Consider the following 112,747-nt stretch of genomic DNA (forward strand, 5'->3'; position numbering starts at 1 on the left):
GCCATCTCCTCCTCGGTCAGCTCGCGCTCAGGGTTCAATGGCCCTTCGATCGCTTCCCTCAGCTGCTGCGCCGCCCGCTCAGCCTCACTCAGCGCGACCTCTTCGCGATCTTTCGGCTCCTTAGGCGCGATGTCAGGTTGTGCGCCTTCCCTATCCCCACCCCCCAATTCCGCGCCATCCCCGGACGGTGGTGTGTATTCGGCGGCGCGCATGTCGGTGACACGCTCGAAGCCCTTTGCGCGGGGTTCGTAATCTTTCCACGTCAGCCTGATCCGGGCAGCGGGGAAACCGTCCGGGAATTTCACGAACCCGTGCATGCTGGGCAGGTCGCTGATGTCGACCGGCATGACGAGTTCTTCGACGTTGGTACGGGGCGTGATCGTCGAGGCGTCGCGGTTGTCATTATAGCCGTAGGAATAGGCTTCATCCATGATCCGGACCTGACGGTTGCCGATGAACTCGGAGCATCGCCGCGACGTCTCGGGATCGGCCGTCTTGAGGATCAGTTTGGTGCCCGCCAGCGAGGCCAGATTGGTAGCCCCGTTCTCGCCATAGGTTTCTTCAAGCTTGTCGAAGGAATGCATGCCAAGCACGAAGGCACCGCCAAACGCGCGCGCGGTTTGCAAGCCATGATCGATCGCCGGGAGGCGATGCAGCGCATGAACCTCGTCAATGAGAAACCACGTGCGCAGATCGCGGCTCCTTCCCATGTGGAACAGCGCATTGACGGCAAGGTCCATCCAGAGGGTCAAAAGCGGACGATTGAGGACGAGGTCCGGGTGCGTGGACGTAATGAAAAGGATCGATCCTTCCTTGACCTCGGTCGTCATCCAGTTCTTGATCGAGAAGCCGGTTTCGCCCGGAGGCGGTTCTGGCAGGAAGCGGAAAACATTCGCATTGGCGATGAAGGTCGTACGGATCGACTCTGCCATTTTGGCAGCGGCGGGTGACATCATCGGCCCTGCAATCGTGCCTTCAAGTTGAGCATGGATCGTCTTCAGATCCGACTGCATCAGGAAGTAGGAAAGCGCCCCATTTGAGCGCACGCCCATCTTGATCATCTTGACGCACATTTCGACGAACAGGGTGCGAGCCGATTTCTGCCAAAAGTCATCTTCCGCGCTGTGGCCACTCGGAACAAGCGCCGTCGCAGCGCTCATGAATTCGGCGTAATTGTCGCAGTCGTTGAAAATCGACCATGGCACGCAGCGGCGGTCCATCGGATTGAGGATGATGTCCGTTTCGGCATCATAGAAGCTTTCGACGAAGGTGCCGGTCAGATCGAAAATGACGCAGCGATGCCCGCGCTCACGCGCCTGCGTGACGATCTTCTTGAGCTCGGTCGTCTTGCCCGCACCGGTCGTACCGATGAACATCGCATGGCTTTGCTCAAGGCGCCAGGGAACCGGCACACCTGCCAGACGATAAGGCGCGTGCAGACCCGCTCGGACACGGTCCTTCAATGGCTCTGCCAGGATCTTGTCGGGGTCTACTGCTGGCGTGCGCTTGCGGCACTCGCTGACATGCGCATTCCAGTTGTGAATGGTGATGGCTTTCGCCAGTTCACCGTGTGTTACAAGGACGGCACCGCGCTCATGCCGCTCGGTCAGAATGTCCGTGCCGCGCCGTTTCGAAAAGTCGACGAACCAGACGGTCAAAGGTACGCAGATAAAGGCAGCACCAAGACCCGCAGAAATGCTGACCTGCACAGTCTTGGCCCAAGCCCTTTCCACGGCAGGATGATAGGGCACCATGGACATGGTGCCTTGCACCATCTGACCCGATGGAAGCGTCAGGTTCACAGGCTTGTTCGGATTGAGCTGCACCCATCCCCAAGCCTCGGCGTAGAGCTTCATCAGCACGAGCTGAACCTCGTGGTTCTTGAAGGTCAAACTGACGAGGATGCACAGCAGAAGAACGGCGGTTCCGACCCAGACGTAGAGGGGCATTCTGATGCCCGCCCAGGTCATCAGGATTTCATGGTGGAACAGCTGCGATCCGCGCGTAAAATTGCCTGCGTTCCGCTTCACTTTTCCGCGCGCGGAAGCGTGTGTGAGAGTGGCAGCCTTTTTGCTGAACCTGATGTCTTCAGCCATGATGCTCTCGCACGTTGGAGAGCGCCTGAGCGATCAGGTGTTCGGCATCAGCCGGATATTGCTCTTGAACGATGAGCGAGAGCGCGAGCTGGGTATGCTCGAGGATTGTGACAGCCCGCTCGGCATTGAGCGACAATCCTGCTTTGAGCAGGGGGATGCCCACTTCAAGGGCAATGCGGATTGCTTCTGACCGCGAGACACCGCGGCTTGCCGCAAGTTGATCAACGACGTCGATCATCCTTGGGCTGAGCGTTACACCGACGCTCTGGAACTGTTTCTTTTCCACTACCACACCTTTTCAGGCGTGGTTCGTCTATCGCAGGTTTGAGTATATAGCGCTGCATCGCGCTTGCCAAGAGTCTCGGCGATGCAGCCCGGTGCAGCGCTATGGCATTGGTTTTTCGACGCTTTATTGAAGCCTTGAACATCCTGCAGCCGACTGCACCGCCCGAATTCTGAGCAAGAGTTCAGCTAACCAATTGTGAAATATGCAGAACTTCGCTGCATCAGCCTACCGCGCAGCGGTGTACGGTGTGCAAAAAATCAGGAACTCGTGCCCTGTGCCAGGTCCATTGTTGTAGGGGGATCACTCGCCCAGGTGGTTCTCCAGCGAGATTGCGCGAGCGAACCTGACTCGCGAACTCAGCGCAGGCGTTATGTCCGCCTACAGCGGTAGCTGTGGGACGACAATGGCTTTGGGTTTGGCCGTGGCGATTGCTCAAGCAGGCCATGCTCCGCGACGAAGTCGCGCAAGAGCAGCAAGCAAAAAAATGCCTCGAACAGACCCTGCGATTGGTGCATCTTCGCATGGTCTTTCAAGGCTTGGAGGAATACGCAATGGTGTCGAAACTTGAACGCGAACGGTCCGCGCTGGCAGCAGCGGAAAAGGACCTGGAAGAGCGCAGGCAGAAGCTTGCAGAGCTTGAGCGCGAGGAAGCAGAACGAGAGCTCAATCGGCTGATCAAGAAGGTGGGTCAGGATACGGCGATTGCCCTTCTGGAACTGGCCGTCAAGGTGAAGCCAAAGGTGGCGATTTCTGCCCTCGAGAAGCTTGGCGGGTGAGGTCTGGTTTTTGTCGAGTTGGGCGGCGATGACCACCGCCCTGTCTCGTCAGAATTCATCGGCCATCTTGCCGGTCGCGGTGTAGACGATCTGGTCGATCAGATGCATCGGCAGCTCGCCATAGTCTCCTTCCTCGATGAGGATGTACCCGTCCCGGGTCTCGACGACATGGACGTCGAAAAATGTGTGGGATGAGCGCCGCTCAGCTTCGAGCGTTTTTTCATCAAGGGCGATGATGTTGGGGTTGATCTGACGAAGCACTGAAACGTCGTCTTCGTAGCTTTCCGTTGTGTAGCACATGACCTTGCCTCCTGGCGCTTGGCGGCTCGTCCGCCATGCCATGAAACAGCGCCCCGTCAGTGTGCTGGTCACCGGAGCGAAGCGGAGGCTTGACCGCTAATTTTTCGATGGTGCGGAAGCCGGCGCAGCACGGCTTCTCGGTCGGAAAATTAGTGGTTGACCAGTATGCTGGCGGGGTGCTCATGGCGATGGTGGTGGACGTGCCTGCAGCAGGACACATGCGTTCCTAGCGACTTCGCGAAAGCTATGTCCTGGCACGTGGCTGTTCGGCATTGGCGTGACCCAGGCGGTATGAAAAAAGGGCGCCGCGGCAACGTGCCGGGCACCCTTTTCCACCTCGGTCCTGCAGGAGGCTGGTTGCAGATCGAGCGTTAAACATGGCGACGAGTTCAGCCGGTTCGTGGCTGCTCGTGAACTGCTGGCCGGATAGTCATAAGGTCCATTCGAGCAGAGGATGTTGCTCCCCACAATCGGTGGCGACGATGAACGCGAGGCTTTCGAAGAGCGGAGTGATTCCTGCCTTGACGAAAGCAGCGTAAGTCCGGTGATCCTCGAGCGCTGTCCCAAGCTTCTGCAGGGACAATTGGCCAGATTCATTTGCATGGCGGCCAAGAGAAGTGAGCACCTTAGCCGCAAGGTCGCTGCTCATGGTGATGTCACCTACCAGAGCGATGTGTTCACTAACGCGCATCGTGATCGGCGCATCGCATTGCTGGTGCTCGATCCGCAGCATTCGCCCAAGAAACTGGGCTTCCTCGACGATCGCGATCATCTCCGGACGATGGTCGAAGCATGAAGCGAACTCGGCGATGGCAAGCGTGTTGGCATTGATCTCGAAGTTCAGGGCCGCGGCCAGGAATTCGCCTGGATCTGCATCGATTGTACTGTTGGCGGTGTGCAGTCTGCGCATCAGCGCTGCGAGCTCTGGCGGGCGTATCTGAGCCGGTTTCGAATGGAGCCTTGTCTCGATATCCTTGACGCGGAATGTGACGAGCATCTTTGCCTCCTGTCGCTGCTCGTCCCCTCCATCCCCCTTTCCTTTCTCACCCCCCGAGCTTGTGGCTGAATGCCGGCAGATGGTTCTGGTTCACCCCAAGCATGGCCGGTCGACCCATTGTCCGGGTGTAGCAGTTGGCGCGGCAGCGATGCCCGCAAGATGCAAAGCATCGAGCATGGGCAAGGCGCGCCGAGCCAAGGTATAAGCGCGGCTGATAAACTCAGGGATCACGAAGCTCGCGTCAGCGGGCGAAGGGGGTTCGATGCCCCCAGAGCCCGCCCTTTGCGCAAAAGAAGTACGGAAGGCCCCGGCCTAAGCCGGAGCCTTCCAAGCGGCGCTCACCCAAAGTTGCGCGACCGTACCTGCGCCTGATCACTGATGCGGCGGATGTGCAGCGGCACGCCCGCCTGACGGAGGCGCTGTGCAAGGTTCGACTGGATGCCCGATCCTTCCCCAATGATCGCTTCGACCGGGTTCAGCTTGACGATGCTCTCGTTGCGCAGGAACGGAGCGCGGTTGCCGTGGCGTTGGTCGGGAACGAACAGGATCGTGTTGACCCCGTTCTGCTGTGCCCATGCACCCGCCATGGCGTCGACGCCCTTGCGCATGCCGGTCGTGCCCAGGACCATGTTGGGGATCCGCGACTTGATGTCGTCGAGGATAGCCCAGATCATCGCAAAATCGTGCCAATCCTTCTGGCCACCTGACACGATCACCAGCGGGCCATCGGGCTGGAATTGCGCTCTGCGATCCTTGGCGCGTGCTGCGAGGAAATCGCGTGCCTGCACCTGGCTTGCGGTCACCCCGTTCTTGCTGACTTGCGATCCCCGTGCGGCCGTGAAGGGGCGACCGGTTTCGACCCGGTAGACGTCCGCTGCATGGTCGCGCATCGCCTCGAGCGCTTCGCGGCACCCTTGCAGTGTCTGGCAGAGCTGTTGTGTTTCCTCGAGCTCGACAGCGTAGATCTCCGAAGGATCGAAGTGGCGTGCCATTTCGCCCAGCTTCTTTGCAGCATCATCCTCGCGACCTTCAGCTAGGCGTGCGGTCATGTGGAAGGAGTTGACCATGCCCCAGGCGAGTTGCTGCGCGAATTCCTCCATGCGCGTGTCCTTGAGGACATCGAAGATCGTTCCGATTGCCATCTCCACGGCGCGGCGCGCCATGTCGGGATCGGGCATCTCTGCGGCGATTGGAGCCTCGATGATGTTGAGCTTGGCGAGATCGCTATGTTCGAGAAACGCCCCGTCGTAGGATTCCGTGATCCCTTCACGTGCATCGGCGAGATTGATCCGTGCCTGAGCCAGATCTGCGAACGAATTGAAAACAGTCATAAGAGCCTCCGATTTTCGAAATCGTCCCCACATTGGGAACAGCCAAAAACCCATCGGGCCGGACGAACCGTGTCAGGGACGGCGAGCTCGCCTCGCCGCCGCCCTGGCGGGCGTGGGGGAACCGATTTTCTGCGTGGTGGCTGACGCGCAGCGACACTGCCTCCCCGCTGAAAATTGGGGGGACCGCGATCCTTGACTAAGGGGCGGCCGCCGATAGGTTTCGGCAGGTGTTCCTGTGTGTGTGGAAGAGACGTTCCCGCCCACGAGCAGGTGAGACGAAGGCAGGGCCGGTCAGGCGCTTCAGCGCCACGCCGGGCCGCCCCTTCGGCCCTGCGAAGGGGTTACAGCGGGAACACTCCCAATCTTGTGAGGCAGTTCGGCGCGGATCGTCGGCAGAGGGAGGGCAGCCAGGGACGATGCGGCAACTCAACCTGTTGCTGTCGCCCAGCTAAGCGCTATGTTTTGACGATGGCAGTGTGGCAATTCGTCATCGATCTCATTCCTGCGTCTGCGGCGCGCGTCGCAGGGGTTGCCGCAGTGCGGATGAGCCGCGCGCAACTCGATGAGACCGTTCTTGGTTTTTCGTCGGCTGATGCGGAAGTGCTGTTCCTGAAACTTGGCAGGCTCCTTCCAGAGAAACCGTCTTGGTCTGACGGCCTGCGGATTTGGGGCGACGAGAAAGCGGACGACATTCAGGTCAGCATCGACGGGCAGGCGATTGAGGGGATCCAGTTCCGCCTCAATGTAGCGGACCTGTCTTTGCCATTGGTCGGCGGGATCTGCGACTTCGCGCGCCATTTCGATAGCGTCCTTGCGACGCCAGAGGGCGCAATCATTCAGCCGAACCATGAGGCTGTCATGAGAACAATCATGCAATCACAGGCAGCGCAGTACGTGCGAGACCCCCAGCGCTTTCTCGTTGAAGCGATCCGTCTGGATCAGGAGGGCCGATAAGGGCATCTGGCATCCCCGGCCCTGCGTTCGCCGCAGATTAGGTCAGCGCTTGAACCGGACTGGCAGCTTCGATCACCTTTCCGCCGAACCTGGAAAGTCGCAAACCGACCCTAAATCAGTCGTCGCGGCGAAGCGAACCTACGCCTGCGCCGCACGATAGCGCGCGTCCACTACCTCCCAATCGAGGTTGGCCATAAAGGCATCTACATACTTCGCCGCCGCCGCCCCATAATCCATGTGAAAGCTGTGCTCATACATATCGAGTGCAATCAGCGGTGCGCCCGTGGCAGCGCCGTGCATGTGATCGAACGCCCAGTAATTGTGCAGTGACTTGGTGTGGCGGTTGTAGCTTAGAATGCACCAGCCCGATCCGCCCGCCAGCGACATCGCGGTGCGGCGGAATTCGGCTTCCCACGCGGCAAAGCTGCCGAACCAGCCATCGAGGGCCTCGTAGATCGACCCGCCCGGATTACCGTTGCCGCCCAGCGCGTCGAAGTAATATTCGTGCAGCACCACCGATCCGGTGCGGTGCAGTTCCTCGCGCTTCAACCCGGCATAGGCGACGGGTGGGAAATCACGGTCGGCCATTGCAGCGGCCAGTCGGGTCTCGATGGTATTGAGACCGCGCACCGAACCTTGATAATTGTTCTCCCAGTGCGAGGTGATCAACCGCTCGGACAGGCCGGTGAGCTTGGCGGGGTTGAACCGCAGTGGCTTGGGGGTATGCCTGCCTGCGAAAGCGGCGGCCATGCTGCCAGCACCTTGGGCAGCGGCACCGGTTGCGTTTCCTGCCAACGCAATGCCGGTCGCCGTCAATGCCGCAGTCCCGATAGCTTGCCTGCGTGTGATGATACTCATGCTGTCCTCCTCAGAATGCCAGAACAAAAACTAGGCCGCCAAGGGCCGAGACCGCCAGAACGCGCAACACCGACCATTTCAGACCGAACGCCATTATGCAGGCCAGCAACGCCAGCACGCCCGCACGCCAGTCGAAGCTCGCCGGATCGGGCCAATAGAGCCGCAGCGGGCCGAATTGGCGCTGACCGACTTCGCCGAATAACACGTGTAGCGCGAACCAGGCGGTGAGGTTGGCGATCACGCCCACCACCGCTGCCGTCACCGCCGCCAGCCCGCCCTTCAGTCGCACCGCGTTGCCCAGTCGGTCGATCCACGGCGCAAAGGCGAAGATCCACATGAAGCACGGCGCGAACGTCACCCACGTGGTCAGCCCCGCGCCCAGCAATCCAGCGATGAATGGCGTGAACGGCTCCGGCGCGCGGAACGCCGCGAGATAGCCGACGAACTGCGTCACTAGGATCAGCGGCCCCGGAGTGGTTTCGGCCAGACCGAGCCCGTCGGCCATCTCGCCCGGTCGCAGCCAGCCAAATCCCTGCACAGCCTCCTGCGCCATATAGGCAAGCACGGCATAAGCCCCGCCAAAGGTCACGATCGCCAGCTGCGAGAAGAACGCGCCGATCTCCCACAGCACATGGTCCTGCCCCAGCGTCAGCGCAATCAGCAGCATCGGCGCAGCCCAGACGGCACCCCACAGCGCAATTGACAGGATCGTTGTGCGCCACGGTCGTTCCGGCAAAACGGCGTCGGCCTTGCCGGGTTTGAGCGCAAGCAGGTCAGGCCGTTTAGCCGCGACTGCCATGCCGATCACGCCTGAGCCAAGCACGATCAGCGGAAATGGGAGATCGAACAGGAACAGCCCGACAAACGCTGCCATCGCCAGAGCGCGCTTCAATCCGGTATCGAGCGCACGGCCCGCGATCCGCAGCAGCGCCTGCACCACAATCGCCAGCACTGCCGCCTTCACGCCAAGAAACAGCGCCTCCACCCAGTCGAGATTGGCCGCGATGGCATAGAGCACCGACAGCGCCAGAATGATCAATCCACCCGGAATGACAAACAGCAGCCCTGCCGCCAGACCGCCGCGCCAGCCATGCAATCGCCACCCGATCCATGTGGCCAGTTGCTGCGCTTCGGGGCCGGGCAGCAGGTGGCAGAAATTGAGCGCGTGGAGGAAATCCTCCTCGGCAATCCATTTGCGTTCATCCACCAGTTCGCGGTGCATCAGCGCAATCTGACCAGCAGGCCCGCCAAAGCTGAGCAGGCCGATGCGGGTAAACGCGCGCAGCAGATCGGTGAAGGTGATAGAAGGGGTAAGAGCCAAGGACGCCAAAACAACCTCGCAAAACAAACCTCGCCCGCAAGGGCAAGGTTACGAGGCAACGCTTGGGCTTGTCTCGGCCTGAGCGGGAGGTTGCTTTGCCCCGCCGAGATTATTGTAGAACGCGGGGCAAACCACAGCAAGGTCAAAACGGAAATTTCGCTTCCCACCCAATCCCGGTCATCCGGCACGGCTGACTAGGCCGGACCGAGAGCAAGGCAAGGCACGACCCCTCGCGCCAGTGATCGTCACCCGAACGGGCGTGCGCCGTTGTGGCGCGGAGAAGAAAGGAGTGTTCGAATGAACTGAGCTTATTGGCATAGCTCATGCCTGACCGACTTACCGGTGCCGGTGATGAACCGGCTGAGATTCCGAAAGGGAAACGGGACCATAGCATGTCGGGGTATGGATCGAAGCCGGGCGCCGCAGCCCGGCGGTTGACCAGCAGGCAAGGTGCGCATGGTGAAGACTGGATTGTCTGAATCCCAGTTTCCAACGACCATCAGGTGGGTGACGGTGAACGCGGCTGACACACCGTCCCGAGCGGAGCGAGGAGCACGGCCCTGCGAATCGCTGCCAGTCCGCACGGCGTGGCCCCGGTAAGGGGATCAAGGAAACGAACGGGGCACCTAAACGCGCCGCGACTCCTCGCCCGCGCAACTGCGGGATCGCCTAAACAGGACGGCTTGTCCGGACCTGCATGGCGACGGAGCCGTCATAGTAGTCGAACGCCCGGCGTAATGGCCGGGACAGCCGCCGAGAGGCGGACGGAACAGTGGTATAAGCGGGAGCGATCCTCGTCGAAATCCGCTGCTTCCGGGTGAAGGACGGCAGTTCTGTGTAACTTGATGGATCAACGGAAAGGGACTGCTGATGCAGACCGCTACTATCCTGAGACGGATCGAGAAGCTTCCGGCCCTGTCGCGGGCGGGCAAGCGGATCAATGGTCTCCACCGCCTCATGCGGTCCCGCTGCTTGTATGAGCGGGCTTATGACAGGGTGTCCCGGAATCGGGGTGCCATGACGCCGGGAGTAGACGGCCAGACCTTCGACGGCATGACGCTGGCGAGGCTGGATCGTCTGGTCCAAAGCGTGACGGAAAGCCGTTACCGCCCTCGTCCGGTGCGGCGGGTCTATATCCCCAAGGGCAATGGTAAAATGCGCCCATTGGGCATCCCAACGGCGGATGATCGCATCGTTCAGGAGGCGGCGAGAATGATCCTCGCGGCAATCTATGAGCCTGTGTTCTCGCAACACAGTCATGGGTTCCGCGCGGGTCGCTCCTGCCACACGGCTCTCGAAGAGATCCGCAACACCTGGACGGGCGTGAAATGGCTGATCGAAGTGGATGTTCGCGGGTTCTTCGACAACATCGACCATGACATCCTGCTCGGCCTCTTGGCTCGCAGGATCGATGATCCTCTGTTCATCGATCTGATCGGGACAATGCTCAAGGCAGGGTGCGTGGACGACTGGAAGTTCGAGCGGACCTACAGCGGCACGCCACAGGGCGGGGTCATCTCGCCCCTGCTCGCCAACATCTATCTTCATGAACTCGATCTGTTCATGGAGGAGATGCGGGCGGGCTTCGACAAGGGCGTCAAACGGCGGGCCAACCCCGCTTATGTTGCTCACTCCCGCCAGATCGCCGTACTCCGCAAGGAGATCGATGCAATCCGCGCCGATGGTGCGGACAGGTCTGAGGTGCGCGTCCGGTTGGCGCGGATCGAAGCCGTCAAGCAGGATCGACATAAATTATCGTCCGTCGATCCTATGGACCCTGACTTCCGCCGCCTGCGCTATTGCCGCTACGCCGACGACTTCCTTGTCGGTGTGATCGGCAGCAAGGCGGATGCCGTCCGGATCATGGCCGATATACAGCGCTTCCTTGCTGATCGGCTTAATCTGGCGGTGTCACCGGAAAAGACCGGGGTTCGCGATGCGTCGAAGGGATCGCCGTTCCTCGGCTTCCATGTATGCGCCTTCACGTTGCGCTCTGCCGGAACAATGGCGGGGCGTCCGAAGGTCGGCGGTGGGACGCGACGCGTCCTTCGTCGGCCAACGCGGGGGAATATCAAGCTGTGGGTGCCACGGGAGCGGGTCTATGCGTTCTGCAGGCGCAAGAAGCTTGGCAACCTCGACATGAGGAACGGCCGGGTGCGTCCGCAACTCATGGAATCCAGTGTGGCGGAGATCATCGTCGCCTATAACTCGGAGTTCCGCGGCTTCGCGAGTTACTATGCGATCGCCGATGGCGTGAAAGCGTCGCTCGACAAGCTCGAACTGGTGGTTCTCAGGAGCCTCTTGGCGACTGTGGCCTGCCGGCGAGGCTCGACGAGACGGCAGGCCGAGGATTATCTGAAAATGGGGACGGATCATGGCGTGACAACCGTGGTCCGTGGCGCGTCGCGCGTCCATAAGGTATGGAAACTGAAGCATCTGGTCGTGAAGGCGTGGGACAATCCCATCGTCGATACCATCACGGTCGGCTCGCGCATCGCGCAGAGTCCGAACGATCTGGTCACCCGCCTCAATGCCGAGGAATGCGAAGCATGTGGCGGGACCGCTGGTCCGTTCGAGATGCATCATCCCCATCGCCTCAAAGACAAACGGCGTGACCAACTAACGCCGTGGGTGCGATCGGCGCGACGGCGCAGGACCATCGTCCTGTGTCGGAAATGCCATGTCGCTCATCATGGCGGCCGGATGCCGAGCGGAATGGAGAGCCGTGTGCATTGAAAGGTGCAAGCACGGTTCGGGGGGAGGCGCTGGGGCGTCCTCGAAAGAGGCGTCTCGCGTCTACCCTACCGAGGCCCGGCAGGGACTTGGTGACGCCGGTCGCAGACCCAGCACACAGGCGACGCTTGTGTGTTGGCGGCAGCCCGGCGGAATAGAGCGCGGTGCCGGCCATAGGCCGACAGGCGCCAACCTCCCCTTCGGCATCCCTTGACGATAAAGTTCTTTATATGTTCTCGGTGCGTATGGGAACCAAACGCCTCGATTCTGTCGCCGATCTCGTTCGTCATGGCCTCAATGCGCAGATCGAGTGCGGCCGCTGCAGGCGTGTAGTCATCATGCCGGCGGCCCGGCTGCGCGATCAGTGCTTCACCAGGTCGATCCCCCTCAAACTGGACATGGTAGCCCGGCACTTGCGCTGCAGCTGTGGTCACCGCGGTGCCAGGATTGATCCTACCGGCAATTATCCGACCTGCGCTCCATAATCTGGCTCGCGCAACCAGTGACGAGTGGAAGGGCGGCACCGAAGCGCCGCCCTCCTGATGATCACAGAAACTCGACGTTTTCGGCGATGATCTCGCAGCCGTAGCGGTCATTGCCTTCGGCGTCTTGCCAGCGCGAGTAGTGGATGCGGCCCGTCACGGCGAGTTGGTCACCCTTGGCCTTGTGCTGGCGCAGCGGGAGCCCGAGGCCGTTGAAGACGGTGATCTTGTGGAATTCGGCATCCTTGACCGGGTAGCCGGTTTCGGGGTCCTTCTGGACCTTCCCATCGCGGATTACGGGACGTTCGGTCACGAGGATGAGTTCGGTGATGCGGGTGTCGCTGCGATCGCGGGCGACGGGATCCTTGGCGAGACGGCCGACGAGGTTGACGATGTTCATTGCAAGAGCCTCCTTGGTGCCGACGGCTCGTCCGCCGGTGCCCTTATCGAGCCTCGGCGGGAGAGCTGGGACACCGCGCGCCTTCGCGCGCGGGAAACCTCGGAAATCGAGGTGGTGCGGGCAGCCCGGCTTGCCGGGCAACACGGCTCGCATTTCTGCAGGTTGGCCCTAAGCTCGACCAGAGAGGCATGGGCACTGGACGGCGGACGTGCGGGTGGCACAGGGGCTGATTGCGTGCCTGGACATCAACCTCGCCGCGTCTCGGCTTGCTGACGCTGGCGTTGGTCGCATGATTGATCGTCCGTCCTCGCCGATTTCGGTGAGCGAATAGTCCCTTTGCGGCAGTAATCCGGAACACCTGACTTTGGCTACCTGGGGTGCCGATCCGCGGGGTTGGCGCCACTGGTCTGGCGTTGACGCACAATAGGACAAGGCCCCAAGGGGCCTGCCTGTCTGCACGTTGCGCCAATCAATCCCGATCGACGGGAGCTGTTCTCCAGGCTGCTATGGCATCGATGATCTTTGCCGTGAACCGCGGTGGGAGTCGTCCGGCAATGTACCCGGGCTGCTTCATAAGGGGTCTGATGTCGAACCCGGGCCAGGTGAACCGGTTGAACTCCGAAACGACGATTGCACTACCGGGAGCGAGCCCGGCTGTGCGCGCAATCTCATCGGGGATCTCGATGGCGTTCTTGCGGCCCTCGCCCTTGGTCGTGATCGCGGCGACAAGATAGCGTGACCCCTCGACACCCACGACGACGACGAAGCGTTCCTTGACGCCTTCGTCGCGGCCCCGTCTCTGCTCTTCCTCGAAGAGGTAGACGTATCGGAGGATATGGCCTGCGGCGGGGCGGTCAGTCTTCCCAGCGGTCATTGGCGAGTTCGCTGTCCGAGGGCCGTGCATTGGCGAAAGCTTGGCGGTCGGCGTCGGTCATGTCGGACGAAGCGACAGCTTCGATATTCATGTGATCTGTGATCATACCGCGCGCCGCCTGTTCAAGATGGCGGAAATATTCGCTATCTGCGATCACATGCCGCTCGCGGCCATGGCTGGTGAGGACGACCGGCTGCTTGGTCGCAAGGTCGAGGAACTCGCCAGTGTTGTTGTGAAACCGGGTCAGGGGAATCCTGGGGTGCTCATTTGCCGCCGCTGGCATGGTGGTATCTCCTCTTGGTCTCAAAATAGCAATTATTGCCAAAATAGCAAGATTTCTGTGACGGCGATTGCCGCACTAGCCGTCCACCTCTATCGTCGGCAGCTCCGGCAACACTGGGACAAGGCCCGCATCAATCGCAAAGCCCAGAGTCCTTGCGAGGCGGCAGGCTCGAGCGATTGACCCATCTGGAGCATCGAGCGCCTTTTCAATGTGCCCAAGGGTTTCGCCAGCGCCGGGCTCACAGACCGCGTGAAGCTTGCCCGGTTCTGCCGTGATAGCAAAGGGCCAGGTCATCGCGACACCGACAACCCCTTCATCGAGAATGAGCAGAGTATCGCCAGCAGCGATAGTCTCGTCGGTCTGCACGGCGTCGTAGGCATTGCCCGTCGAAGCGAACGCATGGATCCGCCAGGCGCTGAAGGCGAAGCGCTCGCTATCCGTCAGCATGGCAGGCCCCCTTCAGAAAAGGCGCGCTGCGCCGCTTCCGGAAAGGCTGCGGTGAGGTTCCGGTGGAGCGGCCCGGAGGACGCCGGAAAGAAGGCGCCGGTGCTGCTCGGCCGTGTTATCCGCAGCGCGCTTGCGACGGCATCCACGACGAAACCCGCAAGCTGATCGCTCGCCGTTAGTTTGCCGAATTCAGGCGGTGCAAATCCGGCCTGATGCCAAAAGGCGATGCCGGTCTCGAGGGTCTCGAGATAGCTGGCATGGCTGCCGTCGTCCTGATCATTGTCGATGCTTGCCTCGACTGTCCGGTAGGTCCCGAAATCATGAGCGTTAGCCTTGATCCGCAGGGTGATGCCCGGAGGGGGCAAGCCGGCAACCGCGATCAGCGCAGCCCTGTAGAGCATGGCTTCCGCGGTATTCACGAGGTCGAAATTGGGGGTGTGGCCGATCTGCGCGCAGTCTTCGTTCCACGGAGCGCCGCCAAGATCGAGAGTCCAGTTTGTCTGTGCCATTCAAGCCTCCTTTGCTTGAACGGCACCTCCCCCTCCTCTCTCGCAGGCAGAGTTCCTGCAGCAGGTCTGGTCAGCTTGAAAGCAGCGGGCAAAAGAATAGGCCCGCCCGCGACGAATGCGCGGACGGGCCTTCCCGATGTGACCGGCGCGGGTCGCGGCACCGGTCACGGGGGGGCTTGTCCCGGTCAGGCGTCGACGCTCACGCGCGTCTTGCCCTTGGGTGCCGGAGCGGTGCTCTCGCCCAGACCGTCGCCGCTGGCAGCGCCGCTGTCAACGCCGCGGTCGCTGGCCGGTTCGTCGCCGGTGGCGGTCAGCGGCGGCAGGGCACCTTCGCTCTCGCTGCCGAAGCCGTCGAGCGATGCCTTGGGCTTCGAACGGCGCCAGGCGACATTGAAACTGCCGTCGTTCTGCTGGAACATCGCCACCGGGATCGGCGCCGAGAGGCTGGGGTCGTCGATCTGGCCCGACAGGAAGCACTCGCCGGTCTCGTTCGACGAGTATTCCCAGAGCGCGCCGATCTTGACCCAGCTGCGGCGGTCCGCCGAGAGCGCCATGAGGTCGAACTTGGGTGCCCGCTCGTTGGTGGATTCGAAGGCCCGCAGAGCGACGGTCGCACTGAAGGTCAGGGTGGTGATGCGGCCGATGTGTACGCCTTCTGCGTTGGCCTTGAGGGTGCCGATGTTCATGTCACATTCTCCTGATGCTGTCCGAACCCCTTGTCCGGAACACCTTCTCCCATCCCCCCTCTCCTCCGGGCCCGTGGCCCGGCCCGTGCGCCAGCCACCGCAGGCGCGCGTAATTCTATCCAGCCCAGAGGGCTGAGGAGTCTCGATGCCTGGTTTGGAGCTGAACCGGCCCTGCTTCGAGCCATGCGCGGTCTGCACCGACCTAAGCTTCGGGCTCGGACCTGTCCTTGATCTGGCTGAGGCGCGCCATGAAGGCCTTGGCTTCGAGCTGATTGGGTCCATCGCGCGTGGCGAGGCAGGCCATCCTGTCGATCTCGAGCTGTGCGGCCAGACTTGCTTTGATATGGCAATAGGGTTCGAGCACGCGGATTGCGTCAACCGCGCGGGGGAGCTCGCCAAAGGCGGCTCCGACCCATACGAGTTCGATCTCCTCTCCGTCTTCGTCAGGGGCGCTCAGCACCTGTGCGAAATAGGTCTGAAGCGGTCGGTCCCATCCGACAAAGGCACTTGCCGCTGCAATCCCGTCACGAAGCGGTACTTTGTGCCTGCTCATGCGCTCGTTACCTCCCCACCATTTACCGGGCCGATGCCCCGCAGCGCAGTGACATGTCCGCCCCTGACGCTGATTAGTAATCCTCTGGCCGCATCAGCGTGACGACCCTGCGCGTGATGGCAGGATTGGCCGGATCGTCTGACCCGAACGCCAGTTCGGTGTCGTAATAGTCGACTTTCATCAGCACCTTGATGCCATCGACATCCAGGCTTGCAAAGTCTCGCTCGGGCGAATCCGGGGCGAAGGTGCAATGGCGCAGAGCGGCGATCAGCCGGGCCTGTGCCATCATGCTTTGTGCCACCGTGTCGCCGCCGAGTTCTGCAAGCAGCCCGGAGGTCATGACGATGCGTGCCGTTCGGTCACGGCCCTGGCGTGCGGCATCATTGAGCAGCGCGATCCGCTCGGTGCGCTGCCGAGCGCAAGAGAGGTCGGATGTGTCATGCATTGGAGCTCTCCTCCCGATCAAAGGGGCGATCATCGGGCAACCGGACGGCCTCGCGAGCCTCAGCCGGCAGGCTGACAAGCGGACAGCTGAACATTGATCGCGGTCCCGGGGGCGACGGTAATGGCAACCTGCCGATCCTTGGGGATGACCCAGAGGATGCTGGCGAGCGTGTCGCGGATACGCGCCGCAATGGCCTCGTCTTCGCCGAGCAGCACCCGGGCCGCGAGCTCGCGCGCATCGCGCAAGAAGTGCTCGTGCTGGGTGTCCCAGGAGTCGGCCTCGCTGTCGTCGCTCGCACAGAAACAGACGTTCTCGATCAGATCGACCAGCGTTTCGGGGGTCAGCGCCGGACCCGGCACATAAGCGATGCGGATCTGGTCGACACCGCTGTACCAGCCATCCTCGCCCACGACGAAGGCCACATCTGCCGGGATCCGTTCTTCGCGCTGCGTTTCGCTGGAGCGGTGGAAGACACAGAACCTCAGCTCGATCGTCTCGGCACGAACATGGTCATCGAGCGGCGGGAAGCTGCCGTTCTCGGCGATGACGTGGCCCTGCTCCCCGGCTTCAACATAGAAGCGCAAGTTCCCGAGCTGATGCAGCGCGTCATACCAGCCATAGCCAGCGTATGCGGGATGGTTCTCGACGAGGTGTGGGCGCAAAGGGTGCTCGCGCAGCGCGCGCTCCAGTCCCTGTGCAATATCGGGCTCAAGATCCGCGACAAGGATCGTGTCCGCACCTGCTGCGACTTCCTCATACTCGACATTGACGTTGTCGCTCTCCGCGATGGCCGCATGCCAGCGGGGCAGGCAGGGGTCGGCCTCCGGCAGGGCAACCCCCAAATCGCGGGCTTCTTTCCAGTTCTCGAAGGAAAGCCGGTGCTGGCCTCTGTGCGCCAGCGCGGCATAGATCGTGCGCTTGCACGCTGCCTGCAGCGCCGCAAAGGCGGCGTTCTCGACGAATTCCTTGCGCGCCGGGAGCACAAGGGCAAGGCCCGGGGTGGCCCCGATATCGAGCCGGGCATGGTAGGTCTTGCCGCCAAGGCTCTCCGAGACGCTGGCAAGTTTGCGGGTGAGCGCCATCCCATGGAAATTCGTCGTGGGGTCCTGGTGGTATTCGCGCCCCTCGAACACGCCGATCTGGCTGCCGTTCCACTCGGCGATGTAAATCGCCTTTGCGAGAAAGTCCTCGCGCGGCACTTGCGCGCCATTGAAGAACACCGGCAGCGGGTAGAACTTCGCGACCTCGCGCAGAATCCGCTCGGTCGTCTGCTCGCTCACCCCGGGCATCAGGAAGGTGATGGTCGTCCCAACCGGGCGAGCAAGGGGCACCACGGCAATGTCCTGCGCGCCGGTCCAGCCATCTGCGGGGACATGGACCGACCATCCGGTGTCGGCATCGGCATGACGCGAGCTGATCCGGGTGTCCTTGCCCGCCAGGCTGAAGACACCCATGCCTGCCGGGTCTTCGGCCTCATGGATGTGCTGGCTCCAGCCCGAATCCCCCAGCGCAATCATGGTCTGGGGATCGGCGACCCCGGTTCCATCATCGACAAGGGTCAGGCGCGCTCCGTCTTGATCCGCGCAGCAGGCGATATCGATCCGGGACGCGCCAGCGCGGCGACTGTTCTGGAGGAGCTCGCCGAGGATATCGCCGATGGTGCCGTTGAAGAGGCGCGTGACTTTGGTAATCGTCTTCGGGCTGACGCTGGGTCGGATGACTGTCGGGTTCATGGCAAAGGGTCCTTCATCGCACTGGTTCGCCCTTCCCCTCCCCCTTCCCTTCAGAACGGCGGGTTGATGCCTGGTCGGAGCCGGACGGCTTGGGCCTGCTCTTCAGCCCACGCGCTTAGGCCGCAGGGCCTCGGGCATCGGAATGATCTCGTGCGCCGTATCCCGCAGCGCCGTGACCTCGCCGCGCGCGGCGTAGAGGTCCTTCGCGATCAGCGCGCAGACCTCAGCCTCGCCATAGGTTGGCCGGCCAAGGTGATCGACGCGCTCGACTTGGCGGGCAATCACGCCGACTTTGCCTTTCGGCACCCATTCGGCCCAATCACCCCAGGCGGTGGTCGTGCAGAATTCGCCGATCACGGCCATGTAGGCCTTGCGCGTCCGCAGGATCGCGGACGCATTCTCCTCGACGGCCTCGCCGGTGAAGGCGCTGAGGCGGTCCGGGTGCCAACACCGGGCGGTATCGCGGGCAAGCTGGAGGAAGCCCGCGGAGCAGGAGCGCTGGCGTTCAAGCTCGCTGGCGAAGGCAAGGATCGGGAGCGCCCAGTCGCAGTCTTCCTCGTAGGAGCCGCCCTCGATCAGTAGCGCCTGCGGCATGGCGGCCTGCCTTTGATCGGACAGAATGATGCCGCCGTGGCTGGCGGTCATCACCGACCAAATGCCGGGGCCAAGCTGATCGGCCTGTTGGACTGCGCCCCAGATCGATGTCGATGGGCGCGGCGACGGAGCAAAGCATGTCATGAGCGAACTCTCCTTCTTCAGGTTCGCTCAAATCCTCCCCCTCCCCTTCACTCGAGAAGGCTGCGGGCTTCGCTGATAATTGCCTCAGGCGTCACGCTGCTGACGGCCATGGATATGACAAGCCCGGCCTGACTGAGACGCTCTCGCTCGATGCTGCGCAGCTCAAGATAGTCGGCATCATCCGACTGCAGGATCTGGAGCGCGAACTTGCACTCCACCCCGCTATGCTCATCGAGCAGCGCCACCAGGAAGTCCGGCCTCGCCGAGCCCGAAGCCAGCGCGATGTCAAAGAGGATCTTCTTGACCGCCATCCTGACACCGAGGCGGCGCAATTCATACTGGGCCTGCTGGAGCGCGCGCAGCACGTCGCGATCATGGTCGCGCTCGGCGGGCACGAACTGGTTTCCGCTGAAGACAGGCTGGGCATAGGCGCGCAGCGCCAGGTATCCTTCGCGCCGACTATGCTCCCCGACGACGGCCAGCACGAGAAAGGGTGGCTCGACCTCGGCCCGGATGATCCCGGTGTGCTGGATGCGATTGCGGATTTCGACAGTTCCGAGCCCCGTCACCACCTCGCTCGATGTGACCTCGCTCGCTTCGAGAAGCAGAAAGGCCTGCGGCGCAAACTCGGGCGGCCAGGTCTCGGCCGCGGCTCGCAACCGGGCATGGACCCGCCGTTTCTCGTAATCGATCGCGTTGGTGTAGAGATGATCCGACAGCCGGATGCCCGGCGCGATTTCGAGGCCCTGAGCGGCGCGCTTGAGGTGGCGCATTTCTTCGCTGATCGAGCCTGCGCGCCTGCCACTGGGCGGTAATTCGCGCAGGATGTTCGAGCCTGCTCGCTCGAGCAGCAGCCAGAGCAGCTTGCCGAGGCGCGGGATGGCGACGCCGCGTGAGCGATCGTCAGGCTCTATGTCCTCTGGCCTCTGCGCAAGCTTCTCCGGTGCCTTCTGGTGTGCGCTGAACAGGCCTTTTGGCAGGCCGATGGCATAAAGCGAATCCTTCACGGTCTCGCGGATGCGCGGTGGCGCCTGCGGTAGATGAAACGGGCAACCTGAATCGTGGCCAGGCCGTGAAGTAAGACGCCGGAGGTAATAGGTCTCCTGAAAACTGAGATATGCCGCGCTCATCAGCGGCGGCGGACGCTCTGCCCCAAGGCAATCGCAGGCGATCCACTTGTGGTTCTCTCGCGCGGTGGAGACCAGTGAGACGCAAGCGCGGTGGTCGGCCTCGCTGCCCCGGCCTGTATACCACCGCACCAGCGCAGCCTTCAGCTCGTCGCTGATGGCGACCCTGCCGGTCCTTCCTGTGGTGTCCTTACCTACCAGCCACATGCATGATGACGCCTTGACCCTGTCGTTTGTTCACGATATGTTCATAATCAGCAGGAGCCCATGAATAATGAACAAGGTCTTTGATATCGGCAAGTTCGACCTCGATGTCACGCTGCGCGACGCGGCGCTTGATCCGAATTGCCGTCCAACCAAGCGCATGCTCGCCAATGCCTCAATCGGAGTGGAGCCGTTCGATGCCTATTACTCGGCGCGCGAGCTCTATGAGACCTTGCAGGGCGTCTTTCAGGGCCTGCCCAATGCCAAGGCCCGGCTGACGCAAATCCTGTCCTGCCATTGCGATGACTATCAGCGCTGCCTCTACTATGCGCTGGCAGGGCGCGGAGTCGTCCAGATGCTCGACGATCTCGAATGGCTCTTCGAACTCCTTGGGCCGCGGTGCCAGATGTCGGGGCACATTCTGCGATCGGGCCAGCACCCTGCGCCGATGGTCAACCCTTACGTCTCGTCAGAGCCTGATGGCCCTGTTCCTGCCCGCAATGCCGACTTTACCGAAGGCCCATCGTGGTATCTGGATCCCGGTCTTGGAGGGATGATCGAGGAATAAGAGGTCATCAGTGATTGCGAAGACCAAGCCGGTCGTCGTCATCAACAAGCGCGATGCGCCCGTCCCAGTCCCACAGGACCAGGTTGAGCGCGTCCGCAGGGGCACCGCGGGCGTAGCTCGGGACAACGATGCCGGCATAGCCTTGCGCGATCGCGGCCTCCGCCAGATCCTGCGTCGGGACCGGCTTGCCTGAGAGCATCCGATCGCGCCACGCCGGGTCGGCGAGTTCAGCCGGTGCGATACCGAAAGGCCGCAATGCAGCCGCATCGCGGCCATCGAGCAGCGGTCCGATGTCGGCCTGATAGGCGACGAGCGTGGTGGGCTGGAGGGTGCCAACCTGATTGGCCTCGCGCAGCGCGGTCTCGGGGGCGAGGGAAGTATAGAGCGCGATGCGCCCGATGCGATTGAACCGTCCGCCAAACCGGGCCGCCCCCTCCCCTGAGAGGGGTTCGCGGGACCAAACCGGATTGTGGGCGCGGTAGAGCAGCCCGGTAAAATGCATTGGACTAGGCGTGGACGCCGGCGTCGACCGCGTCGATATAGGTCAGCACGTCATCGGCCCGGTTGCTCTGCACCAGCTGCATGGCGGTCTGGCCCGAGAAGCCGGGCAGCGGTTCCGAGCGGTACCAGGCATAGGCCAGCAACGCCGAGCCAAAGCGCGGCTCGACCTTGTTGAGCACCTCGACCATCTGGCGAAGGCGGCGCTGGGTACGTGTCGACGCGATCCGGTCTTTGCGCTGGATCGCGTCCTTGCCGAGGCCCAGCGAGCGTGCGAGTTCGTCGCTGGTGGTCCGCAGCGCGTCGACGATCTTGCGCGGAGCAAACGCGCCGTTGTCAGCGTAGTTTTGAATCGCCATTGCACTTTCCCATGAATTCTGACGCGATATAGCGTCAATCTTTGCGGTAATCAAGGTTTGCTGTGCCAGACCCAGCAGGTGTTCCGGTTCTGCCGCAGACGTTTCCCGCTCTTACAAAACCACGACCTGCAATTCGATCGCACCGGGAAGGCCCTCTTCTGCAGGCAGAACGCAGAAGGGCTGGAGCTTGCTGTCCGTCCTCACCACGGCATGGCTCTGCCCGGAATCTGCGGTCATCCGGATGGCGAGGCGCTCGGCATTGGCGCGTCCGCACAGGATCGCCCTTCTGGGATCGAGGCTCTGAGGCAGCATGGTCACCTCCCGAGCGTTACGGCGTTGCCGGGAAGAATGTGCGCGGCGCACGCTTGGGCGGCACGACTTCGAACCGGCGCTCCATCAATCTGCTGATGCGGAACCGGCCTCGGCCATCGGGCGTGCTGAGTTCAATCTTCGCGCCGCGCTTTGTCACCCTGAATTCGGCGTGTTCGCTCCCGTCGGTGAACTTCATGGGTTCAGGCAGCCGGATCATGTCGCCATCGGCAATCTTGCGTTCCTTCAGCCGTAGCTGCTGGTAGCACCGGTTGCGCCAGTCGAGGGCATAAGGGTGATTGGTTGGCCCAAGTTCCTCGAGGATACTTCTGGGACACCCAGCCTCCACCGGCCCGGAGTTTTCATCCATGTCCTTGTAGCCGAACAGGAGGCCGTCGGCTGCCTTGGGGTTCCAGCGGACCAGACAGATCACCGCGGAGATGGCGTAGGTCTGGTTATTCGGTCCATAGCGCTGGACAGCCGCGTAATAGGCCCCGGTTGTGGACACGCTTCTGATGACCCGGCATCCTTCGAAGCTGCCGGTTTCTTCATTCTCGCGCTCCCATGTGAGCTGATTGTCGAGATAGGCCTTGGGAGTGTCGAAGCCCCCCATTCCGGCACGGTGCATGTAAAGCCAGCCCATGCGTGTTCTCCTTCAGATGAGCCCCGGCTGCGCCGGAGGTGCGATCTTCAATTCGCGCGCGATCCGCGCCGTGAGTGCGGGAATGTCTGCAAGGGCGGTGATCGGCGCTTTGCGCATCACCGCGCCAGGCGGTTTCCAGAACGGGTTGCGCCAGGCGAGACCCGGCTCGCCGAACCTTTCCGGGCTGATCCGGACATAGATACCTTCGGCCTCGAGGACATGCTCGCCCGCGAGTTGTTCCTGTGAGGTGTAATAGCTGATGCGGTAGTCGGCGTGCTCGAGCCCGATCCCTGCTGCGATCTGGCGGAGCGCGCGCGTGCCCTCACGCCGGTAGTGACGCAGCTCTTCGGGACGATAGTCGATCCCGCGCTTGACCAGCGCAATGATCGCCGGTCTGTGCTTGAGCTCGGCAAGGCGTTCGATGCACTGGGACCGCAGCGCCTGGTCGTCTGCCTCACATTCGGTCGGCCTTCCGTCGGCAATGCGCTGGAGGTGGCGGGTGAGGAGCAGCACAGCCGGACAGTTTGCCGCCTGCCGGCCTGCAAGGCGGACATCATCGACGGCCTCGTTCAATGCCCGCAGCGCATTCTCGAAGGTTGTCAGTCCATCAGGCTGGAGTGCGCGGCGGTAACGGTAATCGATGTCGCAGGACATGAGGCTTCCTTTCCATTGCAAGATGCAATGGCCCCATCCCCCTTCCCTCAATGCAGGCTGCGACGATGTTCGCTTAGGCCCTGCAGCGGCAACGGCTCGTAGATCATCGGTCGCAGGAGCGTGCCCGGCGCAATCTGTTCGAGGATTCGCGCAACTGCCGAGACGGCAACGCCCGCCTCGGTTGTCTGGATGATGAGCGTTGGGCCTTGACCCGGAGCTGTGCCAAGCGACCAACCGGCGTCCCCCTTGCCGAGAAGACCGTCCAGCACCTGGCGTGGATCCCTTTGGGGAAACAGGCCTGCGATATACTCAGCCAGCACACCGCCGATGGGCGCCCTTCCCCGTCCTGCAACATCGCGCGCATAACGGTGAAGCTGGGTGAGGCGAACGACCTCCTCCGGTGCCGGCTCAAGCACAAGCCGGAACTGGCGCCGTCTCATCGGCTTCCTCCCCCTCTTCGTCCGCAGCTTCACTCTGGTAGCCCGAATAGGCCGCAAGATGGTTGAACGCCTGATCGGCCTTCGCGGCCGCGGTGATGATCGCCGTCTTGTCCGCCTTGAGGATCTCCAGCCAGTGCGAGACATAACTGGCATGGCTTTCGTGGAGGTCTGCCGGAAGGCCCAGTTCGTAGCAGATCCGGGCGCTCACCTGCTCTGCTACCAGCTCCTCGAAAGCGTAGGCCTTGTCGCCGAAACGCTTGCCAAATTCGCGGGCAAGCCGCGAGGCATGGCCTGACCAATGGCCGAGTGCGCTTTCGTAGCCACGAATCCGTCTTCGGTGTTGAAGACATTGGGGTGCGGAAGCTGAATATAATCAGCGCCCGGCGAGTAGAACGCGCGGTCTCCGCCGAGGCGTATATCAGCCGGGACGGGTGCGAAGAAGCGCTCGATGGCAGCGGCCTTCTGCGAGGGCGTCGGCGGCGCTTCGGGCACCGGACTCGGATAGAAATGCGGCGGCAGGCCATCGATCTGCGAGGCGTTGAACACGCTGTAAGCGCGCATGAAGCGGATTGTTTTCGACGACTCCTCACCGGTTGCCTGGTCGACCGCGGTCTTCTTCGTGCTGTTGAAATAGATGCTCGGCTCGGCGGTCTCGCCCTTGCGGACCTGTCCGCCGAGCTCGATGGCCTGGCGCCAGGTCATCCAGTAGCGTGAGCCATATCCATAGTGATCGGCGACCGCCCAAAGATAGAGGCGGTTGATCCCTGTGTAAGGGACGCCTGCAGCGCGCAGCGGTGCGCCGCCCATACCGGTCTTCTTCCAGGGTCGGCGCCAAGGCAGCGTTCCGGCCTCAATTGTCTTGATGATCAGATTGGTGATTTCCTGCGCTACGTCGCGCTTGGGTCGTTGGCGCATTGGCCTGCTCCTCAACAAAAAAGAGGCCCGGCTCACTCAGGCGAGTGGCCGGGCCAGGTCATCAGGAGGGGTGATTTGCCGCCTCAGGCGGCTACCGCCGCTTCTTCACAGGCGACTTCAGGTTGATGGTCATTGATGAGCTCGTCGGCCTCGCTGTCGGCTTCACCGTCATCGCCATCGCAGACGTCGGCGACAGGGTCGCTTTCGTCGGTGTCCGGGATGACCGGATCAGCGGGATTGGCAGCGATCGTGAACTTCATACCTTCGGGGAGCCAGGCCAGCGCTGCTTCCTTGACGTCCTGTTCAATGATCGCCTTGCCGGCGAAGATCGTCTCGCAGGTCTTGGCAAGGTCAGCCTTCTTCGATGCGGCATAACGCGCCGCAAGATCGCTGCCGCCGACTTCGGTCAGTGCCGCAAGACACGAGGTCTTGCTCACCCGGTCGAAGAAATTCTCGGCTGTCGGCCGCCACATCGCTGCAACGTCGATGTCGAGCATGCTGCCGATGACAGCATGGATCGGATGGTATTCCGAACCATAGCCCTTCTTGGCTTCGAGCGAGATGGCTACCGCATAGGCGAGCCACGCCGCCTTGGCTTCGTCGGCAAGTTCGCGGAAGGCAATGAAGCGTTGGGCTGCACAGCCATGTTCCTGCCATGCCGTGTCGAGCGCGTTTTCAGCCTCGGCGAGAATCCCTTCGGCTGTGGACTGCGAAAGTTCTCCGGTCGCCGGATCGCTGGGTCGTCCGCCCTTGATCGAGGTTCCCCGGCTTTCATAGCTGCGGCTGTCGGCCAGCGCGAAGATGGCGAAGTCGAGCGCGAGGCCCGCATCGGTGAGGAGGGATGCCGAGAGGATATTGCGGCGCTGCACGGCAAGCTCGTCGAACAGGCGGGCGCTGATCGGCTTTTCCGTGCCCGGCGCAACTGCCTCGGGCCTGGAAGGCGCAGCGCTGCCTTTCTTGGTAGAACCTGGCACCGGCTCTTCGGCCGTCGCTGTCACCTTGCCATTCTCATCGGTCTCGAACGACAGGCGCTTTTCGCTGTAATAATCGGCCTCGAGCACCATCTCGCCGCGGGTGGTGAGAACCAGAAACCGTCCGGCCTCACTGCGCCATTCTTCGGGCAGTTCGCGCACCGGGTTATTGAGGTCGCTGCGCTCAGCATCGAGATCTTCATACTCGGCTTCGAGCTGCCCAAAATCGGTCTCGTCGCCTTCATTGCCTTCGTCGATGATCTCGCTGATTTCTTCCATTCGGGCATCGATCGCGTCAATTCGGGCACGTGCTTCTTCGGAGAGCGGCGCGGGCGGGAGGCGAACCGCATTGACGCCCATTTCGCTGCGCGCCTGCCATGAATTGGTCGACGCCACCGGGCTGATCCAGGCAAGGCCCGTCTCGGCAGTGATACGCTGGGCTTCGGCTTCCATTTTCTCCGCCGCAAGCCTGTGGGCGATCTCGATGTCGATCCAGCGATCATCTGCCGCTTCGCTGAAGAGGTCGCGCTCGATCTTGCCGCCGGCGGCCACATAGGCATCTTCGCCGATCAGCAGCGCGATTGGGTCATTGCCGCGCATGGAACCGCTCGCCACCATACGCCGGATGGCATCGGCGCTTGGGTTATAGGCATAGCGCGTCTGCTCAAAGACCCGCAGCTGCACCTCGTGCTGATCGGTAGCAGCATAGGCTTTCGCGATGTCGAGGGTTACATCGCCCTTGGCAAGTGCTTCGAAGATCGGCTCGGCGAGGTTTGCAAGCCGCAGACGGCCTTCCACAAAGCGCTGGGTGAGGCCAAAGCGTTTGGCGACCGCGGCAACATCGCTGCCTTCCTTGATGAAGTGCTGAAAGGCGCGGCATTCTTCAGCGGGCGACATCCCGACGCGCTGGAAGTTCTCGGCAAGCGAGGCCTCGCCTGCTTCCTCTTCGCTGCCTTCGAGCAGCTTGCATTCGATCTCGGTATCAGGGGGCCAGGCACCGCGCGTGACGATCATCTCGATGGCCCGCAGGCGGCGACCACCGGCGATCACGGCAAACTTGCCGCGCTTCTTGCTCTTGGTGACCAGCAGGTTCTGCAAAAGGCCGCGCGCTTCGATGTCGGCGGAAAGCTGGATATCGTCTTCTTCGCTGCGCGTTTTGCGCACATTGGCATCGCTCAGATAGAGTCGGGAAAAGGGAATAAGCATGGTCGTCACTCCTGATGTGCACCCGGCAATCACCCGGGCACACATCCCCTCCCCCTTGTATCTGGACGTTGTTGGTTGATTGCGATGTAATCGGCTGATCGCCGGGGTGGGTGGCCACCCACCCCGGCGCTGCGGTGCTGTCGCCCGTCACCCCTCAGGCAGTAACCGTAAGGGAGCCTGGGACCAGCACCGCTTGTCACGCACGACCGAATAGTCGGCAGGTGTCTCAACCGTACGGACAAGGCAGGTTACCGTGATCGAAACGATTTGTGGAGTGGATGTTAGCAAGGCCTGGCTTGATGGCTGGATCGAGGCCGGCGGCTATCGCCGGTTCGCCAATGATGAGGCGGGAATTGCTGCGTTGGCGGACTGGGCCGGTCGCCATGGCGCGGGACTGGTGGTGATGGAATCCAGTGGCGGGCTCGAACAGGACGCATTCCTGGCGCTGTGGCGCGCAGGCATGCCCTGTGCCCTGACCAATCCCAGAGCGGTACGGCATTTTGCCGAGGCGATGGGGCGGCTGGAGAAGACCGACCGTATCGATGCAGAGGTCATCGCCTGCTTTGCTGCGGCACGGCGGCTACGGCCAACGCCGCCACCTTGCGACGAACAACAAAGGCTTAGCGCGCTTTCTGCCCGGTTGCGGCAAGTGACAGGCGACCTCACAGTGCAGAAGCAGCGGCTTCATTCTACCCGCGATCCGCTTGCCCTTGCCAGCTTGAAAGAGACTATCGCCTTCTTCAATACCCAAGCCAAAGCGCTGGCCCGTGAAATCGCAGGCCTGATCGAACACGATCCCGTCTGGACCGCGCTTGATCGCACACTGCGCTCGGTCAAGGGCGTGGCAGATCGCACCGTTGCCACCCTGCTGGCCGAACTGCCCGAAATCGGAACCCTGTCGAACAAGGCCATCGCCAAACTTGCAGGCCTTGCGCCCATCGCGAACGACAGCGGCAAACGATCCGGTGCCCGATCTATCCGTGGTGGAAGAAGCTCTGTCCGCTCGATCCTCTTCCTCGTCGCCGACATCGTGCGAAAATTCGATCCGGCCATGGCAGAGTTCCGCCAACGCCTGCTCGACCAAGGTAAACCCAAAATGGTCGTCCGCATCGCCCTCGCCCGAAAACTGCTCGTCCGACTCAACGCAAAAGCACGCGAAACAAGAGCTGAAATTGGTCAGTGACACTTGACCTGTCAGATAGTCGCTCCCCTTCTGATCTGCGTTCCACGCAGGCCTAAGGGCTAGTCGTTGTCGCCCTGCGAATGGAAAGCGGGGCATGCTTCGGATTTGGAGCGCGCGGCTCGTCAGAGTTCAAAATGCCGCAACAGTTGGAGGCTGCGATTCTGGGATCGCCACCATTCGCAACGCGAGCAGACCGCATCCGGCTGCCGACCAGATCAGGCTGTTCATATCTGGCAATATGAATGTTGGGCTCTGGAAAGAACCGCTCAAAGAGTAAAGCCAAGCGCGCAGTCAAAAACCCAGCTTAAGCCACCACGCAAAAATGCGTCGCCTCATCCTTGCTTGGCGCTTCGTTGAAATCCCCCAGATCAGGGATGCGCCCGAACGCGATCTTGCTGCCGACAAAACCGCCGGGTATTTCATCACAGACGCCCCACGATGCCGATGCAGGGCCATGTTTTGCACGGATGGCGTCCATTGCGCCGCTCAGCCTTTCCCGCTTTTCCTGGCGCACAAGAATCGCTGCGCGCTGGTCGTTCAAGCCGGGCTGGCTAAACAGGTCCGCTTGCGCTGGCGCTGCGTCAACCAAACCATGCAGCAGCACGGTGACCGAACGAGGCTTGAAGCGAACCTCGCGCCGATAGTGGGCAATGGCTGCCGCAAGCTGTTCTAGCGTAGACGCATCGTCACGCATCGCTTCAAACTGCATCTCGGTGCTCCAGCGCTGGTGATCCGAGCGACGCGCGGTATCAGTGCGGGAGCCACCACCCCGCACACTCAGGGTTAGTTGCGTTGCCTTTAACTTGGTGCGGCGCAACCGGCGCACCGCACTAAGCGACAGTTGGCGCGCGCAATCGTGGACCCGCTCGGGCGTGCGCCAGTCGAAGGACAGCATCCGGCTGTGGCCAAACATGCGTTTCTCGCTTACCGGCCGCTCATAGGGCAAGCCATGAAGCGCATTCCAAAACCGCTCACCCTCGATGCTGCCCCACAGACCACGCGCCTCCTTGGCGCCCAACTTCCAAAGCGCCGGCACGTCGGTGATACCCGCCTTTTCCAGACGCGCGCTCATGCCCTTAGAGATACCTGGAATGTCCGAAAGCTTAAGGTGAGCGATAGAGTCAGGCAATTCGGACTCACGCAGAATAACCAGTCCATCGGGCTTGTGCATTTCTGCCCCGATTTTTGCGAGCAGTTCGGACGGCCCGATCCCGATTGAACAGGTGAGGGTTGGTCCAAAAGCATTTAGCAGGGCAGCCTTTATGCGGTGGGCAAGCTCTCTGCCTTGCTCGGCTTCTGATGGTAAGCGCCGCCGGAACCCGGCCTTGCGCAGGATTGGGATGGCGTAGATTTCGCGGGGCAAATGGAGGCCTTGCGAGTGGATATCGAGCAGTCAAACGAGCCTCGTATGGGCGCTCGTCGGGATGGAGGAGCGGTCGTACGTGTCGAGCGGCGGCGGCATTGGAGCGACGAGGAGAAGCTCGCGATCCTGAAGGAGACGACGCAGCCCGGCGTCATAGTTGCGGCGGTGGCGCGGCGGCATGGGATCGGAACAGGCCAGCTCTACACATGGCGCAAGCAATTGCTGCGCGGGGCGATGGCGGGTTTTGTTCCAGTTGAACTGGTGAAGCCCGAGCCGGCAGGCAAACCGCCTGAAGCTGGCCGGATCGACATCCGGCGAGGCGACGGCTTCACGGTCTCGGTGGACAGGCTGGTTGACCCACAGGCGCTGCGACTGGTTCTCGAGATTGTCGGGGAGCTTGAACGGTGAGCCTGACCTTGCCGCCGTCGGCCAAGATCTATCTGTCGCTGGCACCGTGCGACATGCGCAAAGGCTTCGACGGGCTGTCGGCCCAGGTTCGTAATATCCTGCAGCTTGATCCATTCTCTGGTGCAGTATTCCTGTTCCGCGGGAAAAGAGGTGACAGGTTGAAGGCGCTGGTCTGGGACGGGTCGGGGCTTTGCCTGTACGCGAAACGTCTCGAGCGTGGAAAGTTCGTGTGGCCGCGAACCCAGGATGGAGCGGCAGCTCGGCTGTCGGGCGCGCAGTTGGCGATGTTGATTGAAGGCCTCGATTGGAGGCAGGCGATCATTCACGACGAGGTGCCCGTCCCGACACTTGCATGAGCGAAAAAGTCACGGAAAACTGCGGTTTTAGGTAGGATCGGGAAGGCATTTTCGCTATAGTTCCGGGCATGCGGTTCGACCTTGATCGCCTTCCCACAGACCCGGTTCTCCTGCAGAAAATGCTGCGGGAGATGGCCGAAGCCATGAAGGTAGAGCGGACCGAGCTGAAGGCGGCAAAGCATACCGTCAAGACCCAAAGCCTGACGATCGAAAAGCTGGAGCATCGCCTTGCCCGACTGCTGCGCGTCCAGTTCGGTCGCAGCTCCGAAAAGATGGATATCGCGCAACTGCGCCTGATGTTCGACGAGGTCGAGGCCCCGGAGCCGGCCAATGACGACGTAGCCGCAGCGTCAAAGCTGAAATCGGCACGCAAGGCTGGAGCCCGGATGCCGATCCCGGCGCACGTCCCGCGCCTGACGACGGAACATCGCCCAGAGCCCTGTGGCTGCGGTGGCATGGAAACTGTCATCTGCGAAGACGTCACCGAAGTTCTGGATTATGTGCCGGCCCGCTTCCGCGTCCTGCGCCATGTTCGTCCTCGTATCGCCTACCGGGCCTGCGAGACGATCCGACAGACTCCCGCCATCGATCTGCCGTTGCCCAAGGTCATGGCGAGCAGCGCGCTGCTTGCGCATCTGGTCGTCAGCCGCTTCGTGGATCATCAACCCTGGCACCGCCAGTCGGTGATCTTGCGGCGCCAGGGCGTGGACATTGATCGCGATGTAATGGGGCGTTGGTCCCGCAAGCTGGCTTGGTTGATGGCCCCGCTCGCAGAACGCTTGCTCGCCTACGTCCTCCAGGCTCCCAAGATCCATGGTGACGAGACCCCGGTTACATTGCTCATGGGTGAGAACGGCAGCCACACAGCCTACTTCTGGGTGTATCTGCGCGATGGTCGTTCGAGTGGTGACATGAGCCCGCCTGCTGTGGCGTTCCGCTTCACCACCGGCCGCGGCGGCGAGCATCCCGCAGCCCATCTCGCCGGGTATCAGGGATATCTCCAAGCGGATGGCTATGCCGGCTACAACGCGCTGTATCGCGACCCGAAGACGAAGGCCCCACGCAACGTGACCGAGGTGGGTTGCTGGGCACATGCGCGGCGCAAGTTTACCGACATTCTGGAAAAGAACCCGTCGCCGGTCGCGGCCGAGGCCGTCGTGAGGATAGGCGAGCTGTTCGCGATCGAGCGCGACATCAAGGGCGCACCACCTGATGCACGACGGCGGGTCCGCAAGCAGCTGGCCGCACCGCAACTGGCTGCCTTACGGCCCTGGCTCGAAGCACAGATGCGCGGGCTGTCTTCGGACAGCGCATTGGCGAAGGCTTGCCGTTATCCGCTCAACCGGTGGGCGGCGATGATCCGCTATTGCGACGATGGCCTGCTCGAGATCAGCAACAACCTGGTCGAGAATGCCTTGCGCGGCATTGCACTTGGTCGGCGCAACTGGATGTTCGTCGGTTCGACCAAGGGCGGAGATGCTTCGGCCCTGTTTTACTCGCTTGTCGAAACATGCCGCCTGAACGGCGTGGAACCCGAAGCTTGGTTTACCGACGTTATCGCGCGTATCGGCAACCACCCGATCAACCGGATCGACGAATTGCTGCAATGGCACTGGCAGGCGGCGAGAGAGGTCCAGAACCTGGAGTATGCTGCTTGAGCAACGCCTTCATCGTGCGGATGACAATCACCCTGGACGACGTGACCCCGGCCGTCAGCCGCATGATCGAAGTGCCGCTGGGTATCAGGCTTGACCGTCTTCACAGCGTCTTCCAGGCGGCATTGGCGTGGACGGACAGTCATCTGTGGGAGTTGACCTTCGGCCGTACCGGCTTCGGCATCCCGGATCCCGAATATGGCTTTGGCGGTCCGCTCGATGCCCGCAAGGCGACCCTGGGTCAGGCTCTAGAGGGAATGCGGGGCAAGTCCTTCCGATACCTATACGACTTCGGTGATGCCTGGGAGCACAGCGTCAAAATCCAGGGCATCGCTCCGGCCGAGCCCCAAGGCAGCTATCCTCGCCTGCTCGCAGCCACCGGCATGCGACCGCCAGAGGACTCAGGCGGACCTTGGGGCTATGCCGAGAAGCTGGAAGCCCTGGCCGATCCGACACATGAATACCATGAAGAGGCGTTGGAAGCCCTGGGGGACGACCATGATACCGATGCTCAGCCCGACATCGACATGATCCATAACCGCTTAGCAGCGCTGGCAAAGAAATGGGCGCCGCGCCCGCGGAAGGCCAAATAGACTTACGTCAACGCCGCCTTCCGTCGGCGCTTACTTCTGATGCAACCAAGTTGCATACCAGTTCGTCGATCGAGCGCTCTTTTTCGATCGGCAGGCAGCCCTCGATTACAGCGAGGATACGGTGATGGAGCCGAACGTACGCATCAGGCCGTGCTACGATGAAAATCATCTCTGGCACGATCGCTCTGGCTTCGCTTACCGAAGCACCAGAGGGGACCCCCGCCCGCTTCGCTTCGCGGCTGATTGCAATGCAACCAGTGTGCCGGACATCTAGCGGTACTACACCAACCGGCTTCCCACGCAGGACTGGATTAAAATGTTGCTCGGCCGATGCGAAGAAGCTGTCGAAATCGAGGTAAAGCTTTGTCACAGCCGTAAGGGCCTTTTGCGAGGGAATCAGACGCAACCATTCTGGAACATTTAGCGAACATCGGCAATCGAGATCAGCAGAGCAAAAGGGGCTAGGCAACAATCTGGTCAGTGCCTGCCATCAAATTCTTAGACGGCAATCCACTGACCAGCGGGTTTTGATGCGATTGAAATGACCTCGGAATGACCGAATATAGGGCTGCATTTGCCACCTTGTAGGCGGCGATTGCAGGGGCAGCAGGCGACCACTTCCGGTCGTACAGGAGTCCGATGGCCAACGATAGGTTCAGTGAAAACCCGCCATTCAAATCGAGTGCGCGCGGTTGGTGCGCTCTGGCCGTGCCAATGGCAATGGTGGCGCGGGATGCAGTAATCGTTGATTCAATCCCTGCTCCAAGCGTTATTGGCTTTTCCGATCACTTCAGTTAGGTGAGGTATCGACGGGCAGACTAGTCCGCCTTTCATTGATCGCGCCGGTGCCCCCGAAAGGGGCTTAATCGGGAATGCGGTGCGGAAGCTTGCTTCCAAATCCGCGGCTGTCTCTGCAACTGTAAGCGGATAGCGCGATGTACATCGCTCCTCTTGGAAGGGGCAGCCACTGGGCCGGACGCTAAATCATGCGAGGTCTGGGAAGGCGTGCATCAAGCTGTGACCCGTGAGCCAGGAGACCTGCCGGCGTCTGGTCGCTCTTGCCTTGGTCCAGAGGATGGCTGCGGCACGGTGAACTCCGTCTGAGCGACGAACGAGCGGCTGGGGCCGCATCGGAGACGTGCGTCGGCCGCCCATGGCGTCCGGCCGCCGCGCGTGTCGCCCGTTCGCGCGGGTTTGCCCCGGCCACGTCGCAAGACGCCGGGGGACTATTTAGTGATCAAGACCATTACTACCAGCAGCGCCCTTGCGCTGATCTGTATCGGAAAACCGGCATTTGCCGAAACCTCTGAAAAGGCATCGCAAACAAGCGCGGATGCAGTCGTGGCGGGTAACGACATTGTGGTTTTCGGTCGCGGTGAGGCCATGATCGGCACTGCCAAATCAGCGAGCGAAGGAAGCGTCGGAGGGGCCGATCTCCTCGTGCGGCCTCTTCTCCGCGTGGCCGAACTGCTGGAAGCGGTGCCCGGGCTGGTTGCAGCCCAGCATTCTGGGAGCGGCAAAGCCAACCAGTATTTCCTGCGCGGTTTCAACCTCGACCATGGGTCTGACTTCAGTACCTATATCGATGATGTGCAGATGAACTTTCGTACCCACGGACATGGTCATGGCTATCTCGACCTCAACGGCCTCATTCCGGAGATCGTGGGCCGGGAGGATTTTCGTAAAGGGCCCTACCGCGCCGATGGCGGTGATTTCGCTCTGGCGGGAGCAGCCTATATGACGACCATCAAGGGTTATGACCGGCCATGGGCATCGGCCGAGACTGGTTCATATGGTTGGCGCCGCGTCGCTGCGGGTGGAACATTGCACGACCTGGGCGGCGGAGACCTCACGCTTGTCGCCCAGGCCAAGGCCTATGACGGACCGTGGCAGGAACCTGAACGTCTGCGCCATTACTCGGGGTTCGCGAAATATAGCATGCCGACCGGTGCGGGCACATTGGAGGCATCTCTCCATGCCTACCGGGCGACATGGCACCCAACCGAGCAAATCCCCGAGCGCATTATCGGCACGGCGTTGTGTGCGGATGTGTTCTGCTCTCCAGATCCTTCCGCGCGGGGTGAGACGACGCGCCTGGTGGCTAACATCGCGGTCAAGCAACCGACATGGCGCGCCAATGTCTATGCCCAGTTTTACGACTGGTCGATGTTCTCGAACCCCACTTACACCGATCCGGATGGCACAAGCGCGCAGATCAAGCAGTTCGACCGGCGTTGGGTCCTCGGGCTGTCCGCACAAAAACATTGGGAAATCGCTGACAGTCTGGCTGTGAGCCTTGGCACCGAAAACAGATACGACGCCGTCGGGAATGTTGGTGTCGATCGAACGGCTGCCCGCGCATTTCTTGAATCTCTCGGGCACTTTCGGGTCGGGGAATTGTCTTCCGCGCTCTACGGCGAAGTCGCTTGGAAACCCTTGGCGGGACTGCGTGTGACAGGTGGTCTTCGCGGGGACTATTATCACTATTCCGTGCGTGCACGAGATTCTGTTGCGGCGTCGCTGGGCGAAGGCAGTGGCTCAGCGTCGATTCTCTCTCCCAAGGCGTCAATCGCCTATCAGGTTACGCCGCATCTTGAACTCTACGCCAACTGGGGCCGTGGATTCCATTCCAACGATGTTCGGGGTGCGGTCAACAGGGACACGCCTGTTCCCGTTCTGGTTCGCGGCATCGGCAAGGAACTGGGAGGACGCATTCAATTCTCCGGGGTCACGTTAACCGCGACTTACTGGTGGCTGCATGTCGGCAGCGAACTTCGTTTCATTGGCGATTCCAATGCTGTTGAACCGTCGGGTGCCAGTGGGCGTCATGGCTATGAAATCGTCGCCTTCTGGCGGCCGTTCCCTTGGCTTGCGCTTGATGGAAACTATACCGCCAGCCATGCGCGCTTCGACAATGGCGATCACATCCCCAATGCATTTGAGAACGCGGCTTCAGCCGGTGCCGCCATCATTCTTGATCCCTGGGAAGCCAGCATTCGGGTGCGCCACCTTGGACCTTCTCCGCTTGTCGAGGACAACAGTGTCCGGGATCGAGGCAGCACCGTCATGAATGCCCGGGCCGCGTGGAAGGGCAAGAAGGTCGAGATATTTGGAGAAGTGCTGAACATCTTCGACAGCCGGGACAAGGACATCGCCTATTATTACGAGTCCTACATCCCCGCCTTCGATGCAGGTGCTCCGGTGGAAGGCCGGTTGAGCCGCGTGGTCGAGCCTCGAACTGTGAGGATTGGCGCAAAGGTCAATTTCTAGCGAAATCCCTTGATGGGCGGCGCTGCAGCACGTCTGCGGCGCCATCCTTCGTTTGTATATTCCTCAATCGCCGAGCCAATCATGCACCTCACGAAGTCACTGCCATCCCTGTCTCTGCGCCGACGAATTGGTGCCTTGTTTGCCGGATTGATCGCCGCCAACATTGGGGTCTGGGTCTGGGCATTCAGCCTGTTTCATGCACAGCCGTTAATGCTCGGCACCGCTGTGCTTGCCTGGGGGCTGGGCCTGCGTCACGCGGTTGATGCCGATCATATTGCGGCGATTGACAATGTGACCCGCAAGCTGATGCAGGACGGGCAGCGCCCGGTTTCGGTCGGATTCTGGTTCGCGATCGGGCATTCCGGAATCATTGCCATAGCATCGATCATCATTGCGGTGACGGCCAGCGCGCTGTCGCAGTTCGGCGCCTTCAAGGAAATCGGTGGCGTGATTGCAACCGTGATTTCCGCGCTTTTCCTGTTCACGATCGCCGGCATGAACCTGGTCATCCTGCGCTCTGTCTGGCGGACTTTTGCCCATGTTCGTGCAGGCGGCAGCTATGCCGAGGACGATCTTGATCTGCTATTGGGTGGGCGCGGTCTGCTTTCCAGACTGTTCAGGCCGATGTTCCGCCTCGTGAACAAAAGCTGGCATATGGCCCCGCTGGGGTTTCTGTTCGGGCTTGGGTTCGATACAGCAACCGAAGTTGCCATTCTGGGCATGTCGGCCAGCCAGGCCGCCGATGGCCTGTCGATCGGGACAATCCTGGTCCTGCCCGCCCTGTTCGCGGTCGGTATGGCCCTCATCGATACGGCGGACGGCGTGGTGATGCTGGGCGCTTATGAATGGGCCTTCGTGAAGCCGATCCGCAAGCTCTACTACAACATCACCATCACCCTGATCTCGGCCATCGTGGCGATTGTCATTGGTGGAATCGAAACGCTGGCCCTGATTGGCGACAAGCTGGCCCTTACGGGTGCGCCATGGCGGATCGCCATTGAACTGGGTGAAAATTTCAATGGTCTGGGCTTCGCCATCATCGGTCTTTTCGTGTTCTGCTGGCTGGCGAGTTACGCGATCTATCGATGGAAGCGGTTCGATGAAATCGAGGTTTCGGTCGGTGCCTGACCGTCCACGTTGCGTGAAGCAACATCATCAATTGGCTTGGCTGGCATTTTCGTCTAGAGCGCGCGGTGAAGGATCGGGGTAACCCGCCCTTCAATGATCGCGCCGGTGCCCCGCAAGGGGCTTAATCGGGAATGCGGTGCGGGAGCGTGCTCCCAAATCCGTGGCTGTCCCTGCAACTGTAAGCGGATAGCGCGATGCACATGCTCCTGAATTCAGGAGCAGCCACTGGGCAGCGCGCAAGCGCCAAGTCTGGGAAGGCGTGCATCAAGCTGTGACCCGCGAGCCAGGAGACCTGCCGGCGCACCGGTCGCTCTTGCCTGATCCAGGGGATGGTCACGGCACGGTAACTCTCCGTCTGAGCGACGAAGCTGTGTGGCTGGGGCTGCACGGGTTGCGTGGTTACGGGTGCTTTGTCGCGCCCGCCCGTCGTCGCGCGCCGACCGGACTTGTCCGGCAAGCCCCGCCGTGTCTCGCTCTGGCGCGCGGGGAAGTTACTATGCCAGACCTGTCCAAGGCGTCCCTGTCCAAGGTGCCGGTCACCATCATCACGGGCTTTCTGGGCGCGGGGAAAACCACGCTCATCAGCCACCTGATCCACAATGCCGGTGGCCGCAGGCTGGCCGTGGTGGTCAACGAATTCGGTTCTCTGGGTGTGGATGGCGAGATTCTGCAGTCCTGCGCCATTCCTGATTGCCCGGCGGAAAACATCGTAGAGCTGGCCAATGGCTGCATCTGCTGCACCGTGGCGGACGATTTCATCCCGACGGTGGAAAAGCTGCTGGCGCTTGATCCGCGCCCCGATCACATCCTGATCGAGACATCGGGTCTGGCGTTGCCAAAGCCGCTGCTCAAGGCGTTCGACTGGCCTGCGATCCGCAGCCGGATCACCGTGGACGGCGTGCTGGCGCTGGCCGATGCCGAAGCGGTCGCGGCAGGCCGGTTCGCGCCCGATGTGGCAGCGCTTGACGCCCAGCGCGCCGCCGATCCGAGCATCGATCACGAGACGCCGCTGTCGGAAGTGTTCGAGGATCAGCTGGCCTGCGCCGACATGATCCTGCTGACCAAGGTCGATCTGGCCGGACCCCAAGGCGTAGCCGCCGCGCGCGCGATCATTGCGGCAGAGCTTAGTCGCCCGGTTCCGGTGATAGAACTGACCGAAGGCGTGGTCGATCCGCGTGTGATCCTGGGGCTTGATGCCGCAGCCGAGGACGACATCGCCGCGCGCCCATCGCACCATGATGGTGAGGATGATCACGAACACGACGACTTTGACAGCACCGTTATCGAATGGGGCGAGATCGCCGATCCGGCGGCGCTGGTCGCGCGGATCGAGACGCTGGCCCGCGATCACCATATCCTGCGCGTAAAGGGCTATGCCGCCGTTGCGGGAAAGCCGATGCGGCTGCTGGTGCAGGCGGTGGGCGCGCGGGTGCGGCACCAGTACGATCGCCCGTGGCGCCCTGACGAGCCGCGCCGCACCACGCTGGTCGCCATTGCCGAGCACGATCACGTCGACGCCGATGCCATTCGCGCGGTGCTGCTGGCGTAAGGCGCGGGCCATGCACGTCATTTTCCGCGAAACGCACGGGATGGAGGAAACCGCCGTCCCGCAGGATCTGGGGCAAGAGCCCGCGGATCTTGTGGTCCTGTCCTTTTCGGACAGCGATCTGGGGGCGTTCGCGGCGGCATGGCATCAGGCCCGTGCAGACGATGCGACATTTCCTTCGCTGCGGCTCGCCAATCTGGCGGCGCTGATGCATCCGCTGTCGGTCGACACGTATGCCGAGCGGACGCTGTCGGGCGCAAAGGCGATCCTGATCCGGCTGATCGGCGGCACGCCCTATTGGAGCTACGGGCTGCAACAGGTCGAGGCGCTGGCCCGGTCGCGCGGGATCGTGCTGGCCGTGCTGCCCGGCGACGGCTTTGAGGATGCGCGGCTGGATGCGGCCTCGACCGTGCCGGTGACCGCGTTGCGCGAACTTGCGCAGTGGTGCGATGCTGGCGGTGCAAGGGCGGCGCAGGCGGCGCTTGCCGCGCTGTCGCAGCTGGCGGGGCTGATTGATGCCCCCGCCCGGACATTCGATCCGCTGCTGATGGCGGGAGGCTGGCATCCCGGCCGGGGCGTGATCGATCTTGAAGCCTTTGCGCGCGATCCCGCAAGGCCGCTGGTCCTGATCGTGTTCTATCGTTCTTACCTGACCGCCCACGATCTGGACCCGTTTGCCGCCCTGCATACCGCGTTCGAGCAGCGCGGTTTCGATGCATTGTCGATCTTCGTCCCCTCGCTGAAAGCCCCGCAGGTGCGCGAACAGGTGGACCGCTGGGTGCGCGGGCTTGGCCCGGCAGCGATCATCAACGCTACCGCTTTTTCCGCGCGGGGCGATGACGGCGCCACCCCGCTTGATGGCGCGGGCGTTCCCGTGTTTCAGCTGGCGCTGGCCACGTCCGGGCGCGCGGGATGGGCAGCGGCTTCGCGCGGGCTTTCCCCGGCAGACCTTGCCATGCACGTGGTCTTGCCCGAAATTGACGGGCGGGTGTTTGCAGGCGTCGCCAGCTTCAAGGAGGCGGGGACGCGCGATCCCGCGCTTGGCTTTGCCCGCACCATCCATCGCGCCGATGCAGGCCGGGTTGGGGCGATCACCGCGCGGGTGGCGGGCTGGATCGCACTTGCCCAAACGCCGGTTGCAGAACGGCGGGTTGCGCTGGTCCTGTCTACTTATCCCGGCAAGACATACCAGATGGCCCACGCCGTGGGGCTGGATGCGCTGGCTTCTGCCGAGGCGATCCTGGCCGATCTGGCCGAGGCGGGATATGCCACTGACGCGCAGGCCGGACTGGCAGCGCTCCTTCAATGCACACATCAGCACTGGCCGATGGCAGAGTACCGCAAGGCTTTGGCAGCACTGCCCGATACCCTGCGCGCTGAACTTTTCGCCGCATGGGGCGAGCCGGAAGCCGATGCTGCCGCCGCCGATGGCGCGTTCCGTTTTGCCGCGCTGCCCATCGGCAACGCGCTGGTAGCCTTGCAGCCCGAACGCGGCGAACGCGCCCATCGCGACGGCGACTATCACGACCTGTCCCGCTGCCCGCGCCATGGCTATGTGGCGTTCTACCTGTGGCTGCGCCAGCGAAGCGTGGACGCGCTGGTGCATATCGGCGCACATGGCACACTGGAATGGCTGCCGGGCAAATCAGTCGCGCTGTCCGATGCTTGCTGGCCCGAGGCGCTGACCGGCGCGATGCCGGTGATCTATCCGTTCATCGTCAACGATCCCGGCGAAGCGGCGCAGGCCAAGCGCCGGATCAGCGCGGTTACGATCGGGCACGTTCCCCCGCCACTGGTGCAAACGCAAAGCGGTGCGGGGCTGGCCCGGATCGAGGCGCTGCTGGATGAATTCTCCAACGCTGGCGGGCTGGACCCGGCCCGCCGCGACCGTCTGCAAGTGAACATCCGCGACGAAGCGCGCGTGCTGGGACTTGAGGCGGAACTGGGCCTTGATGACGCGGCCACGCTGGTCGAGGCGATCACCCGGATCGACCGCTTCGTTTGCGATGTAAAGGACAGCCAGTTCGGTGACGGGCTGCATGTGTTCGGGCGGGGAGATCAGGGCGCAGCCGAGCGGGCCGGATTGCTGGCGGCACTCGACGGACGCCGCGTTCCGCCCGGTCCCTCCGGCTCCCCCTTTCGCGGGCGCAGCGATGTGCTGCCAACCGGGCGAAACCTTTATGCGATAGACCCGCGCGCCGTGCCTTCACGCGCGGCCCATGCCCAAGGGGTGACACTGGCAGAGGAGCTGATCCGGCGGCATCTGCAGGATCACGGCGATTATCCGCGCGGGCTGGTGGTCGATCTGTGGGGATCGGCCACGATGCGCACGGCGGGCGAGGAATTCGCCATGGCGCTGCACCTGCTGGGCGCAAAGCCGCTGTGGGACACCGCGTCCGAACGGGTAACAGGCATCGAAATCCTGCCGCTGGCGCTGCTGGACCGGCCGCGTATCGATGTGACGTTGCGGATTTCCGGCCTGTTCCGCGATGCCTTTCCTGCGCTGCCGATACTGTTTGGCCAAGCGGTGCGCGCGCTGTGTTTGCGCGATGAACCGGCGGACTGGAACCCGTTTGCAGGGCAGGCTGCGGCACCGCGCGTCTATGGCCCGGCCCCCGGCAGCTATGGACTGGGTCTTGGCGATGCAGCCGAGGTCTATACTGAAGCGGCCCGGCGCGCTGCTGGTGAGGCATGGCTGGCGGCATCGGACCATGCGTTTGACGCAGCCTCCGATGCGATCGGAACCTTTGCCGATCCTGCCGGCCTGCGCCAGCGTGTTGAAGGAGCGGACGCCTTTGTCCATCTTCAGGACTTGCCCGAAACCGATCTGCTGCTGGCCGCCGATTATGCCGCGCACGAGGCGGGCTTTGCCGCTGCCAAGGCGCTGATCGGTGGTTCGGCGGCGCTCTACCACCTCGACAATCGCGATCCGGGGCGCACCGTTGCGCGCACCCTGACCGAAGAGATCGCCCGCGTGGTCCGCGCCCGCGCGGCGCACCCAGGCTGGGTGGCGGGCATGATGCGGCACGGCTTTCGCGGGGGGGCAGAACTGGCCGCGACGCTGGACCATATGGGTGCCTTTGCGCACCTTTCAGGCAGCGTACCGCCGCATCTGTTCGACCTTTATCACGACGCGACACTGGGCCAGACCGATGTTCGCGCATTTCTTGAACGCGAGAATCCGGCTGCGCTGGCGGCGATGGAAGCCCGCTTTGCCGCGCTCCATGCCGCCGGGCTGTGGCAGACCCGGCGCAATTCCATCCTCGCCAGCCTGCCAAGGCTTGAGGACAGGGCATGAGCAGTTTTGCGGTGAAGGGCTGGTGCCCCGATGCCTGGCACCCGATGATGGCGGGCGACGGGCTGCTGGTGCGGGTAAAGCCTCGGCTTGGCCGCCTGACGCGGGCGCAAGTGCTGGGCCTGTGCGATGCCGCCGTGGTGCACGGCAATGGCCTGATCGACATGACCGCCCGCGCCAATCTCCAGCTTCGCGGGGTGCCTGAAACTGGCTGGCAGGCGCTGCTCGACCGGTTGCTGGTGCTGGATCTGGTGGACCCTGACCCTGTCATCGAACAGCGGCGCAACATTCTGGTCGCGCCGGATTGGCGGGTCGGTGATGACAGCCATCGCATTGCGGGCGCGTTGCTGACCCGGCTGGATGAGTTGCCCGATCTGCTCGGTAAAGTGGGCTTTGCCATCGATGCCGGTCAGACCTGCATTCTGGGTGGCGAGGCGGGCGATTTCCGCATTGAGCGCGGCGGCGATGGCGGTCTGATCCTGCGCGCCGATGGCCGCGCCACCGGTATGGCGGTTGCTGCTGGCAGGGAAGTGGACGCGCTGATCGCGCTCGCCCACTGGTTTGCGGCCAGCGGCGGCGCGAAAGCGGGGCGCATGGCGCGACACCGGCTGGTCCTGCCCGAATGGGCCTGTGGCGACATTCTGCCCGCGCCGTCGGCTGCTTGCATCGTGCCGGGCCTTCATGATCTGGGCCTCCGTGATGGGAGTTGGGCCTATGGCTTGCCGTTTGGCCGGATAGAGGCGCGGATACTGGCCGGGATGGTGGAAGCATCGCCCGCCGCAGCGGTGCGGATCACGCCGTGGCGTGTGCTGCTGGTGGAAGGCGCGCCTGCCGTTTGCGCCGGTGGGCTGATCGATAATCCTGCCGACCCGCTGCTGCATGTCGATGCTTGCCCCGGCGCGCCCTGCTGCCCGCAGGCCTCGGTTGAAACCCGCGATCTTGCCCGCCGCCTTGCACCGCATGTCGCCGGGCGGCTGCATGTTTCGGGCTGTGCCAAGGGCTGCGCCCGCCAGCGCGCCGCCGATGTCACGCTGACCGGCCGCGATGGCCTGTTCGATCTTTCCCTGAACGCACCCGCCGGTGCGTTGCCAGTTCGCTCTGCGCTCAGCCCAGCCGAGCTTCTCGCCCATTTCGGAGCCGCTTGATGCCCCATATCTATGAAACCGATGGCGCGGCCATCTATCGCCAGTCTTTCGCCATGATCCGCGCCGAAGCCGATCTGGCGCCCTTTTTCGCTGATGAGGAACCGGTGGCGGTGCGCATGATCCACGCCGCCGGGATGGTGGACCTTGCCGCGCATATCCGCTTCTCACCCGGCTTTGCCAGTGCGGCGCGGGCGGCGCTGGCCGCTGGCGCGCCGGTGCTGTGCGATGCGCGGATGGTGTCCGAAGGGATCACCCGTGCGCGGCTGCCTGCTGATAATCAGATCATCTGCACCCTGAATGCGCCGCAAGTGCCCGACATGGCGCGGGCAATGGGTAACACCCGCTCTGCCGCCGCACTGGAACTGTGGCGGCCGCATCTGGCAGGCGCGGTGGTGGCCATCGGCAACGCGCCAACCGCGCTGTTCCATCTGCTGAATATGCTGGAAGATCCCGATTGCCCGCGCCCTGCGGCGGTCATCGGCTGTCCGGTGGGCTTTGTCGGCGCGGCCGAATCCAAGGCCGCGTTATGGGCCGCGCCGCCGGTGCCGTGCTGCATCGTTGAAGGGCGGCTGGGCGGCAGCGCGATCACGGTTGCTGCGATCAACGCTTTGGCGAGCGGCACCGAATGAGCGCGGCCCTTTCCTGCGGGACGATCCACGGCGTGGGTTTGGGTCCGGGTGCGCCCGATCTGTTGAGCGTTCGCTCTGACCGGCTGGTGCGTGGCGCCCGCCACGTGGCCTATTTCCGCAAGGCCGGGCGACCAGGACAGGCGCGGCGGATTGTCGAAGGAATGCTGCGCCCCGACGTGATCGAAATCCCGATGGAATATCCGGTGACGACCGAGATTCCGTTATCCGACCCGCGCTACAACGACTGTCTTTCCGCTTTCTATGCCGAATGCACGCAGCGATTGGTCATGCTGGCGCAGGCAGGCGAAGACGTGGTCGTGCTGTGTGAGGGCGATCCGTTTTTCTACGGTTCATTCATGCATTTGCACACCCGGCTGGCGGGCACGGTTCCGGTGGCAGTGGTTCCGGGTATCACCGGCATGGCCGGGGCGTGGAACGCAACCGGCATCCCGATCACCTGGGGCGACGATGTGCTGACCATCGCGATGGCGACCCTGCCCGAGGATGAACTGGTGCGACGCATCCGCGATACAGATGCGCTGGTGGTGATGAAGATCGGGCGCAACCTGCCCAAACTGCGCCGCGCGGTGGCCGCTGCCGGGCGCGAGGATGCGGCATGGCTGGTCGAACATGCCGCCATGCCAGGTCAGCGGGTCACGCGGCTGATCGAGGCCGAAACGGTCACGCCCTATTTCTCGATCCTGCTGATTCACGGCCAGGGGCGCCGGCCATGAGTGCCGGGGCCATGAGCGGCTGGCTGGCCATCGCCGGTCTGGGGCCGGGCGACGAGGCGCTGATTACGCCCGAAGTCACCGCCGCTCTGGCCGGGGCAAGCGATGTCATCGGCTATATTCCCTATGTCGCCCGGATCGCCCCGCGCGCCGGGCTGACACTGCATCCGTCCGATAACCGGGTGGAGCTGGACCGGGCCGCCCATGCGCTGGAACTCGCGGCGCAGGGGCGGCGCGTGGTGGTGGTATCATCGGGCGATCCGGGCGTTTTCGCGATGGCCGCCGCCGTGTTCGAGGCGCTGGAGGCAGGCCCGGCCCACTGGCGCGATCTCGACATCCGGGTGCTGCCCGGCATCACCGCGATGCTGGCCGCCAGCGCGCGGGCGGGGGCGCCGCTGGGTCATGATTTTTGCGCGATCAATCTGTCGGACAATCTCAAGCCGTGGAATTTGATCGAAAAACGGTTGCGGCTGGCGGCAGAGGCGGACTTTGCCATGGCCTTCTACAACCCGAGGTCAAAAGCCCGGCCCGAAGGTTTCGAACGTGTGCTGGAATTGCTGCGCGAAGTGTGCGGCCCGGATCGCCCGATCTTGTTCGCCCGCGCCGTATCGACGCCCGACGAGCAATTGCGGATCGTACCGCTGGGTCAGGCCCGTGCAGACATGGCCGACATGCGGACCATGGTGATCGTCGGATCAAGCCTGACGCGGATCATCGAACGGACAAGTGGGCGAAAGCTCGGTCCGATCCTCTACACGTCGCGTTCGGCCTTGGGTTCGGCGTCATGACCCAGCCAGACCAGTACATCTTCCGGGCGATAGCATTCGGCCCGGCCCGGAACGGCAGGGCGATCAATCATCAGGACCGGCAGGCCCAGATCCCGTGCGGCGATCAGCTTGGCCTCTGCGCCTTGCCCGCCAGCGTTCTTGCACACCACCAGATCGATGGCGTGCGCCTCCATCAATGCGCTGTCGCCTGTGGCGGTGAACGGCCCGCGATCGACGATCAGGGTGTGATGGGGCAAGCCCGGCGGCTGGTCTGGCGCATCGACAAAGCGCAACAGATAATGATGCTGCGGCTGGGCAGCGAAGGCTGCCACATGCATCCGGCCCAGCGCCAGCATTACGCGGCGGGAGTGCCCGGCCAGCGCTGCCACCGCACCGTCGATGCTGGCAACGCGGGTCCAGCGGTCTCCGGCGACCGGTTGCCACGCCCGGCGGGTCAGCGCTACATGAGGCACTCCGGCCAGGCGGGCCGCCTCCACGGCATGGCTGCTCATCGTTGCGGCAAAGGGGTGGGTCGCGTCCACCAGATGAGTCACGCGGTGGTGGCGCAGATAATCGGCCAGCCCCGCCACACCGCCGAACCCGCCGACACGCACCGGCACCGGTTGAGCGCGGGGGTTTTCGGTCCGTCCGGCATAGCTGAGCGTCGTCGCAATGCCCCGCGCGCCAAGCAGGCGGGCAAGCGCGCTGGCCTCTGTCGTGCCGCCCAGCAGGAGGACGTTGGGCATGGCTGATATGGCTCCTGAAGCGTGGTTGACGATCATCGGCATTGGCGAGGACGGGCCGGACGGCCTTTCCGCCGCCGCCCGCACGGCGCTGGCGCAGGCCGGACTGGTCATGGGACCGGCACGGCACCTGTCGCTGCTGCCCGCGATTACCTGTACCATGATCGAATGGCCAGTACCCTTTGCCGATGGCATTGCCCTGCTGATGCAACATCGCGGGCAGCGGGTGGTGATGCTGGCATCGGGCGATCCGTTCTGGTTCGGGGCGGGAAGCAGTGTGGCGCGCCTGCTTGATCCGGGCGAATGGGTGGCGATCCCCGCGCCTTCCACTTTCACGCTGGCGGTTGCGCGGCTGGGCTGGCCGGTTCAGGATGTGGCCTGTCTTGGTCTCCATGCCGCGCCGTTAGATCGGCTCAAGCCCCACCTGGCACCAGGGCGGCGCGTCATTGCACTGTTGCGCGATGGCGCGGCGGTGGCCGCGCTGGCGGACTATCTGACCGGCCAAGGCTTTGGCGCGTCAGCGTTGCATGTGATGGAAGCGCTGGGCGGGCCGCGCGAACGGGTTCGCACCGCGCGCGCCGAGGGGCTGTCTTTCACCGACATCGCCCATCCGGTAGCGGCCGGGATCGAGTGTGCCGGGCATGGCCCGTCCTTGCCGCTGACGGCGGGCCGACCGGACCACTGGTTTGCGTCCGACGGGCAGTTGACCAAGCGTCCGGTACGCGCGCTGACGCTATCGGCGCTGGCCCCGTGTGCGGGTGAGCTGCTGTGGGATATTGGCGCGGGATCGGGATCGATCGGGATCGAATGGCTGCTGGCCCACCTGGCCAACCGGGCCTGTGCGATAGAGGCGGATCCGGTGCGCGCGGACCGTGTGCGGGCCAACGCCGCTGCGCTGGGCGTTGATCGGCTGAAAGTTGTCGTCGGGATTGCGCCGGATGCCCTGCCACCGGGACCATTGCCCGATGCGGTGTTCATCGGCGGTGGTTTATCGGAAGCCTTGCTGGACACGCTATGGGCACGTTTGCCCGCCGGAACGCGGCTGGTGACCAATGCGGTGACGCTGGAATCAGAAGCGCTGCTAGCCCGGTGGCATGGCCAGAAGGGCGGGAGCCTCCTGCGCATCGAACTGGCCGACGCCGCACCGCTGGGCAACCGGCACGGCTGGCGCGCGCGCTATCCGGTGGTGCAATGGAGCGTGACGCTGTGATCATCGCCGGGTTCGGCTTTCGGTCAGGCGTCGGCCTGCCTTCGCTGCGCGCGGCGTTCGCGCTGGCGGAGCAGGGGCAACCGCCGGTGACGCATCTGGCCACGGCGCAAGACAAGCTCGCAGCGCTGCTCCCTCTGGCCGAAGCGCTGGGCCTGCCGCTGATGGGCGTGGCGTCCGATGCACTGGCTGCCGTTTCCACCCCCACGCGCTCCATCGCCAGCCTGAACGCTCGTCACGTCGGCAGCGTGGCCGAAGCGTCCGCGCTTGCCGCTGCTGGCGCGGGTGCGCGCCTGCTGTCGCCGCGCCACATCTCCCCCGATCGCATGGCGACGTGCGCCATTGCTGCCAGTGTCAACCTTCAGGGAACCCCGACATGACCGTCCACTTCATTGGCGCCGGTCCCGGCGCGCCCGATCTTCTCACTTTGCGCGGACGCGATCTGATCGCGGGCAGCCCGGTGTGCCTTTATGCCGGGTCGCTGATCCCGGTCGCCGTGCTGGATCATTGCCCGCCGGGCGCCCGGATCGTGAACACCGCGCCGCTGGAACTGGACCAGATCATGGCCGAAATCGCCGCCGCCCATGCCGCCGGGCACGATGTGGCGCGGCTGCATTCGGGCGATCTTTCGGTGTGGTCTGCCATGGGCGAGCAGTTGCGCCGCCTGCGCGCGCTGGACATTCCCTTTACGATCACACCCGGCGTCCCGGCTTTCGCCGCCGCCGCCGCTGCGCTGGAGGCAGAGCTGACCCTGCCCGCGCTGGCGCAATCGCTGGTGCTGACCCGCACACCGGGCCGCGCCAGCACGATGCCGCCCGCCGAAAGCCTGGCCAACTTTGCCGTGACCGGCGCGACGCTGGCCATTCACCTTTCGGTTCACAATCTGGCGCAAGTGGTGGCGGACCTGACGCCGGCCTATGGCGCGGATTGCCCCGTCGCGGTGGTCTGGCGCGCCAGTTGGCCCGATCAGCGGATCGTGCGCGCCACGCTCGACACTATTGAACAGGCCATCGCCGGGAGCATGGAGCGCACCGCCCTGATCCTGGTCGGGCGGGTGCTGGCGGCGCAGGATTTTGCCGAAAGCAGCCTCTATGCGCCCGGTTATGATCGCCGGTTCAGGCCGCAGGATGCCACGTCACGTTTTGGCGGTGCGGCCGAATGAGCGCGCGCCACCAGACTCCGGGATTGATGATCGCCGCCCCCGCATCGGGCACAGGCAAGACCACGGTGATGCTGGGCCTGCTGCGCGCCCTGACCGAAGACGGGCTGGCGGTGCAGCCGTTCAAGAGCGGGCCGGACTATATCGACCCGGCGTTTCACCGCGCGGCGAGTGGCAGGCCGTCGTTCAATCTCGATAGCTGGGCGATGGAGGACGATCTGATCGCTGCCATTGCGGCGCAGGCCGGGGGCGCGGACATGGTGCTGGCCGAAGGGTCGATGGGGTTGTTCGATGGCGTGGCCAGCAAGGGTGCGTCGGGCAATGGTGCCAGCGCCGACATGGCCCGCCGGATGGGCTGGCCGATCGTGCTGGTGCTGGATGTGTCGGGGCAGGCGCAGTCCGCCGCCGCCACCGCGCTGGGGTTCAGCAGCCTTGATCCGGGGCTGCCATTTGCCGGGGTGATCCTGAACCGCGTGGCCAGTCCGCGTCATGAACGGCTGGTGCGCAAGGGCATGGAGGCGGTGGGCATTCCGGTGCTGGGCGCCCTGCCAAGGCGCGGCGACCTGACCCTGCCCGAACGCCATCTGGGGCTGGTTCAGGCGGTGGAGCATCCCGACCTTGATCGCGCGATTGCCGAGTTTGCAGCGTTCCTGCGCGCCCATGTCGATCTTGACGTTATTCGCCTTGCCGCTGGTGCCGCACCACAAGCCGACGGCGGCAACCTGCCTGCCCCTCCGGCCCAGCGGATCGCCATGGCGCGCGATGCGGCCTTTTCGTTCGTCTACCCGCATCTGATCGAAGGCTGGCGGCGCGCCGGGGCGGAGATCCTGCCATTCTCGCCGCTGGCCGATGAAGCGCCTGCCGCCCATGCCGATCTGGTGTGGTTGCCCGGCGGCTATCCCGAACTGCACGCCGGGACCATTGCGGCGGCTGCAACATTCCTGTCCGGCCTGCGCTGCCATGCGCAAACGCGGCCCGTGCACGGCGAATGCGGCGGCTATATGGTGCTGGGGCAGGGGTTGATCGACAAGAGCGGAGAACGGCACCGGATGGCCGGGCTGCTGGGGCTTGTCACCAGCCATGCCCAGCGCAAGATGCACCTTGGCTATCGCCATGCCGAACTGCTGGTGCCGGTATCGCGCCTTGCCGCCGGGACCAGGCTGCGCGGGCACGAGTTCCACTATTCAACCATTGCCGAACAGAGCGACGCGCCGCTGGCGCTTGTGACCGATGCCGAAGGCGCGGCGGTGGCCGAAAGCGGATCGCATCGCGGCCATGTCACCGGCAGCTATTTCCACATGATCGCGCCCGCTTCGTGCCGAGATGCCCAATGATCGACCTCCACCTGATCGGTATCGGCACTGGCAACCCCGATCACCTGACAGCGCAGGCTGTCGCGGCGATGAACCGTGCCGACCTGATCCTGTTGCCGCGCAAGGGGCAGGCCAAGTCCGATCTGATCGACCTGCGCCGGGAGATCTGCGCGCAGGTGCTGACGGGGCCAACGCGGATTGTGGAATTTGACTTGCCAGTGCGCGGCAATGGGGCCACTTATCTGGATGACGTCAACGCTTGGCATGATGCCATTGCCGATGCGTGGCGGGTGCAGATCGCCGAACATTTGCCCGGCGGTGGCAAGCTGGCGCTGCTCGTCTGGGGTGATCCCTCGCTGTATGACAGCACCTTGCGCATTGCTGACCGGCTGCGCAGCGCGGGGGTGGAAATCGCCGTGCGGGTGGTGCCGGGCATCACCAGTATTCAGGCGCTGACCGCTGCCCATGCCATGCCGTTGAACCCGCTGGCCGGCCCGGTGACGATCACCACCGGGCGGCTGCTGCGCGCCCATGGCTGGCCTGCCGGAGCCGACACGATTGTCGTGATGCTTGACAGCGGTTGCGCGTTCGAGGGGCTGCAACCGCAAGGCATCACCATCTGGTGGGGCGCTTATCTGGGCATGGCGCACGAGGCGCTGGAACAGGGCCCCCTGGCGCAAGCCGGTCCCCGGATCGCGTTGCGCCGGGCGGAACTGCGCGCGCGCCATGGCTGGATCATGGATGTCTATCTCATGCGAAGGGAATTGGCCGATGGAACCTGAAAACCAAGTAGAAGTTGCAGGCGGCGATGCCCGCCACGCCGAAAAGATGCGCAAGAAGCAGACCGCGCAGGCCAAGATCATGGCCAGCAAGACCCGCGAACAGGGCCTGCTGATCGTCCACACCGGCAAGGGCAAGGGCAAAACCAGCGCGGCGCTGGGCATGGTGGTTCGCGCCATTGGCCACGGCATGAAAGTGGGGGTGGTCCAGTTTGTCAAAGGGGCGATGAAAACGGGTGAAAAGGCCGTGTTCGATGCCTTTCCCGACAATGTCGAATTCAAGCCGATGGGCGAGGGTTTTACCTGGGACACGCAGGACCGCACACGCGATATCGCGGCCGCCCGCGCCGGCTGGGACGAGGTCAAGCGCATGATCGCCGATCCCAGCTATCACATGGTGCTGGCCGACGAACTGAACATCGTGCTGCGGTATGATTATCTGCCGGTCGATGAAGTGGTGGCGGTGCTGACCGCGCGCGACATGATGAAGCACGTTATCGTCACAGGCCGCAACGCCCCCGAGGCGCTGATCGAGGCGGCCGACCTTGTTACCGAAATGACCATGGTCAAGCATCCATTCCGCTCCGGCGTGAAGGCCCAGGCCGGCATTGAATTTTGACCGGGGATCGAGTTCTGAGCGCGGTCCCGCCTGTGTTCGGCGCGGAATTTGCGGAGCAATTCATGCAATTGCTGCGCTGGCGGCGCGATGTCCGGCATTTCGACCGCCGCGCCGTGGGCGAAGCGGACATGCGCGCGCTGCTGGCCTGTGCCTCGCTTGCGCCGTCGGTCGGCAATGCGCAGCCGTGGCGATTTGTGCGGGTGCGGACGCCTGACATCCGCGAGGCGCTGGCCGCCCATGCCGATGGGCAAAGTGCACAAGCGGCGGAGCGTTATGCCGGGCAGGCGCGGCACGATCACTACCTGTCGCTAAAGCTGCACGGCTTGCGTGAAGCGCCCGAACTGATGGCGGTGTTCTGCGATGAACTGCCCGAGGCGGGGCACGGCCTTGGCATTGCCACCATGCCTGAAATGCTGCGATATTCCTGTGTGCTGGCGATCCACAATCTCTGGCTCGCGGCACGGCTGCGCGGCATTGGCCTTGGCTGGGTGTCGATCGTTGATCCGCCTTTGGTTCAGGCCATGCTGGATGTACCCGCGCATTGGTCGCTGATCGCGCTGCTGTGCATTGGCTATCCGGCAGACACATCCGACACACCCGAACTGGAACGGCACGGTTGGCAACCGCGTGAACCGTGGAGCGACCGGGTGTTCGAACGATGATTTTCAATCAAAGGACCAGAAAACCATGCTGATACCCGTGGAGGACGGCCCCGCTATCGTGGCCTGCAACACTTGCCGCCATAGCGCCGATGCGCGTGAGGACTCCGCCGGGACGCGCGGCGGCGCGCAACTGGTGGCGGCGCTGCGACAGGTACAGGAGAGCGACGCGCGCTATGCCGGGGTGGCGGTGCAGGAGATGCCGTGCCTGTTCGCCTGCACCGATTTCTGCACAATCCACCTGCGCGCGCCCGGCAAGGTCGGCTATGTTCTGGGCCGGTTCACGCCGGACGAGGACGCCGCCACCGCCATTCTGGACTATGCGGTCCACTATGCCGCCAGCGAACATGGCCGGGTGCCGTTCAAGCAATGGCCGCAAGGCGTGAAGGGGCATTTCATAACCCGCACCCCGCCGCAGGGCTTCGTTGCGGAATGAGCCGGTTTGCGTCCCTTGCCGCCTTTGAAGCGGCGCTTGAGCGTTTGCCTGTGGCCGATGCGGACGCCATCACCGCTGCGCGGGCGCGGCAGGCCAGCCTGACCAAGCCCGCCGGATCGCTGGGGCGACTGGAAGACATCGCGGTGTTTATGGCCGGATGGCAGGGCACGGCGCAGCCGGTGATCGAACAGGGCCGCGCGGCGATCTTTGCCGGGAATCATGGCTTCGTTGTCCACGGGGTCAGCGCCTTTCCCGCCAGCGTGACTGCCGCGATGGTCGGCAATTTCGCTGCCGGAGGTGCCGCCATCAACGCACTGGCCGGGGCCGCCGGACTTGATCTGCGGGTCATCGCACTCGATCTGGACCGGCCCACGGCGGACTTCACCATCGCTGCGGCAATGGACGAGACGGAGTGCCTTGCTGCACTTGCTGCCGGAGCGGCGGTGGTGGAGCCGGGGCTGCACCTGCTGGTCGTTGGCGAAATGGGCATTGGCAATTCAACCGCCGCCGCCGCGCTTTGCGCGCGCAGTTATGGCGGCAGTCCCGCGCAATGGGCCGGGCCGGGAACGGGCGTTGATGCGGGCGGAATTGCGCGCAAGGTAGCCGTGGTAGAGCGGGCGCTGGCCTTTCATGCCGATGCGCCGGACACCCCGTTTGAAATCCTGCGCCGGTTGGGCGGGCGCGAAATCGCAGGCGTTGCCGGGGCCGTGCTGGAGGCGCGCCGTCTGCGCATCCCGGTGGTGCTGGACGGGTTCATCAGTTGCGCCGCACTGGCGCCGCTGGCCGCCGCCGTTCCGGCGATCACCGATCATTGTCTGGCGGGCCATTGTTCGGCTGAACCGGGGCATATCCGCTTGCTGGAGCATCTGGGCCTTGATCCCCTGCTGTCGCTGGGGATGCGATTGGGCGAAGGCAGCGGCGCGGCGCTGGCCGTGTCGGTAATCCGGGCAGCGCTGGCCACGCACAACGGCATGGCCACTTTTGCGCAGGCCGGGGTGGCAGACGGCCTGTGAGCAGCTTTCCCCTTTATCTCCTGCGCCACGGTGAACCGGAAGGCGCGGGGCGGCTGATTGGTCTTACCGATGCGCCGCCTATTGCCGCCGGTATCGCGGCCTGCGCCGATCAGGCGCGGAATCTGGCGGCTGAAGTGCTGATCGCTTCCGACCTGTCGCGGGCGCGTTTGGCGGGCGAGGCCATTGCCCTTGCGACCGGTGTGCCGCTGTCAATCGATCCGCGCTGGCGCGAACTGGACTTTGGCGCATGGGACGGGATGGCTCCCGGCGATGTAGAAGGCGCGGCACTGGCGCGGTTCTGGGACGATCCCGATGGCCATGCGCCGCCCGGTGGAGAACGCTGGTCGGCGCTGGTGGAACGAGTATCCAGCGCCCTTGGCGATCTGGCCGCGCGGCCGACGCTGATCGTCACGCATGGAGGCGCGATGCGGGCGGCGCTGGCGGTGTTGTGCGGGTTTGACATGCACCAGACGTGGGCCGTTGACCTGCCCTACAATTGCCTGCTGACGTTGCGCGTCTGGCCCGGAGCAACCCCCACGGCACAGATCGCGGGGCTTTATCCGTGAGGGGCTTCATCATCGCCCTGCAATTCCTGACGCGGCTGCCTATGCCAGCTCCACTGCGGACAATCGTCGTGGATGATGCCGCGTTTGCCCGGTCGATGCGCTGGTTTCCCGCTGTAGGCCTGGTTATTGGTGCAGCGGTTGCGGGAGCCGCATGGGCAGGCGCGCTGGTCGATCACCGGCTGGGCGCATTAGCCGCACTGATCGTCTGGGTGGGCGTGACCGGCGCGCTGCACCTTGATGGCCTGGCCGACCTCGCCGATGCCAGCGGCGCGGCGCATAAAGATCGCGAGCGGCTGCTGGCCGTTCTGGCCGATCCCCATGTCGGCAGCTTCGGCGTTGTCGCGATTGTGCTCCAACTGCTGAGCAAGTTGGTGCTGCTGGATATGCTGGTGGATGCACGGGCGTTTGGCGCGCTGGTACTGGTGCCGTTTGCCGCGCGCATCGGCCCGCTGGTGTGGACATGGTGGCTGATGCCGCTGCATCAGGGGCTGGCGGCTCGATTCCGTTCCGCCATCGGCCCGATCGATCTTGCGGGCTGGGCGGCCGCGCTGGCAGCGGCGGCGTGGTTCACTCCGGCGCTGCTTGTCACACCATTGCTCGTTCTGTGGTGGGGGTGGCACGTGCGCCGCGCGTTGGGCGGGATTTCCGGCGATGGCCATGGTGCAGGCATCGAGTTGATCGAAACCGGCTTGCTGCTGAGCGTGGCAATCACGGGCCTATGGATACACACGACATGAACAGCTTCAGTTTTCACGGCGGCAGGTTGGCCGATGCCATGGCGCAGTTCGGCATGGGCAAGGCGCCGTGGATCGACCTGTCCACCGGCATCAATCCGCATGGCTGGCCCGGCGCGGACAATCTGGCAGTGGACTGGCAGGCGCTGCCCGACACCGGCGCGCTGAACGATCTGGAGGCCGCTGCCGCCGCCTGTTTCGGCACTGACCCAGCCCATGTCTGTGCCGTACCAGGCACGGAGATCGGCCTGCGGATGCTGGGTGACATCCTGCCCGGCGCTGCCATCCACGCCCAGCCCAGCTATCGCACCCATGGCGAAATGATTCCCCGCAGCCGCCCCGTAGCCCTGACCGAGCTGACCGGAACGGAGGAGGCGACCATCATCCTTGCCAATCCCAATAACCCCGATGGCCGGATCATGTCGCCTGCCACCCTGCTTGGCTGGCTGGCGGCGCGGCGCGACAGCGCAGCGTGGCTGGTCGTGGACGAAGCCTTTGCCGATGCCGCCCCGCACAGCAGCCTTGCCGCCCATGTGCAGGACGGACAGCGGCTGATTATCTTCCGCTCGTTCGGCAAATTCTTCGGGCTGGCCGGGGTGCGGCTCGGCTTTGTGCTGGGACCGCGCGCGCTGATCGCGCAATATCGGCAGCGGCTGGGCAGTTGGCCGCTATCGGCAGCGGCGCTGGCCATCGGCACAGCGGCATATCAGGATGTGGACTGGACAGCCGCCATGCGGATGGCCTTGCGTGAACAGGCGGATGCGCTGGACGCGGTGCTGGCGCGGCGGGGCTACAGCGCGATAGGTGCTTGCCCGCTGTTCCGGCTGATCGAAACGGACGATGCCGCCGCGCTGTTCGAACGCCTTGCGCGCCATTCCATCCTGACGCGGCCGTTCGATTACGATCCGCGCTGGCTGCGCCTGGGCCTGCCCGCCGACCGACAGGCGCTGGATCGCCTTGATGCGGCGCTGGCTGATGATTGATCTGACTGCTTTCCTGGCCTTGGTGCTCGACGCGGCAGTGGGCTGGCCTCAGCCGCTGTATCGCCGGATCGGCCATCCTGTGGGCATCTTTGCGCGGATTATCGCCGCGCTGGAACGGCGCTGGAATGTCCCCTCGCGTTCCGATGGACAGCGGCGCATGGCCGGGGCGGTCACCGTCCTGATCCTGCTGGGTATGGCGGGCGGTGCGGGCTGGGTGCTGCAAAGTCTGCTCGTGGCAATCGCCGGGCCTTGGGCCTGGCCCCTGATCGCTGTGCTGGCCTGGCCGGGTCTGGCGCAGCGCAGCCTGTACGACCACGTCCGCCTCGTTGCCGATGCGCTGGAGCGGCAGGATCTGCCAGCCGCGCGCGCCACAGTCGGCATGATCGTTGGCCGCGATACAGCCGCGCTTGATGACGCGGGTGTTGCCCGCGCGGCGATCGAGAGTCTGGCGGAAAGTTTCTGCGACGGGGTGGTCGCGCCGTTGTTCTGGCTGCTGGTGCTGGGGCTGCCCGGTATCTGGGCCTATAAAGCGATCAACACCGCCGACAGCATGATTGGGCACCGCGAGGAGCGATGGCGCGCCTATGGTTGGGCTGCGGCCCGCACCGACGATGCGATGAACCTCATTCCAGCGCGCCTGTCGGGATTGCTGATCTGCCTGTGCGGCGGGGGTGGCTGGCGGATATTGTGGCGCGATGCGTCCAGGCACGCCTCGCCCAATGCGGGCTGGCCCGAGGCCGCGATGGCTGGGGCGCTGGGGCTGCGCCTGGCTGGGCCAATCGCTTATGACGGGATTCTTTCGGACAAGCTCTGGATTGGGGAGGGAGACCGCCCGGCCCGGACAGAGGATATTTGGCGCGGATTGGGCATCTACGCCCGTGCATGTCTGTGCCTGTGGTTCATGGCGGCCGGTATTGCAGGAGGTGCAGCATGGGCGCTATAATGCTTCAGGGCACCGGCTCTGATGTGGGCAAATCCGTGCTGGTGGCGGGGCTGTGCCGCGCCCTGGTGCAGCGGGGTTTGCGGGTCTTGCCGTTCAAGCCGCAGAACATGTCGAACAATGCTGCCGTCACCAGCGATGGCGGCGAGATCGGCCGGGCGCAGGCCTTGCAGGCAATCGCCTGCAAGGTGGAGCCGCATACCGACATGAATCCGGTGCTGCTGAAACCGCAGGCCGACCGCACATCGCAACTGATCGTGCATGGTCGGGTGCGCGGCACATTGGGCGCGGGCAATTTTCGGCAGGCACGGGGCGCGCTGCTCGGCGAAGTTCTGGCCAGCTATAACCGGCTCCGCCGGGCGTGCGACATCGTCGTTGTCGAGGGTGCCGGCTCTCCTGCGGAAATCAACCTGCGCGCTGGCGACATCGCCAATATGGGCTTTGCGCGAGCGGCAGGCGTGCCCGTCGTGCTGGTCGGCGATATTGATCGCGGCGGAGTCATTGCCGCCATCGTTGGCACGAGAACGATCATCGACCCCGCCGACACGGCGATGATCCAGGGTTTCATCATCAACAAGTTTCGGGGGGATCCCGCCCTGTTCGCCGATGGCTACGCCCAGATCGAAAGCCTCTCAGGCTGGCGCGGCTTCGGCGTTGTCCCATGGTTGAGCGCGGCGGCGCGGCTCCCCAGCGAGGATGCCGTGGTGCTGGAGAGCGGCAAGGCGCGGGCTGAAAGCCGCAAGCTGATCGCCTGTCCGATCCTGCCGCGCATATCTAATTTCGATGACCTCGATCCGCTGAAGCTCGAACATGGTGTGGACCTGCACATGGTTCCGCCCGGCCAGCCGATCCCGGCAGAGGCCGCACTCATCATCCTGCCCGGGTCAAAGTCGACAATCGCCGATCTGGCCGCTCTGCGTGCAGAGGGCTGGGACATCGATATTTTTGCGCATCACCGGCGCGGCGGGCTGATCCTTGGGCTTTGCGGTGGTTACCAGATGCTCGGCAAAAGCATCGCCGATCCCGATGGGTTTGAAGGTTCGGCCAGCGCTGCCAGCGGCCTTGGCCTGCTTGATGTTGAAACGACCTTGCACGCGCACAAGGCGTTGCGTCCGGTCAGCGGGCTGGCGATGGGCGCGCCATTCCAGGGATATGAAATGCACATGGGGCAAACCAACGGGCCGGATACGGAACAGCCCTTCGCCGTTTTCGCCGATGGCCGCCGCGATGGCGCGATAAATGCGGGCGGCACGGTGTTTGGTTCCTATGTCCACGGCCTGCTGGCTGATGCGGAGCTGCGCCGGGCGCTGCTGTCGCGCATGGATGTAGAAGCCGGGGGCGTGGACTATGGCGCCTCTGTCGAGGCGGCGCTGGACGAGATCGCAGCCGCGCTTGAGGAGCATCTCGATATTGACGCGCTGGTGGCGCTGGCCATGGCGGAGAGACCCGCTTCCGTCCCGGCGGGAGACAGCGCATGAGCAGCGCCTTGTCCCACTTGCTGGTGCTGGGCGGCGCGCGTTCGGGCAAGAGCCGCTATGCGCAAGGCAGGGCAGAGGCCCTGGCGGGTGAACTGATCTATCTGGCCTCAGCCCAGGCCTTCGATGACGAGATGCGCGAGCGGATTGCCCTGCACCGTGCCGATCGTGGGCCGCGCTGGTCAACCGTCGAGGCCCCCCTGGAACTGGCGGAGGCGATCACGGTATATAGCACGCCCGAGACGGTGGTGCTGGTCGATTGCCTGACGCTGTGGGCTTCGAACCTGATGCTGGCGGAACGCGATACGGCTGCCGCTACGGAAGGACTGACGCGCTCGCTTTCAGCCGCACGGGGGCCGGTCATTCTGGTCGCCAACGAAGTGGGTCTGGGCATTGTACCCGACAACGCCCTTGCCAGAAGGTTTCGCGATGTTGCGGGCCGCATCAATCAGGAAATAGCGGCATTGGTTGAAGAGGCAGTCATAATGTTCGCCGGCCTTCCCTTGACGCTGAAACCTAAAGGATGAGCGGCTAGCCATACCACTTGCCACTGTGCAACTCGTGGGGGCAGGTGGTATGGAGCAAAGCCAGATCCAGCGTGTCGGTGAGGCCGCCGGCCATCATTGTGGTGCACAGCTGCCACTAGATGATGTAGCGGGAATAACGGTGTCTGCGGCTCGCTGATTAGCGACTACGCCTTCGGACGCGGGGATCCCCGACCGCAGAGGTAATCACCGAAGTGCGCCAGTGCTCGACTGTCGACCGGTTTTGACAGCCTGGCCCGTTTTTTGTCCCGGTGTTGACACCTGAGCCGGAAACCTTTTGCCCCAGACCCCCATCCGCCCCATCTCACGCTAGCTAAGGCGGGTTGCGGCGAAGCCTGCCGTTTGAGCGGCGCACGTCGAACGGCAGCATTGTCCCACTCCTCGCCATTCCATGCTGCACAGATGGATCATACCAAGAGGAAAACCGTGGGGCGTTAGGGCTCAACCGGGAAAGTCGGCATCGATGGCTCCGGCATAGCTGCTCCACATGCTCGAAACAGTGCTCTGATGACAGACGGCGCTGCCTCTATCGGAATAAACGCCCGGGTACGAAACGAGATGATTTCCGTGAAACAGCCGATGCTCTTGAGCCAAGGCAGCTGATCGACAGGCGCCCTGACGATTTCGTAGCGCTGCTCGCCTGCCACGCGCGACCATCTGATGGTCGCCTCGAACGGCTGCTTGATAGGGACTGTCCGGCCTTCGCCGAGCGCCTTGATGATCGTATCCGGGGTTAGTTCAACGGTGGAGGCAATGTCGAACTTCTCGAGCAGCTTCGCCACATCGAGTTCGTGGACCATGCGGCCGAGCCAGCTTCTGCCCTCCTCGTCGACGATCCGCCGAACCTCCAGATAGTCGATAGGCAGGCTCGACCAGATCGGCAGGAGAAGTCCGGTCGCAAGGTACACGGTCTCTGTCGTTAGCCGTTCGGCAAGCTCCGCAACCTCGCTTTGCCACAGCTTCTCGAAAGTCCGGCGCGGAGCTTCTTCCCAGGCCGATTCCGCAAGGTCATCGAAGTGGTGGTATTCGCGCCGGAGCGGACGGTGGAGGATAACCCGCCTGATTAATTCGCCCTGTTCGGTCATGAAGTGCCGCGAAGGTTCGGCCAGGGCTGCTTTCCCGCTCTTGGTGTTTTGGAGCAGAATGCAGCCGTCAGCGTAGTCGCGGCGATCAAGGACACGCTCAAGGGAGATCGGCCGTGCTCTCGTCTTGAGAGCCAGCTGCAGCAAATGCGACGTGGCACCGGTTCGCTCGTCGGTCCGCAAGACTATGTCTTCGACAACCTCGGCCTGTTCGACCCGCAGGGTCTCGACGCCAACATCGAGCGAACCGGCCTCGCGCGCAGCCGACACCCGCGCTTCGACCAACCCCAGAAATTCTTCGAAGATCGCATTCTGCATTCCGATCGGCAGCGCAAGGATGCGGTTGAGCCAACGCTGGATTGGCGGAAGGTCCTCTTCGAGAACACCATCTTCGGAGACAATCTTGAGCCCGCTCCGGCGCTGGAAATCGATCAGCGTTGCGCTCTTGAGCTTGCCGTGTGCCAGCAAGGCAAACCAGGTCGAGAGAGCCGCCTTGGCATATTCGCTTTCGAGATTGTCGGCAGGGTCAAACAGGTTCTGGCCGCCAGTCTGGCGTTGGCCTCGCGTCAGCGCCCCCAAGCTGTCGAGCCTGCGCGCAATGGTGCTTGTGAACCGCAGTTCCCCCTTGCAGTTCGTGGTCACAGGCCGGAACAGCGGTGTGTTGGCTTGATGGGTCCGGTGCGTTCGACCCAGCCCCTGGATGGCGCGGTCGGCTCGCCATCCCGGCTCAAGCAGGAAGTGGATGCGCCGCTTCTGGCAAGCTGCATCAAGGCTGGCGTGGTAGGACCGTCCGGTGCCGCCCGCATCGCTGAAGACAAGGATCGGCTTCCTGCCATCCATGAAATGGTCGGTCTCGGACTGGTTTGTCCGCGGCGAGCGGGTCTCGAGACGCTGCTGGCCGTCGCTTTGGGTTATGAGCCGCTTGCTGCGCCCGGTCACCTCGGCGACCTTCTCCGGTCCGTAGTGCTCGATGATCCCGTCCAGCGCTGGCTTGATCGGCGGCATGGCACACAAGTGCTCGATCATCTCGCCGCGGCGGGCGATCGCAGTCTGGTTGTGGACTGGACGGCCTTCCTCATCGAACATAGGTGTCGAGCGCTGGGTGCCGGTATCATCAACGAATACCTGCATCTGTTGCGTGGGGAAGGCGCGCTCAAGGTACTCAATCACCGCGTCGAGCGGGCTGAGATCGAGGTCGAGTTCCGCGCGCTCTTCTGGCGAGAGGCTGTCGAGACGGCGATCGAGGATGCTTTCGGCGGTCGAAACCAGTTGGACCACAACCACCTCGTCGCGATCCAGATGGAGATTGATGGCAGCAATCAGCGTGGGCAGCTTCATCGACAGCAGCAGCTGGTTGAAGAACCGCTGCTTGGTGCTTTCAAACCGGCTTCGCGCTGCGGCTTTCGCACCGCTGTTGAGCGTTGTGCCGTCGATTTCGTCGACGACGCCGGTCAACTCCAGCGCCTCCTCAAGGTTCTGATGGATGATAGCCCAAGCGTCGGCATAAGTGTCGTAGACGGCGATCTGTTCGGCGGTCAGATCATGTTTCAGGATCTCGTATTCGACGCCTGCAAAGCTAAGCGCGCGCGCCTGATAGAGGCCCAGTGCCTTGAGGTCCCGCGACACGAGTTCCATCGCAGCGATGCCCCCTGCCCTGATCTGGCTGATGAAATCTTCCCTGTTGGCAAACGCAGTACCGGGCCCCCACAGACCGAGGCGTACGGCATAGGCAAGGTTGTTGACCTCCGAGGCCCCAGTCGCAGAGGCGTAGAGAACCCGGGCATCGGGCAGATTGTTTTGCAGCAGCACGCCGGCGATGCCCTGCAGCGATCCGCTTTTCGTGCCGCGGGCGCCCTCGCCCCCTGCAACACCGCCCATCTCGTGGCTCTCATCGAAGGCGATGACACCGTCGAAATCCTCGCCGGCCCAATCGAGCAGCTGCTTCAGGCGCGTGGCGTCCTGACGCTGGCTACGAAGGGTCGGGTAAGTGACGAACAGGATCCCTTCGCGAAACGGAACGGCCTGATCGATCTTCCAGTTGGAAAGCGGCTGAATGTCGGCCGCAAGGCCCCCGATGGCGCTCCAGTCGCGGCGCGCGTCTTCGAGCAGGCTTTCGTTCTTCGAGACCCAGATGGCCTTGCGGCGTCCGGCAAGCCAGCCATCAAGGATGCAGGCGGCGATCTGTCTGCCCTTCCCTGCCCCCGTGCCATCACCGAGGAAATAGCCCTTGCGGTAGGCGCGTCCATGCTCGCCCAGCTGCAGGCCTACACCCTCTTCAGCCGGAACGAACAGGCCAGGCAAATGCTGCTGCCACGCGTTCCCGGCATAGATGACAGTTTCGATCTGGGCCTCGGAGAGCAGGCTTTCCTGCAAGACCCGATCCTGCAGCGCCGGGACATAATCCGGGACAGGTGCCGGGATTGATCCCATGGCCACGCTTTCGACGAGCGGCGTCGGATGCTCGCGTGCACCAACAATGTCGACCCGGCTTGGCCGGTAGGGGATGTAGACCCCGCTTTGCTCACCGAGCACGCGCGGCTTGTCCAAGGTACTGAACGCCAGCGCTGCGATTTTGGGGGCTTGGGCGGCCCTTGCTTTGACGGGCTTTGTGATCGGCGTTGCCCGCATGGCTTTGAAGAGCGCACCCGGCTTTGCGTTCGGCGGCACCGCGCGCGGTTCGCAGTCGGGCTGGATTGTCACGCGTTTGATGATTGGAACCGCAGACGCGACGTCTGCAACTGTCTCCCGCGCCAAAACTGGAGGTCTGATCTGCCCCGGGATCTTGTCGATCACGTACATGCGCACGGCCACGCTGGTGCCCTGCTTGTGATAGCATTTATCGAGCCGGATGGATGTGCGGACCGTGCAAGAGGCAAAGGTGTCTTCGTAGATTTTCGCAAGCTTTGCGCTCGTCGTGAACCAGTCCGGCATGATCGCGACGATCCGTCCTCCTTGCCTGAGGCGCGTTATGGCAGCGCGCAGGTGACGCACCGCTGCGAACTCGTCTGCCCCTCGCCCCATTGACCTAGAGAACGGTGGGTTCATCAGGATCAGGCTTGGCTGCACAGCCGCGTCGAGATGCGAAGCCAGCATGGCTCCATCGATCCCTGTTGTGGTGGCCTGGGGGAACAGCAGAACCAGCTTCTCACGCCTGCGCGGATCGATTTCGTTGAGGTGCAATGCGCTGATATCGGGTAAAGTTGCCACAAGAGCGCCATGTCCGGCGCTCGGTTCAAGAACGATATCGGTTGCGAGCGGTTGCGCCAAAATCACGGCCAGGCTTGCGAGGTCTGCGGGCGTCGAGAATTGCTGGTACTTGATCTGGTCTTCACTTCTGACCGTATGCGTCGGCAGTGCATCGATAAGCGCACTGATCTCCGAAATCTGGGTCAGCATCTGAGGTTTGTTCAGCAGTCCGGCCATGTGGCGCGTCAAGGCTGCCTCGAGCAGGTCAAAAGCGTCCCTCTGGCTCCAGGTGCCGTTTGCGGAGCCCTCCCCGTAGAGCTGGCGCATTGTCTCAAACAGGCGTTGCTTGTTCGCTAGTCCGGTGGCGATGGCGTGCTGGATTTCAGTGATTGCTGCGTCCAGCTTCTGGCTGGATTGCTCAAAAAGGTCGGTCACGGTCTGCTCCTGATGCTGAACCGCATCAGGCCTTCCCCCTCCCCTTTCGTTTGGGCGGGACGGGTTCATGATCGTTCCCAAGCTCTGCAAGGACAGCGCCAACCACTTTCCGTGCGCAGGCTGTACCGAGTTGGATTGCAGAATAGGAAGCCGCATCTCCACGACCTACGACAAGATGCGCCTCTCAGTTTTCGGAATTAGGGAATGGTACCAGCTTTGTGATATCGGTTTGACTTTTACGGATGGAAATGGTCATAAAACGCTAACTGGGTCGCGGAATTGTGATTCATCGAAAGGCTGGCGCATGACCTATACCGTGAACACACTGCGAAACATGACTAGATCGTGCGAGATGATGCGTGATCGGGTCAAGGCCGTAGTGTTCAAACCGGATGATCGGAAGGTGCTCGACATCACCTTTGGGCCAACGGCGGCGGCGGAATTGGTCGGAAGAACGCCTGAAGCGCTTGCCAAGGCAGAGAAGGAAGGACGTCTCGCGCCTCCCAAGCAGCTCACCAATGGCCGCCGCTATTACACACTTGAAGACCTTACTCATATTCGCAAGGCGCTGAACATTCATCCGGGCAAGCTCGCCCATGAAAACGCGGTCGTAGTTGCAGTGCAGAATTTCAAGGGTGGCGTTGGCAAGAGTACTATTACCAAGCATTTTGCCGATTTTCTTGCCCTCAATGGGTACAGCGTGCTCGTGATCGATTGTGATCCGCAGGCCTCAACGACCACGATGTTCGACATTCAGCCCGAAACGTTAATTGATGACCAAGAATCATTGGGCAACTTTTTGTCGCCCCGCAGCACTTTCGATGATTTCAGCAAGGCTATCCGGGACACGGCATGGCCCACAATCAAAATAGTGCCATCAAGCCTTGGCCTGCAGGATGCAGAGTGGGACCTCACGGCGACGCTCACGGAGGGCGGGCAAGCGGTGCGCGAGGGACTTCAGCGTCTGCGGATTGGCATCGACAGTATTATCAAGGACTTCGATGTCGTTTTGCTCGATCCGCCGCCGGCGATGGGGTTTTTGGGTCTCAATGTAATGGCGGCCGCAACAGGCATGCTCATTCCTGTTCCTGCCCGGCAGCTCGACTACCTCTCGACCATCCACTTCATGGACACGATCGCCGAGAACATCGAGATCCTTGAGGCGCACGGAACACCCGTTGATTATGGGTTCATTCGTGTTGTCTGCTCAGCTTACACCCCGAGCAAGCCCGGTGAGGCCGACATGTGGAAGATGATGAAGGCCACCTATGCCAATTATCTTCTGAATCAGCCCATCCTTGCCTCGGAAGAAATCAAGAATGCGACTCAAGCCTTCCGATCAATCTACGAAAGCAAGCCATCGGCAGCTCACGCAACTTATCAGCGCTGCAGGGACAATCTCAATGCAGTCTTTGGCGAAATTCTGAACGAGATACACGAACAGTGGCCGTCCAAAAGCATTTCGCGACGGTCATCTAACACGGCGGGGAGTGTTGCAGCATGAGCCGTCGTTCATTGATTGGCGAGGCCCTCGCCTCCCCTGCCCCAGACCAACCCTCTGCCCCCGAAGCAAAAGAAGCTACAGGGGCAGCTGCATCGCGCAATTTCACAACACGTCGGCTTGAAGGCTTCACGGAAGCAGCGCGGATGGTCAAGCGCCCTACCATCCGGCTCAAGCCAGCAGAATGTTTGATCTGGCCGGGGAACGCCCGTGACTACGAACGGCTCACCGAGCCCCGTTTGCGTTCTCTGATTGAATCGATCCAGGCAGAGAATGGGAACCGCATCCCAGTAGTCGTGCGTCGAAAGCAGCAAGGTGAGCAGCAATATGAGCTGATCATCGGCACCAGGCGCCACTGGGCTGTCGCGTGGCTCAACGCGAATCACTATCCGGACATCGAACTCGTCGCGATCATCGAAGATCTCGATGACGAAGCTGCGTTCCGCCTTGCTGACATCGAGAACCGCGAAAGGGAAGACATCTCAGACCTGGAGCGCGGTTTGAACTACAAGGCGGCAGTCGATACTTATTACGATGGCCTTCAGGCCCGGCTTGCCGAACGCGTGAAGATTTCGAAATCCACTCTCGCTCGGTACATTGGCCTAACAGAGATTCCGCAAACAATCGTAAGCGCATTTGCCTCGCCAATGGAACTTCAGGTCCGGTACGGTGACAAGCTTCTTCCAGCCATACGCAACCCATCGCTGCGCCCCAGAATGGAGGAAGCAGCAAAGCAAATCGCTGCGGAACAAAGTTTCCGGCAATCGGGAGACGAAGAGCCAATTTCCGGCCCTCAGGTTGTTATCCGTCTGCTCAAGGCAGTTTCAGGCAGGCCTGGCCGTGTCCAGAAAGCCGTAATTGAAGCCGCAGGATCGTCCATTGGTGTCATCGAAAAAGATCGTGCACGAGGACTCACGATAACGATCAACCCCACTGATTTGAGCGCTGACGAAATCCTCGATGCATTGCGCCCTCTGATTGAGAAGGCGAAGATTCTAAAAAGGCCTGCCCGATGAAGGAGGGTTGCGAACCCACCTATGGCCATGTCTTCACCACTCTAAAAATGTGGTTTTTATCGTTTTTTTACATATACTTAACTAACCCCTCCCACATGTGGGACAGTGGCAGATTTAATGGGCGAAGAACGTGAGCGAGCCAGAGCAGTCCTCCTCTGGCCGCCGAGTGCAGTTCGAGATGTTCTTCACGCTGCCTGATTTCAGCGATATCTCGCTGCGGGACTATCAGGAGACCATGCAGCGCCCTTTCTTCAGTCTTTCGAAGAAGAAACGCCTGAAACCCATTGAGTACCTCAGTCCGGATAAGTCCGTCACCGTGCATGTGTCAGCCAACCCAGCCTATGGCATGGCGACCATCTGGGATGCAGATATCATGATCTATCTGGCGTCCCACCTCAACGAACTGCGCGAGCGGGGAGACAACGACCTGTCGCCGACCATTAGGGTTCAACCTGGCGATCTTCTCAAGCGAATCTGCTGGGGTGTAAGTGGGCGCGCCTATGAGCGTCTGATCGCAGCCCTTGATCGTCTTCAGGCCACGACGATCAAGACGAACATCCGAGCGAACTCTAAATCCCGCGAGACCACATTTTCGTGGATCGATAGCTATACTCATCTCGTTGATGAACGAACCCAGCGTTCGCTCGGAATGGAAATCACGCTTTCCAAGTGGTTCTTCGACGGCGTCATGGACAAGCGAAATGTCCTTGCGATCTCGCCTTTGTATTTCGAGATAACGAGTGGACTCGGGAAATGGCTCTACCGCGCAGCTCGCAAGCACGCTGGTGGCAATGGTCCGGAAGGTTTCACGATTGGCTTCGAAACTCTTCATCAGAAAAGTGGTAGCGAGAGCTCCCTGCCCTCGTTCAAGAATAAAATTCTCGAACTGGCGCGAGCCAATAACCTCCCGGATATCAGTCTGGAAGTCATTGGGGCAGAGACACCGCGTCCAAAGCTGAAGATGGTGATGCGTCGCCATCTCGAAAAGCCTTCCGGGAAAACCGGCGAAAGTGGCTCTGTCACCACGGAGAGCAGAGCACAGCGCAGTCAGCAGGCATCTCTCCCAAAGGCCTCCAAGGTCAGCCCTCCGCAGGAATTCGTTGATCCTGCCCTCGTGCGCAAACTCCTTGCAACAACGAGTGCGAGCCTGCGCCCCGAACAACAAGCCGATGCTTCAGCAGAAATGGCCAACAACGCAAGCCAATCTCAGTCACGACGAAGGGGAGGGGGGGCTCAGGACACACTCGATCCCGAAATCTATCAGGCCATCCGTGCTGAATGTCCTGGTTGGGATCTCGATGCCCTGATGCGGCAATTCGATTCCTTTCTGAACAGCAATCCGCATGAGTTGCCAAGGAACTACTCGAAACGGTTCTACGGCTTCATTAAGAAGCACCATGAGCGCAATAAGCATACGCTTCCCGGCTTTTAAAGGGCGCGCACTTCTGCAGGACCGGTTATGAGCGCCCGGGGCTAGTGCAGCTGCCGCTCTGCTAGACCTGGTGACGGTCTACGGCGGGCATCGCGATTTATCGTAAAGATAAGAACAGCGCCGTGAAGCGCCACCGCTAACGAACGTGTTTTCGGGAATCACTTCGCTTCGCCTATCCAATCAGCAAACTATGTCTGCGTTCGGCACCTGCTGAGGAATCGCTAACAAGGCCAAGAGCACCGGCTTTGAAACTCCGACCATGCTTCAGCTGGTCATCTTTGACCGAAATCAGCCATCTAACGTGCAAATGTCGAACCTACTGGCAGATTGCCTAAGCCTCCACTTCGGGCACTGCTTCCAAGAAGCGCGACGGGTCAGCCGACAAGCCGGGGGAAAATAACCCCTCCAAAGCCATTCCCGAAAACACGTTCGACCGGAGATACCGCATTTCCGAAAACACGTTCGTTTCAGCCTAAGGCCAAATGGCGATCAGAAAGTTTGGGATCGGCGCATCATATATGAATCGGAACGCTAACTGATCCTCTGGCCTCACGCTCTGAGCCGCGCTTTCAAAGTTATCAACAGGGCGGGAGGGTGGCGAACGTGTGATCGGGCATCAGATGACGTGTTATTAGAATCTGGCTGTCGTGCTATCAGAAACCGAACGTCGTGTTTTCAGATTCGGCATAGCCACCCCGACTCGCGAGAAATCAGGAGTTTGCATGCTAATCGCGAGCAGGTAACCTCTTAACCTTAGAATCTAAATCCCCTAACGTTTCGCCTGCGGCGGATTTGTTATTGATTTGATTCAGGATTAAGGAAGGCCGACATATCCCTGTGGAATGACCGCTTTGCGTGCGACGCGGTCATTCCACAGGGATAGCGGCTCCGCAGATTAGCGCTGGTCAGAGCCTCAAGATCGATTCCCTGAATCACGATAGGGACCTGTGATTCAAAATTCCGATTGGCCTAACTCCCCGTGGCTATCGCATACTCCTCCGCATGTTAGAGGATGAACAAAGGGAATGTTAGATTTGGCTAGAAGCCAAATATCCTGCTCTCAATGTTGCAAGGCGCTACGTTATATCTCGAAGCCAGGACCTGTTCGGGGTTTCGATCGTCGAACTGACTTGGGGCAGGATAGGCACGCGAGGGCAGGGCAAGCGGTTGTCGTTTGCGGACGCTGCTGACGCTGCTGACGCAGAACACTTTATCGCTGGCCTCCTGCGCCGCCGGGCAAGCGCAACACGACGGATTGGTGTTCCCTACCGCGAAGTGCATCGTACCTAAGGCTTGGTATCTCCATTCTCGTCAGTGGCGTACCGGAAAGATCGAGTTGTCGGCGGGTCGCAAACGTACGAGATCCAGTTGCTCAAGAGTTGACACTGCCAACGACGCAGTGCGTTTTGTTACACCAAGCGCACGCGCCAGTTCTGCGCGGGTGAGGGGACCAAGTCCCCTGATGACAAGCCAGGCCTGTGGCGCAGTCGACGAAGCATTTCGATCAGCGAGCACTGCATCACCCCGCGCCAATGCGCCATGCAAAGTGTAGAGATCATCCGCGGCATGATCGCAGGCAGTCCCGAGTGCCGACTGCAGTAGGGCGGGAAGGGGATCTTCCTGTATCTCCCGAAACAGCGCACACGGCAGAACCCCTGCGAGCGCGATGGGGGGCGAACCAAGCCCGAACAGGTGTGGGCGCATGGCGACGGCCAGCGATGCGGCCCACGCAGCTCCACGCGGCGCTGGGCGGGTGATTGCGATCCCCTCGAACTCGACGATCTCGCTGCCGCCTTCCAGAAAATCGATCTCCTTGGTCCGCAACACTGCGATCAAGTCGAGCAGGGTGGCCACGGGGTCATCGCTGGGAAGCAGTGCATCAAGGCGGTCCAGCGCGACATCGGCGGGGGCAAAGGCGCTGGAGAAACTCTCTGTGCTGTTTTTGGCGGCAAGTGCCATTCGGGCAGCTGCAGCAAGGGCAGGGGATGCGCGCCGGACGATTGTCACGCGACAAAGTTTCCAACATCGGGTGTAAACTATTGAATTAAAGTCATATTCTCGCGATAAAGTGACAGTCAAATATGACGCACAAAAGATTCTGCTTTCAACGGTGGTCAAAACAAACGACAGTCTGCGCGGCCGAAAGAGAGGGAAATTTCCCTATGATCGAACGCAAACCGCCAAGAATGGCAGCGTATTCGGAAGCTGCGCTAACGCGCGGCGCGGACCTCTATCAAACTTTCCGCAAATTGGTTCCGCTGGACGCGCCGCTGGCGGCCGACGTTGTTTCTGTCATTGCCCGGGAAACTGGCTTGGGCGAGCGGCGAATTCGGGAGTTGGCGCGGCGCTATCGCAGCAAGCCCATTGCCGAGAGCCTGGCCTCACGGCCGCGCGGTCCAAAGCCAGGAAGTAGACAAGCGCCGCCAGAGGTCCTCGTGGCGATCGATGGCCTCATTGAAGAAATCGTTCTGACGAAAGTGCCGCTCAGTGTTCGGGAAGCGGCGCAGCAGGTGCGTTATTTGCTGATCGCCGATAATGGCGACTACGGCTTCGATCCCGGGATCGTTCCAAGTTTTCGAACGATCGAGCGGATAATCGGGGAGATAAGCGAGCCGCAGAAGGCTCGTTTCATGGGTTCGAAACGGCGTACCGCCCACGAGGCGCACCCGGGGGAATACCACAGCGATGGTTTGCTCGATGTGGTCCAGATGGATCACACCCCCGCCGACGTCATACTTGTCGACAGCACACACCGTATGGCTCTGGGCCGACCGTGGGTGACCTTGCTCATCGACGTCTGGAGCCGATGCATTCTCGGCTTCTACGTGAGTTTTGGGGCACCTTCGATTTTTCGATGCGGACGGGCAATCGCCAATGCTCTGTTGCCGAAACAGCCGTTGCTCGAGAGTCTCGGTCTCGAAATCGAATATCCAATGCATGGTTTTTTCAGGAAGTTGCATGCCGATCACGCCGGATCTCATCGCGCGGAAGTTTTTAGAAGCGCTTGCAAGACTTATGGCATCGATCCGGACGTCCGCCCACGTGGTCCGGCGCATTATGGCACGCATATCGAGCGTCTGATCGGCACCATGACGCGTAGAATGCGGCTTCTTCCGGGGGCGACCGGAGGTAATGTTACGGCGCGAGACGGCCATGATGCGGAAGCGGACGCGGCGATGACGCTTGAGGAATTCGAGCGGTGGTTGGTCCGGGAGATTTGCCGCTATCATCATACACCTCACGAAGGACTGGGTCGCGTCGCACCTGCGCAAATGTGGTCCACGGGTGTCGAGAGCCACGGGCCGCTGGCGCCGCCAGGTGTCGATATCGAGCAGCTAACCCGCCGATTTCTGCCGTGGGTCGAGCGGACCGTTCAATCGGGCGGCGTGAAGATTGATCATATTCGCTATTGGCACGAAAGTTTGGCGCCGCGCCTGGGTCTCAAGGTCATGATCCATTACGACGACAGGACTATCCAGGAGGTCTATCCTGTCATCGATGGAGTTCTTGTCGCTGCTGCTGCGGTGGGCAATTATCCGAACGTGACCAGGCCTGAATGGGATGTTGCGGTCGCTGCACGGCGCCATTCCGGCGTGGTTTACCAGCATGCTGGGGGTCAGGCTGAAATTGCGCGGCTTGTGCATGCCAACAGGCAGGAAGTTCTCAACGCGAAATCCCGGACGCGGGGCTTGCGAGACGCGCGAAAAAGGCTGGAAAGGGAAGGTGTATCCCACGCCGCTCAGCCGGCAAATCAGGAGGTTTCCAATGTACCCAGTTGGGTATCGGTGGCCGACTTACACGATGAAGGGTGGCTCAAATGGAGGGATTAGGTCAGCCGCACAGTTCCGCTTTCTGGATCGACTTCGACGAAGCGCGTTTTGCCGTGGAAACGCTGGTTGATATCGCACATGACGAGCCTGATGAACGGCCGCCCTGCGTCATTCTCGTGGGTCAATCCGGTATGGGGAAGACATCGATCCTGCGCGAAGCCCAGCGGCGTATCGAATGCGACTTTCCAGAGCCTGAAGGGTGGCGGGATGCCCGGTATGCTCCCGTCCTCAGGACCGTGATCCCAGCTAGTCCGACGTCGCTCAAGATCAACCTGACCTTGTTGTGGAAGCAGGGTTGGCCGATCACCACCAGTATCCACCGGATTGCCGACCTGAAAGTCGTTGAATTGCTCGGCAGACAGCGGACGCGGTTAGTGGCGGTCGACAATGTTCACGCCATTCTCACCGCGGGCGGCAGGGCGAGGCGTGACACCCTCGATGCATTCCGGTTTCTGATGAGCGAAGGCAATGTGTCTATGGTTGTCGCCGGTCTCGAAATCGCCGCAGACATCTTTGCCGAGGACGTCGAGCTGGCCTATCGCTCGATCGTCCTGCGATTGCCGCTCTGGCCGCCTGGAGAGCCATCCCAGCGCCTGATCCTTGCGCTGGCGCGGGGATTGCGCATCATCGAGCCGGAACGCTTCGCTGAGCCCGAGATGGCCGAATTCATCTGGCGCACCAGCCATGGCGTGACAGGGAATTTCAAACGGCTTTTGCATTGGGGCCATAAGATTGCCTCTCGCGACGGTCGTCAGCGTGTTGAATTTGCAGATTTGCGCGCAGCAGCAGCGATGCTCCCGGCTTCAGCTTGATGGCCGCCAAGTGGTCGCCCAATCTTGAGCCTGAGACGCTGGCGTTCCCGATCAAGCCACGCAGAGATGAAGCGTTTGATTCGTGGTTGAGCCGCTTGACCGCCGCCCACCGGGTGAGCCGGGCACAATTGTTCCGCCATCTGGAGATCGCGCCGGGTCTTTCGCGCTTGGACCTGGCGCGAGGGAAGGGCGGTCTCGATCCGGCGCTGCATGCGGCCTGCGATGCGATGGTGGAACGGCTTGCATGGGCGGTCGAAATCGATCCCGAGCAGATCAATGCGACCTTTCTCGCGTGTGAGGCGGAGGCGCTCCTGCCCTCTGCGCACCGCCATTACGTCTGTGCGCTATGCTGTTACGAGGCGCATCTGGCTGGCGGGCCTATAATCGTGCGCCGCGAATGGATTTTTCGGGCGACCTGGCTATGCAGCCTGCACGGGTTGCCGCTCACCGACATGCGGAGCCTTCCATTGGAGGACACGGGGCGGCAATTGCAGGCGTTCTTGGCGCATGCCGTGATGCGATCTCGCAGAATTCAATGGAAAATCAAACCGACTTCTGCCGCGCTTGCGCGAAACAAGACAGTGATCGACTGCCTGATGCGCCCTAGCGATTGGGTGGGGCTTGCGCCGCCATACCAGCGTTATCAGGAGCAGTTCGTAGCCAATCAGTACCATTTTGCGCGCGAACGGATCGGCATGCTGGCGCTGGCGCACAGCCCACGTACGAAAGCCGCGCACCGCTTTGAGCGTATGATCGCAACCAGACTGGCCGAGAGGCCGCTGACTGAAGGTAGAATTGAAACGCCGGTTCGAGGTGCATTGCGTCTGCGGACCTGCAAGCTCCCCAAGCCCAGATCCAAATGGACCTGCGACATCTTTGCGCTGATCGCCACATACGGCACTGTGCGCCAACGCCAGGAGAAAGAAAGGGAGCTGGCGGCGGAATTCGCGCGCTACGAGGGTCTTCCTCTCCCGCCGACGGCAGCCTGGCCGTCTAGAAGCTTGCTTGATGCCGCCAATCTGGCAGTGCCAGGGTTGGCGTAATGGCGCAGACAAAGGTCGTGAACGGGCCTTGAGCGTAGGCCATGCGTGTTGCCTCCAGCTGGCGCAGGAGTTTGGCAGCACCGGCCTTGGTCGCGCCAAGCGCGCGGGCAAGTTGGGCGGGGGTGAGGGTGCCAAGGCCGAACAGCAGCATCCAGGCATGATAGAGGCGCGAGTTCGAACGCTGGCTCGGAAACTCGCGCGCAAAAACATCGGCGCCGCGCGGGAAACGGGCGATATCGCAGGCAGTAGCATAGAGTGCATCGTGCAGACTCTCGCGGGCTTGGGCGCGGCGCTGGCTGGGGTCGCGGTCGGCCCTGAACAGTCGGCGCTGGACAAGGCCGGGGAAGGGGAGGGGGGTCTCGCTCAGCCGAAAGGCATGCCCGCGCGCGCTCGCCGCCAGGTTGATTGCCCAGCACGGGGTTCGGGCGGTTGCCGTCAGGGCATCGGGCTCGTTCCCGCGCGAATAGCGGAAGCGCTCGACGAGGGAAAGCAGCCGCTCGAGTGGATCGCCGGGCAGCTTGGCGTGACCCAGCGCGTCGAGTACGGCACTGAGTTCGGGAAGGCTGGCAGCGACGATGGTTTCGGTCTCTCGGGCTTCGCTGGCCATCGGCAGGATTGCGATCTTGCGCACTGTCCGGATGGCCTCGGCGATCACCTTTTCGGGGGTTGGCAGGGCGTGCTCGAAGAGGGCGAGGAAGGCGTTACGCTCGCCCATGCATTCGGCGCCGATCAGCGAGGCCCCGAGGGTAATCGCCCGGTCCTGGCGGTATTGCTCCCAGGCACGGCTGAGCCAGTGGAGGGCGAGTGCGGCGCGCATTTCTGCGGAATAGCAGGTGTCGGAGGCCAGCAGGCATTTGGCCAGAGCATCGATCTGGCCGATACGGAAGGCGATAGGGCCGGCGTCGATCGTGCTGCTCAATTCAAGGCTTTCGCTCTGGAGGCTGCGAACTGGCTAACGGGACAGGGAATCGTCGTCAACACAGAGTTTACTAAACCTACGCTTTGGTATCCTATCCATAGCATCGTAAATCGGCGGTATTTCCATAATCTAATATTATGGTAAAATCAGCATTGCCCAGAGTGCCGATTTTGGCCCATAAAGTGCCCATGAAATCCACCCAAAACGATCCTTCCGCATGACAACCGATCGTCCGTTCCCGTCATCGGTGGAACTGGTGCTCGGCGGCCACGGGATGCTGATCGATACCCGCGCCGCCAGTCCGCTGGCGCTTGAGGCCGCAGTCGCGGCGATGGCGCCGGCGACCAAGGCGGCCATCACGGCCGATCTCAAATGCTTTCTAGGGTGGTGCAAGGCGCGACGGCCTGTCGCCACGGCTGTTCCCGCCGAACCGGAAACGCTGGTCCACTACTTGCACTGGTTGTCTAAAGGATCGGACACGCGCGCGGGTGCCAAGCCCGCCACCCTTGCCCGCCGGATCGCCTCGATCGCGCGCATTCACCGCATCCTGGGTTTTGGCGACACAGAGCCGCTGCCCACCCAGGCTGGAATGGTGCGCGATACGCTGAAAGCCATCCGCCGCAAAAAGCGTGAACGGCAAAAGCAGGCTGCGCCGCTACGGCTCGGCGAGGCGATGCAGGAGGGTCAGGCACCGCCCGAGGGGGTAACCGTCAACGCACTGCTGGCCTCGTGCGGCAGCGACATCATCGGTCTGCGTGACGCAGCGCTGATCAGTCTCGCCTATGACGCGGGCTTAAGAGTCTCCGAACTGGTCGGCACCACGGTTTCCGATCTGCGCCAAGTCGGCGATGGCAGCGGACGGCTCGACATCGCGCATTCCAAGACTGACCAGTTGGGGGAGGGGGCTCTGGCCTGGCTGTCGGGCGACACCATGGCGCGCCTATCGACCTGGTTGCTCGCAAGCGGCATCGGCGAGGGTCCGGTGTTTCGGCGCATCAATGTTCTGAGCGGTCCGCCAGACGCCTCCGGGCAGCGAATTGTGCGGCACTACATCGGGGCCAGGCCGCTCACGCGTCAGGGGGTGGTTGCGATCCTGCGTCGCCGGGTGCTGGAGGCGGTCGATTGCGGTCTCGTCGAAGTCGAGCCCGGGATGGAAGGTGACACCGTGCGTGGGCTGAGCGCGCACTCGTTCCGGGTCGGGTTAACACAGGACCTGTTCGCAGCGGGCGAGGACGGCGCAGGGATCGCGCTGGCGCTGCGCTGGTCCTCGCCGACCACCGCGCTGCGATATGCCCGCGAGCTTGCCGTAGGCAATAATGCGGCCGCACGGGTGCTGGGCAAGTTGCGAGGGAGCGGCTGAGGCAGAAGCAGGCCAATGTCACTATTGTTGAAGCGCTAAAGGCTCCGCTTGGACCCGGCATGACGTCAATTATGGTGCGTCACAACGATCCACGACAAAAAGTCGCGTCGCTCGGCCGCATACCACGAGCGCACCAGTTCGTCGGCGTCGAGGCCTGGATTGTGCTCAAGTCCCGCATTTTCAAAGGCAAAGTCGCGAACATGGAGTCGCCAAAGCCGCCGCAGCGAGGCCAAAGCAAGGGCTTGACCGAGTTGCGGCGACACGAAGGGCAGCGCGCCTGCGATGCGGGAAAGCGTCAATTGCCAGGGGGCAGGGGAGGCGGGCACAAACAGATGGTATACTAAACCTGCAAAAAGTATACTCTGCTTGTACGGTTTGTTTGCTGTCCGATAAGAGCCCTTCACGGACATCATGTTTATCTATAAGAGGTGCATGAGATCGCGGGCGAAATCGCGAACGGCAAAGGCGCGACGATGACCAGAGACCCTCGTGATACTGCGCTGATCCCAGAGACTGAGGATTCAGCCCTGGCCATTCGCGGCATTGCGCCGCGCCTTGCAGACGAGATTGAAGCGGCGCGATCGTATCGTGCACGCTCGAAGGCGGCAAACACCGTGCGCGCCTACGACAGCGACTGGCAACAATTTGAAGGATGGTGCTGGCAGCGGGAATTGGAGCCGCTGCCTGCGGTGTCTGAGGCGGTAGCCACCTATCTTGCGGCGCTGGCCCAAGCGGGCAGGGCAGATAGCACCATCGCCAGGCATCTGGCCGCCATCGCTTGGCGACATCGACAAGCAGGGGAGGTGGCGCCGCAGCACCGTGACCCGCGCGATGTTATTGCCGATACGCTGGCCGGCATTCGTCGTGAGCAGCGTGCACGGCCGACCCGCAAGAAGACCGCGATCCTTGCCGCCGATCTGGCGCGGATGATTGCAGCGGCTGAGGGGCAAAGTAGTCGTGCCGTCCGAGATCGCGCGGTGATGGCTCTGGGGTTAGCCGCCGCTTTGCGCCGTTCTGAGCTGGTCGCGCTACAGTTGGCAGACCTCGAACTGGTGCGCGAAGGCCTGAAGTTGACGATCCGGCATTCGAAAACGGATCAAGAGGGACAGGGGCAAGTCATCGCGGTGCCGTCTGGCAAAGTGCTCAAGCCGGTTGCCCGGCTCAATGCGTGGCTGGCTATCCGGGGAGGTGAGGCAGGGCCATTGTTCTACGGGACCGATGCGCAGGGCAAAATGACTGACCAACCCATGTCGGATCGTGCGGTTGCCCGGTTAATCCAGCGTTATGCCGAGAAGGTTGGGCTCGACCCTGCAGTTGTCGGCGCGCACTCGCTGCGGTCCGGGTTCCTCACCGAGGCGGCCAAGGCTGGCGCATCACTGCCCAAGATGCAGGAGGTATCGCGGCAAAAGAAGGTTGAGGTGCTGCTTGGCTATGTCCGCGACGCTGCGTTGTTCGAAAACCACGCCGGCGACAGCTTTCTGTAGCGGTAGTGTCGGAATCCCCGGGAAGTATTCTTCTCCCACGACGACTGGCGCTGTTGCGCAATGCCTTCAAGTGGGACATTTGTGCCGTTCGTGGGCTACCCGCTGAACGTCAATTTTCGCCGAAATTTGCCATTCCCAATCGGGGCAGTAGACTGGCACATTCCACCAAAAAAGGCGACGCTCGTATAGCCTTTGAATATCTCCGATACCCGCTATTCGTTCATTCGGGCGCGCATGCGTAATGCTGCCTCGCAAGCGTGACATCACTGGTTGGTTATCCAACACATCAGTTCAGGAACTAGAGCCGCAACTGATCGCGGTCGGCCATGGCGGCGACCAATTCGGCGCGGGCTGCGGCGCTGCGATAGATCGCGTCAATCTCGCGGATCGTGGCATCGGCCAGTGCTTCTTCGCGCAAGTTGACGACAAGGAAATCGCTGGCCCCCAAGGCATAGCGGCGGCGTTCAGCCTCGGCCATGCGGCGGGCAAGGGCTGCTTCATCGGTTGCGAGGGCTGCAAGGCGTTGCGCCCCATCCATTTGCGTGCGCAAATTGGTAATTTCCACGCCCACTTGTTCCTCCAGAAAGCGCAAGCGGATCGATAGCGCATCTTGTTCGGCGGCCACTTCGGCAATGCGGCCCCGCGCGGCGCGCTGTTCCAGCGGCAGCGAGAAACGCAGACCAAACAGCGCCTCAGGCTGGGTGCGCACAGGTGATCCGGGGCCGATATCCTGAGATGCTTCGGCGCGCAGATCAAGCCGGGGGCGCTGTTCGTTTTCCGCCATGCGCACACGGATGGAATTCTGATCGATCCGGGCCAGCAGCGCCTGAATATCCGGGCGGCCTGACATGGCTTCTTGCCGATCGACCAAGCGGGGGTTCACGCCTTCGGGCATACGCGCGGGCAGGCGCGCGGCATCGGGCACGATAGGCTGGCCCAGATCATCGCGCAAAAACAGCGACAGCGCGTTGCCAAACAGGGTGAGGTCTTGTTCGGCGCGCACCAGCAAGGCTTGGCGGCGGACGATGTTCTGGCGGTTTTCCACGCTGAGGATGGCAGGCCGGGCACCCAGTTCAATCTGCCGATCAATCGAGGCCTGACGCTGCTGCGCCAGATCGAATAGTTCGCGCAATGTTGCCACACGCTGCCCTGCGGCAACCCACTGCTGATAGGCCTCAATGGCACGGCGCTGCACGCCAATGGCCACCATATCCCGGTCCAGCGCGGCAAGGTCGATCTCGGATTCGGCCAATTCACGTCGCCCGCGCCGCTCATCAATCAATCGGTCCCGCAATAGCGAGAACACCGCCCCGACGCGGACCTCGCCCAGTTGATTGGTGACCGATTTGCCTTCGTAGCTAGGGAAGCTGCCGCTCGACAAGCGGTAGCCGGTATAGATATTGCCGCCGTTGTTTTCCAACGGACGGCTTGCTTTTACATCGGCAAACGTGCCGCTATAAAAGCCTGTCGCGCGGCTTTGCGCATCGGCATCGAACACCAGATCAAACTGGCCCTGCGCCGATAGTGCGCGTGCACCCGCCTGCCGCTGCCGCGCCATCGCTTCAAGGATTTGCGGGGCGTGGGTTGCGGAAGATCGCAGGACGTCATCCAGCGTCAGTTCGGCGGCGTGGGCCATGGGCGTAACCAGAACCGCCAGCGCCATAACCAGACGGCGGATCATTTCTCGTCCTCGGCGTAACCATCGGCCTTGGGCTTGCCTTTGGCCGCGTCCTTGTCGGCCAGTGCCTTGGCCGCAGTGCCCTTGCGCGGGCCAGTGTCGACAGGCTGCGGGAATTCGAGCGGGAAGTCGTTCAACTGGCGCCACAATTCATAGCCAATGGTCACGGTTTCCATCTGAATCCAGCCCCGCACTTTCGATCCAAGCCGCACGAAGTTGTCTTCCGGCCAGACAGGCTTGCCGGGCATGGGTTCCACCAGCACCCGGAACAGGCCCGATGTCTGCGACGATGGATCGATGGAGCGCACGCGGCCATCAAACATGCCTTGGGCAACCGAGGGCCACCCGCTGAACTGGATCGCGGGCCAGCCTTCAAAGTGCAGGCGCACCGGCTGTCCTTGGCGCACCAGTGCCACATCGCGGCCATCAACCATCAGTTCAACCACGCGCCGCGCTTGATCCGGGGCAAGCGTGGCCAGCCAATCGCCTGCGCTGATCAAAGTGCCACCGGCGGCGGTGTTAAGCGCCTGAATCCGCCCATCGCGCGGCGCGCGCACCAATTGTACCGACTGCCGGCCCAGCGCGATATCGACCTTGCTCAGCTTGGCGCGCGCTTCGGCCAGCTTGGCTGCGTGATCGGACACCTTGATTTGGGCGTTTTCCAGATCGCGCCGCGCTGCAAGGCCTTCTGACAGCAATTCGCCTGATCGCCCGACATCGATCCGCGCCACTGCCATCGCCTGATCGGCAGCGGCAATCTGTGCCAGAACTTGCGCGCGTTCTGCAGCAAGGCTGGTGAGCAGCGCAGGATCGTTGTCGATAATCCGGGCGATGGGATCACCCTGTTTCACCGATTGGCCATCGGCCACATACCACTTCTCAACCCGTCCCGGCACCAGCGCGGTGACTTGCTGGACGCGGTCTTCGGGGTTCAATGCGATGACCTCGCCCCGGCCCGGCGCTGTTTGCACCCACTGCACCAAGAACAGGAACACGGCGATCACCGGGATCGACGTTGCAATCATCCAGCCAAGCGCGCGGGTCAGGCGGGGGACGCGCAAGCTGGACAGGGTAGCGAATGCGCCGAAATTGCGTTTTGCAGGAGCGGGCATGGCTTAACGCTCCTCTGGGTTCGAGATCAGCGGCAGGATTTGCGCCGGATCATCCGCGCGGCGCTGTTCGCGCTTGCCGATCCACAGCCACGCATCGCGCGCCAAGCCTTCGGGCCGCGCGGTGAATTGCAGGATCGTTGTGCCGTGGGGGCGCAAGTGCTTCAGAACGGCGTCAAGGCGGACGGGGGGAAGCATATCGAACAGCGGGGACAGCATCAGCACGCGCGGCCGGGCAAGCAATGCGCCAGCCAGCTTGAGCGCCATCGTTTCGCCCACCGACAGCGGCCAGCCTGACGAGGAGAGTTTGGCATCCAAGCCGCCGGGCAAATCGCCGATCCGGTGCGCAAGGCCAACCAGTTCCAGCGCGTCGAGCATCGCTTCAGGCCGGCCCGGCGCGCTGAGGCCAAGGTATTCGCGCACGGTCATTTCTATGATGGTGGGGCGATCAAGCACGATCACATCGGAACGCAGGCGATACATGTCGAACGTGCCAAGATCGGCCCCGCCAACGCTGACAAAGCCATTTTCGGGCAGTTCCAGACGTTTGAGCAAGGCCGCAAGGCTGCGTTCGACGCCGGGCGCAGCGATAACGCCCACTTGCGCTCCGCTTTCCAATGCAAAGTCAAAGACGTGGCCTGCGTGACGCACATCGCGCAGGCGGATGGCCCCATCGGGCGGCGCGGGCGCATCGCCATCGGGCGCGGCCTCTTGCGGCACGTCCCAGAACAGCGAAAGTTCCTCAAGGCTGGCGGCAAGATCGTAGAATATTTCAAGATAAGTGCCCAATTGTGCGATGCCATAGAACACGCCGGACAGGATCAGTTCGGCGGCGACCAGTTGCCCGATCGACAATTCACCTTGCAGGATTAGCCAGCCACCCAGCGCCAGGAGGCCTGCACTTGCCAGCGCATAAAGCAGCAGCAACGCAATGGTCTGGCCAAAAGTATGGCGGAAGTGGCGGCGGTGGCAATCGACATATCTGGCGGTCATCGCTTCGGATCGATCAATCGCAAAAGCCATGTGGCGGCTTGATTTATAAATGCCGTTCGAACCGCCAACACTATCAAGCCAATGCGCGGTCGCGTGCTTGGCGTGGCTTTTGGTAACGGCGGTGCGCAAACTGGCATGTGCCCACACCCGCCAGATCACCACGACCATCAGCACCAGCACAGTATTGAATGCCAAAAAGAACGGGTGGTAAAAGCTGGTCACGATCAGCCCCACAAGGCTTTGCAACACGATGGCAAAACCGCCGATCAGCAAGCTCGTCAGCGATTTTTGCACAACGACTGTATCAAAGAAGCGATTGAACAGATCGCCGCGGCGTGAATCCACAAAGAACGGGTTTTGCGCATGGACCGCGCGCAGGGTAATCTCCGCAACAAGCCGCGCGAAAAAGCGCCGCTCAAACAGCGCCAGCAAATGCACACGAAATGCGCTGAGCACGCCAGAAATGACCAATAGCGTGAACAAGATGGCCGCCAGCGTGATCAAGGGGGCGGGCAAGGCGGTGTTGGCGACCGAATTGATCAGCAATTGCACCGAGATTGGCGTGGCCAATGACAGCAGCGAGATCGCGGTGCCATAGAGCAGCGCAAGTCGGATGAAACCGGCGTCTGGGCCAAGAACTTCGCGCGTCCAGCGGGCAAAGTCGCGGAATGTCGGCATGTGCTGGTCGGCAGCGGGGTCGGCCATCGGGATAAGGGTTCCATTTTTTCGCACGTGCAGCACAATTGAGCGCAAAATTTAACTTCAACGTCAGTTTATGGCACAAATTTTTCGCTCGGGCAGTCTTTGTCCGCTTGACCAGCGAACGGCACTACAATTTTCTGCTTAGAAGGACCTAATGCGCAGTACGATTTCGCTTCTGCCCATGAAGCCGCTGCGGGCTTCTTTCCTCCAGGTCGCACACCAAGCCGCGTATTCCAATGTAAGCTTCGAACTGTCTTACAAACTGAACCTGATGGGAGGAATGTTGCGTAGGCACTCCACCCGGTTTCGTGTTTATCAGAGCAATTAGGCAGGTGTTTCAGATGCAGAGGGCACTCACGAAATTGGCTTCTCCGATAGACAGAAGCAATTGTGCGAGTGCCCAAAGAGATGTTTTGCCTCCACCACCCAAGCTACGGTTAGATATGGCGTGCTATCCAGTCACCACGAACCCAACTGTGCGCCTGGTGCTTCCAAGGATCAATCACAACGAGGTTGATCCAGCCATGTTCAACTAAGCAGCCCACCGTATCGTTCCCTAGAACTATCTCTTGCACGCGTTGCAGCGGGGAGGACACGATCACCGTCAGGCGGCGTGGAGTGTGATAGGGTACGCCATCATCCCGGAAAAGCGATTGGCGCGGTAGCCCGGTGCACAAATCGCCACCGCTACCCTGAACTACGCCAAACCCGCCGACGACGTTCTGTGTGGTCTTATCGCCGGCGCCATAAGCCTCATTATCTATAGTGGAGAACAGGTACTGGTTGTTTATCCATTGGCCTACGATCATCGGCGCGGTCATGATCGATGTCAGCGCACTCCCATCTTCATCGTGCTGCCAATCGTAGCTGTGGAGGAATGCACTTCCGGCAAGATCAATGTCCTTGGTCATCGCGCGTGGTGCAATGATGAAGGCGGCATTGCCCGAAAGGCCCCATTCGGGCCGTACTTCGCCCCAATGTGCCGCTCCGGTCAATAGATCATCGGCACCGCGACCCAGTGCTTTTGCCCGCTCTTCGCGCGAGACTGTTCCGGCGCGCGCGAGCGCGCGTTCAAGCTGTTCGAGATCATCCTTATGGCTGGCAGGAACCGAATGCCGGTCAAAGATGCTGACGATATCCTGCGTGGTATCGTGCTGGGCGGCAATGAACCAGGTGTTATCGGGCAAGACGATGCCTTTTGTAGCCAACCCCTGACGCACGGAAGCATCATTGAGAATGTCGGCCATCAACCGCGCGTTTGGCCCACCGGGGTGGCCGCCACATGCGCCACAATCAAGGCTGGCGGCGAAGGCATTGTTGGTGGTGCAACCACCGTGGCCGACGAGCGCCACCAAACGTGCGGTGGATGGGCCCAACCCAGTCAGTGCAAACATACCTTTGGCATAGGCGATCTTTTGATCGAGGCTGAACGCCGGATCGCGATCGTTGCAGGCCGTGGGGGTGAGCACGCTGCCACGTTCCCCGACCACGGCGCGCCGGACTCGGTCTGTCAGGCGGGGGGCCAACGTGCGGGCGAGCATGGTGATGGCGGCCAGCGGGCCTGTTGCCTCTGCCGTGGCAAAGCCAGTTGCGCCACCCTTAGTTGCATCAAGCATGGTTTGGGCATCGCCGAACGCGGCATGGCGTGAGAGCATCGCAGTAGCATCAGCCTCACGCCCCGGTATAGCGCGTTCGGTCACGAAATGGGCAGGCGATAGTAGAACCGGCAATTGATTGCGCGCAGGCGCATCGCAAGCGGGGTTAATAGCGATGGGCAGCCCGAAAAAGCCGGCATAGCCAAGCGTTGCATAGGCACCCTGTGCCTCCAACGCACGGCGCATGGGCTCCGAACGCACGTCGATGCAGAACACCAATTGCGCGACGGGTTGCTGGACATTCAATTCCCGCCATTGCGATGCCTTTTCAAGCTTAGGCGCGATAGTGGACATATAGCTCGCTTCTGCAGCCTTCAGAAACACGAGGCCAAGCGCGGTTTGGTCCATTGCGGTAATCGCGGCCAGTTGTTCGCGCGCTTCGTCGCTCCATCCATCGGCAGCATCCGAGGGCAAACCGAAGTGGCCCAGAAGCGCGGCTTGTACGTTGGTTGCCGGTGCTGAATTGAGCTCGGGGAGCGTCGCATTCGTGGCACTCTGCGCTAGGGCGATCAATGCGATGAGATCAGTCATCGTGGCGGGAGCGCCGGCAGAGGCAGTCACGCCGGCGTGTTCATTGCGCCAACGTAAGTGTCCTGCCCACCCTGGTAAGGTGGCGACGAGACCGCGCAGCCACGCCATACGATCATCGCTGGCAATATTGGCGCGCCGCATGGCAATGGCGATCAGCTCCAATGGATCAGCAGGGGCCTTGTGGATCAAGGTTGCGCCGGGCTTGTCTGTCAGGCGGAGCATCGCGGGATCGTGGCGAAGGCTTTCGGTCACGCAGGCATAGAGCCCACGTTCACGGCCACGAAGGGGTAATGCTGCCTTGCGGTCAAAGAACCCTGCGATCCAGCGGGTGAGCACGGCCACGGCCGGAGTAAGCTGGCGGCGGGCGGGCGCTTTATCTTCAACAGGCATTGCCTCAAGCCGCGCCAACAGCAGGTTGTACGCAGTCAAGTCAGGCCCGAGCGAGGAGAAGGCGGTGTCTACCCCGCCGAGCGTTGATACGACCGTTTTGCGCAGGTTAATGTCGTCGATCCGGCCTTCAGCCTTTAACGCACGCCATTGCCCCAAGGATAGCGATCCGCGTGCGCCAAACAGCGCGCCAGCTTCACCGATCGCCTGTTCAAAAGGCAGATCTTCAAAACCCGAGAGCGGGTTCACTGCTATCGCGCTATAGAGCGGCCAAAGCGGCGCGACGGTTTGCGCGGCGACATCGATCAGCGCGCTCAGTGTTGCGCGGTCATCCGCATGGTTGAGGAACATGGTGGTATGGGCGGCGAGGTTTCCGGTCTTGGCATGCATCGGGTCAGTCCTTCAGGCCAGATGTGGGTACGGCGGTGAGTGCGGCGGCAGGGGTGCCGACTTGGAGTAAGCGGGCAACAATTGCGGGATGCAGCGTGCGTTCAACAGATCCGATGCGCTGCTGGGCAACCCAAAGGCCCAAAAACATTGAAAGCAGGGAAAATTGGGCCAGCGGTGGCAAGAGGGGAGCAGCGGCATCGCTTTGCACTTTGCCAAACGCAGCCAGTATTGCAGCGTTCAGCGCGATGAGCAGCGCCGGCATCGCCAAGAGCCCTACGCTATGCAGATTGCGGCCCGCACGGCGTGCCGCCACCGTCAGTGCACCGAGCACGGCTGCGAGTGCTAGGCCGAGCGGCAGGAGGGCGGGAGCAAAGCTTGTGAACATGGACAAGCCCATGACAATCAGCACAGCAAGTGCGATCATGGCGGCTATCGGGCGGTCAAGGCCTTTGGGGCAAACCGGCGCGGTAGAGACAGTGCCCGATGAACCAAGGAACAACCACGCTTTAAACAAGCCATGGGCAATCATGTGCCAGAGTGCGGCCGCATAAGCGCCGAGCGCAATAGTAAGCAGCATAAAGCCCATTTGCGCCACGGTGGAGGCTGCCAGCGCACCTTTCACATCGCTGCGCACAATCATGATCGCACTGCCGATCAACGCTGCAACGACGCCCGCAGCAAACAAGGCATATCCGGCAATTGGCGCCGCTTCTAGCACTGGGGCAAAACGGACCAAGAGGAAGCCACCGGCATTCACAAATCCCGCATGCATCAGCGCCGAAACCGGAGTTGGCGCGGCGAGCGAGCCGACCAACCAGCCAGAGAAAGGCGGAGCGGCGCAGCGAGCCATAGCGGCCGCCGCGAGCAGTAGCCCGGCGGCGAGCGTCGTGGCGAATGGCATGACGGGGATCATTGTGACGATCGTGGTGATCTGGGTTGATCTGGCGGTAAGAGCAAGCGCGATGACCGCACAGGTCAACGCAAGATCGCTAATGGTGAAGGCCAGCGTGGCGCGGCGAGCGGCGTCTTGCGCCTCGTTCCAGTCACCGACATGGCCGATCAGGCCGACCATCATCCGTCCAATGACAATCCAGCCAGCGGCCAGCAGCAGCGCGTCAGACGCAAAGGCCATCAGCAGCGTGCCCAGCGCAAGTCCTGCGGCAAGGCGATTAAAGGCTGCGCGACGCGGGTCCGCGCGAAGCTGGCGACGGGCAAAGACGACGACTACCAGCGTTACGAGCAAGCTGAGTCCTGCCAGCGCCACTCCGGGCGTAGTTAGTGAGACGTTTCCAGTGATGAAGGTAGCGAAAAGCAAGGTAGCCATTGCGCCAAGCGCCACGTCGGCACGGGTGACCCGCACCTTCGGTTTCGGGGCGGATTTACGGGAAGTCGTGGTCTCGTTCATGCGTTCAACCTTTCGTCGATTGAGCAAGTGCAGCATGATTAGAGATTTGTGAAACGAATAACTGAAATATTGAACATTGCATTTGTAAATGATAGAAGTGCACACATGGCTTTGCGAAACCTTGATATCGACCTATTGCGCTGCTTCGTGACGATTTCCGATACTGGCAGTTTCACCCGTGCCGGGGCACGGCTGGGGCGAACGCAATCAGGAATTTCTCTGCAATTGAAGCGGTTGGAAGAGCAGGTAGGGCGGGCGCTATTTGTGCGATCACCGCGCAGCCTTGCGATGACATTTGAAGGGGAGCGGCTTATTGGCCCCGCCCGCCAGATCTTGCGGCTGCACGACGCCACGTTGGCTGAAATGTTTGAGCCTGACATTGCAGGCTCGGTGCGGATAGGAGTGCCCGAAGACTTTGCTACGGCCCATTTGCCCGGCGTGCTGGCCGCCTTTGCCGAAGCGCACCCCTTGGTGGAACTGGAAGTAGCCTGCGATCTGACGCTCAATCTGTTCGAGCGGTTTCACGCTGGCGATTTCGATCTGGTTCTGGTGAAGCGTCAGCCCGCGCAAGAGCGGCAAGAAGGGGTGCGTGTGTGGCGCGAACCCTTGGTTTGGGTTGCGCGCGACCGTCAGGCGGTGGCAGACCGGTTACGCATTCCTCTGGTGGTCTCCCCCGAACCTTGCGTTTATCGCAAACGCGCGACCGAGGCGCTGGATGCGATTGGGCGAGCATGGAGAATCGCCTATACCTCAACCAGCCTTGCCGGCAGCCTTTCGGCGGTTCGGGCAGGGTTGGGGATTACCGTTCTACCGCTGGAAATGGTGCCACCAGGGCTGATGGCGGTGGGAGGGAACGCCGGTCCGGAAGTGGCCAGCCTGCCACCGCTTTACGATACTGAAATTGCGTTGATCGAGGCCCCGGGCCTATCGGATACTGCACACCTCCTGGCTCAGCACATTATCGCGGCACTCGAGCGCGGCGCCTAATCTCCGATGATGAAATTGGCCAATGCGGTGGGACGGACCGACCTGATGCCATCTTCAACCGGGTTGGCAGAGCGTAGCTGCGGCTGGCGCATAGCATTGACGTTCTGGCCGTGCGCTGTGTCCTGCGGCGTGAGGCGATCATTGCTGATCCGCCAGCGCCGTTGCTCATCGGCCCGGTTGGCACAAACTGTCATGCCGTGTGATGGTCGGCACCCTTTTTCCTGCTGGCTGACATGCGGTGCGATGTCGTGCGTCAGTCGATAATCGTGATGCGTTTCCAGCGAATGCGGTGCCAGCGAGAGTGCCGCGGCGGTCAGCAGGCTTAACATGACAATTGTACCTTTCAGGCGGGAGAAAACGTACTTCAGCAGTTGGTCTGACAGTGCGCGCCACCAGGGCAAATGACGCGCACTGTCAGTAGTCCACGGGTGCCGGCAGTGGCGTTGCGCCATCGCTGTTCAGGCATCCGGTCCGTGGCACACCGCGCGCCAGGGTTCGGGGTCATTCGGCGCGCGGTATCTTCAAAATCTTGACGGAGACGGCGCGGATTGGCAGCGCGCCGCCCCCGGCAAGGGTAGTGGTTGGATCGTCCAGCGTTGTTTGGCCTGCAACGAGGTGTGTTGGGACCGAACTGCTGGAAATCGACCACCGCTTGGGGGCGTCCTCTCTTATCCCTTGCAAACCCGCGATGGCGTGGAATGTTTGTTGCGTCCAATCGAAAAGATTGGCACTAATCGATAGAATTTATCTATCGGAGCAATCATGCCGACCTTACGACAGCTCGAATATTTCCTTGCTGTTGCTGAGTTGAAACATTTTGGGCATGCAGCTCAGCTGTGCAACATTTCGCAACCCACGCTTAGTCATCAGTTACGGACGCTAGAGGAGCGCCTAGGCACGATTTTGATTGATCGCGGATCAAGTCTGCCGGAATTGACTCCCGTAGGCCGCGAAATTGCCGAGCGAGCAAAGCGAGTCATGCTGGAGATTCGCGATATTCGCGGGCTGGCCTCTCGGTCACGCAATCAACTGGCGGGAATTGTCAGACTCGGCGTGACGCCAACACTGGGGCCATATCTTATGCCCGCGATCATCGGCGCGCTTCATGTTGAGCAGCCTGAACTGCGTCTTTATATACGCGAGGGCATTCCAGTAGATCAAGCGCGCGATCTGGTGGCAGGTCGATTGGACATGCTTGTGGGCCCACAACCGATTGCAGGTGAGGGATTAGAGATCCTATCGCTGTTCAATGAGCCGTTATCCGTGGTGGCACCTAATCATCACCCGCTGGTGGGCAAAGCGCGGTTGGAGTGTACAGATCTGGCTGGCGCACACTTCTTGACGTTGGATCACCGCCACCACTTCCACCAAATCGTGCAGACGGCGTGCGCGCGGTTTGGCGCAGAAATTCTGCACGATTATGAAGGAACCAGCCTTGATTCAATTCATCAAATGGTTGGCAGCGGGGTGGGTTTAGCGATTCTGCCTGAATTATATCTACGATCCGATGTGGGCGGTGAGGCGATGGTAGTGCGGTTGCCTGTCAGCGATTGGTCAAGTAGCCGCCAGATTGCCGCTGCATGGCGCGCGCGATCGGCCAATGCCGAAGATTATCGCGCGCTTTCGATGCGTATCCGCGATAAGGCGCGTAATTTGCTCATATAGATAAAGAAGACACATTCTTTCACGCGACGTTCGGTTAGCTGCCCGTCAACTGTTGACCCCATGGATGACGGGTTCCAACGCTAGCCGACATTCCCGATGCTGCATCCGAACGGCATGAGTTGGTCGTGTGCTGCCGGTTGCCCTGAAGGGAAATTCGCGTCGTTTCCGTTTAGGCTGCGCTTTGTTTTGAGAAGTAGCCGGGCGTGTTTAGAACGGACGCTACCACATCTTGTGCAAGCTGCTTATCGGCGAAATGGGCTGCGTTGTTCAGCCTTACTTGCGCGGCGGCTTCATCATAGACGAACGGCAAGAGGCACAAGCGGCGGCCCGAAGTAACTGGTACCGCCTCATGCAAGAGCGAGCATGAAAATACGACAGCACCGCCCACTGGAGCATTGTAAATGCGGCGTCCAAATTCAGGGAAACGAACGCCGCCGCCTTCGTAATCGTCGTTGAGCGCGATTGAAATCGCAAAGCGGCGATGGGCTGTGCCCATGGTGGTGTTGTCCTTGTGCGGACGAAACCAACCACCGCCTTCAGATTCATAGCAAGCAACCAGATACCGCTCCATACGGCTCAGCTTAAACTGATATGCCTTCTCAATCTGGGGGGCTAGCCTGCGCAAAACCCGTGCTTGCAACGCAAGCCGCAGCCTTTCATCCTCGATCAGGCAATCGAACCGGCGCTTGTGCCGGTGATCGATCACACCGATGGTTTTTCCGGTTGCCGGATCAGTGGTCATATAGCCGCTATCTTCCAGCCCGTGCTCTTCTGCATAAGCAATAAAATCTCGGCACAACTCAGGTTCAAGCATCTTTGGAATGATCAAAACAGGAGCAAAGCCGTCCTGATCCGAAACAGGATCGGGCAAAGCTTCCACGATTTTCTGTACCGCGTAAAAATGCGTTCGTAAGTCTTTAACCGGAATCGTTTCAATCACGCGCTGGCAAGGATCAAGCACAAAGGTCAAAAGCTTGAGCTCAATGGATCCGCCGTCCTCAGCTTCGCTAAAGTTGCCGATCTTGCGTGCTAATGCGTGGGTGTGATCCCAGATCACCCTGATCCCTGGCGCACGATCCGCAAGGCGGCCCTGCGCTTCATCTGCAGGATCGCTTGAAACAACAAAGCAGCACGTCTTGGCATCGTCAAACAGACTTCCGCTTGCGTAAAGCGACTGCAAGTATTCCGGGCAGCCGTTAAAGTTGGTACCGGCCATGAAAGTGATAACGACATAGCGCCCTCCTGTGCTGTCGAGCGCGAAAGTAGGGTTCGCTGTCGTGCGAACAGTTACTGTGGGAAAGGGATCACCGGGGCTGAGCATGACTGAGGCGTAAATTGGTGTGGTTAATGCGCAGTTACCGCTTGCGTCAGCATTTGCCAGTACTGCGCCACTTAGGGCGCATGCGCGAACACGCGCCTAAGGACAGAGCTTATTGATCCGCGGAAAGTTGGCGGGGCGTAACCAGGCGCTCCTAATCGATCCGCAGAGGTTCGAACTTTGTGTAAGCAGCAGATTGTTTGGCTGGAGGGGTGCTCTGCGGTAATGAAGTGTTGCTACACCCGCCTGACTGCATCATCCCAGAAATTATTGATTTATCTCAATATCCTGCAGTCCATCCGTGCCAGAATGCTGTATCAACCGTTCTATCCGAGGTTGATCATTACAGCACGAGGAGCACGAGATGACGAGCGCCGTTTCAAGCTGCAATTCACGGTCGATCCTGACCTATGCAACAGTTGATAGCTTTGAGGCAGAGCGGGGCGCAATGGCGTTGGCTCTTTCGGTTTGCACAGCGATGCAGGCTTGCCTGACTGGCGTGCTGCTTGATCTGGAAGCCAACATGCCGCCCAGTGTCACAAGCCTCAACTTTGCGCAAATGTGTGAACAGTCGGAACTGCGCGAGAAACGAAACACGCAGAATGCGCAAGCGCTAGAGGCGAAGGCTGCCGAACGTGGCATTCCGATTGAGACGCTGACAGGTATCGATCATTCGCGCGGGGTGATAGGGTTTCTGGCAGATCATGCCCGGCTGCACGATCTGCTGGTTATCGGTGCTGATGGCGCAGGCCTTATGTCGGACCGTATGATTGCCGAGAATGTTCTGTTCGAGTCCGGCAGGCCAATGCTGGTTGCGCCATCAGATTTTGCTGGCCCCTTTTCTGGCAGGAAAATCGCGGTCGCTTGGGACAACAGTCGGGTGGCCGCCCGCGCTATGGGTGATGCTTTGGCATTGTTCCCGCAGGTGCAGGAGATCGTAATGATCGTTGTGGGCGACGAGAAGACAATCCAAAGCAGCCTTACTGCCAGTGATGTCGAGCACACGCTTGCGAGGCGCGGTATCTCTGCAAAAGTGCATAATGTTTTAGCTCAGGCCAAGCCGGTAGGTGATGTCCTGCAGGCGCAGGCAGAAGCTGTCGAAGCAGATTTGCTGGTGATGGGAGGCTTTGCCCATTCGCGACTGCGCGATGTCATTCTCGGCGGTGCAACGCTGTCTGTGCTCAAGGCGCCCCGCATGCCCGTTTTGCTTTCTCATTAACATTGGGCATTGGCCATGATCGCTTCGCAGCACCGATTCCACGCAAGTACAACGCAGGATGTTCTGCAGGCGCTTGATGCTGCGCCCGGTGGACTGGACGAAGCAACTGCCGCGGAGCGACTGCACAAGTTCGGGGCCAACAGCCTGCCGCAGGCGCGGCAGCGCAACGCGCTCGTGCGTTTCGTGCAGCACTTCCACAACATCCTGATCTACGTTCTCATGGCTTCGGCGCTAACCACAGCAATGCTGGGGCACTGGATCGATACCGGGGTCATTCTGGCCGTGGTGATCGCCAATGCGGTAATCGGCTTCATCCAGGAAGGACGGGCCGAGAATGCGATGGCGGCAATTCGCGATATGCTGGCTCCCCACACTGCCGTGCTCAGAGAAGGGGCGCGTCGAACCATCGCGGCAACGGACCTGGTGCCCGGCGACATCGTGCTCCTGGAAGCGGGGGACAAGGTTCCTGCCGACTTGCGTCTGATTGAAGCGCGCGCGCTGCGAATTGAAGAGGCGATATTGACGGGCGAGTCTGTCCCCACGGACAAGGACACGCCCCCGGTCGCAAGCGATGCAGCACTCGGCGACCGATCCTCCATGGCGTTCAGTGGCACACTGGTGGTGGCAGGAACGGGGAAGGGCGTGGTCGCTGCGACGGGATTGCAAAGCGAAATCGGGCAGATCAGCGGCATGCTGGCACGGGTCGAGACGCTGACCACACCGCTGGTGCGGCAAATGGACATGTTTGCCCGCTGGCTGACCGCCTTCATTCTTGTCGTAGGGGCAGGGCTGCTGGTGTTCGGCGTATTCGTGCGGCAGATGCCCTTTGCCGAGATATTCATGATCGTTGTAGGCCTGTCGGTCGCAGCAATTCCAGAAGGTCTGCCTGCGGTGCTGACGATAACGTTGGCCGTGGGCGTGCAGGCCATGGCGCGTCGCAATGCGATCGTGCGGCGCTTGCCCGCAATCGAAACGCTGGGGTCTGTTTCGGTCATCTGCACCGACAAGACCGGTACGCTAACGCGCAACGAGATGGTTGTGGGATCGCTGGCCACCGGAGCCGGACACTTCAGTGTGGATGGTCAAGGCTATGCCCCGATTGGGGCCATTCGGTTGAATGGGGCTGAAGAAGGTTCGGCTCGCTATCCAGTTCTGACCGAGTTCGCGCTTTGCGCCAGACTTTGCAACGATGCCGCACTGGTGTGCAGGGGGGATACCTGGTGCGCCGAGGGCGACCCGATGGAAGGTGCGCTGCTGGCGCTGGCGGGCAAGATCGAGGCAGAGGAGGGTGACAATGCGGCGGTCTTTACCCGCATCGATGCGATTCCGTTCGATGCAATGTGGCGCTATATGGCGGTGTTAAGCCACGATTCTGCAGGCAGGACCTTGGTTCATGTAAAAGGTGCGCCCGAAGCTGTGCTGCCCATGTGTGCAGACCAGTTCACGCATGGCTTGGGAACCGCTCCGCTCGACACCCCGTATTGGCAGTCCATGATCGGGCACATGGCGGCGCAAGGGCAGCGGGTTATCGCGCTTGCAATGCGGGCCGTTCCGCAGCAGCAAACCGTGCTTGGCGCGAGCGATCTTGACAGCACGCTGACGCTGATCGGCCTTGTCGGACTGATTGATCCGCCACGCACCGAAGCAATAGCGGCCGTAGCCGAATGCCACCGTGCGGGAATCTCGGTTAAGATGATCACCGGCGATCACGGTGCTACCGCCCGCGCTATTGCCGCCATGATCGGGTTGCGCAACACCGATGACGTGTTGACCGGCGCTGATATTGCCGGACTTTCCGATGCGGATCTGGCACTGGCGGTGATGCGGGTGGATGTTTTTGCGCGCACATCGCCTGCTGACAAGTTGCGCCTGGTGACCGCCCTGCAATCGCGCGGATTGGTGGTGGCGATGACGGGCGACGGGGTGAATGATGCTCCGGCGCTCAAGCGTGCCGATGCCGGGACAGCCATGGGCATCAAAGGCAGCGAAGCCGCCAAGGAAGCGGCGGAACTCGTGCTGGCAGACGACAATTTTGCCTCGATTGCGGCAGCCGTTCGCGAGGGGCGCACTGTCTATGACAATATCCAAAAGGTCATCAGTTGGACTTTGCCGACCAATGCAGGTGAGGCACTGACCGTCATGGTTGCGCTGCTGGCGGGTATGACCCTGCCAGTCAGCGCGGTGCAGATCCTTTGGATCAACCTTATCACCGCAACCACGCTGGGCATCGCACTGGCCTTCGAGCCGAGCGAGAGGGGCACGATGCAGCGCCCGCCACGCCCGCGTGATGCACCGCTGCTCAGCGGTGAACTGGTGTGGCACATCCTGCTGGTATCATTGCTGTTTGTGGCGTTCGTGTTCGGCATCTTCGCCTATGCCCGGGCACAGGGCTATTCCGTAGCTCTGGCGCAGACCATGGCGGTAAACATGCTGGTGGTTCTCGAAATCTTCCACTTGTTCTTTATACGCAATATCTACGGTACGTCGCTGACGTGGAAGGCTGTTCGTGGCACGCCTGCGGTGTGGTTGTCCGTAATGGTCGTGACTGTTGGGCAATTCGCCATCACCTATGTACCGGTGTTGCAGAAGGTGTTCGGGACGGAGGCTGTGTCTCTGGCTGATGGTGTGCTGATCGTGGCGGCAGGGGCTGCGTTCTTCGCGTTGGTCGAAATCGAAAAGCAGATGCGCCTTGCATTTCGGCAAGGTCCGACGCGGCAATCTGAGCTGCTTAGATGACTGCCCGCCCAATTGCGGGATCAACACAAGGACCTGACCTATGGCAAAAATGAAAGCTGCAATTTTCGTCGAGCCGGGGCGCATTGTCCTTGACGAAAAACCGATCCCCGAAGTCGGCCCGCTTGATGCGCTGGTGCGGATAACGACGACGACGATCTGCGGAACCGATGTCCACATTCTGAAAGGGGAATATACGGTTGAGAAAGGGCTAACCATCGGACATGAGCCAGTAGGCATAATTGAGAAGCTGGGTTCGGCAGTGCAGGGCCTCGCCGAAGGTCAGCGTGTCGTGGCAGGAGCCATCTGCACGTCGGGGCACAGTCATGCCGCCTTGTGCGGATGCCATGCGCAGGACGGACCCGGCACGCCGCACGGATGGAAGCCGTTAGGCGGGTGGAAGTTCGGCAACACGATTGACGGATCGCAGGCAGAATACCTTCTTGTTCCTGATGCGATGGCCAATCTTGCCCTCGTTCCAGAAGGCCTGACCGACGAACAGGTCTTGATGTGCCCTGACATCATGTCGACCGGTTTCTCCGGCGCGGAAAGCGGCAAAATCCAGATTGGCGATACAGTAGTTGTCTTTGCGCAAGGCCCGATTGGTCTTTGTGCCACGGCGGGCGCACGTATGATGGGAGCAACGACGATCATCGCGGTCGACAGTGTGCCCGCGCGCATGGAGATGGCGAGGCGCATGGGCGCCGATCACGTGATCGATTTCAATGCACACGATCCCGTTGCGGAAATCATGCGTTTGACCAAAGGACGCGGCGTCGACGTTGCGATCGAGGCGCTGGGACGGCAATCGACGTTCGAAGGTGCACTGCGTGTCCTGCGTCCGGGCGGCACGCTCTCTTCTCTCGGCGTCTATTCAGAAGATTTGAAGATTCCGCTGGATGCCTTTCTGGCAGGCCTTGGCGATCACACTATCCGCACAACGCTCTGTCCCGGCGGCAAAGAGCGAATGCGCCGCCTGATGGATGTGATCGCCTCGGGGCGCATCGATACACGCCCGCTGGTCACGCACCGCTTCTCGCTGGATCAGATCGAGGCGGCCTATGATCTGTTTGCCAACCAGCGCGATGGTGTGCTGAAAATCGCTATAACGCCCTGAGTTCGTGACGCGCAGCTTAGCCGAGTGAATTGGCGAGCTCGTCCCGGAATTTGGGATGCGCCAGCCCGATTAGCGCATCAGCGCGCTGATGGACGGACTTTCCGCGCAAATCAGCCCAGCCATGTTCGGTCACGACGATATGTGTATCATTGCGAGGCGTGGTGACAGGACCATCGAGCATGGGGACGATCCGCGATACTGTGCCATCGCAAGCAGTCGACTGGCAGGCGATGATTGACTTGCCCCCGCGCGAGGCAGATGCCCCGCGCACAAAATCAAGCTGGCCACCCGAACCGCTATATTGCCGACCAAGCAAATGTTCCGAATTGCAGGCACCACCCAGATCGATCTGCAAGGTGCCGTTCACCGAGACCACATTGTTGTTCTTGGCAATGTGGCGCGGATCGTTCACCAGATTGACCGGCAGCGAATGGAATGCCGGATTGTCGTCTATGAAGGCGTAGAATGGTGCGTCGCCCATTGCAAAAGTGAATACACTGCGGCCTCGATAGGTGGTTTTTGCCTGATTGGTCACAGCGCCACACTGCACAAGGCGCGCCATAGCCGGTGTCATCAGTTCGGTGTGGATGCCGAGATCGCGGCGATTTTCCAGTTGGTTGCAAACCGCCGTCGGCAAAGTGCCCACGCCCATCTGAAGACATGCGCGATCATCGATCATGCCGGCAATGATCTCCGCAATCGCCAGCTCTTCGGGACTTGGTTGGCCGCCGGTAACTTCAGGCAGCGGCACTGTGTTTTCGACGATCGCATCGACCTCGCTCACATGCAGCAAAGAGTCCCCAAAGACACGGGGCATATTGGGATTGACCTCGACGATCAGTCGTTGCGCACTGCGTGCGGCCGAAGAGGTATAGTCATTGCTCGTGCCGAAAGTGAAGTATCCGTGCCGATCCATCGGCGATACGGTGGTGATGCAGGCAACGAGCGCAAGGCGGCGCGTGAGCAGTGCAACCGAAGCGCTGAAAGCGACAGGCACGAATTCAATCGGGCCAGGCGTGCGCCCTTTGGGCCATTCGCGGATAAGGGTACGTTCAACATGACTGAGAAACATGCAGTGCGGGCGCACGCGATCGAGCAGTTCAGGGCGCAGGACGGTTTTACCAGCGGCATCAAGCGAGTGGAAATACCAAAGGCGCAGATTCTCGATGTGTGCGCTTTCGACCTTTCCTGCCAGTGCTGCAAGGAGCGCTGGCGGTTCAGCCACAGCCATACCCATCGCGACATCCATATCACTGCGAATAAATGCGATTGCATCGTCAGCATTCGCCAGACGACTGCGATAGAGGTCCTGCAATGTCATGTGCAAATCAGCAATCTTCCCGGACCAACAAGGTATCAACCGACACACAGCGCAACAGTTCCTCGGCCCGGCTGCCAATCATTGCGCGCACGAAACCGTTCCGGCCATGTGTTCCCAGAACAATCAGGTCCGCATCGAGCGTTTCGGCAGCCGCGCAGATCACTTGATCCACTTCACCATAATCGAGATGAAGCTCCACCCGCTTACGAAGCGTGTCGGCTATGGCCGGATCGGCAAGGAACTCGGTGAGGCATACATGAGCCGCCTCTGTAACTTCATCGCGTGTTTCGTCCGAGCGTAACCAGGCTTCGTAGGGAACATGAAATGCGTGAACCACGTGCAGCCGTGCATCAGGAAACAACGCTGCGGCTGTCAAGAGCGCTTCACGTGAGCAAGGCGAACAGTCGGTTGCGACAAGGATCGAGCGATAGGCATGGTGTGGTCTTTGCTTGACCACCAGCACGGGCATCGCGGCATTGCGGATCACATGATCGACAGCGGTGCCGATGAAATAGTCACCGATGTGGTTCATTCGTGCAACTCCGGTCACGATCAGCCTGCAACCGGTTGATTGGGCCGCCGAGCAAATGGTGGAAGGTGCAGGGCCTATGGCCGGCAGGATGTCCACGTCGGCATCGGGCTTGGCCAGCGCGTTGCGAATTTCGCGTTCAATCCGTGTCTGGTCAGATGTGAGAACATTGTCGGCATCAAGCGCATGGAGTACGATCAGGCGTTCCTGCAAGCTGTTTGCGAGCATCATGGCGCGGTCAACCGCGCGGTCAGAGCGGGCGCTAAGATCTGTGCCAACCAACACGGGAGCAACGTTTTTGTGCGCAGCTGTTTCGTTCATATCCATCTCTCCATGCAATGTTCATTCGTGGACTAGCCAGCAGCCGTTTTAAGGCGTTAGCCGTTCTCTTGCAGGCGCTGGTCTGCGATTTTCCTTTCGGTGGTTTCGGCATTGACCCCTGCATCTACCAGCACGTTGGCAGCAAGCTGGAGGCTCGCCTCAATCGCCTCAGGCGTAGAATAGACAGCGCCCAGTTCGCGCAGGCTACGCGCGTGCTCGCTGTCGCGCGCGCGCGCGTGAATGAGAACTTCAGGCCAACGGCGATGGATTTCCCGTACGATCTTCGTCACCGCGCGGGCATCGTTCATGGTGACAGCGACCACTGCCGCGCGTTCGATGCCTGCCTTGACGAGAATCTCCATACGCAGGGCATCGCCAAAGAAAATGTGTCCGCGCTTGTCCTTTTCGCGCCCGATCAGCCCTGCATCTGTATCGAGTGCAAGGAAGGAGAGCCCCGCACTTTCGAGGACTTTCGCCAATGTCTGTCCGACGCGTCCATACCCTGCGATAATCACATGGTCCGCCCAATCTCCGAAATCATCGGGCTGCCCTGCGTGCCTCGCTTCGGCTTGGCGATGCTCGATCATGCCAGACACCCGCCGGGCCGCCTGTACGACAAGGGGCGTCAATAGCATGCTCAGACCTGCGATCAGCAATACTTGCTGTTCCAGTGCGCCGCCAATAAGGCCAAGGCTCCCGGCGGCTGCCATGATGACGAACGCGAATTCGCCGCCTTGGCCCAAGATCACACCGGTTTCGAAAGCGACAGGCAAAGGACGGCGGAACAAGAGCGCCAGTGTTGCAATCACGCTCGATTTCAGCAGCCACAACCCGCCGACTGCTGCCAAGATGGTCCACGGGTTTCCGGCAACCACGCTCCAGTCAATGCCCATGCCGACAGACATGAAGAACAGGCCGAGCAGCAGGCCCTTGAAGGGTTCGATATCCACTTCGATCTGGTGGCGATATTCCGTCTCAGCAAGAAGCAGTCCTGCCAGTACAGCCCCCAGCGCCATTGACAGGCCAAATGCAGCGGTGAGTGCAGAAACGCCGACAACCGCAAGCAGAACCGCGGCGGTGAACATCTCGGCATTGCGCGTGGCTGCAACTTGTCGCAACGCAGGGCGCAGAACGACCCTGCCGATGCCATAGATCAGGCAGATAACCACAGCAGCTTTGCCAAGCGCTGCAGCCAGCCCAATCGCGAGGCCGCGCTCGCCCGGTTCAGCCAGAACGCCGACCATGAACAGGATTGGCACGACTGCAAGATCTTGCATGAGCAGGATGGCAAAACCAGCCTTTCCAACTGGCGTGGCCTGCCTCCTGCCATTCATCAACAGTTGCATGACGATGGCCGTCGATGAAAGCGACAGCGCCGCGCCCACAACCAGTGCGGTATTGGGTGCGATGCCCAATAGCGTGGCAATCCAGGCAACCACGGCGCCAGTCACGAGGATTTGCAGGCTGCCCATTCCGAAAACGAGCTGTCTTGAGGACCATAGCCGATCGAGTGAAAGCTCCAGCCCGATCATGAACATCAGGAAAACGACCCCGATTTCGGCAAGCTGGCGCACGCCTTCGGTATCAGCGACGACAAAGTGCGAAAGGAAAGGAAGCTCCGTCACGAGGCGGCCCAATCCGAAGGGACCGATTAATCCCCCCATCAGCAAGTATCCCAGTACCGGACTGACTTTTATCCGGCTGAGCAACGGGACAGCAAGGCCAGCAACGGCCAGAAAGATCAACGCCTCGCGCAGGAACGGGATGGTGCCATGGTTTTCCATCAGTTCTCCCCTAGCAGGGTAGCAGTCAAGGGTTTGTCGAGGCAATATTCGTCGTTCAAATGGTGCATTTCCAAGATGATAAGATCTTGGCAGGACAATGCACGGGGAAACTTCTCCAGATATTGAGCAGCGTCAATCGAACGGATTAAATTTGAGAGGTTGGATGGGCATCGGACCCATCAGGTACACGTTGACGCCGCCCTCACGCTAGCTGAGATGTAATCATCCGGTCTGTGGTGTCAGGCCCGAAGGTGAAATGGAGATCAGCCGTCGTTGCAGACGTCGCTGAAGGTGCTAGGCTGATCTGAGGAGGATCAGTTCATGGCCGTGATCGTCGTTATTGTTTGTGCGATTTTCGGTATGCTCATGGTGGGGCTGTCTGTCCGGGCTAATGCGCGGTTCCAGCATGAAGAGACCTTGCCTTTCCAGTGGCTGATTTCCAGATCACAGCCGCTTTCCCAAACAGTCATTCGGTCCGGGCCTCGTGTTTTCGTCCTGAGTTTTGTGCCCGGCCTTGCGATCTGCACCTTGGTATTGATTGCGATCGGCGCATCGACGCTGACGCCGCGTCCTGGGCAAGAGGGCATGCTATTGCCTTCCGTGCTTTTCATTGGCGGCATATTTGTTGCTGTCTATGTATTGCACATTTGGCTGATCGAGCAAACTCTGCGCCAAGATAGAAGCTAGGAACCCGCAAGTGGCGTGGCCGCGTTCCATGGCAGCAACTCATCGATCCGATTGATCGGATGCCCCTTACCGATCCGGTTGAGCACATCACTCAGCCACCGTTCCGGGTTCACACCGTTAAGCTTGGCGGTCTCGAGCAGAGAATACATGGCGGCGCCATGTGCCCAGCACGCCACGGGTGAGATCACGCCGGCAGTCCGTTTGGGATCATAGAGCCGATCGAAACCGGCATAGGCATCGGCCTGCAGAAAGCCCGCGAACGTCTTGAGGTGTTCGCGCGGGCGCTCGCCCTTGCGATCGGGACTGTAGCGGAACAGCGCTGCGGGCATGTCGCTCGGTCGCCATCGTCGGTTATCGCGCAGGGAAACCCATAGCCGACCCGTTTTGGTCTTGCCGGTACCCGCTGCCAAGACAGGCACCGGCGTGTCGTCGGCGCGGAGCTTGGGGGAATCCATCACGTGATCGGCGATCCGATCTACCAATTGCTGTAGCAGTCACGCCACCTGGCCGAGCCAATCGGCAAGCGGTGATCGACTGAGATCAATGCCTTCGCGCGCATAGATCTGCGACTGCCGGGAAAGCGGAAGATGGTCCGCGAACTTGGAGACCACGACGTGGGCAAGCAGACCTGCGCCGGCCTTGCCTCGCTACTCTCCTTAGACAGTGCCAAAGGACACTCCTGAAGGAAAGCTCATCGCGGGTACCAAGAATCTGCGCAACACGCCGGAGGCCGGACCCTTACGCTGAGATATGAGCAGGATCGTGACGCGCCTGCTGATCCGATGTCGGTATGCAACTGATGAGCATTGGGCAGAAATTGGTAAGTTCGTCCAGACGTGGGAACGACTGGTCAAAAGGCGGATTTCTTCGCAGTAACGCTGCGAAACGAATTTTTCATGATCAGTAGTAGTCGTGTCAGGTCATTTCTGATCGTGTTCTGCGGACCCGTCACCAAACCAATCGATTAGCTTAGCTAATGGCGGCCATGCACCTGTGCCTGAAGTTGGATGTCGTCATAAAGTGGTCGCATGTCGTCAAGGCGATAGAGACCTACGTGGGCCTGAGCGAACTGGTCCTTTACGGCATTATAGAAGCCATTCGACTGACGAGAAAAATCACCAACTACTACCAGTTTTTTGCGAGGGCCGTTCTCGAAGTGCTTCCAGATCAGATTGCCTTCAATTGCGCGCTTGCCAGCCTCTTTGAAGCCCTCAGCTGCCTGAGGCGGCAGGCGCATGCCGTCGATTAAGTTATAACATCCATTTTGATAACCGAATGGCACACTCAGCGACAGGTCGTACTCAGGCAAGTCGATCTCGTCGGGCTTTTCTAGCAGGTTGTCGACGCCATGCTTGATAAATGCTTCTCTAAGCTTGCGGCGAATTTGGGGCTCGCGCTGGATCGGTTCCTGATCGCCAACCAACGACCCGAAGAGCTCGTTGAAATCGGCAACAACATCCGACACGAGGATTGGCTGAAGCGGTGACAAACGAATTTCATTTGCACGGCGAGCGGCAAAGTTGTCGAAATATTTTCCCTGTGGATCGACCTTAAACTGATCGAGAAGCCGCGAGCGGAATGAAGCCTTCAGTGCATCGAGATATGCTTTCGACTGCTTGCCAAAAAGCCTATCCACTCGCGATTGTCCCGTGGCGAAACGGATTTCGAGATATGGCTGGTCGGGCACCACCAGCATTAGGCCGATGTTGACGAACTCCAGTCGCTCCGGGACCGGACAATACTGGACGAGGGCGTATTTCCCCTGAAATTTCGACATGTCCGGCCTCCTAAAGTCCCAGCTGCCCTTGGTTGATGAGCGTCGGAATCACGATATCCTCCACTCGGGCAGCCCGGTTAATAATTTGCTGTGCCCATCGGGTCCGGATTGCCTGCGAAGGCCCCCAAGGCTGAGGGACCGCAGCGACTATCTCTAACACCTGTTCTCCGTCAATGTCAGCAATAGTTTTGCAGGCAGCTCTTAAGTCTGCTTCGTCGACGTGCGGCAAGAACTCTGGAAAGGCCCCGTAGACATTTGGGTCGTCGACGAAAAAATCCCCTGCAAGACCTGTTTCTAAATCTGTCTCGGTAAAACAATGGGTGTGATCGAAAGCCAGGAGTTCGAACCAACCACCGACTGAACGAAACATGACGTTATCCCGATTTGGTTCGGGAATGAGATGGTCGGATGGCGGGCAGCGATCAGGGTTCCGGACCCAAGTGTCAAAGACGATCATCAGAGCCAAGTCGCTTCGATTGCGGAGCCGACCGAGGCATCTGCCTTCGGCGTCTCCGGTGATAGTCTTTTCCTGTGCCTGCGATAGGAAGGCCGGGCCCTTGGTCAGGAGACGGCCGCTGACCGTCACGATTTCAAGCTCCTGCAGTTCCACTACTGCAAAGGGAGGTACCGTTAACCCGACAAGAGCCGCCAATTCTGAGCCGACGAATTCGCAGGCAAGAGATTCGTCACCTTGGCGGTTTCCCATGCCCTTTAGATATGCATTGCCGACATCGGTCGCGACCTGAACGACCTCAGTGCTGCTCGCGTAGCGGTCTATCACGCGCTTTATTATAGTTGGTTGCCAGTTATGTCCGCATCGCATGGCACCATAGGTGAAACAGTGGCTCAAGATGTCAATGGCAATAAGAAATGCCATTTTACGCATCGTTGGCGGCTCGGTGCTCAGTGAATGCCAGTAGGGCCGATTATTAAGCAAATGGCTAGGCAGCGTGGACAAATTTGAGCCAGTATCTGGCGGTAGCGAGATGGACCATGCCGAGGAAACTGTTGGCCAACTGATCGTAGCGGGTTGCGATGGCACGGTTGATCTTGAGCTGGCCGAACATGCGCTCGATGCGATTGCGCTGCATGTAGAGCGCTCTGTCGTATTCGATCTTCACGCGCCGGTTTGACCGGCCGGGAATAACGGCCTTGATCTCCCGTTCGACAAGGTCGGCACGGATGGCGTCGGCGTCATAGCCCTTGTCGGCAAGCAAGGCGTCCGGTTTGCGTTCAGGCAGCCCGATCAAGGCATCATACGCCTTGCAATCTGCCGCCTCCCCAACCGTCAGGTGGAAGGCGAGTGGTCGTCCGAGGGCATCGGCCAGGCAGTGAAGCTTACTGGTGAACCCGCCCCGCGAGCGGCCAAGAGCGCGTCGATGAGTCCCCCTTTTCCGCCCGCTGCCGACACATGGGCGCGAACGGTGGTGCTATCGATGCTGTAGTGGCCGTTGTCTGCCATGACTTCGGCGAGTGTCACGGCAACGGTCTCCCAGACCCCAGCCTCGGTCCATCGTCGGAACCGGCGATAGATGGTATTCCAGCTGCCGTACTTGGGCGGCACGTCGCGCCAAGGTGCACCACAGCGAAGCCGCCAGAGTATCCCGTTGATGATTGAGCGGTTCTGTTCGGGCGGCCTGCCTCGACCACGGTTCTCACGCTCGATGGGCAACAAACCCTTCAGAACGCGCCATTCCGCTTCGGTAAGATCGCCCCTGCTCAAGCCTGCCTCCAAAAAGCAGCCTTGAATCAATCCTGCGCGGGCAGGTCAATCAGGTAGCGAATAGAATTTCGATGGGGGTGGGTGTCCGAAGCCATCGCTGACGATCTCAGTGAAGTTCTGCTCCGCAGGTTTTGTGACGGCACATGTCCCAGGTCACAACGCCGGTTCTGCAATACTCGATATGCGAACCGCCGTCTTTCAGCAGCCTTTCACCGCAATTCCAGCATCGAAGGCGAGCGAGTGGGATCAAAGATAGAAGTACGAATACGATCCAACCAATGAACGTCTCACGGGGATAAAACGGGGTCAGGACGAACATGAGCAACGCAGCGCCCGTGAACGCGATGCGTAAGCGTTTTGACCGCCGAACGAAGTTGAATTTATCGACCATACGCCTGAATTTATCCTGGCCCCCTTCAACCGCAATCGAATTTGTCCACGCCGCCTAAGCCACCGAGTAGGTCAACGAGTAGACAAGTGGGAGATTTGGAGACCGCGTCTAGGGCTTGGCAGGAACGGTATAAATGCCATTTTGACTAACGCTTTTGAACCTCTCCGTCCTTAGATGTCCGTGCCTGTCTCTGCCCAGTCCCGGTATTTGCTCGGCGGCGGATCCCTATTAATGCACCGCCCCGGCACGACGTGAGCGTCAACAGCTGCCATGGCCGCGGTTCGTCCTGGTCCGTCATTGTCTTCAGCCAGGTACAACTCTGTAACGCGCGACGGCACTGTGATCAGGGCGAGGCGCTCATTCCCAAGCGCTGCCCAGCATGGACGTCCCCTGATCAGGGTGTAGCTTGCCGCGTCTTCCATACCTTCAGCAATGGCCAGTACAGTGCCCTCGAACTCCGGCGCCCAAGCACCCTGTCCGGGTTTGCCGAGCATGAACTTGCCATCATGCCATGTTCCGTCGTCCGTCAGCCTGATCCGCTGGATAGCAGAAAGCTTGTCCCCGGTTCTGACTGCGACCAGCACCGCGGGCTGGAAGGTGGTTTTGGGCTTGCGGCCGAACGGGCACCTTGGATGAAAGCGTAAGTCGGGGAGATCGACTGGTAGTCGACGCGATCGAAGGTAGACTTCGCCGAGCGTCCCGCGGATTTTTGTGCCCTGATCCCAGATCCTTCGGACATTGGGCGCGGTTCCTTCTGGCCGGTAGCTCGGCGAAGGGGAATTCAGGATCGGTTTGGTCCGACTGATTTCACGCAAGACATCCTCGCTGCGGCAGCCCGCGAAACAATGAACCAGAATACCCCGCTCGCCCTGCCTGACAGAAAGGGAAGGGGTTCTGTCTGCGTGCGCGGGGCAGACGCACATTGCATAGGAACCGTGCCAACGGCCCTTCAGTGCAGCAACGATGTCGATGGTCTCCTGGGTGGGTTTGAGCGCAATCAGCATAAACTCGCTCCTCTCAGCTAAGCCTCACCATCTTTCCCCTTTGGATCGACCCGACCTTCTCCGGCACGGCTCGCGATGGCCAACGCCCCTTTCGTCTGTGCGATGCCAGATTGTGGGCGATTGCCATGCGCCGCCTGTTCATTTAGAAACGTGGAGCGATATCCGAACCACGCCGAAAGGTGTGGTCATGAAAAATCTTCTATTTTTGCTGGTCGCTTTGACGCCGACGCCATCATCGGCGCGCGAAGCCATTCTCGACTTGTTTTCGCCAGAGGCAAAACCGGACTTCGCTGTGCTCGCCCCACAGTTGCGCGGTGCGGTCGATCTCGAGCAATCAGTGGAACCGCCTCCGGCTCCAGTGGATGCGTTTTCACCCGAGTTGAACGGCGACTTTGAGTTGATCCCTCACAGCTTCACGATCAATCCCCATGCCGCGCGTCCCGCTGTTCCTTCGTGGATGCGGGCAGGTGCATCATTCATGGGCCCTGCTTCTTCACCCTTCCGCCCTTCGCAGGATGACCCACTCTGCCAGTCCCGGAGCTTCTTCCCGCGATTTGCTATCAGCAGGGATGCCCAGGCTCGCCGGACAGCCTATTTCAACCTGATCGTCGACGTCGCTTGCGATGCCGGCGTGCCCGTTGTTCTGTTTGACGCCTTACTGGCGCAGGAAAGCAGATATCGTCCCTTCGCCCGCAGCAGCGCCGGTGCGATGGGCATGGCTCAGCTGATGCCCGGCACGGCCCAATATCTGCGTGTCACCGACCCTTGGGATGTTCGGCAAAACCTTGTGGGCGGTGCGCGGTATCTGCGCGAGCAGCTGGATCGCTTCGGGACATGGGAGCTTGCACTGGCTGCCTACAATGCAGGCCCGGGCCGTGTGGACCAGTTTGTCGGCATCCCGCCGTTTCGTGAGACCCGCAACTATGTGCGCACGATCATGGGTTCGATTGCCACCCCGAATTCGACCGGCGGCGTGTCGCTTGCCTCGGCGGCACTTCCCGCTCCCAATGCGTTTCGCCGGGTGATGCTTGCCTCGTTCGAAGGACGATCAGACGTTCCAGAACACTGAGAACCCAGTAGCCCAAGCATAGTACACACTGATCGCCAGGATGACGGGCGCGCCCTTGAGGTAGTTGAGTTGCCAGCGAAGCCAGAGCTTCGGGATGACCAGAGCTTTCTGGATTCCCGTTTGGTGGGCGGGTCGCCACCTGCCGGTGCGCCAGTCGTCGGCCGTCACTACTACCGCGAGCACTGCGCAGATCAGCGCCATCATTCCCACGCCGATGTAGAGCGATGTCCAAGCGATAAGGGCTTCCTGCTTCATGAGTCGGACCTAGTGCAGCGATGATCGAAGAGAGATACGCATATTCGACGCCCTTGTATCCCCCTGGCCGAATACTGCCTTTCTGCGGCCGAGCAGCGTGTGGCCGAGATTGAGCTCACCGCTGCGGGCGCGCCGCACCAGCGCCTGCATGTATGCATCGGGCGTCTTGCGGATTTGTCCGTTGGCCAGGTGATGCCCGGTGATCAGCGCGCACAGGAGTGCGATCCCTGTGCCCAGTGTCGCACTTGCCCGCGCGGCCGTAGCCTGGCCTATCTGGCAGACGCGAGCGACCTCGTGGAGCTCGTTCAGGCCCGGTCGGGCTCCAATTTCGACCATGCCATCGATGAAAGGGAAGAGGGCAGGGGCTTCGGCCCAAACGAACCCCGATCGCTGGATGCCGTAGACATCATTCGTGTCGGCAGAGACCAGCGCGTTGTGGTGGGCCTCGACTGTCTCTTCCTTCAGCCTGTCGGCATCAGGCGTGGTTCGAATGTCATCAGGTTCCTGGCGGCAGGCGCCCTCTGCCAAGCCGTATACGGATTCAAGAGCTTCTTCAGGGCTGTATTGATGGTGGTCATCCCAGCGCACCCTAGTGTCCTTGGAAGGTGTCAGCGACGCAATGTCGTCGAGCGATATGCGCTCTGACAACCGATCAAGCAGCCGGGTCGCGACCTCGGCGAGGCGGCCAAGCACTGCGATCGCGTCCATGGATCCTTTCCGCCTCTGGTATGTGCGCCGCGCCGCAGCGATCGCATCGAGCTTCTTTCTAGCCTTGTCAGCCCAAAGGTGGCCCATCTCGAACGGCCGCAGCAGCCGGTACGCGCTGCTTGTTGTCCTTCGAATTTGGTTGGGCAGGATCAGGTTTTGCGCGGCCAGGGCCTTCTCGGTGGCGGCCAGCTGTGTGAGGTAATCCACAAGGAGGAGTAGCGGCGCCAGCGACCATCCTGATGCGTCGGAGCGATCCTCGCTGTTTCGTGACCCAAGAAATCGCTTGCCGTTGCCGGCGAGGCAATGGGGGATGATCAGGCCGTATTCGGCAAGGCGCCTGATGTTCTTGCGCGCGGCGGTCCATCCGATCCGGCATTTGAGATGGTCGTTCGAGGCGGCAATGAGCGGGCCGCAGCGGCTGTCCCAGTCGATATTCATGGCCGCGATGCTCGCGGCGGCATCGTAAAGATCGCGCCAGACGATTCTCGGAACATCGATCGTCACGGGCGGCATTCTCGCGAAGGTCTCGATGATATCGAGCAGTTTGCGCCGACGCTGCCTGCCTGCGTTTTCGGTCCCGGTATGTTCGAACCCTCGCATCATCTTGCTGACGCGCGCTGCATGTCTTGCCCGATCTGCCGGGTCTTCCATGAAAGTGATCATGGTCAGCTGTTCTGTCTCGAGCATCCCCAGTTTTGGCAGACAGGCGCCGATCGCTGCTGGCCCTCCCCGGCGTCGGCTATTCACCTCCCAGGCTGCCTGATTCTGGACAATAGTCATCCTTTCGCTCCCTCAGTCCTGAGGTGCGGCACAGACAAAGAACATTGCCCGCAAAATTTGCGAAAAATGCTTGCAAGTTGTCAGGGAGCAGGTAGCTTGCCGGTGTCTCTCGCCACGCTTTGGCGCGGCAAATTACAGCTTCCTTCGAAAGGCCCGGGCGCTGCCCGGGTTTTCATGTCTGCGTCGCTGACCTCCCTTTCATATGCACCAGCTGGTGCGGCGATCCCTGGCAGCGTTCGGGCGCGTTTCATCGCGCGCAGAAGCGCTTGTTTGCCATTCGGTCTGTTGCTAAGAAGCGAGGTGAACTTGGCGCTCTGGCAACAGGATGCGTTAAAGGGGGTCCCGTTGGCGCGGGGCCCCCTTTCAATTTCAGAGCATCATCGGTTGTCCTTCTGATGGTTCAGGCGATCTGACGCTGAGCGTTGTCGCCACAATCGCTGCGATGACCGCTTCCCTGGACGAGAGATCATCCCTTTTCAGCTGGTCAATCAATTCGATCGTGGCTGCTGGCAGCCAGATTTCGAGGGGGCGCAAACCATCCTGACGGCGTTTGCGTCTTTGCTCCGCTTTCCGGTGCTGCGCCATATTTGCGCTTCGCTGTGCGGTACAGGACGTCTGCCCGTGACCAGTCACGCGGTTCGTCATGCAGCGCGGGCTCGTTTCGCCGTACAAGGCTCAAGCATACGCATGTTCAAAACCGCCGCCGTTATGCCGGCTTTCAAGCGACATGTGGTGTTTGGCGATGGCCGACGATGTCTTACGGGCGATCGTGTCACACAGGCTTTGACGAATGGTCTCGAACTGCCCTTCGCAGGCTGCGAGTTCGCTTGGTAGCCGGGCGGCCAGTGCGACCGCGACCAATGCCGTCGTCTCGCAGCATGGGTCTTCGTAGGAGCTAGCGCTTTCATAGCACAGCAGAACGAGGCCTGCTCGGATAGGGTCGATTTTCAGATGGAGCAGGACGCGTTGGAATTCGTCGATCGTCAGATTTCCATCTTCGACCTTGTCGAAGAACTTTTTACGCCGACTTTCTTTGATCACGCCTTCATCGGTCAGTTTGCGCAAGCTTGTGTTCTGCAGCCTCATCTGTTCCTTGATGAGCGCTGCATACAGTTGGTTTACGCTGTGAGCTCTGCTGGCGACTCCATCTTCCGTCCCTTCGCACATGCGTGCCTCCACGATCCCATGTATTCCACTCCATGCAGTTTCATAGTTTGACTTTGTCGATTTGCATTTTGCAAGCGGAAAATTCGCCTTCTGCTACCAACATTGCGCAGAAAATCAGTGTTTCGCGCACCCCGCAATGAGCCTTGGTAGCGGCGTTCAGCTCGCCTTTCAGCCGCTCAACAGCCGCATTGTCCGTAGAATTGAGACGGACGTAGATCCGAACGGGTCCGTCCACCGGAAGCAGGGTCTCCAGCGCTGCGGAATGTCCATCTTTGAGGGCTGGGTACCGCTCCATCGCATGGAGAATGACGTCTTTGAACGTCACAAAGCGCGTCTGCTCAAGGCTGAGTGCTGCGATGGCCCTGACGATATCTTCGAAGGCGTGTGCGCTGATGGAAATCTCGTGGGCTACATGCGTGCTTTTGCTCAATTCGATCTCCTTTCTCTCGATGTGGCAGCGTCTGAACTTGTCATCCTGCAACTGCGCGGTTTCCGGGTCATCCTTTTTGCGCATTTTTACCCGTGGGGGCGGATTCCTCTCCACCTTGGGGCTGATTTTCGCCCGCTGTGGGGCACAAACATCCCCGGTGTGGGTCGCAAATTGGACCACGGTGGGAAATTCTCATTCCCAGGCTGGGAGCGAATCGAATCCTGGGTGGGGTTCAATTCTGCCCCAATGTCTCATTTCCTTAGAAATCCTGACACTTCGGTGTTGAGAAAAGGTTCTCGTCGGGCGGATTTTGGCTGTGGCGGCAGACGCCAGCATCCAACCGAAAGGGAAAACTCAATGACAAGTCTCGATCTGAAGAATCGCAGCGGCACGCTTGCTGTTGCGGTTGCGGCGCTCGCGGCCGCCAGCGTGTTCGGCGCTGATGCCGCAATGGCGGGGGCCGACACGACCTTCAACACCGCTCTCGCCCAGTTCACCGGCTTCCTTGAAGGCTCCGGGGGCCGGATCATCACCGTGCTCTCGCTCGCCGGCGGGATCGTGGCGCTTGCGTCGGGCCGCTTTTCGCTCGGTCAGGTCGCAATCCCTGTGGGCGTCGGCGTCGGCGCCGGGACCGGCATTCCGATCGTCACCGCCTCGGTTACCGGCACGGTCTGAACGCTGCGCCCTCGCTTCATGATGGCAAGGGTACCGCAGTTCACCTTTTGGGCTGCCGCTCCTTGTCCTCCCTCTGGCGGAGTTGATCCTTGGACCAGTATTCGATCCCAAAACATCTCGACGATCCAGAACTGATCGGGTTCTGGACCCTCGATGAATTCCTGGTGATGGTCATACCCTTCACCTGGGGCATCCTCGCTCAGCACGTTGTCATCGGGCTCCTTTTGGCCCTGGCTGCGTGGTTCGGCTATCGCAAAGTCAAAGCTGGGCGTTCGATGCATTGGGTCCTGCATTTTGCCTATTGGCATTTGCCGGGAGAATTCTTCGGTCTGAAGGTCGCTCCGCCATCTCATCTTCGTGTGATGGCGGGCTGATATGGAAATCTCTTTTGCTCATGAGGCGTCGCAGCGGACCCTCAAGCAGCGCAACCTGCTTGCGCTCATCTGTGTCGTGCTCGGCATTCTCGTGGTGGTCATGTTCACCGCAGCATCGACGCGGGACCGCGAGGTCGTGCTGCAGCCCATCCTGCCCAGCCAGATGACGCTGAGCTCTGCGGCGCTCACGCCCGAATATCTTGAGGCCGTGACGCGCGACACCGCGCAGCTCGCGCTCAACCGCTCGCCCGAAACACTCCAGTACTGGCTTGATGGCATCGTGGCCATTTCCGCGCCGGAGGCGCGCGGGGCTCTCAAGGCCAAGCTTCTGCGGATCGTGGCTGAGCAGGAGGGGTCGCAGGTGACCCAGTTTGTCACGATCAACTGGATCCGCACCGATCCGGAAAACCTCACCAGCCAGGTCGGCGGCGTCCTTCATACCATCGTCGGATCCAAGGACGTGCGCCGCGAGCACAAGATCTTCGAATTTCACTGGACCTACACCGGCGTGTCGCTGCGCCTGAAGGGGTTTGGTGTCGTCGTTAAGAAGGAAGGAGCCAACCAATGACCTTCTCTGTCTCGACGCTCTGCTTTGCCTCGGGCGCGCCGCTGCTTTTCCGCATCGACAGCCATCTTCTTCGCGGGCTTGGCGCTGCACTTTTCACTGTCGGATTCGTCATGGCGGCCACGCCAGCCTTTGCTGACGAAAACATCCTCGCCGTCGATAATGGAGAGGTTCGCTGCCGGGCATCCAAGGCCGACCTGACGCGCATTTCGCTGAAGGATGACCGGTTCGTGTCGGTATCCAGAGTGCAAACTGGCGTCGAGGGCCAAGACTTCTCGATCGTCCACGAACCCACCCGCGGCGATATCTACATCTCGGTCCCCGAAGCTTATTCAAAGCCGAACATCTCCTTCTTCGGGACGACGCAAAAGGGCCTTGTCTACAAGTTCGACTGCCAGATTGGCGGTGACAGCGCCGTGCAGGTTTTCGTGGGCAACGCCGATATCGAAAATCCGTCCGCCAAGCCTGAGGTCCTTACAGCATCGGGTTCGTTGCAGGATCGCGCTGTCGGGCTCGTCAGGGCGATGTTCGAACAGCGCCCGGTGACCGGCTTTGAGATCCGCGATGCGGCCCGTGCCCCGGTCAACGTGGGCGATATGAAGGTCCAGCTCATCACCGAGTACCGCAGCCCGACGATGACCGGGAAGGTCCTGCGCATCGAAAATGCAAGCTCCTCACCGATTGCGCTTCGCGAAGAGCTCATCGCCGGGGACGGTGCAATCGCCGTCACAATTTCCAACCCCAACCTCGCAAGCGGGCAGGCGACTGCTGCTTACGTGGTCGTGCCTGCAGGAAGGTAAGCCTCATGGATTTTCTTAAGCGCAAGCCCAAGGATCTGGATGGCGCCGAGGCCGATGGCCGCGATGCGGTCGATGAAACGGGCTCGATCATCGACAATGACAAGGCACAGAAGCGGCAGAGAATGCTGTTTTTCGGGCTCGGTGGTGTCGCGGTCGTGGCTTCGACCATGTATGTCTTGCGGACCGAAACCGTGGTCGAAGAGGCAACCAAGCCTGGGCACGAGACCGAGGTGTCAACCGATGCCCTGATGAACCGCCAGCGCGTCGATCAGGAATGGATGGCCATCTACGAAGGCCAGGTCAATTCTCAGGATCAGCGCCTCAAAGGCGTCGAGGCGCAGGCCGGTCAGGTTGCGCAATTGCAGAGCGAGATTCAGGCATTGCGCGGTGAAAATGCCGCGATGGCGCGCGACGGGCAGCAGGTGCTCGAGGCTTATGAGCGTGAGAACCAGCAACTGCGCCAGCAGGTCACCAGGGGCAACCCCCGCCTGACTGCCCCCGGGCCGGTCGCGGCTGCCCGTGAGATGGGCGTGCCTTCGCCGGCTGCGTCCGGCGCACCTTCCGCCGCATTGCCCCGCCGCGGCAACGACGTGCAGATGGTGTCTTTCGCGCAAGCGGGCGGGACGGGCTCGCGCATTGATCCGGCCAAGGCCCCTGCGGTTTACACCGACTCCCCGAACTACCTTCCGCCCAACTCGATCGCGAATGCCACCGTGGTGGTCGGCGTTGATGCGACGACCAATACCCGCAGCCAGAGTGACCCGCTGCCGGTTCTTCTGCGCATCACTGGGCCGGCGCGCTCGGTCTATGGTGACGGCAAGCTCCTCGCGACCCGCGTTCAGGGCTGCATGGTCAATGGTGCGGCCTATGGCGATCTCTCCAGCGAAAAGGTCTATGTGAAGCTGCAGCGCATGACTTGCGCGCAGCCCGGCGGGCGCTTTGCGGTGTCAGAGGTCAAGGGCTTCATTGCCTTTGGCGGCAAAGTCGGCGTTCGCGGACGCGTTGTGAGCCGCGAAGGCTCGCTCACCACGCAAGCGTTTCTCGCAGGGCTGGTGAGCGGGGTGGGCAACGCCTTTCAGGGTGCCAACCAGATCCCCCGGATTTCCCAAGATCCCGTGCTCCCGTCAGCTTCCGATGTCGGCATTCAGGCGATTGGCGGCGGCGCGGCCAACGCCGGGAACACCCTCTCCGATTATCTGATCGAACGGGCCGAGCAATATCAGCCGGTCGTCGAGATGCCCACCGGTGCTGCGGTCGAGGTCGTGTTCCTCGACGGCACTTTCATCAGGAATTGAGGCCCAACATGGAATTCAAATGGACCACATGGAAGGTGGCAGGGGCCGCCCTTGCGCTCACCGGCTCCCTCGCTGCTATCGCCGCAGCCGCTCATGCCGCGGCGGCAGATGACGCAGCGACGATCAAGGCAGCGCTCGTCAAACGTCTTCCCAAGACCGAGATTACCACGATCGACTGCGACAAGATCAAGGGTGTCTGCGAAGTTCAGGCACGCCAGAACCTCTTCTACATCGACCGCTCGGCGCGCTACCTCATCATTGGCCGTGTCTACGACATGGAGACCAAGCAGGATCTCACAGCTGCCCGGTTGCTCGAGATGAACCCGGACATGCTGGTCGGGGCGGGGGGCGCTGGCGAGCAAGAGGACGCGGCCGAACCAACACTGGCACGACAGGCAGGTGCGGGCGGCACGCAGCCACTGCCACGTATCGATCCCGCAGCGCTGGCAGCTCTGCCCTCGAGCGGCAGCGTCGTGATGGGCAAGGGTGGCCGGACGATCACCGTCTTCAGCGATTTTCGGTGCGGGTATTGCAAACGCCTCCACGAAACCCTCGCGACGCTCGACGTCAAGGTCGTTGAGCGCCCGATTTCGGTGCTCGGCACCCGTCCAATCTCCGAGGCGGTCATCTGTGCGACCGACAAGCGCCGCGCGGTGAACGAGGCCTATGACGGAGGCGCGATCACGAGTGGTCGGCGCTGCGACACCTCGGGCCTCGATGCCAATGAGGCCTTTGCGAGGAAACATGGGTTCACCGGCACCCCGGTCATTGTGCGCGACGATGGCGCTGTCCTCCACGGCTTCCGCCCTCGCGAGTTCCTCGAAACCTGGCTGAAGGAGAAGGTGTCATGAACACCAAAGGCGCAATGGCAATCGCGGCGGTGACGTTCTCCCTGTCGGCCTGTACGACGCTCGGTACCAATGTCAGCGGCAAGTTCCGCTGCGAGGCTGCAGACGGTATCTGCGCGCCATCGCTGGTGATCGATGACAGTGCAATTGCGCGGATTGAGGAGACCACCTCGGCGGATCTCCTCAACCCTGCAGGCCCGTTCCGGATGGACGACGGGATTTCGGCGCCTGTGCGCGGCCCGTCGCTCGGTTCCGAAGCACTCGTTGCGCGTTCGTCGCCGAGTTACGAGTTGTCTGTCGTGTTTCCGGGCTACACGGA

107 protein-coding genes, 2 pseudogenes and 2 riboswitches (1 of these 111 cut by a window edge) are annotated in these 112,747 nt (G+C 61.4%); of the genes and pseudogenes, 55 read left to right on the plus strand and 54 right to left on the minus strand.

All coding sequences use genetic code 11. From position 1 onward, the window contains the following. On the minus strand, positions 1–2,030 hold a 2,030-nt coding region (locus tag LUA85_RS18280; protein WP_231471940.1), incomplete at its 3' end, for a type IV secretion system DNA-binding domain-containing protein. Positions 2,031–2,088: 58 nt separating this feature from the next. Beyond that, a complete protein-coding gene (locus LUA85_RS18285; RefSeq protein WP_058818294.1) occupies positions 2,089–2,382 on the minus strand; it encodes a ribbon-helix-helix domain-containing protein in 294 nt (97 codons plus the stop codon). Between the two features lie 428 nt (positions 2,383–2,810). On the opposite strand from LUA85_RS18285, the gene LUA85_RS18290 reads away from it, so the two are divergent. Further along, a complete protein-coding gene (locus LUA85_RS18290) occupies positions 2,811–3,158 on the plus strand; it encodes a hypothetical protein (RefSeq protein WP_231471941.1) in 348 nt (115 codons plus the stop codon). 48 nt (positions 3,159–3,206) lie between these two features. Here LUA85_RS18290 and LUA85_RS18295 read toward each other — a convergent pair whose 3' ends face one another. The 3 genes from LUA85_RS18295 to LUA85_RS18305 form a co-directional block, all read right to left on the minus strand. Then, the gene (locus LUA85_RS18295; protein WP_231471942.1) at positions 3,207–3,530 is read right to left on the minus strand and encodes a hypothetical protein; all 324 of its coding nucleotides are present in this window, start codon (positions 3,528–3,530) and stop codon (positions 3,207–3,209) included. Between the two features lie 358 nt (positions 3,531–3,888). Continuing rightward, positions 3,889–4,455: a hypothetical protein gene (locus LUA85_RS18300; protein ID WP_231471943.1), complete on the minus strand. Its 567-nt coding sequence runs from the start codon at positions 4,453–4,455 to the stop codon at positions 3,889–3,891. Positions 4,456–4,793: 338 nt separating this feature from the next. Continuing rightward, a complete protein-coding gene (locus tag LUA85_RS18305; protein WP_231471944.1) occupies positions 4,794–5,786 on the minus strand; it encodes a DUF2493 domain-containing protein in 993 nt (330 codons plus the stop codon). Between the two features lie 543 nt (positions 5,787–6,329). Between LUA85_RS18305 and LUA85_RS18310 the strand changes: the two genes are divergently transcribed. Then, positions 6,330–6,740, plus strand: coding sequence for a hypothetical protein (locus LUA85_RS18310; protein WP_231471945.1), 411 nt, complete (start codon positions 6,330–6,332; stop codon positions 6,738–6,740). Positions 6,741–6,878: 138 nt separating this feature from the next. On the opposite strand, the gene LUA85_RS18315 is transcribed toward LUA85_RS18310, so the two are convergent. Beyond that, positions 6,879–7,598: a superoxide dismutase gene (locus LUA85_RS18315; protein WP_066046168.1), complete on the minus strand. Its 720-nt coding sequence runs from the start codon at positions 7,596–7,598 to the stop codon at positions 6,879–6,881. A gap of 10 nt (positions 7,599–7,608) precedes the next feature. Then, positions 7,609–8,919, minus strand: coding sequence for a chromate efflux transporter (chrA, locus tag LUA85_RS18320; protein ID WP_066046171.1), 1,311 nt, complete (start codon positions 8,917–8,919; stop codon positions 7,609–7,611). Positions 8,920–9,936: 1,017 nt separating this feature from the next. Here chrA and LUA85_RS18325 point away from each other — a divergent pair. Then, positions 9,937–11,655, plus strand: a complete 1,719-nt coding sequence (locus tag LUA85_RS18325; protein ID WP_231471946.1) for a reverse transcriptase/maturase family protein — start codon at positions 9,937–9,939, stop codon at positions 11,653–11,655. A 543-nt stretch (positions 11,656–12,198) separates the two neighbouring features. On the opposite strand, the gene LUA85_RS18330 is transcribed toward LUA85_RS18325, so the two are convergent. The 11 genes from LUA85_RS18330 to LUA85_RS18380 all read right to left on the minus strand — a co-directional run bounded on the left by LUA85_RS18330 (position 12,199) and on the right by LUA85_RS18380 (position 20,136). Then, positions 12,199–12,534 carry a single-stranded DNA-binding protein gene (locus LUA85_RS18330; protein ID WP_039330710.1) on the minus strand — a complete coding sequence of 112 codons (336 nt, stop codon included), beginning with the start codon at positions 12,532–12,534 and terminating at the stop codon, positions 12,199–12,201. Positions 12,535–13,003: 469 nt separating this feature from the next. Then, positions 13,004–13,408, minus strand: a complete 405-nt coding sequence (locus LUA85_RS18335; RefSeq protein ID WP_231471947.1) for a hypothetical protein — start codon at positions 13,406–13,408, stop codon at positions 13,004–13,006. Further along, the gene (locus LUA85_RS18340; protein ID WP_231471948.1) at positions 13,389–13,691 is read right to left on the minus strand and encodes a type II toxin-antitoxin system prevent-host-death family antitoxin; all 303 of its coding nucleotides are present in this window, start codon (positions 13,689–13,691) and stop codon (positions 13,389–13,391) included. The genes LUA85_RS18335 and LUA85_RS18340 overlap by 20 nt, the downstream gene beginning before the upstream one ends. A 75-nt stretch (positions 13,692–13,766) precedes the next feature. Next, positions 13,767–14,138, minus strand: coding sequence for a hypothetical protein (locus tag LUA85_RS18345; RefSeq protein WP_231471949.1), 372 nt, complete (start codon positions 14,136–14,138; stop codon positions 13,767–13,769). Then, entirely contained in the window at positions 14,132–14,647 is a 516-nt protein-coding gene (locus LUA85_RS18350) for a hypothetical protein (RefSeq protein ID WP_231471950.1), read from the minus strand. The genes LUA85_RS18345 and LUA85_RS18350 overlap by 7 nt, the downstream gene beginning before the upstream one ends. Before the next feature lie 185 nt (positions 14,648–14,832). After that, entirely contained in the window at positions 14,833–15,333 is a 501-nt protein-coding gene (locus LUA85_RS18355) for a DUF736 domain-containing protein (protein WP_054590601.1), read from the minus strand. A 202-nt stretch (positions 15,334–15,535) separates the two neighbouring features. Beyond that, positions 15,536–15,886 carry a hypothetical protein gene (locus LUA85_RS18360; RefSeq protein WP_231471951.1) on the minus strand — a complete coding sequence of 117 codons (351 nt, stop codon included), beginning with the start codon at positions 15,884–15,886 and terminating at the stop codon, positions 15,536–15,538. Between the two features lie 73 nt (positions 15,887–15,959). Beyond that, positions 15,960–16,331, minus strand: coding sequence for a DUF3768 domain-containing protein (locus LUA85_RS18365; RefSeq protein ID WP_231471952.1), 372 nt, complete (start codon positions 16,329–16,331; stop codon positions 15,960–15,962). Between the two features lie 59 nt (positions 16,332–16,390). After that, positions 16,391–18,064, minus strand: coding sequence for an ATP-binding protein (locus LUA85_RS18370; RefSeq protein ID WP_231471953.1), 1,674 nt, complete (start codon positions 18,062–18,064; stop codon positions 16,391–16,393). Positions 18,065–18,166: 102 nt separating this feature from the next. Next, entirely contained in the window at positions 18,167–18,802 is a 636-nt protein-coding gene (locus tag LUA85_RS18375; RefSeq protein ID WP_231471954.1) for a hypothetical protein, read from the minus strand. Between the two features lie 47 nt (positions 18,803–18,849). Then, entirely contained in the window at positions 18,850–20,136 is a 1,287-nt protein-coding gene (locus LUA85_RS18380; protein ID WP_231471955.1) for a hypothetical protein, read from the minus strand. Positions 20,137–20,203: 67 nt separating this feature from the next. On the opposite strand from LUA85_RS18380, the gene LUA85_RS18385 reads away from it, so the two are divergent. Further along, positions 20,204–20,701 carry a hypothetical protein gene (locus LUA85_RS18385; RefSeq protein WP_058803380.1) on the plus strand — a complete coding sequence of 166 codons (498 nt, stop codon included), beginning with the start codon at positions 20,204–20,206 and terminating at the stop codon, positions 20,699–20,701. Positions 20,702–20,708: 7 nt separating this feature from the next. On the opposite strand, the gene LUA85_RS18390 is transcribed toward LUA85_RS18385, so the two are convergent. The 8 genes and pseudogenes from LUA85_RS18390 to LUA85_RS18425 all read right to left on the minus strand — a co-directional run bounded on the left by LUA85_RS18390 (position 20,709) and on the right by LUA85_RS18425 (position 26,696). Next, positions 20,709–21,203 carry an RES family NAD+ phosphorylase gene (locus LUA85_RS18390; protein ID WP_231471956.1) on the minus strand — a complete coding sequence of 165 codons (495 nt, stop codon included), beginning with the start codon at positions 21,201–21,203 and terminating at the stop codon, positions 20,709–20,711. Positions 21,204–21,207: 4 nt separating this feature from the next. After that, positions 21,208–21,558, minus strand: a complete 351-nt coding sequence (locus tag LUA85_RS18395) for an antitoxin Xre/MbcA/ParS toxin-binding domain-containing protein (protein WP_054735742.1) — start codon at positions 21,556–21,558, stop codon at positions 21,208–21,210. Positions 21,559–21,669: 111 nt separating this feature from the next. Next, positions 21,670–21,870 carry a hypothetical protein gene (locus LUA85_RS18400; RefSeq protein ID WP_231471957.1) on the minus strand — a complete coding sequence of 67 codons (201 nt, stop codon included), beginning with the start codon at positions 21,868–21,870 and terminating at the stop codon, positions 21,670–21,672. Between the two features lie 16 nt (positions 21,871–21,886). After that, positions 21,887–22,510 (minus strand): hypothetical protein, encoded by a 624-nt coding sequence (locus tag LUA85_RS18405; protein ID WP_231471958.1) that lies wholly within the window; start codon positions 22,508–22,510, stop codon positions 21,887–21,889. Positions 22,511–22,522: 12 nt separating this feature from the next. Further along, positions 22,523–23,164, minus strand: a complete 642-nt coding sequence (locus LUA85_RS18410) for a hypothetical protein (RefSeq protein WP_231471959.1) — start codon at positions 23,162–23,164, stop codon at positions 22,523–22,525. Positions 23,165–23,211: 47 nt separating this feature from the next. Continuing rightward, positions 23,212–23,604 carry a hypothetical protein gene (locus LUA85_RS18415; protein WP_231471960.1) on the minus strand — a complete coding sequence of 131 codons (393 nt, stop codon included), beginning with the start codon at positions 23,602–23,604 and terminating at the stop codon, positions 23,212–23,214. Further along, a pseudogene (locus tag LUA85_RS18420) lies at positions 23,573–24,519 on the minus strand (ArdC family protein). Before LUA85_RS18420 ends, LUA85_RS18415 begins: the two are co-directional and overlap by 32 nt. A gap of 83 nt (positions 24,520–24,602) precedes the next feature. Beyond that, positions 24,603–26,696 (minus strand): ParB/RepB/Spo0J family partition protein, encoded by a 2,094-nt coding sequence (locus LUA85_RS18425; RefSeq protein ID WP_231471961.1) that lies wholly within the window; start codon positions 26,694–26,696, stop codon positions 24,603–24,605. A gap of 253 nt (positions 26,697–26,949) precedes the next feature. On the opposite strand from LUA85_RS18425, the gene LUA85_RS18430 reads away from it, so the two are divergent. After that, positions 26,950–27,879 (plus strand): IS110 family transposase, encoded by a 930-nt coding sequence (locus LUA85_RS18430; protein ID WP_231468374.1) that lies wholly within the window; start codon positions 26,950–26,952, stop codon positions 27,877–27,879. A gap of 304 nt (positions 27,880–28,183) precedes the next feature. Here LUA85_RS18430 and LUA85_RS18435 read toward each other — a convergent pair whose 3' ends face one another. Then, positions 28,184–29,242 carry a hypothetical protein gene (locus LUA85_RS18435; protein WP_231471962.1) on the minus strand — a complete coding sequence of 353 codons (1,059 nt, stop codon included), beginning with the start codon at positions 29,240–29,242 and terminating at the stop codon, positions 28,184–28,186. A gap of 15 nt (positions 29,243–29,257) precedes the next feature. Here LUA85_RS18435 and LUA85_RS18440 point away from each other — a divergent pair, with 15 nt between their 5' ends. The 4 genes from LUA85_RS18440 (at position 29,258) to LUA85_RS18455 (ending at position 32,254) form a co-directional block, all read left to right on the plus strand. Further along, the gene (locus LUA85_RS18440) at positions 29,258–29,650 is read left to right on the plus strand and encodes a transposase (RefSeq protein WP_231471963.1); all 393 of its coding nucleotides are present in this window, start codon (positions 29,258–29,260) and stop codon (positions 29,648–29,650) included. After that, positions 29,647–30,006: an IS66 family insertion sequence element accessory protein TnpB gene (gene tnpB / locus LUA85_RS18445; protein WP_371823734.1), complete on the plus strand. Its 360-nt coding sequence runs from the start codon at positions 29,647–29,649 to the stop codon at positions 30,004–30,006. The genes LUA85_RS18440 and tnpB overlap by 4 nt, the downstream gene beginning before the upstream one ends. Before the next feature lie 68 nt (positions 30,007–30,074). Beyond that, positions 30,075–31,664, plus strand: a complete 1,590-nt coding sequence (locus LUA85_RS18450) for an IS66 family transposase (RefSeq protein ID WP_231471964.1) — start codon at positions 30,075–30,077, stop codon at positions 31,662–31,664. After that, the gene (locus LUA85_RS18455) at positions 31,661–32,254 is read left to right on the plus strand and encodes a plasmid pRiA4b ORF-3 family protein (RefSeq protein ID WP_231471965.1); all 594 of its coding nucleotides are present in this window, start codon (positions 31,661–31,663) and stop codon (positions 32,252–32,254) included. The genes LUA85_RS18450 and LUA85_RS18455 overlap by 4 nt, the downstream gene beginning before the upstream one ends. 7 nt (positions 32,255–32,261) lie before the next feature. Here the strand turns inward: LUA85_RS18455 and LUA85_RS18460 are convergent, their stop codons facing one another. Then, a complete protein-coding gene (locus tag LUA85_RS18460; protein WP_084280719.1) occupies positions 32,262–32,624 on the minus strand; it encodes a hypothetical protein in 363 nt (120 codons plus the stop codon). A gap of 456 nt (positions 32,625–33,080) precedes the next feature. Continuing rightward, positions 33,081–33,315: riboswitch (cobalamin riboswitch) on the plus strand. A gap of 172 nt (positions 33,316–33,487) precedes the next feature. Between LUA85_RS18460 and LUA85_RS18465 the strand changes: the two genes are divergently transcribed. The 8 genes from LUA85_RS18465 (at position 33,488) to cobJ (ending at position 44,786) form a co-directional block, all read left to right on the plus strand. Further along, positions 33,488–35,524, plus strand: a complete 2,037-nt coding sequence (locus tag LUA85_RS18465; protein WP_011444007.1) for a TonB-dependent receptor — start codon at positions 33,488–33,490, stop codon at positions 35,522–35,524. A gap of 81 nt (positions 35,525–35,605) precedes the next feature. Then, a complete protein-coding gene (locus tag LUA85_RS18470; protein ID WP_083455652.1) occupies positions 35,606–36,652 on the plus strand; it encodes a HoxN/HupN/NixA family nickel/cobalt transporter in 1,047 nt (348 codons plus the stop codon). Between the two features lie 86 nt (positions 36,653–36,738). Next, positions 36,739–36,967: riboswitch (cobalamin riboswitch) on the plus strand. A gap of 181 nt (positions 36,968–37,148) precedes the next feature. Next, positions 37,149–38,201, plus strand: coding sequence for a cobalamin biosynthesis protein CobW (cobW, locus tag LUA85_RS18475; RefSeq protein ID WP_011444005.1), 1,053 nt, complete (start codon positions 37,149–37,151; stop codon positions 38,199–38,201). Positions 38,202–38,211: 10 nt separating this feature from the next. Continuing rightward, positions 38,212–41,496, plus strand: coding sequence for a cobaltochelatase subunit CobN (gene cobN, locus LUA85_RS18480; RefSeq protein WP_011444004.1), 3,285 nt, complete (start codon positions 38,212–38,214; stop codon positions 41,494–41,496). After that, entirely contained in the window at positions 41,493–42,638 is a 1,146-nt protein-coding gene (locus LUA85_RS18485; protein ID WP_011444003.1) for a precorrin-3B synthase, read from the plus strand. Before cobN ends, LUA85_RS18485 begins: the two co-directional genes overlap by 4 nt. After that, on the plus strand, positions 42,638–43,267 hold the full coding sequence (locus LUA85_RS18490; RefSeq protein WP_011444002.1) for a precorrin-8X methylmutase: 630 nt from the start codon (positions 42,638–42,640) through the stop codon (positions 43,265–43,267). Before LUA85_RS18485 ends, LUA85_RS18490 begins: the two co-directional genes overlap by 1 nt. After that, positions 43,264–44,001, plus strand: a complete 738-nt coding sequence (gene cobI / locus LUA85_RS18495) for a precorrin-2 C(20)-methyltransferase (protein ID WP_011444001.1) — start codon at positions 43,264–43,266, stop codon at positions 43,999–44,001. The genes LUA85_RS18490 and cobI overlap by 4 nt, the downstream gene beginning before the upstream one ends. An 11-nt stretch (positions 44,002–44,012) precedes the next feature. Beyond that, positions 44,013–44,786, plus strand: a complete 774-nt coding sequence (gene cobJ, locus LUA85_RS18500) for a precorrin-3B C(17)-methyltransferase (RefSeq protein WP_041549922.1) — start codon at positions 44,013–44,015, stop codon at positions 44,784–44,786. Here cobJ and LUA85_RS18505 read toward each other — a convergent pair. Further along, positions 44,750–45,511, minus strand: coding sequence for a cobalt-precorrin-6A reductase (locus LUA85_RS18505; protein WP_011443999.1), 762 nt, complete (start codon positions 45,509–45,511; stop codon positions 44,750–44,752). The genes cobJ and LUA85_RS18505 overlap by 37 nt on opposite strands. 7 nt (positions 45,512–45,518) lie before the next feature. Between LUA85_RS18505 and LUA85_RS18510 the strand changes: the two genes are divergently transcribed. From LUA85_RS18510 to cobU, 15 genes are read left to right on the plus strand one after another with little or no spacing between them, the layout of a single operon-like run. Beyond that, the gene (locus tag LUA85_RS18510) at positions 45,519–46,718 is read left to right on the plus strand and encodes a bifunctional cobalt-precorrin-7 (C(5))-methyltransferase/cobalt-precorrin-6B (C(15))-methyltransferase (protein ID WP_011443998.1); all 1,200 of its coding nucleotides are present in this window, start codon (positions 45,519–45,521) and stop codon (positions 46,716–46,718) included. Then, positions 46,715–47,095 carry a cobalamin biosynthesis protein gene (locus tag LUA85_RS18515; RefSeq protein WP_011443997.1) on the plus strand — a complete coding sequence of 127 codons (381 nt, stop codon included), beginning with the start codon at positions 46,715–46,717 and terminating at the stop codon, positions 47,093–47,095. The genes LUA85_RS18510 and LUA85_RS18515 overlap by 4 nt, the downstream gene beginning before the upstream one ends. Beyond that, a complete protein-coding gene (gene cobM / locus LUA85_RS18520) occupies positions 47,092–47,877 on the plus strand; it encodes a precorrin-4 C(11)-methyltransferase (RefSeq protein ID WP_011443996.1) in 786 nt (261 codons plus the stop codon). The genes LUA85_RS18515 and cobM overlap by 4 nt, the downstream gene beginning before the upstream one ends. After that, positions 47,874–49,208, plus strand: coding sequence for a cobyrinate a,c-diamide synthase (locus LUA85_RS18525; RefSeq protein WP_011443995.1), 1,335 nt, complete (start codon positions 47,874–47,876; stop codon positions 49,206–49,208). Before cobM ends, LUA85_RS18525 begins: the two co-directional genes overlap by 4 nt. Further along, entirely contained in the window at positions 49,205–49,969 is a 765-nt protein-coding gene (gene cobF / locus LUA85_RS18530) for a precorrin-6A synthase (deacetylating) (RefSeq protein WP_011443994.1), read from the plus strand. The genes LUA85_RS18525 and cobF overlap by 4 nt, the downstream gene beginning before the upstream one ends. Next, positions 49,959–50,585, plus strand: coding sequence for a cob(I)yrinic acid a,c-diamide adenosyltransferase (gene cobO, locus LUA85_RS18535; protein ID WP_011443993.1), 627 nt, complete (start codon positions 49,959–49,961; stop codon positions 50,583–50,585). The genes cobF and cobO overlap by 11 nt, the downstream gene beginning before the upstream one ends. A 32-nt stretch (positions 50,586–50,617) precedes the next feature. Next, the gene (bluB, locus tag LUA85_RS18540; protein ID WP_041549918.1) at positions 50,618–51,247 is read left to right on the plus strand and encodes a 5,6-dimethylbenzimidazole synthase; all 630 of its coding nucleotides are present in this window, start codon (positions 50,618–50,620) and stop codon (positions 51,245–51,247) included. A 25-nt stretch (positions 51,248–51,272) separates the two neighbouring features. Next, positions 51,273–51,680, plus strand: coding sequence for a DUF1636 domain-containing protein (locus LUA85_RS18545; RefSeq protein WP_011443991.1), 408 nt, complete (start codon positions 51,273–51,275; stop codon positions 51,678–51,680). After that, positions 51,677–52,693: a nicotinate-nucleotide--dimethylbenzimidazole phosphoribosyltransferase gene (gene cobT / locus LUA85_RS18550; RefSeq protein ID WP_011443990.1), complete on the plus strand. Its 1,017-nt coding sequence runs from the start codon at positions 51,677–51,679 to the stop codon at positions 52,691–52,693. Before LUA85_RS18545 ends, cobT begins: the two co-directional genes overlap by 4 nt. Next, entirely contained in the window at positions 52,690–53,259 is a 570-nt protein-coding gene (locus LUA85_RS18555; protein ID WP_011443989.1) for a histidine phosphatase family protein, read from the plus strand. Before cobT ends, LUA85_RS18555 begins: the two co-directional genes overlap by 4 nt. Then, complete coding sequence (locus tag LUA85_RS18560) at positions 53,256–53,996, plus strand: adenosylcobinamide-GDP ribazoletransferase (protein WP_011443988.1); 741 nt, start codon at positions 53,256–53,258, stop codon at positions 53,994–53,996. The genes LUA85_RS18555 and LUA85_RS18560 overlap by 4 nt, the downstream gene beginning before the upstream one ends. Then, positions 53,993–54,976, plus strand: a complete 984-nt coding sequence (gene cobD, locus LUA85_RS18565; protein ID WP_011443987.1) for a threonine-phosphate decarboxylase CobD — start codon at positions 53,993–53,995, stop codon at positions 54,974–54,976. The genes LUA85_RS18560 and cobD overlap by 4 nt, the downstream gene beginning before the upstream one ends. Then, the gene (gene cbiB, locus LUA85_RS18570; protein ID WP_011443986.1) at positions 54,969–55,919 is read left to right on the plus strand and encodes an adenosylcobinamide-phosphate synthase CbiB; all 951 of its coding nucleotides are present in this window, start codon (positions 54,969–54,971) and stop codon (positions 55,917–55,919) included. The genes cobD and cbiB overlap by 8 nt, the downstream gene beginning before the upstream one ends. Then, a complete protein-coding gene (locus LUA85_RS18575; RefSeq protein WP_041549915.1) occupies positions 55,907–57,394 on the plus strand; it encodes a cobyric acid synthase in 1,488 nt (495 codons plus the stop codon). The genes cbiB and LUA85_RS18575 overlap by 13 nt, the downstream gene beginning before the upstream one ends. Then, the gene (gene cobU, locus LUA85_RS18580) at positions 57,391–57,918 is read left to right on the plus strand and encodes a bifunctional adenosylcobinamide kinase/adenosylcobinamide-phosphate guanylyltransferase (protein ID WP_011443984.1); all 528 of its coding nucleotides are present in this window, start codon (positions 57,391–57,393) and stop codon (positions 57,916–57,918) included. Before LUA85_RS18575 ends, cobU begins: the two co-directional genes overlap by 4 nt. Before the next feature lie 452 nt (positions 57,919–58,370). Here cobU and LUA85_RS18585 read toward each other — a convergent pair whose 3' ends face one another. Then, complete coding sequence (locus LUA85_RS18585) at positions 58,371–62,639, minus strand: strawberry notch family protein (protein WP_231471966.1); 4,269 nt, start codon at positions 62,637–62,639, stop codon at positions 58,371–58,373. 304 nt (positions 62,640–62,943) lie between these two features. Here LUA85_RS18585 and LUA85_RS18590 point away from each other — a divergent pair, with 304 nt between their 5' ends. The 4 genes from LUA85_RS18590 to LUA85_RS18605 all read left to right on the plus strand — a co-directional run bounded on the left by LUA85_RS18590 (position 62,944) and on the right by LUA85_RS18605 (position 67,878). Then, a complete protein-coding gene (locus tag LUA85_RS18590) occupies positions 62,944–64,143 on the plus strand; it encodes an AAA family ATPase (RefSeq protein WP_371823739.1) in 1,200 nt (399 codons plus the stop codon). Then, a complete protein-coding gene (locus LUA85_RS18595; protein ID WP_231471968.1) occupies positions 64,140–65,156 on the plus strand; it encodes a ParB/RepB/Spo0J family partition protein in 1,017 nt (338 codons plus the stop codon). The genes LUA85_RS18590 and LUA85_RS18595 overlap by 4 nt, the downstream gene beginning before the upstream one ends. Positions 65,157–65,334: 178 nt before the next feature. Continuing rightward, positions 65,335–66,588 (plus strand): replication initiator protein A, encoded by a 1,254-nt coding sequence (locus LUA85_RS18600; RefSeq protein ID WP_371823740.1) that lies wholly within the window; start codon positions 65,335–65,337, stop codon positions 66,586–66,588. Positions 66,589–67,620: 1,032 nt separating this feature from the next. Next, positions 67,621–67,878, plus strand: coding sequence for a WGR domain-containing protein (locus tag LUA85_RS18605; protein ID WP_256448285.1), 258 nt, complete (start codon positions 67,621–67,623; stop codon positions 67,876–67,878). A 21-nt stretch (positions 67,879–67,899) separates the two neighbouring features. On the opposite strand, the gene LUA85_RS18610 is transcribed toward LUA85_RS18605, so the two are convergent. Together LUA85_RS18610 and LUA85_RS18615 are read right to left on the minus strand one after the other, a co-directional pair. After that, complete coding sequence (locus tag LUA85_RS18610; protein ID WP_231471970.1) at positions 67,900–68,547, minus strand: helix-turn-helix domain-containing protein; 648 nt, start codon at positions 68,545–68,547, stop codon at positions 67,900–67,902. A gap of 422 nt (positions 68,548–68,969) precedes the next feature. Beyond that, complete coding sequence (locus LUA85_RS18615) at positions 68,970–69,644, minus strand: hypothetical protein (RefSeq protein WP_231471608.1); 675 nt, start codon at positions 69,642–69,644, stop codon at positions 68,970–68,972. A gap of 33 nt (positions 69,645–69,677) precedes the next feature. Here LUA85_RS18615 and LUA85_RS18620 point away from each other — a divergent pair, with 33 nt between their 5' ends. From LUA85_RS18620 to LUA85_RS18630, 3 genes are read left to right on the plus strand one after another with little or no spacing between them, the layout of a single operon-like run. Continuing rightward, a complete protein-coding gene (locus tag LUA85_RS18620) occupies positions 69,678–70,418 on the plus strand; it encodes a Mu transposase C-terminal domain-containing protein (protein WP_231471607.1) in 741 nt (246 codons plus the stop codon). Continuing rightward, positions 70,406–71,230, plus strand: coding sequence for a TniB family NTP-binding protein (locus LUA85_RS18625; RefSeq protein ID WP_231471606.1), 825 nt, complete (start codon positions 70,406–70,408; stop codon positions 71,228–71,230). The genes LUA85_RS18620 and LUA85_RS18625 overlap by 13 nt, the downstream gene beginning before the upstream one ends. Further along, on the plus strand, positions 71,230–72,273 hold the full coding sequence (locus tag LUA85_RS18630) for a TniQ family protein (RefSeq protein ID WP_231471605.1): 1,044 nt from the start codon (positions 71,230–71,232) through the stop codon (positions 72,271–72,273). Before LUA85_RS18625 ends, LUA85_RS18630 begins: the two co-directional genes overlap by 1 nt. Here LUA85_RS18630 and LUA85_RS18635 read toward each other — a convergent pair. After that, positions 72,224–73,192, minus strand: a complete 969-nt coding sequence (locus tag LUA85_RS18635) for a hypothetical protein (protein ID WP_231471604.1) — start codon at positions 73,190–73,192, stop codon at positions 72,224–72,226. The genes LUA85_RS18630 and LUA85_RS18635 overlap by 50 nt on opposite strands. A gap of 217 nt (positions 73,193–73,409) precedes the next feature. On the opposite strand from LUA85_RS18635, the gene LUA85_RS18640 reads away from it, so the two are divergent. Next, positions 73,410–74,552: a tyrosine-type recombinase/integrase gene (locus LUA85_RS18640; protein ID WP_231471603.1), complete on the plus strand. Its 1,143-nt coding sequence runs from the start codon at positions 73,410–73,412 to the stop codon at positions 74,550–74,552. Between the two features lie 65 nt (positions 74,553–74,617). On the opposite strand, the gene LUA85_RS18645 is transcribed toward LUA85_RS18640, so the two are convergent. After that, positions 74,618–74,965, minus strand: a complete 348-nt coding sequence (locus LUA85_RS18645) for a hypothetical protein (protein WP_231471971.1) — start codon at positions 74,963–74,965, stop codon at positions 74,618–74,620. Between the two features lie 60 nt (positions 74,966–75,025). On the opposite strand from LUA85_RS18645, the gene LUA85_RS18650 reads away from it, so the two are divergent. After that, on the plus strand, positions 75,026–76,036 hold the full coding sequence (locus LUA85_RS18650; protein ID WP_231471972.1) for a site-specific integrase: 1,011 nt from the start codon (positions 75,026–75,028) through the stop codon (positions 76,034–76,036). Positions 76,037–76,334: 298 nt separating this feature from the next. On the opposite strand, the gene LUA85_RS18655 is transcribed toward LUA85_RS18650, so the two are convergent. The 5 genes from LUA85_RS18655 to LUA85_RS18675 form a co-directional block, all read right to left on the minus strand. After that, positions 76,335–77,717, minus strand: coding sequence for a TolC family protein (locus LUA85_RS18655; protein ID WP_231471973.1), 1,383 nt, complete (start codon positions 77,715–77,717; stop codon positions 76,335–76,337). Then, entirely contained in the window at positions 77,714–78,826 is a 1,113-nt protein-coding gene (locus LUA85_RS18660; RefSeq protein WP_231471974.1) for an efflux RND transporter periplasmic adaptor subunit, read from the minus strand. Before LUA85_RS18660 ends, LUA85_RS18655 begins: the two co-directional genes overlap by 4 nt. A gap of 3 nt (positions 78,827–78,829) precedes the next feature. After that, entirely contained in the window at positions 78,830–80,521 is a 1,692-nt protein-coding gene (locus tag LUA85_RS18665; RefSeq protein ID WP_371823735.1) for an ABC transporter transmembrane domain-containing protein, read from the minus strand. Positions 80,522–80,955: 434 nt separating this feature from the next. Beyond that, positions 80,956–83,481: a DUF2309 domain-containing protein gene (locus LUA85_RS18670; protein WP_231471975.1), complete on the minus strand. Its 2,526-nt coding sequence runs from the start codon at positions 83,479–83,481 to the stop codon at positions 80,956–80,958. Positions 83,482–83,485: 4 nt separating this feature from the next. After that, complete coding sequence (locus LUA85_RS18675; RefSeq protein ID WP_231471976.1) at positions 83,486–84,991, minus strand: proton-conducting transporter membrane subunit; 1,506 nt, start codon at positions 84,989–84,991, stop codon at positions 83,486–83,488. Between LUA85_RS18675 and LUA85_RS18680 the strand changes: the two genes are divergently transcribed. Next, positions 84,992–85,873 (plus strand): LysR substrate-binding domain-containing protein, encoded by an 882-nt coding sequence (locus tag LUA85_RS18680; RefSeq protein WP_256448282.1) that lies wholly within the window; start codon positions 84,992–84,994, stop codon positions 85,871–85,873. Here the strand turns inward: LUA85_RS18680 and LUA85_RS18685 are convergent. Next, positions 85,870–86,325, minus strand: coding sequence for a hypothetical protein (locus tag LUA85_RS18685; RefSeq protein ID WP_231471978.1), 456 nt, complete (start codon positions 86,323–86,325; stop codon positions 85,870–85,872). The genes LUA85_RS18680 and LUA85_RS18685 overlap by 4 nt on opposite strands. 310 nt (positions 86,326–86,635) lie before the next feature. On the opposite strand from LUA85_RS18685, the gene LUA85_RS18690 reads away from it, so the two are divergent. Further along, positions 86,636–87,538, plus strand: a complete 903-nt coding sequence (locus LUA85_RS18690) for a hydrogen peroxide-inducible genes activator (RefSeq protein WP_231471979.1) — start codon at positions 86,636–86,638, stop codon at positions 87,536–87,538. 169 nt (positions 87,539–87,707) lie between these two features. On the opposite strand, the gene LUA85_RS18695 is transcribed toward LUA85_RS18690, so the two are convergent. After that, positions 87,708–88,859 carry a 2OG-Fe(II) oxygenase gene (locus tag LUA85_RS18695; protein ID WP_231471980.1) on the minus strand — a complete coding sequence of 384 codons (1,152 nt, stop codon included), beginning with the start codon at positions 88,857–88,859 and terminating at the stop codon, positions 87,708–87,710. A gap of 361 nt (positions 88,860–89,220) precedes the next feature. Here LUA85_RS18695 and LUA85_RS18700 point away from each other — a divergent pair, with 361 nt between their 5' ends. Genes LUA85_RS18700 through LUA85_RS18710 form a run of 3 tightly spaced genes read left to right on the plus strand, consistent with a single transcriptional unit; the run spans position 89,221 to position 93,925 of the window. Further along, positions 89,221–90,075: a universal stress protein gene (locus tag LUA85_RS18700; protein ID WP_231471981.1), complete on the plus strand. Its 855-nt coding sequence runs from the start codon at positions 89,221–89,223 to the stop codon at positions 90,073–90,075. Between the two features lie 15 nt (positions 90,076–90,090). Then, positions 90,091–92,811, plus strand: coding sequence for a cation-transporting P-type ATPase (locus LUA85_RS18705; RefSeq protein ID WP_231471982.1), 2,721 nt, complete (start codon positions 90,091–90,093; stop codon positions 92,809–92,811). A gap of 40 nt (positions 92,812–92,851) precedes the next feature. After that, positions 92,852–93,925, plus strand: coding sequence for an NAD(P)-dependent alcohol dehydrogenase (locus LUA85_RS18710; RefSeq protein WP_231471983.1), 1,074 nt, complete (start codon positions 92,852–92,854; stop codon positions 93,923–93,925). A 16-nt stretch (positions 93,926–93,941) separates the two neighbouring features. Here LUA85_RS18710 and LUA85_RS18715 read toward each other — a convergent pair whose 3' ends face one another. Genes LUA85_RS18715 through LUA85_RS18725 form a run of 3 tightly spaced genes read right to left on the minus strand, consistent with a single transcriptional unit; the run spans position 93,942 to position 97,880 of the window. Then, complete coding sequence (locus tag LUA85_RS18715) at positions 93,942–95,246, minus strand: acetyl-CoA hydrolase/transferase family protein (protein WP_231471984.1); 1,305 nt, start codon at positions 95,244–95,246, stop codon at positions 93,942–93,944. A gap of 7 nt (positions 95,247–95,253) precedes the next feature. After that, a complete protein-coding gene (locus LUA85_RS18720) occupies positions 95,254–96,096 on the minus strand; it encodes a universal stress protein (RefSeq protein WP_231471985.1) in 843 nt (280 codons plus the stop codon). Between the two features lie 56 nt (positions 96,097–96,152). Next, the gene (locus LUA85_RS18725; RefSeq protein ID WP_231471986.1) at positions 96,153–97,880 is read right to left on the minus strand and encodes a cation:proton antiporter; all 1,728 of its coding nucleotides are present in this window, start codon (positions 97,878–97,880) and stop codon (positions 96,153–96,155) included. A gap of 321 nt (positions 97,881–98,201) precedes the next feature. Here LUA85_RS18725 and LUA85_RS18730 point away from each other — a divergent pair, with 321 nt between their 5' ends. Continuing rightward, complete coding sequence (locus tag LUA85_RS18730; protein WP_231471987.1) at positions 98,202–98,567, plus strand: sulfite exporter TauE/SafE family protein; 366 nt, start codon at positions 98,202–98,204, stop codon at positions 98,565–98,567. Here LUA85_RS18730 and LUA85_RS18735 read toward each other — a convergent pair. The 5 genes and pseudogenes from LUA85_RS18735 to LUA85_RS18755 form a co-directional block, all read right to left on the minus strand. After that, positions 98,564–99,214: pseudogene (locus tag LUA85_RS18735) on the minus strand (IS66 family transposase); the annotation flags it as partial. The gene LUA85_RS18730 and the pseudogene LUA85_RS18735 sit on opposite strands and share 4 nt — an antisense overlap. 326 nt (positions 99,215–99,540) lie before the next feature. After that, positions 99,541–100,344 (minus strand): DUF3037 domain-containing protein, encoded by an 804-nt coding sequence (locus tag LUA85_RS18740; RefSeq protein ID WP_231471988.1) that lies wholly within the window; start codon positions 100,342–100,344, stop codon positions 99,541–99,543. Between the two features lie 10 nt (positions 100,345–100,354). Next, positions 100,355–101,221 carry a HipA family kinase gene (locus LUA85_RS18745; RefSeq protein ID WP_231471989.1) on the minus strand — a complete coding sequence of 289 codons (867 nt, stop codon included), beginning with the start codon at positions 101,219–101,221 and terminating at the stop codon, positions 100,355–100,357. 64 nt (positions 101,222–101,285) lie between these two features. Further along, a protein-coding gene (locus LUA85_RS18750) for an IS5 family transposase (RefSeq protein WP_231471990.1) occupies positions 101,286–102,067 on the minus strand; the annotation gives its coding sequence in 2 pieces (ribosomal slippage) (positions 101,286–101,743 and positions 101,743–102,067; 783 coding nt in all). A 561-nt stretch (positions 102,068–102,628) separates the two neighbouring features. After that, positions 102,629–103,462, minus strand: coding sequence for a toprim domain-containing protein (locus tag LUA85_RS18755; RefSeq protein WP_231471991.1), 834 nt, complete (start codon positions 103,460–103,462; stop codon positions 102,629–102,631). Positions 103,463–103,574: 112 nt separating this feature from the next. Between LUA85_RS18755 and LUA85_RS18760 the strand changes: the two genes are divergently transcribed. Continuing rightward, a complete protein-coding gene (locus LUA85_RS18760) occupies positions 103,575–104,531 on the plus strand; it encodes a lytic transglycosylase domain-containing protein (protein WP_231471992.1) in 957 nt (318 codons plus the stop codon). Here the strand turns inward: LUA85_RS18760 and LUA85_RS18765 are convergent. The 5 genes from LUA85_RS18765 to LUA85_RS18785 all read right to left on the minus strand — a co-directional run bounded on the left by LUA85_RS18765 (position 104,511) and on the right by LUA85_RS18785 (position 107,955). After that, positions 104,511–104,786, minus strand: coding sequence for a hypothetical protein (locus LUA85_RS18765; RefSeq protein WP_231471993.1), 276 nt, complete (start codon positions 104,784–104,786; stop codon positions 104,511–104,513). The two genes, LUA85_RS18760 and LUA85_RS18765, sit on opposite strands and share 21 nt — an antisense overlap. Positions 104,787–104,795: 9 nt before the next feature. Further along, positions 104,796–106,274 carry a helix-turn-helix domain-containing protein gene (locus LUA85_RS18770; RefSeq protein ID WP_231471994.1) on the minus strand — a complete coding sequence of 493 codons (1,479 nt, stop codon included), beginning with the start codon at positions 106,272–106,274 and terminating at the stop codon, positions 104,796–104,798. Between the two features lie 369 nt (positions 106,275–106,643). After that, positions 106,644–106,946, minus strand: coding sequence for a hypothetical protein (locus LUA85_RS18775; protein WP_231471995.1), 303 nt, complete (start codon positions 106,944–106,946; stop codon positions 106,644–106,646). A 3-nt stretch (positions 106,947–106,949) separates the two neighbouring features. Further along, a complete protein-coding gene (locus tag LUA85_RS18780; protein ID WP_066110830.1) occupies positions 106,950–107,441 on the minus strand; it encodes a hypothetical protein in 492 nt (163 codons plus the stop codon). A 40-nt stretch (positions 107,442–107,481) separates the two neighbouring features. Continuing rightward, complete coding sequence (locus LUA85_RS18785; RefSeq protein ID WP_231471996.1) at positions 107,482–107,955, minus strand: hypothetical protein; 474 nt, start codon at positions 107,953–107,955, stop codon at positions 107,482–107,484. 273 nt (positions 107,956–108,228) lie between these two features. Between LUA85_RS18785 and LUA85_RS18790 the strand changes: the two genes are divergently transcribed. The 7 genes from LUA85_RS18790 to LUA85_RS18820 form a co-directional block, all read left to right on the plus strand. Then, a complete protein-coding gene (locus LUA85_RS18790; RefSeq protein ID WP_058803365.1) occupies positions 108,229–108,546 on the plus strand; it encodes a hypothetical protein in 318 nt (105 codons plus the stop codon). Positions 108,547–108,635: 89 nt separating this feature from the next. Continuing rightward, positions 108,636–108,920 carry a type IV conjugative transfer system protein TraL gene (gene traL / locus LUA85_RS18795; protein ID WP_054136666.1) on the plus strand — a complete coding sequence of 95 codons (285 nt, stop codon included), beginning with the start codon at positions 108,636–108,638 and terminating at the stop codon, positions 108,918–108,920. Position 108,921: 1 nt separating this feature from the next. Further along, complete coding sequence (locus LUA85_RS18800) at positions 108,922–109,488, plus strand: type IV conjugative transfer system protein TraE (RefSeq protein WP_054136667.1); 567 nt, start codon at positions 108,922–108,924, stop codon at positions 109,486–109,488. After that, positions 109,485–110,285 carry a type-F conjugative transfer system secretin TraK gene (locus LUA85_RS18805; RefSeq protein WP_231471997.1) on the plus strand — a complete coding sequence of 267 codons (801 nt, stop codon included), beginning with the start codon at positions 109,485–109,487 and terminating at the stop codon, positions 110,283–110,285. The genes LUA85_RS18800 and LUA85_RS18805 overlap by 4 nt, the downstream gene beginning before the upstream one ends. A 5-nt stretch (positions 110,286–110,290) precedes the next feature. Next, a complete protein-coding gene (locus tag LUA85_RS18810) occupies positions 110,291–111,580 on the plus strand; it encodes a TrbI/VirB10 family protein (protein WP_231471998.1) in 1,290 nt (429 codons plus the stop codon). Positions 111,581–111,588: 8 nt separating this feature from the next. Further along, complete coding sequence (locus LUA85_RS18815; protein WP_231471999.1) at positions 111,589–112,431, plus strand: DsbC family protein; 843 nt, start codon at positions 111,589–111,591, stop codon at positions 112,429–112,431. Further along, positions 112,428–112,747, plus strand: partial view of a hypothetical protein gene (locus LUA85_RS18820; protein WP_231472000.1) — the start only. It continues 403 nt past the right edge of the window; only the first 320 of its 723 coding nucleotides appear in the window; the start codon lies at positions 112,428–112,430; its stop codon lies beyond the right edge, outside the window. Before LUA85_RS18815 ends, LUA85_RS18820 begins: the two co-directional genes overlap by 4 nt.

It is taken from the genome of Novosphingobium sp. CECT 9465, from assembly GCF_920987055.1.
Lineage (GTDB): Bacteria > Pseudomonadota > Alphaproteobacteria > Sphingomonadales > Sphingomonadaceae > Novosphingobium.

What these genes read in the sequence shown, in the direction of transcription:
- cobM (WP_011443996.1), top strand. Translation starts at nt 47,092, where the DNA reads ATGACCGTCCACTTCATTGGCGCCGGTCCCGGCGCGCCCGATCTTCTC.
- cobW (WP_011444005.1), top strand. Translation starts at nt 37,149, where the DNA reads ATGCCAGACCTGTCCAAGGCGTCCCTGTCCAAGGTGCCGGTCACCATC.
- LUA85_RS18700 (WP_231471981.1), top strand. Translation starts at nt 89,221, where the DNA reads ATGACGAGCGCCGTTTCAAGCTGCAATTCACGGTCGATCCTGACCTAT.
- LUA85_RS18625 (WP_231471606.1), top strand. Translation starts at nt 70,406, where the DNA reads ATGGAGGGATTAGGTCAGCCGCACAGTTCCGCTTTCTGGATCGACTTC.
- LUA85_RS18310 (WP_231471945.1), top strand. Translation starts at nt 6,330, where the DNA reads ATGAGCCGCGCGCAACTCGATGAGACCGTTCTTGGTTTTTCGTCGGCT.
- LUA85_RS18780 (WP_066110830.1), bottom strand. Translation starts at nt 107,441, where the DNA reads ATGTGCGAAGGGACGGAAGATGGAGTCGCCAGCAGAGCTCACAGCGTA.
- LUA85_RS18375 (WP_231471954.1), bottom strand. Translation starts at nt 18,802, where the DNA reads ATGACATGCTTTGCTCCGTCGCCGCGCCCATCGACATCGATCTGGGGC.
- LUA85_RS18710 (WP_231471983.1), top strand. Translation starts at nt 92,852, where the DNA reads ATGGCAAAAATGAAAGCTGCAATTTTCGTCGAGCCGGGGCGCATTGTC.
- LUA85_RS18340 (WP_231471948.1), bottom strand. Translation starts at nt 13,691, where the DNA reads ATGCCAGCGGCGGCAAATGAGCACCCCAGGATTCCCCTGACCCGGTTT.
- LUA85_RS18650 (WP_231471972.1), top strand. Translation starts at nt 75,026, where the DNA reads ATGACCAGAGACCCTCGTGATACTGCGCTGATCCCAGAGACTGAGGAT.
- LUA85_RS18680 (WP_256448282.1), top strand. Translation starts at nt 84,992, where the DNA reads ATGGCTTTGCGAAACCTTGATATCGACCTATTGCGCTGCTTCGTGACG.
- LUA85_RS18405 (WP_231471958.1), bottom strand. Translation starts at nt 22,510, where the DNA reads ATGGGCTGGCTTTACATGCACCGTGCCGGAATGGGGGGCTTCGACACT.
- LUA85_RS18350 (WP_231471950.1), bottom strand. Translation starts at nt 14,647, where the DNA reads ATGGCACAGACAAACTGGACTCTCGATCTTGGCGGCGCTCCGTGGAAC.
- LUA85_RS18510 (WP_011443998.1), top strand. Translation starts at nt 45,519, where the DNA reads ATGGCTCCTGAAGCGTGGTTGACGATCATCGGCATTGGCGAGGACGGG.
- LUA85_RS18660 (WP_231471974.1), bottom strand. Translation starts at nt 78,826, where the DNA reads ATGCCCGCTCCTGCAAAACGCAATTTCGGCGCATTCGCTACCCTGTCC.
- LUA85_RS18725 (WP_231471986.1), bottom strand. Translation starts at nt 97,880, where the DNA reads ATGGAAAACCATGGCACCATCCCGTTCCTGCGCGAGGCGTTGATCTTT.
- LUA85_RS18370 (WP_231471953.1), bottom strand. Translation starts at nt 18,064, where the DNA reads ATGAACCCGACAGTCATCCGACCCAGCGTCAGCCCGAAGACGATTACC.
- LUA85_RS18525 (WP_011443995.1), top strand. Translation starts at nt 47,874, where the DNA reads ATGAGCGCGCGCCACCAGACTCCGGGATTGATGATCGCCGCCCCCGCA.
- LUA85_RS18815 (WP_231471999.1), top strand. Translation starts at nt 111,589, where the DNA reads ATGGAATTCAAATGGACCACATGGAAGGTGGCAGGGGCCGCCCTTGCG.
- LUA85_RS18745 (WP_231471989.1), bottom strand. Translation starts at nt 101,221, where the DNA reads ATGGCATTTCTTATTGCCATTGACATCTTGAGCCACTGTTTCACCTAT.
- LUA85_RS18450 (WP_231471964.1), top strand. Translation starts at nt 30,075, where the DNA reads ATGCGGTTCGACCTTGATCGCCTTCCCACAGACCCGGTTCTCCTGCAG.
- LUA85_RS18740 (WP_231471988.1), bottom strand. Translation starts at nt 100,344, where the DNA reads ATGTCGAAATTTCAGGGGAAATACGCCCTCGTCCAGTATTGTCCGGTC.
- cobU (WP_011443984.1), top strand. Translation starts at nt 57,391, where the DNA reads ATGAGCAGCGCCTTGTCCCACTTGCTGGTGCTGGGCGGCGCGCGTTCG.
- cobI (WP_011444001.1), top strand. Translation starts at nt 43,264, where the DNA reads ATGAGCGCGGCCCTTTCCTGCGGGACGATCCACGGCGTGGGTTTGGGT.
- LUA85_RS18595 (WP_231471968.1), top strand. Translation starts at nt 64,140, where the DNA reads ATGAGCCGTCGTTCATTGATTGGCGAGGCCCTCGCCTCCCCTGCCCCA.
- LUA85_RS18690 (WP_231471979.1), top strand. Translation starts at nt 86,636, where the DNA reads ATGCCGACCTTACGACAGCTCGAATATTTCCTTGCTGTTGCTGAGTTG.
- LUA85_RS18385 (WP_058803380.1), top strand. Translation starts at nt 20,204, where the DNA reads ATGAACAAGGTCTTTGATATCGGCAAGTTCGACCTCGATGTCACGCTG.
- LUA85_RS18315 (WP_066046168.1), bottom strand. Translation starts at nt 7,598, where the DNA reads ATGAGTATCATCACACGCAGGCAAGCTATCGGGACTGCGGCATTGACG.
- LUA85_RS18365 (WP_231471952.1), bottom strand. Translation starts at nt 16,331, where the DNA reads ATGCATGACACATCCGACCTCTCTTGCGCTCGGCAGCGCACCGAGCGG.
- LUA85_RS18755 (WP_231471991.1), bottom strand. Translation starts at nt 103,462, where the DNA reads ATGCTGATTGCGCTCAAACCCACCCAGGAGACCATCGACATCGTTGCT.
- cobO (WP_011443993.1), top strand. Translation starts at nt 49,959, where the DNA reads ATGGAACCTGAAAACCAAGTAGAAGTTGCAGGCGGCGATGCCCGCCAC.
- LUA85_RS18770 (WP_231471994.1), bottom strand. Translation starts at nt 106,274, where the DNA reads ATGACTATTGTCCAGAATCAGGCAGCCTGGGAGGTGAATAGCCGACGC.
- LUA85_RS18355 (WP_054590601.1), bottom strand. Translation starts at nt 15,333, where the DNA reads ATGAACATCGGCACCCTCAAGGCCAACGCAGAAGGCGTACACATCGGC.
- LUA85_RS18720 (WP_231471985.1), bottom strand. Translation starts at nt 96,096, where the DNA reads ATGAACGAAACAGCTGCGCACAAAAACGTTGCTCCCGTGTTGGTTGGC.
- LUA85_RS18335 (WP_231471947.1), bottom strand. Translation starts at nt 13,408, where the DNA reads ATGACCGCTGGGAAGACTGACCGCCCCGCCGCAGGCCATATCCTCCGA.
- LUA85_RS18615 (WP_231471608.1), bottom strand. Translation starts at nt 69,644, where the DNA reads ATGCGCCGGACCACGTGGGCGGACGTCCGGATCGATGCCATAAGTCTT.
- LUA85_RS18470 (WP_083455652.1), top strand. Translation starts at nt 35,606, where the DNA reads ATGCACCTCACGAAGTCACTGCCATCCCTGTCTCTGCGCCGACGAATT.
- LUA85_RS18325 (WP_231471946.1), top strand. Translation starts at nt 9,937, where the DNA reads ATGACGCCGGGAGTAGACGGCCAGACCTTCGACGGCATGACGCTGGCG.
- LUA85_RS18395 (WP_054735742.1), bottom strand. Translation starts at nt 21,558, where the DNA reads ATGGCGATTCAAAACTACGCTGACAACGGCGCGTTTGCTCCGCGCAAG.
- cobJ (WP_041549922.1), top strand. Translation starts at nt 44,013, where the DNA reads ATGAGCGGCTGGCTGGCCATCGCCGGTCTGGGGCCGGGCGACGAGGCG.
- LUA85_RS18685 (WP_231471978.1), bottom strand. Translation starts at nt 86,325, where the DNA reads ATGGCGCAACGCCACTGCCGGCACCCGTGGACTACTGACAGTGCGCGT.
- LUA85_RS18600 (WP_371823740.1), top strand. Translation starts at nt 65,335, where the DNA reads ATGTTCTTCACGCTGCCTGATTTCAGCGATATCTCGCTGCGGGACTAT.
- LUA85_RS18545 (WP_011443991.1), top strand. Translation starts at nt 51,273, where the DNA reads ATGCTGATACCCGTGGAGGACGGCCCCGCTATCGTGGCCTGCAACACT.
- LUA85_RS18665 (WP_371823735.1), bottom strand. Translation starts at nt 80,521, where the DNA reads ATGGCCGACCCCGCTGCCGACCAGCACATGCCGACATTCCGCGACTTT.
- LUA85_RS18575 (WP_041549915.1), top strand. Translation starts at nt 55,907, where the DNA reads ATGGGCGCTATAATGCTTCAGGGCACCGGCTCTGATGTGGGCAAATCC.
- LUA85_RS18655 (WP_231471973.1), bottom strand. Translation starts at nt 77,717, where the DNA reads ATGATCCGCCGTCTGGTTATGGCGCTGGCGGTTCTGGTTACGCCCATG.
- LUA85_RS18670 (WP_231471975.1), bottom strand. Translation starts at nt 83,481, where the DNA reads ATGCATGCCAAGACCGGAAACCTCGCCGCCCATACCACCATGTTCCTC.
- LUA85_RS18415 (WP_231471960.1), bottom strand. Translation starts at nt 23,604, where the DNA reads ATGAGACGGCGCCAGTTCCGGCTTGTGCTTGAGCCGGCACCGGAGGAG.
- LUA85_RS18505 (WP_011443999.1), bottom strand. Translation starts at nt 45,511, where the DNA reads ATGCCCAACGTCCTCCTGCTGGGCGGCACGACAGAGGCCAGCGCGCTT.
- cobD (WP_011443987.1), top strand. Translation starts at nt 53,993, where the DNA reads ATGAACAGCTTCAGTTTTCACGGCGGCAGGTTGGCCGATGCCATGGCG.
- LUA85_RS18300 (WP_231471943.1), bottom strand. Translation starts at nt 4,455, where the DNA reads ATGCTCGTCACATTCCGCGTCAAGGATATCGAGACAAGGCTCCATTCG.
- LUA85_RS18360 (WP_231471951.1), bottom strand. Translation starts at nt 15,886, where the DNA reads ATGAGCAGGCACAAAGTACCGCTTCGTGACGGGATTGCAGCGGCAAGT.
- LUA85_RS18645 (WP_231471971.1), bottom strand. Translation starts at nt 74,965, where the DNA reads ATGATGTCCGTGAAGGGCTCTTATCGGACAGCAAACAAACCGTACAAG.
- cbiB (WP_011443986.1), top strand. Translation starts at nt 54,969, where the DNA reads ATGATTGATCTGACTGCTTTCCTGGCCTTGGTGCTCGACGCGGCAGTG.
- LUA85_RS18305 (WP_231471944.1), bottom strand. Translation starts at nt 5,786, where the DNA reads ATGACTGTTTTCAATTCGTTCGCAGATCTGGCTCAGGCACGGATCAAT.
- LUA85_RS18390 (WP_231471956.1), bottom strand. Translation starts at nt 21,203, where the DNA reads ATGCATTTTACCGGGCTGCTCTACCGCGCCCACAATCCGGTTTGGTCC.
- LUA85_RS18715 (WP_231471984.1), bottom strand. Translation starts at nt 95,246, where the DNA reads ATGACATTGCAGGACCTCTATCGCAGTCGTCTGGCGAATGCTGACGAT.
- LUA85_RS18730 (WP_231471987.1), top strand. Translation starts at nt 98,202, where the DNA reads ATGGCCGTGATCGTCGTTATTGTTTGTGCGATTTTCGGTATGCTCATG.
- LUA85_RS18785 (WP_231471996.1), bottom strand. Translation starts at nt 107,955, where the DNA reads ATGCGCAAAAAGGATGACCCGGAAACCGCGCAGTTGCAGGATGACAAG.
- LUA85_RS18490 (WP_011444002.1), top strand. Translation starts at nt 42,638, where the DNA reads ATGCCCCATATCTATGAAACCGATGGCGCGGCCATCTATCGCCAGTCT.
- LUA85_RS18380 (WP_231471955.1), bottom strand. Translation starts at nt 20,136, where the DNA reads ATGTGGCTGGTAGGTAAGGACACCACAGGAAGGACCGGCAGGGTCGCC.
- cobN (WP_011444004.1), top strand. Translation starts at nt 38,212, where the DNA reads ATGCACGTCATTTTCCGCGAAACGCACGGGATGGAGGAAACCGCCGTC.
- LUA85_RS18705 (WP_231471982.1), top strand. Translation starts at nt 90,091, where the DNA reads ATGATCGCTTCGCAGCACCGATTCCACGCAAGTACAACGCAGGATGTT.
- LUA85_RS18330 (WP_039330710.1), bottom strand. Translation starts at nt 12,534, where the DNA reads ATGAACATCGTCAACCTCGTCGGCCGTCTCGCCAAGGATCCCGTCGCC.
- LUA85_RS18765 (WP_231471993.1), bottom strand. Translation starts at nt 104,786, where the DNA reads ATGAAGCAGGAAGCCCTTATCGCTTGGACATCGCTCTACATCGGCGTG.
- LUA85_RS18620 (WP_231471607.1), top strand. Translation starts at nt 69,678, where the DNA reads ATGACGCGTAGAATGCGGCTTCTTCCGGGGGCGACCGGAGGTAATGTT.
- LUA85_RS18485 (WP_011444003.1), top strand. Translation starts at nt 41,493, where the DNA reads ATGAGCAGTTTTGCGGTGAAGGGCTGGTGCCCCGATGCCTGGCACCCG.
- LUA85_RS18610 (WP_231471970.1), bottom strand. Translation starts at nt 68,547, where the DNA reads ATGGCACTTGCCGCCAAAAACAGCACAGAGAGTTTCTCCAGCGCCTTT.
- LUA85_RS18410 (WP_231471959.1), bottom strand. Translation starts at nt 23,164, where the DNA reads ATGTCCTGCGACATCGATTACCGTTACCGCCGCGCACTCCAGCCTGAT.
- LUA85_RS18345 (WP_231471949.1), bottom strand. Translation starts at nt 14,138, where the DNA reads ATGCTGACGGATAGCGAGCGCTTCGCCTTCAGCGCCTGGCGGATCCAT.
- LUA85_RS18810 (WP_231471998.1), top strand. Translation starts at nt 110,291, where the DNA reads ATGGATTTTCTTAAGCGCAAGCCCAAGGATCTGGATGGCGCCGAGGCC.
- LUA85_RS18640 (WP_231471603.1), top strand. Translation starts at nt 73,410, where the DNA reads ATGACAACCGATCGTCCGTTCCCGTCATCGGTGGAACTGGTGCTCGGC.
- LUA85_RS18425 (WP_231471961.1), bottom strand. Translation starts at nt 26,696, where the DNA reads ATGCTTATTCCCTTTTCCCGACTCTATCTGAGCGATGCCAATGTGCGC.
- LUA85_RS18590 (WP_371823739.1), top strand. Translation starts at nt 62,944, where the DNA reads ATGACCTATACCGTGAACACACTGCGAAACATGACTAGATCGTGCGAG.
- LUA85_RS18695 (WP_231471980.1), bottom strand. Translation starts at nt 88,859, where the DNA reads ATGCTCAGCCCCGGTGATCCCTTTCCCACAGTAACTGTTCGCACGACA.
- LUA85_RS18630 (WP_231471605.1), top strand. Translation starts at nt 71,230, where the DNA reads ATGGCCGCCAAGTGGTCGCCCAATCTTGAGCCTGAGACGCTGGCGTTC.
- cobT (WP_011443990.1), top strand. Translation starts at nt 51,677, where the DNA reads ATGAGCCGGTTTGCGTCCCTTGCCGCCTTTGAAGCGGCGCTTGAGCGT.
- LUA85_RS18400 (WP_231471957.1), bottom strand. Translation starts at nt 21,870, where the DNA reads ATGCTGCCTCAGAGCCTCGATCCCAGAAGGGCGATCCTGTGCGGACGC.
- LUA85_RS18805 (WP_231471997.1), top strand. Translation starts at nt 109,485, where the DNA reads ATGACCTTCTCTGTCTCGACGCTCTGCTTTGCCTCGGGCGCGCCGCTG.
- cobF (WP_011443994.1), top strand. Translation starts at nt 49,205, where the DNA reads ATGATCGACCTCCACCTGATCGGTATCGGCACTGGCAACCCCGATCAC.
- LUA85_RS18790 (WP_058803365.1), top strand. Translation starts at nt 108,229, where the DNA reads ATGACAAGTCTCGATCTGAAGAATCGCAGCGGCACGCTTGCTGTTGCG.
- LUA85_RS18800 (WP_054136667.1), top strand. Translation starts at nt 108,922, where the DNA reads ATGGAAATCTCTTTTGCTCATGAGGCGTCGCAGCGGACCCTCAAGCAG.